This is a genomic window from Streptomyces longispororuber (genome assembly GCF_014656095.1).
Classification (GTDB): domain Bacteria; phylum Actinomycetota; class Actinomycetes; order Streptomycetales; family Streptomycetaceae; genus Streptomyces; species Streptomyces longispororuber.
In genome coordinates this window covers 1-84,340 of sequence record NZ_BNBT01000017.1, presented here as the reverse complement: position 1 = coordinate 84,340, position 84,340 = coordinate 1, and the positions used below count along the sequence as shown (strand labels likewise).

Sequence of the window (84,340 nt, the reverse complement as noted above, 5' to 3'; positions counted from 1 at the left end):
GGCGGGGACACCCGCGGCATCCGGGCGGTCGTGGCCGCCGCGCGCGCCGCCGACGTCACGGTCGTCGTCGTGGGCGAGCCCCCGGCGCTGAGCGGCGAGGCGGCGGCGCGCGCGGACATCGGCCTGCCCGGCGCGCAGGAGCGACTGATCGAGGCGGTCGCGCGGACGGGGCGGCCGTTCGTGGTGGTCCTGGTCAACGGCCGGCCGCTGACCGTCGGCACCTGGCTGGACTCCGCGCCCGCCGTCCTGGAGGCCTGGCACCCGGGCCTGGAGGCGGGCAACGCCATCGCCGACGTGCTGTTCGGCAAGGTCGACCCGGGCGGCCGGCTGCCCGTGTCGTTCCCGCGCGCGGTCGGCCAGATCCCCGTCCACTACAACCACGAGTCGACGGGCCGCCCCCACGCCGCGGGCGACAAGTACACCTCCGGCTACCTGGACCTGCCGCCGGACCCGCAGTTCCCCTTCGGCCACGGGCTGAGCTACACGACCTTCCGGATCGGGGCGCCGCGGCTGTCCCGCGCCTCCGTCCCGGCCCGCGCCCTGCACGCGGGCGAGACCGTCGAGGTGTCCGCCACCGTCACCAACACCGGGGCGCGCGAGGGCGACGAGGTGGTGCAGCTCTACGTGCGCGACCTCGCGGCGAGCATCGCGCGGCCGGTGCGCGAGCTGCGCGGCTTCGAGCGGGTGACGCTCGCCCCCGGCGCGACGCGGACGGTGCGCTTCCGCCTGGGCGCGCGCGACCTCGGCTTCTGGACGAACGACCCGGGCGGCGAGTTCCTCCTGGAGGAGGGCGCGTTCGACCTCTACGTGGGCAACAGCTCCACGGCCACGGCCAAGCGGCGGCTCACCGTGACGTGACCGCCGCCCGCCCGGGCCGTCAGCCCAGCTCCAGCGTGGTGATCCCGAACACCTTGTGCTCCGCGAACTCCCGTACCGGGCCGGTGTACATGCGTGCCGTCGCGAACGCCGGGCGCAGCCCCCGTGACTCGGCCAGCGCGACGGCCGGGGCGTTCGACAGGGGTACGTCGATCCCCACGGGCGCCCCGTCGAGGTCCGCGGTCAGCCCGTCCAGGAGCGCCTCGGCATCCGCGCGCGTGTCGGCGAACAGCGGCCCGATCCGCGCGCCCTCGCGGGCCGGGCGCACCACGCCGTACCCGGTGACGCGCCCGTCGACGACGCTGACGAGCGCCGTGTGGCCGGGCGTGTCCAGCCACCGGGCGAGGAACCGCGGCCGGTCGGCCGGGTGGCAGGAGCTGTCGTACGCCGCGAGGGCCGCGGGTCCGGCCTCGGCGGCGGGGCGCACGCGCGCGGGCCGGGCGCCGGGCGCCACGGGGCCGACGTAGCGCATCGAGTCGTGGCGGTGCGCGAAGCCCGAGCGGCGGTAGTTGGGCTGCTGCGCGGGCACGCCGTCCAGGCCGACCGTGCGGTCCCCGGCGTGCGCGAGCGCGGCGCGCCAGGTGGCGATGCCGTGGCCGCGGCCCCGCAGGTCGGGGCGGACGAGGTAGAAGCCGAGGAAGGCGTACGCCGCGTCGTAGGTGACGACGGAGATCGCGGACACCGGCTCGCCGTCGACGCGGCCGAGGAAGAAGCCGCGGGGGTCCTGGGCGAAGAAGGCCTCGGCGTCCCGCAGGCCGGGGTTCCACCCCTCGTCCGCCGCCCAGCCGGTGACGAGGCGCCAGTCGTCGGGCGTCGCGGTGGTCAGGGTGAGTCGTCCGGGGCGTTCGAACCGTCCGGGAGCCGAATTGTCCATCGCCGCACCTTTCTTGAGCGAACGGGGCCGTGTGCCCGGGGTCCCATCCTGCCCTTGGGTGCGCATGACGTTAGAGACTATAACTCTCGCTATAGGCCTTGACGAACGCTGCGCGAGTGGCGCACGCTTGCGTTAGAGGGTCTAACGGCAGCCCGCCCGACCCCTCCCCGAGAGAGGCACACCCATGCGCGCCACCCCTTCGCCCACGGCTCACGCACCCGCCGCCCCCGCCGCATCCGTCGCCCCGTACGTCACCGAGGTCGTCCTCCCCGGTGTCGTCGAGCCGGAGGGGCTCACCGTGCGCCGCCGCCAACTGCCCGCGCCCGGGCCCGGGCCCGGCGAGGTGCTGCTCGCCATGGAGGCCACCGGGGTCTCCTTCGCCGAGCAGCAGATGCGGCGCGGCAAGTACTTCGACCAGCCGCCGTTCCCCTTCGTGCCCGGCTACGACCTCGTCGGGCGCGTGGCCGCGACCGGCCCCGGCACCGACCCCGGGCTCGTCGGGGGGCGCTTCGCCGCGCTGACCAAGACCGGCGGCTGGGCCAGCCACACCGTGGTGCCCGCGGCGGACCTCGTGCCCGTACCGGAGTCCGTCGCCTCCGCGGACGCCGAGACGCTCGTCGTCAACGGCGTCACCGCCTGGCAGATGCTGCACCGCACGGCGCAGGTCCGGGCCGGTGACACCGTGGTGGTGCTCGGCGCGAACGGCGGCGTGGGCTCCACCCTCGTCCAGCTCGCCCGGGTCGCGGGCGCCCGCGTCCTCGGCACCGCCTCGCCCCGCCACCACGACGCGCTGCGCCGGCTCGGGGTCACCCCCGTCGACCACCGCGACCCCGAGCTGTACGCGCGGCTGCGCGGCCTCGCGCCCGACGGGGTGCGGGCGGTCTTCGACCACGTGGGCGGTGAAGGCGTCGTCGAGTCGTTCCGGCTGCTCGCGCCGGGCGGCACGCTCGTGTCGTACGGGACGGCGTCCACCCGGGACGTGGCCGGGTCGTCGAAGGCCCCGGTGCTCAAGCTGTTCGCACGGCTCGCGCTGTGGAACGCGCTGCCCAACTCCCGGAGCGCGCACTTCTACAACATCTGGGCCGGACGGCGGCGCCCCGACGCCTTCCGGGCCCGGCTGCGCGCCGACCTCGGCGAGGTCTTCGCGCTGCTCGCCGACGGCGGCCTCACGCCCCAGGTCGCCGCGCGCGTCCCGCTGTCCCGGGCGGCCGAGGCGCTGCGCCTGGCGGAGTCGGGCACGGTCACGGGCAAGGTCGTCCTGGTCCCGGACGGCGGTGACGCGGCCGGGGGCCACCAGCGCCCGTGAGGGGGCGCCCGGCCGCCCCGACCTTCCGGCCCGGCTTGCGGGGCCCGCCCTGCCGGGACCGGTGCGACGCCCGTGGCGGGCGCCGCGTTGCGTGGCCGGTGCGCCCTGGCCCGCGCACCCAGGCCGGTGTGCTCTTCCCCGGCGGCGCGAGGACGCGTTCCCGGCCCCGGCCACCGCCATTCCAGGCCGTTTTCACCCCATCCCGCACAGATTTCGACCAAAGCGCCCCTTTGCCGCCGCGCTCCGGGGAGGGTGGTCCGAGACCCGTCCGGACCACGACCACCCGGACCACGACCACCTGGAGGCACTGTGCGGCCGCACCATCCAGCGGGAGCCCGCGCGCGGAAGCGGCGGCGCGGCCGGGCGGGCGAAGGCCCCGCCGCGCCGCGCGAGCACGCGCCGCCCGAGCACGCGCCGCCCGAACAGCTCCTCTTCGGCGGGCGGCTCAGAGGCTCCTGGGGGTGGACCGCGCACGAGGGCGCCCGCCTGCAGACGTCCTTCCTCGCGATCCTGCGGCAGATCCCGGCCCTGTCCGGGCACACGGCCGCGCTGGCCTGGCGGGCGGACCCGGTGGCCCTGGTGGTCGTCGTCGTGGCGCAGCTCGGCCAGGCCGCCGCCACCGCGTTCGGGCTGCTGGCCACCAACCGCGTCCTGGTGTCGCTGTTCGCGGCGGGCCCGACGGCCGAGCGGGTGCGCGAGGCCCTGCCGTCGCTCCTCGGCGTGGCCGCCGCCAGCGCGCTCGCGGCGACCCTGCGCGCGGTGACCTTCGCGGCCTCGGGGCGCCTCGGGCCGAAGGTGGAGCGCCTGGCCGCCCTGTCCATGCTGGAGCAGGTCGTGCGGGTGGAGGTGGAGCACATCGAGCGCGCCGACTTCCACGCGGTCCTCGACTCCGGGCAGCACGGCCAGACCGCGGCGCGCCGGCTCATCGACCACACCCTCGGCATCGTGGAGGCCCTCATGGCGCTGCTCGCCGTGAGCGGGGTCCTCGCGGTGCTGCACCCGGTGCTGCTGCCGCTGCTCGTCGCCGTGGTGGTGCCCAAGGCGTGGGGCACGGTCCGCTCGGCGCGCAGGACGTACGCCTCCGTACAGGTCTGGCTGGAGCACGTGCGCCAGCAGGCGGCGCTGCGGCGGCTGCTGATCTCGCAGCGGGCCGCGCCGGAGCTGCGGGTGCACGGCGCGGGCCCGTTCCTGCTCGACCAGTTCGACCGGATGGCCGTGCAGGCGGCGGACGAGCAGACGCGCCTCGCGCACCTGGAGGCCCGCACGGACCTGACCACCTCGGCGCTGTCGGGCCTGACGGCCGCGGCGACGTACGCGCTGCTCGCCTGGCTCCTGACGCACGGCCAGATGCCGCTCGCGTCCGGCGCGACGGCCGCCCTCGCCCTGACCAGCGGTACGGCGGGGCTGCGGCGGATGGTGACCAACATCCACCACCTGTACGAGCAGAGCCTGTTCATGACGGACCTGATCCGTGCCCGGGAGGAGGCCCGGCGGCGCGCGATCCCCGCCGCGGGGGCGCCGGTGCCCGAGGCGCCCGCCGAGATCACCTTCGACCGGGTCACGTTCCGCTACGCGGGGCGGGAGCGGCCCGCGCTCGACGACGTGTCCCTGAGCGTGCGCAGGGGGCAGGTGATCGCCCTGGTCGGCGCGAACGGCTCCGGCAAGACGACCCTCAGCAAGCTCCTCGCGGGCGTCTACCTGCCCTCCGGCGGCGCCGTCCGCTGGGACGGGACCGATCTGCGGGCGCTCTCGCGCGACGACGTGTTCGCGCAGGTGGCGCTGGTGCCGCAGGACTTCCAGCGGTGGCCGTTCACGGCCCGCGCGAACGTGGCGATCAGCCGCCCCGGGAAGATCGGCGACGCCGAGCGGCTGGACGCGGCCGCCGCGTACGCCGACGCGCACCGCGTCCTGGACGACCTGCCGCACGGCTGGGACACGCTGTGCGAGAAGGGGTACGAGGGCGGCGTCGACCTCTCCGGCGGGCAGTGGCAGCGGCTCGCCCTGGCCCGCGCGTACTTCCGCGGCGCGGGCATCCTCATCTGCGACGAACCCACCAGCAGCATGGACCCGGCCGCCGAGGTCGACGCGTTCGACAAGATCCGCGCCCTGGCCGCGGCGGACCAGACGATCGTGCTGGTCACGCACCGGCTGCACAGCGTCAAGGAGGCCGACGTCATCTACGTCATGGAGCACGGCAGGCTCGTCGAGCACGGGGACTTCGCCACGCTCATGGCCACCGAGGGGCCGGGGGTGTTCCGGCGCCTCTTCGAGCTCCAGTCGCACCAGTACCGCACCGGCCCGGCCGACACCGACACCGCCGCCGCGGGAGGCCCACCGGCGTACGACCCCCGCGCGGACGTCCCTTACCCGGCCCCCGGCACCCTCGACGGCGTGCCCGCGCAGGTGCGCCGCTCCCCCGCCGCTAGGCCGGGCGGGGCCGCGGCGGGCGGGACAGGCGGTTGAGGCGCAGGGCGAGCTGGAGCTCCAGGGCGCGGGCCGGGCTGTTCCAGTCGGCGCCGAGGAGCCGGGCGGCGCGGTCCAGGCGCTGGACGACGGTGTTCACGTGGACGTGCAGCGCGTCCTTGGCGCGGGCCGGGCTCGCGCCCTGGTCGAAGTACGCCTCCAGGGTGCGGACCAGGTCGGTGCCGCGGCGGGCGTCGTAGTCGAGGACGGGGCCGAGGACGCGGCGGACGTACCCGGTGAGGTCGGCCCGGTCGCCGAGGAGGACGCCGACGAAGCCGAGGTCCGGCAGGCTCGCGCCCTCGCCGGTGCGGCCGAGGCCGGTCAGCGCCCGCAGGCAGCGCAGCGCCTCGGCGTGCGTGGCGGGCAGTTGGTCGTGGCCGGTCGCGGGGCCCGCGGCGCCGACGGTCACGGGCGCCCCGAGGGCCTCGCCGACGACGGCGGCCAGGCGCGCGGCGAGCGGCCCGGGGTCCGCGGTGGGCGCGAGCAGCACGACGTGGCCGCTGTGCGGGCCCGCGAGGCCGCGCAGGGCTCGCGCGTGGCGCACGGCCTGGGCGGCGGGGCGGGCCCGCGCGTCGCCGTCGGCGTCCAGGACCAGGACGGCGGTGGGCGCGGCGAGGTCCACGCCGAGGCGGCGGGCGCGCAGGGTGAGGCTGCCGGCGTGGCGCGGATCGCCGGCGTGCGCGGTGGTGAGCAGGTCGTCGAGGAGCTCCCCGCGCACCCGGTCCTCGGCCTCGGCCACCGAGCGGCGCAGCAGCAGGAGCAGCGCGGTGTCGAGGCTGGCCCGCTCGAAGAGGCGCCGGTCGCTGTCGGTGAGGTCGGGGCGGCCGCTGAGCGCGACGCTGCCGAGGAGTTCGGGCCCGGCGAGCACGGCGGAGACCCAGACGCCGTCCACGGCCACGGCCCGGCCGCCCGCGCGGGAGGCGGCCACGCCGTCGGCGGACGGGGCGGGGGCCGCGGCGCCGACGCGGGCCAGTTCGGTGCCGTCGGCGTCCTGGACGACCAGGCCGCCGTCGAGCAGCGCGGCGATCTCGGCGGCGACGTCGGCCACGTCGCCGCCGCGCAGCACGATGTCGGTGAGCCGGTCGTGCGTCTCGGCGGCGCGGCGCAGCGCCTCGCTCTGCGCGCGGGCGGTGGCGGTGGCGGCGTTCAGCTCGACGAGCGCGGCGCGGGTCTCCTCCAGGAGGCGGGCCCCGTCGATGGCGACGGCGGCGTGGTCGGCGAGCGAGGCGAGCAGCGCGATCTGGTCGGGCGCGAAGTCGCGCGGGCCGCGGTCGGCGGCGTACAGGACGCCGATGACGCGGCTGCCGACGCGCAGCGGCACGCCGAGGATGCCGCGCAGCCCCTCCTCGCCGACGCCCGCGTCGATGGCGGCGGTGTGCCGGAACCGGGTGTCGGCGCGGTAGTCGGCGCTGGCGTAGGGGCGGGCGGTCTGGGCGACGAGCCCGCCGAGCCCCTCGCCCATCCCGAGCCGGAGCTGCTGGAAGGCCGCGGACGTACAGCCGTCGGTGACGCGCATGAACGTGTCGCCCGCGGCCGGGTCGTTGAGCGTCAGGTACGCCACGTCGGTGCGCAGGAGCAGCCGGGCGCGGCGCACGATGGCCCGCAGGACCGCGTCGAGGTCGGTGAGGGCCGCCAGGTCGCCCGCGGTGTCGAACAGCGCGGACAGCTCGGCCTCGCGGCGGCGGTGCTGGTCCAGGGTGCGGCGCACGGCCTCGGCCGCCTCGGCGGGCTCCTCGACCAGGGCGAGGTCCGCCCGGCCCACCCCGGCCGCCCTGGCCGCGGCGGCCGGGCGGGCGAAGTGCTCGGCGGGGGCGTGCCGTTCGAGCAGGCCGATGAGGTCCCGCAGGGCGGTGGCGGCGGTGCCGTCGGCGGGGGCGGGGCGGGTGCCGGGGCGGCGGTGGGCGGATGACACGGTCGGCTGCCTCCCGGCGTACGGACATACGGGCGTACGGGCCTCAAGGGCGCTCGCCGGAGCGTACCGGCGCGGACCCCGGGGCGGTCCCGTCGGTGGCGTCGCCGGTGGTCTCGGCGCCGGTCGCGGCAGTGGGCGCGGCGTTGCTCGCGGTGGTGGTCGCGGTGGTGGCGTCGGCGGCGGCGCGGGCGAGGTCCCGGCCGCGGGTCTCGCGGGCGAGGACCACCGTCACCGTGGTCACCACGGCGGCCAGGCACAGGTACAGCGCCACGGGCACCGACGAGTCGTACTCCTTGAGCAGTTCGACGGCGATGATCGGCGCGAGGGCGCCCGCGACGACGGAGGCGAGCTGCGAACCGACCGAGGCCCCGGAGTAGCGCACCCGGGTGTCGAACATCTCGGAGATGAACGCGGCCTGCGGTCCGTACATGGCGCCGTGCAGGAGCAGCCCGACGGTGACCGCCGCGGTGATCACGGCGAACGAACCGGAGTCGACGAGCGTGAAGAACAGGAACGCCCACACGGCCATACCCACCGACCCGACGAGCGTCACCGGCCGCCGCCCGAGCCGGTCGGACAGCGCGCCCCAGGCGGGGATGGTGACGAAGTGCACGGCCGAGCCGATCAGGACGGCGTTCAGGGCGGTGCTCTTGGGCAGGTCCAGGTGGGTGGTGACGTAGACGAGCAGGAAGGACGTGAGGACGTAGTAGGAGATGTTCTCGCCGAAGCGCGTGCCGACGGCGGTGAGCACCTGGCGCCAGTTCCTGCGGAACACCTCCACGACGGGTGCGTCCTGCCCGCCGCCCTGCCCGCGCGCGGCGGCGGCCTCGGCCTCGGCCCGCGCCTTCAGGAACAGCGGTGACTCGGTGACGGAGAGGCGGATCCACAGCCCGACCAGCACCAGGACGCCGGACAGCAGGAACGGGATACGCCAGCCCCAGGACTCGAAGGCGGCGTCGGACTGGACGCCGGCGAGCAGCGCGAGCACCCCGGTGGCGAGCAGGTTGCCGCCGGGCGCGCCGGACTGCGGCCAGGAGGCCCAGAACCCGCGGTGCCGGGCGCCGCCGTGCTCGGAGACGATCAGGACGGCGCCGCCCCACTCGCCGCCGAGCGCGAAGCCCTGCACCAGGCGCAACAGGGTGAGCAGGACGGGCGCGCCGATCCCGATGGCGTCGTAGGTGGGCAGCAGCCCCATGGCGAAGGTGGAGCCGCCCATCAGGAGCAGGCTCAGCACGAGCAGCTTCTTGCGCCCCACCTTGTCGCCGAAGTGGCCGAAGACGACGCCGCCGAGCGGCCGGGCGAGGAAGCCGATCGCGTAGGTGACGAAGGCGATGAGCGTGCCGGTGAGCGGGTCGGCGGTGGGGAAGAACAGCTCGTTGAAGACGAGGGCGGCGGCGGTGCCGTAGAGGAAGAAGTCGTACCACTCGATGGTGGTGCCGACGAGGCTGGCGCCGACGATCCGGGTGATGCCGCTGCGGGGACGGGGGCGCGGGCGGGGACGGGCCATGGGGATCACCGTGTTCTCGCGGGTGGGTGGGGACGAGGGGCGGGCCCACCGGGTCGGGGGGGTGGCGGGCCGGGCGGGGTCAGGTCGCGGTCCAGCCGCCGTCGAGGGTCAGCGAACTGCCGGTCACGTAGCCGGAGTGCGGGCCGCAGAGCCACAGGACGGCGGCGGCGACCTCCTCCGGTTCGGCGAGGCGCTTGAGCGGGGAGCGGGTCAGGAGCACGTCGGTGAGCACGTCGTCCTCGGCGATGCGGTGGGCGGCGGCCTGGTCGTGCAACTGCGCCTGGACCAGGGGCGTGCGGACGTAGCCGGGGCTGACGCAGTTGCTGGTGACGCCGTGCGGGGCGCCCTCGACGGCGGTGACCTTGCTGAGCCCTTCGAGGCCGTGCTTGGCGGCGACGTAGGCGCTCTTGAAGGCGCTTGCGCGGCGGCCGTGGACGCTGGAGATGTGCACGGCGCGGCCCCAGCCCCGCGCGTACATGTGCGGCAGGGTCTGCCGCAGGAGCAGGAACGGCGCGGTGACCATGACCTGTTGGATGAGGGCGAAGCGCGCGGGCGGGAAGTCGGTGAGCGGGGCGACGTGCTGGAGCCCGGCGCTGTTCACGAGGATGTCGACCGCGGTGGGCAGGCCCGCGATCGCCTCGGCGTCGGCGAGGTCCGCCGTGTGCGCGTGACCGCCGACGGCGTCCGCGACGGCCTTGGCGGCGGCCGCGTCGATGTCCACGACGTGCGTGTCCGCGCCGGCCCCGGCGAGCGCCGCCGCGCAGGCGCGGCCGATGCCGCTGCCGCCGCCGGTCACGAGGGCGGTGCGGCCGCGCAGGTCGACGCCGCCGGGGGCCGGGGCGCTGGGGTGAGGTCCGCTTGTCATGGCCGGAAACCTAGGGTGGGCGGACGGTCCCGCCCATGGGGCCGGACACCACAACTTCGGCACGGGGTATGGCTCCTGACCCCATGGGCGGCGGACCGGCCGCCCCCTGGCCGACGGGCTTGCCGCCCCGTGGGCAGCGCACCCGCCGCCCCACGGGCACCGGACCGGCCGCCCCACGCGGCACCGGACCGGCCGCCCCATGGGCACCGGACCAGCCGCCCCACGGGCAGCGCACCCGCCCGCGTCACCCGTCCGCGTCACCCGTCGAGGCCCCAGGCGCGGCCCAGCCGGTGGGCGGCGCACAGCCCGACGTCGAGGAGGTACGGCCCGGCGGTGCCGCACCGCTCGCCGCCCGTGCCGGGGGCGACGGGCTGGCCGTGCCCCGTCCCGGTGAGGGCGTACGTCTCGACGGCGGGGGCGCCGCCCGGTCCCTCGTACACCCGGTGCGGGTACCCGGCGTCGGTGTCGGCGACGTCCGGTGTCCGGTCGGCGCCGTGCACGTCGGTCCACTGCGCCACGAGGTCGGTCATGTTGACCGGGGCCACCGTGCGGTCGGCGGTGCCGTGCAGCACGGTGAGGGCCGGCCAGGGGCCGCCGTAGCCGGGCCGCGCGGCCCGGACGCGGTCGCCCCACTGCCGGGGGCCGAGCCCGCCGCCGAGGCTCATGCACACCCAGGGGGACCCGGCGGCCTGCGCGCAGCCGTACGGGAGCCCCGCGACGACGCCGCCCGCGGCGAACCTCTCCGGGTAGGCGGCCATCATCACCGAGGTCATGCCGCCGCCCGCCGACAGGCCCGTGACGTACACGCGCCGGGGGTCCCCGGCCGCGTCGGCGAGCTGGCGGTCGGCCATCTGCGCGACGGAGGCGGCCTCGCCGCCGCCGCGGGCGGTGTCGGCGGGCTTGAACCAGTTGAAGCACGCGGAGACGTTGTTGGCGGTCTGCTGCTGGGGCAGGACGAGGGAGAAGCCCCAACGGTCGGCGAGTTCGGTCCAGCCGCTGCCGGTGCCGTACCCGGCGGCGTTCTGGGTGCACCCGTGCAGGGCGACGACCACGGGCCGGCCGGCGGGCAGCCCGTCGGGGACGTACCGGAACATCCGCAACTGCCCCGGGTTGGTGCCGAATCCGGTGACTTCCCGGACGGTGGCCGCAGGGGCCGGGGGCGTGGCGGCGGTCGCGGCGGGGGCCGGGAGGACCGGCAGGACCGGCAGGGCGGCGAGGAGCGCGGCGGCCAGGGCCCGTACCGGGCTCCGGCGGCGGTCGCGTGGGGGGACTCGGGTCTCGGTCATGCCCGGGGACTGTAGGAGAGGGTGCCGCGCGGCCCTATGGGGGCGGGGACCACACCCGGGGACGGCGTGGTGTCGTACGGTGCCGGGGCGAGGACTGCCGAGGCGAGGGAGGGCCGGCCGTGGCCCGGTTGTATCCGCTGGTCGAGCCGCATCGGACGGGGATGCTGGACGTGGGTGACGGCAACCGCGTGTACTGGGAGGTCTGCGGCGCCCCGGACGGCAAGCCCGCGCTCGTCGTGCACGGGGGGCCGGGCTCGGGGTGCTACCCGGGCACGCGGCGCTACTTCGACCCGGAGCGGTACCGGACCGTCCTGTTCGACCAGCGCAACTGCGGCCGCAGCACGCCGCACGCGAGCGACCCCGCGACCGACCTGCGGCACAACACCACCGCGCACCTGGTCGCCGACATGGAGCGGCTGCGGGAGCACCTGGGCGTCGACCGCTGGCTGCTGTACGGCGGCTCCTGGGGCTCGACACTCGCCCTGGCCTACGCCGAGCGGTACCCCGAGCGGGTCTCCGAGATCGTCCTGTCCGCCGTCACCACGACCCGGCGCTCGGAGCTCGACTGGCTCTACCGCGGCGTCGGCCGCTTCTTCCCCGAGCAGTGGGAGCGCTTCCTGGCGGGCGCGCCCGGCACGCCGCCCGACGGGGACGTCGTCGCCGCCTACGCCCGCCTGACCGAACACCCCGACGCCGCCGTGCGCGAGAAGGCCACGGCCGACTGGTGCGCCTGGGAGGACACGGTCCTGCTCGGGGAGACGGGCGGCGCCTACCGCCCGTACGGCGACCGGCCCTCCACCGCCCTGCTGGCGCTGGTGCGCATCTGCGCCCACTACTTCGCGCACGGCGCGTGGCTGGAGGAGGGCGTGCTGCTGCGCGAGGCCCACCGTCTGGCGGGCATCCCCGGGGTGCTGATCCACGGGCGCTTCGACATGGGCGGGCCGCTCACCACGGCGTGGGAGCTGCACCGGGCCTGGCCGGGCTCGGAGTTGACCGTCGTCGAGGACGCGGGCCACGTGGGCAACGACACGACCGCGGCGCACGTGCTGCGGGCGCTGGACCGCTTCGCCGCCGGGGGCTGAGGCCGCCCCGGCCCCGCGGGAGGGGCGGGGCGCGGCGCCCCGCCCCTCCGCACCCCGGTCAGGCCGCGGAGTCGACCGCCGCGGGCGCGACGCTGCCGAGCTTGTCGACCGCCTGGTAGTACGTCCAGGCCAGCGCGTCGCAGGAGACCTTCTTCGCGCCGCTGTAGGTGGCGCAGACTCTCTTCAGGTCGGCGTGGAAGGCGTTGTCGACACGCGCCTTGTTGGCGTTGAAGGTGCCCATCTCCTTGTAGTTGCGGTACCCGAAGTCGTGCCGCGCGCAGGCCTTCTCGAACGGGAAGCCGAACGGGTTGTCCGGGGAGGAGGAACACAGGTCCGTGGTCCAGTTGAACTGGTACGCGCTCCAGGCGCCCTGGTTGTTGCGGGCCGAGAGCCAGGCGTTGTAGCTGCCCGCGTCGGTCTGGGTCCAGCGGCTGAGCACCTGGGCCTTGTCCGCCGGGACGGCGGAGGCGGGCGCGGCGGTGAGGCCGGTCCCGAGGGTGACGGCAGCGGCGCCCACGGCCAGGGCGGTGAGTCGACGGCGCATGGTGGGGTTCCTCCTCGTGCGGGTCCCGTCCACGGGACATGTGGGGGTCATGACAGGACTCGCGGTGCGCGGGTCCCGCCCTCCAGTGATCACCACCGACCTGACGGCCGGTGGACGCGCGTGCCGCGCCGGGCTTGCGACCCGGTGACGATCGGCCACCACGTCATGGAGGCCATGCGCCGCGGGAGTTGGCCGTAAACGTGCGCGACGGTGGAACGAGGGGTGTGGGGAAGCGCCCCGCGCGGGGCGCGTACCTCGTGCGCGGGGCGGCGGGCACGCCTCGGGCCTACGACGGCCGCGCCGCGCTGGCCGACAGGGGCTCTGCCGAACCGCCTGCCGCGAGGGGGCAGTTCCGGTCAATCGCCGCTGTGCGGGGCGGCTCCGGATTCCCGCCTTCCGGTAGGGCACGCTCCGGCGCCCGCGTACCGGTACGACGGGTTCCGGCGCGACGGGTTCCGGCACGACGCTTACCGGTACGACGGGTTCCGGTACGACGCGTTCCGGAACCCGGCCCAGGGCCAGTAGTGCTGCCACTACCACCGATGCACGTGCCCGCACGCTCGGACCCGTTCCCGGAGCCTGCCTAGGATCGGGCGAGTTGAGTCGAGACCGGGGGACCATGAGGCTGAGACCACCTCGGGTCCGGGGTGTCCCGTTCCGCGGCGCGCGGGGGCTGCTCGGCCGGGACACGCGGGACGGGCTGCTGCACCTGCTGACCACCCTGGCGCTCACGCCGCTGTACGTCGTCCCGGTCACGCTGTTCGCCCTCGGCGCGGCCCTGACCCCGCTGCTCCTGCTGGGCCTGCCGCTGCTGCCCGCGGCGATGAAGCTCGCGCACTGGACGGGCCGCCTCGACCGCGCGCGCCTCCACCTGCTGCTGGACGTGGACGTCGAGGTGCCCGCCGCCGTGCCCGGCACCGGCTGGAAGGAGCGGCTGGAGCGGACCTTCGGCCGCCGCGCCTGGCGGGAGCTGGGCTACACCGGGGTCATGGCCCTGTGGGGGTGTGCCGTGGGCGGGTTGGTGGCGGGGCTGCTGGCCGCGGGGCTGCTCCTGTCCCTGCTGCCGCTCCTGGGCCCCTTCCTGCCGGAGGGCTCCTCGCTGCTCGGCCTGGACGTGGGCACCCCGGCCCTGACCGTACCCGCCGGTGCCGTCGGCGTGGGGCTGCTCGGCACCGGCCTGTGGCTCGGCGGGCCGCTGGCCCGTGCCGAGTCGGCCCTGATCGCCCGGTTCCTCGGCGCCGGCCACGTCGACCACCTGGTACGGCGCCTGACGGACCTGGAGGACAGCCGCTCGCGGATGGTCGACGCCGCGGAGCAGGAGCGGCGGCGCATCGAGCGCGACCTGCACGACGGGGCGCAGCAGCGGCTGCTGTCCGTCGCCATGACCCTGGGCCGGGCCAAGTCCCGCTTCGACCGCGACCCGGACAGGGCGCGGCAGTTGGTGCTCACCGCCCACGAGGAGGCCAAGGCGGCCATGCGGGAGCTGCGCGACGTGACCCGGGGCCTGCACCCGGCCGTGCTCACCGAGCAGGGCATCGAGCCCGCCCTCGCCGCGCTCGCGGCCCGCTGCCCGGTGCCGGTCGACCTCGCGGCACACCTGCCGGAGCGGCCCTCGCCCCGGGCCGAGGCCGTCGCGTACTACGTGGTCTGCGAACTCCTCACCAACGTCGCCAAGCACGCCGCCGCGGACCGGGCCGAGGTCCGCGTCGCCCGCGAGGCGGACCTGCTGCGGGTGACGGTCGGCGACGACGGCGTCGGGGGCGCCGACCCCGGGCGCGGGACGGGCCTCAGCGGGCTGCGGGACCGCGTCCGGGCGGTGGACGGGCGCCTCGCCCTGTCCAGCCCCGGCGGCGGGCCCACCGTCGTCGACGTCACGCTTCCCTGGAGGGCGTAGAACCGTGTTGCGCGTCGTGCTCGCCGAGGACTCCGTGCTGCTGCGCAGCGGCCTGGCCAAGCTGCTGGCGGACGAGGACGTGGACGTGGTCGGGCAGGCCGGTGACGCCGGTGAACTGCTCGCCCTGGCCGCCGGCCTCGGACCCGACCTGTGCGTGGTGGACGTGCGCATGCCGCCCACCCACACCGACGAGGGGCTGCGCGCCGCCCTGGCGCTCCGCGCCGCCGACCCCGGACGCCCCGTCCTCGTGCTGTCCCAGTACGTGGAGGCCCACTACGCCGCCAAGCTGCTCGCCGCCGGCAGCGAGGGCCTCGGCTACCTGCTCAAGGACCGGGTCGCCGACGTGGACGAGTTCGTGGCCGCGCTGCACCGGGTCGCCGGCGGCGGCACCGCCCTCGACGCCGAGGTGGTCAGCCAGATCTTCGCCGCCAACCGGAGGCAGGACGCCCTGGCCGCGCTCACCGCGCGCGAGCGTGAGGTGCTCGCGCTGATGGCGGAGGGGCTCAGCAACGGCGGCCTCGCGGACCGCCTGTTCATCACCGAGCGCGCCGTCGAGAAGCACATCCGCTCCCTCTTCACCAAGCTCGGCCTGCGCCCCGACGACCGGAGTCACCGCCGTGTCCGCGCCGTCCTGCGGTACATCGACTCCCTCGCCTCCCCCGACTCCCTGACCGCCCCAGCCGCCCCAGCCGCCCCGACCGACCGCCCCTGACCACGGGAGACCGGATCCAGCCATGCACGAGACCCGCACCCCGCCCGGCACCGTGCCGCGCCCGCCCGGCCGCCCCCGGCGCTCCGTGCCGCGCCGCGTCGCCCGCGTCCTCGCGCTCCTGACCGCCCTCACGCTGGTCGGCGGCGGCGCGTGGTACCTGCTGCTCTTCCTCATCACCCGTACCGAGACCGGCACCACCGCGATCGACCGGGACGTACGCACCGTGGTGGTCGAGATCGACAGCGGCGACCTGCGGATCGACGCGGCCGGGCGCGGCGACCGCCTGGAGCTGCGCAAGGAGCTCACCAAGTCGCTGCGGTCGCCCGACGAGCGCGTCGAGCGGGACGGGGACACACTGCGCGTCACCGCCGACTGCGGTGAGGGCGTGGGCCGGTGCGCGTCCGACTACCGCCTGACGGTGCCGGCGGGCGTCCGGGTGCGGGCCGTGACACGGCTCGGTGACGTCACGGTGACCGGCGTACGCGGCTCCGTCGAGGCCCGCTCCCGGATCGGCGACGTGCGGCTGCGCCTCCCCCGGGACACCGGACCGTACGACGTCACGGCCTTCACCAAGATCGGTGAGCGGCGGGTGGCGGTGACCGAGAATGACACGGACGACGCGGACGGCGCGGGCGACGCGGCGGACCTCAGGGTGGAGGCACGCACGAACATCGGCGACGTGACGGTGCGCCAGGACTGACGCCCGCGGCCACGGGGCTACCCGCGGCGCCGCAGCCGGGCCGACAGGTGGTGCTGGAGCGGCTGTCCGACCGCGGCGAGGTCGTGGGTGAAGGTGAGCGTGCCGTCGTCGGCCAGGGTGTAGCGGCGGCGGGTGGCGTCGACCTGTTTGGCGGTCGGCGTGCGCGCCACCGTGTGGGTGGCCAGGTCGACGGCGGCGTCCGTGGCGACGCCGACCGCGACCTCGACGACGCCGGTGGGCTGGGTGACGACGGCCTCCACGCGGCCTTCCGGCTGGAGCCGCCACCAGCCGCTCTCCCGCGCGGCCGGGCGCAGCGGGGCGCCGTCGGCGTCCAGGAGCCAGGCGCGGGCCTCGTAGCGCAGGAAGGGGCGGCCGTCGTGGCGGAACGTGACCTCCTGGGCGTACGTGAAGTCCCCGTCGAGCGTGGGGTATCCGCCCTCGCCCCGGCCGTGCCAGGTGCCCAGAAGCCATGTCACGGGCGCGAGCAGCGCGTGCGGGGCGGGGTCCTCCTCCGGCCGGTGGGCGTCGGGGAAGGGAAGCTCCGGTACGGAGTCCGGTACGGATGCGGTCACGGGGTGCTCCAGGGGTGGGATCGGATACCGCCCGAAAGCGTAGGCGCCGCGCGCGGCTTCTGATGGACGGCCCTCGGCGGCTGTACGGCCCGTACGGCCCTCGGCCGGGACCCGACCGCGCCCACGGCACAGCCGCCACCTCCGCCGCGCTTCTCCTCGTACGGCTCTCCTCGTACGGCACGGATGTCACGTACGTACCGTCACGTCCCACCCGTACGTGAGGGCCGACGGCGCGCGCCCCCCTCGTGACACACTCCACCGCCCCGGGGTCCGTGCACCCTCACCCTCCCCACCCGTACCGCGGCACGCCCCGGCGCGGCCTACCGGGTCCCGCGGGCATTGCGGGGGTGCAGGCGGGCCGCCCGCTCGTTGCCACGGCGGTAGTCGCCGGTCCAGCGGGCCATGGTGAGCTGGGCGTCGCCGGTGGTCGCCTCGTGCAGGAAGCGCCGGGCGCGGCCGCCGCGCAGGAGGGCCGCCGGGCGGCCGTGGTGGCGTATCTCCACGGAACCGTCGCCGCGTTCCTCGTATACGAACCCCTGCGCCCGTGCCATGAGACCACCTTGTGCGTCGTGCCGTACTCGGAGAACTTGAGAACCGTGAGAAGCGTCCCGCGCGGAGGCCCCATGGTGTCGGCCCGGTGCCTGAACCGCGAGCGAATTACCCCGGACCGCCCGGTGACCTGCGGCGCGTACCGTCGGTTGCCCGCCAACGTGGCCCCGCGCGCCGCCTCCTCATGGCGGGAAAGCGGCGACTGCCTTACGCTCCCCGCCACAGGCGCACCACACTGGGACTTCACGGTCGGCGGTCACGCCGCACGGTCGGCTCGACCTGCTCGAACAGCCGGTCGACGCCTCAGCGACAGACGAGGAGCTGGTGAGATGTCCACGCACTCCCCCACCGCATCCGCGCAGTCCACCAGAGGGGTGATCGACGCCTATCTGGCCCGCCTCGCGGAGCGGGACCTGGACGGCGCGCTGCGGCTCTTCTCCGACGAGGTGGAGTTCCTCGCCCCCGGTTCGCCCGAGGTGCCGTGGTCGGGCCACCACACCGGGCCGCAGGGCGTCAGGCATTTCTTCACCACGCTCCACGAGTACCTGCAGCCCGAGGAGTTCACCGTCACGCACATCGTGGTCGACGGCGGGCAAGGGGTGATCATCGGGCATCTGCGGGACACCGTCAAAGCCACCGGCAAGCCGCTGACCACGCCGTTCGCGGCGCACCTCACGGTGGTCGACGGCAAGGTGGCCCGCTACCACCTGTTCGAGGACACCCACGCGCTGCACCGGGCCGTGACCGACGGCTGAGCGGCCGCCCCCGCGCCCGGCCCCCGCCACCACGACCAGGAGAGCCAGCAGAGATGACCTCCAGCGCCAAGCCGTCCCACCCGGCGGTACGCGCCTTCGTCGACGCGATCAACGCCCAGGACCAGCAGGCCCTGTGGGCCGTGCTCGCCAAGGACGCCACCGTCGTCGACGTCGGCACCGAGCGCGACCTCCACGCGTGGGTGGAGCGGGAGCTGTTCTCCTCCCACGCGCGGATGGAGGTGGTGCGCGAGTCGGCCGACGGCCTGTCGATCGGCGCCCGCTTCCACAACGACATCTGGGGAGACATCGACACGGCCTGGGAGTTCACGGTGTCCGACGGCGTCATCCGGCGCTTCGTCACCGGACCCGGCTGAGCCCGTACGGGCCGTCGGCCGGGCGGACGCCGACGGCGGCCGCGCCCCACCGGGCACCGGCCGGGCGCACGCGCACTGCAACCGAACGGGGGCGGAAAGGCGACCGACAGAACAGGGACCGGAGAAGGACCGGAAACCGGGAGACTGAGGGAGTCGTGTGAGCCGCACCTCGGGGCCCGAGGAGGCGCAGGCACCGAAGGAGTCGGTGCGCGTCCGTCTCCTGGGGCCGGTCAGCGTGGAGGTCCGGGGCCGGCACGTCGGCCTGGGGCCGCAGCAGCGTGCGCTGCTCGCGGCGCTGGCACTGGCCCGCGGGCCGGTCAGCACCTCACGGCTCGCCGAACTCCTCTGGGAGGGCGACGCCCCGGACGGCGCGATCAGCGCGCTGCGCACCCACGTCCTGCACCTGCGCCGCATCCTGGAGCCGGGCCGGCGGGCCACGTCCGGCTTCGAGGTCCTGGTCAGCGCGGGCGCCCGCAGCAACACCAGCTACACCCTCCAGGTGGCCGACGAGCAGGTCGACGCCCTGCACTTCGTCCACCTCACCGACCAGGCCCGCAAGGCCGCCGCCGACGCGGACGCCCGCGCCGTGGTCGCCCTGCTCGACCAGGCCCTGGCGCTGTGGACGGGGCCCGCGCTCGAAGGGGTCAGCGACCGCAGCTTCGCCCTGGCCGAGACCGACCGCCTGGAGGAGCTGCGCCTGGTGGCCCGCGAGGACCGCCTCGACGCGCTGATCGAGCTCGGCCGCTTCGAGGAGGCGGTGGCCGAACTGACGACGCTGGTGCGGGAGTTCCCGCTGCGCGAGCGGCTGCGCTGCCAGCTCATGCTGGCGCTGTACCGCTCGGGCCGCCAGGCGGACGCCCTCGCCGCGTACCGGGAGTTCTACCAGCTCCTCGACGAGGAGGTGGGCATCGAGCCCGGGCGCCAGCTCAAGGAGCTGCACCAGCGCGTCCTGGTCGGCGACCCCGGCCTCGCCCCCGGCTCCGCGCCGGCCGCCGCGCCGCCGCCCCCGGCCCGCCCGGTGCCCCGCCAGCTCCCGCCGGACATCGCCTCCTTCACCGGCCGCGCGGACCAGTTGCGCGAACTCGACACGCTCCTGGCCCGCTACGACACGGGCCCGGGGCAGACCCTGGTGATCTCCTCCGTCTCCGGCATGGCGGGCGTCGGCAAGACCGCGCTCGCCGTGCACTGGATGCACCGCGTCGCCGGCCGCTTCCCCGACGGGCAGCTCTACGCCAACCTGCGCGGCCACGCCGCCGAGTCCCCGGCCACCGCCGACGAGGCCCTCGGCCAGCTCCTGCGGGCCCTCGGCGTCGGCACCGGGCACCTGCCGGAGAGCACGGACGAGAAGGCCGCCCTGTACCGCTCGCTCCTCGCGGGCAAGCGGGTGCTGATCCTGCTCGACGACGCCGCCGGGCTCGAACAGGTACGGCCGCTGCTGCCCGGCTCCCCCACCTGCTTCGTCGTCGTCACCAGCCGCAACGACCTGCGCGGGCTCACCGCGTTCCACGACGCCCACCGGGTCAGCCTCGCCGTGTTCGGCGAGGAGGAGGCGCTGGCGCTGCTCGCCCGCGTCATCGGCGCCGACCGGGTGCGGGGCGAACCGGAGGCCGCCGCCGAGGCCGTGCGGCTGTGCGGTCTGCTGCCGCTCGCCGTCCGCATCGTCGCGGCCCACCTCGTCGGCGACCGGCACCTGCCGATCGAGCGGATCGTGCGCCAGCTCCGCGCCGACCGCCTGGACGGACTCGCCCTCGACCAGGAGCAGCACACCGGCGTACGCAGCGCGTTCGCGCTGTCCTACCGGTCCCTGCCCGCGCCGGAGCGGGAGCTGCTGCGGCTCCTTTCGCTCGCCCCGGGCCCGGAGGTCTCCGTCCCGGCCGCCGCCGCGCTCGCCGGGACCGGGCGGACCGCCACGGCGCGGCTCCTCGACCAGCTCGTCGCCCGCAGCCTCCTGGAGACCGACCGGCCCGACCGGTTCCGTCTGCACGCCCTGGTCCAGTTGTTCGCCCGGGAGCGGGCCGAGGAGGAGGACGGCCCTGACGTCCGCGAGGCCGCCGTCCACCGCCTGCTCACCTGGTACCTGGGGACCGCCCAGCAGGCCGCCCACCTGCTGTACGGCACCTTCTACTCGTGGTACGCCGCCCGGCCGCCGAAGCCGGACGGCTCCCCCACCGCGCCCCTGGCCTTCCCGCGTGACGCCGCCGCCCTCGCCTGGCTGGACGACGAGCGGCCCGCGCTGCTCGCCTGCGCCCAGCACGCGGTGCGGCACGGCCCGCGCCCCTTCGCCTGGCAGTCCGCCCTCGCCGTCCACGGCCACCTGATGGAGCACGGCCGGCGCGCCGACTGGCTGCGCGCCGCGCACGCCGGGCTGCGCGCCGCCGAGGCCGAGGGCGACGACCACGCGCGGGCGGTGATGCACTGGAGCCTGTGCTACGTCCTGTGGGAGCTGGCCCGGCACCAGGACGCGCTCGCGCACAGCGCCCGCGCCGACGAGCTGTTCGCCCGGGCCGGGCAGCCGGTGGAGCGGGCCGGCGCGGTGCTCGGGCTCGCCGCCTCGCACCGCGAGCTGGGCAGCCTGGACGAGGCCGCCCACGAGGCCCTGCGGGCCCTGGCCCTGTACCGCGAGGGCGAGCAGCCCGCCGGGGAGGCGTGGGCGCTGTTCGTCCTCGGGTGCGCCCGGTTCGACCAGGGCCGGCTCGACGCCGCGGACGGGCACTTCGCCGACGCGGGGGCGCGCGCCGAGGCGTCGGCGGACCAGCACACGGTGATGCTGTCGCTGTGGGGCCGGGCGACCGTGCAGCACGCCATCGGCTCCCTGGACGAGGCCCACCGCCTGCTCACGCGGGCCCTCTCGGTGGACGGCAGGCTGCTGTCCACGTACGCGGCGGAGGGCGCGCTCAACGCCCTCGCGGTGGTGTGCCGGGACAGCGGCGACCCGCGGCTGGCGCTCAAGTACGCCCTGGACGCGCTCGGCGTCACCCACCGCACCCGGCGCCGCCTGATCGAGCCGGACGCCCTCAACACCATCGGTTCGGTGCTGCTGCGCCTGGACGACGTGCCCGGCGCCCACGACCACCACCGGCGCGCCCTGGCCGCGGCCCGCGCGGCGGGCTGCCCCCGGGCCCTGGCCGAGGCGTGCGTGGGCCTGTCCGCGGTGCACCGGGAGCTGGGCGAGAACCGGGAGGCGCTGGCCTGCACCCGGCGGGCGCTCGGCGCGGCCCGGCGGGCGGGCCTGCGGCTCGCCGAGGGCGACGCGCTGTCCGAGCTGGCCCGGGTCCACCTGGCCCTCGGCCGGCCCGACAAGGCGGCACGGGCCGCCGAGCGGTCCATGGGGCTGCACCGTGCCGCCGGGCACCGGCCCGGCCTCGACCGGGCCCGGGAGGTCGCCGCCGCAGCGGGTCGCATGGACGCGGGCGCGGACGCGGGCGCGGCGGATGCGGATACGGATACGGATACGGACGCCACCGAGGACCCGGAGGCCGCCGAAGGCCTGGACACCGGTGCGTACCCGGACACCGGTGCGTACCCGGGTCTCGGTGCGTACCAGGACACCGGCGAGGCCCCGTGGGGCGGCGAGGACCCGTCGGGCGGCGAGACCCCGGGGAGCGGGGCGGCCCCGGGCCGCGGTGCCGCCCCGGGCCGCGGTGCCGCCCCGGACGTCAACTGAGGGCCCGTACCCCCGCCGTGACCGCCGCCGCCACCAGGACGACGAGCGGGACGGGTGCCTTGAGCCGCCAGGCCACCAGGGCCCCGGCGAACCCCGCGAGGCGCGCGTCGAAGGTCATGCCGTGCGCGCCCGCCGAGCCGACGAGCTGGGTGACGACGAGGACGGCCAGCAGCGCGGGGGTGAGGTACTCCACGAACCGCGGGAACCAGGCGGGCAGTTCGCGGTCGCCCATCACCAGGGACCCGGCGCCCTTGAGGAGGAAGGTGGTCACCACCAGGGCGCCGACGACGATCCACGGGTCGCTGTTCATGGCTTCCTCCCGGCCCGCCAGGTCCACCCGACGGCGATGAGACAGGCGACGGCGATGGCGGAGTCGGGCACCGCGACGGCGGTGAGGACGGCCGCGCAGGCCGCGGCCGCGGCGGCCGCCGTCCGCTTGCGGGCGGTGCCGAGGTGGGGGGCGAGCAGCAGGAAGAACAGGACCGGCGACACGGCGTCCAGGCCGTAGGTGAGGATGTCCACGGCGCGGAAGGGCCCGATCGCGCCCGCCAGGGTGCCGAGGACCCAGCCGAGCCAGAGGACGACGCCGGAGGAGAGCAGCCGCACCCGGTCGAACCGCCCGTCGGCGTCGCTGGCGATGGCCCAGGACTCCTCGATCACCAGTTGCGACTCGACCGCGCGCCGCGCCCGGCCGCCGCGCAGCGCGGGCAGGATGGCGAAGCCCATCACCAGGTACCGCAGGTTCAGGAGCGTCCCGGCGACGGCGGCGGCCGCCCAGCCGCCGCCGTTGACGATCACCGAGACGGCGGCGAACTGCGAGGAGCCCACGAAGACGAGCCCGGACATCGAGGTCGCGGCGAGCGCGCCGAAGCCCGCGCCCTTGGCGAGCACGCCGAAGGAGACGCCGAAGGCGAAGATCGCGACGGTGAAGGGGACGGCCGCGCGCGCCCCCTCGGCCCAGGCGGCGCGCCGCCCGCCGTCCGCGTCCGGGCGGTGCGGGGAGTCCGTACCGGTCACCGGGGCCCGTCCGGCACGGCCGCGGGGACCTCGCCGACCGGGCCGCCCACGCCGCTGTCGCCGGTGTCACCGGTGCCGGTGGTGTCGCCGGTGCCGGTGGTGTCGCCGGTGCCGGTGGTGTCGCTGGTGTCACCGGTGCCGCCGCGTACGGTCCGCGTGTACGCCTCCGCCAGGGCCGTGCCGACCTCCCCCAGCGGGTACTCCCGGGCGTCGACGGCGGTGACCGGCTGCACCTCGTACGCCGTGCCGGTCAGGAACACCTCGGTGGCGCGCTCCAGTTCGGCCGGGGCGAGGTGCCGTTCGACGACCGTGAGGTCGAGGTCCCGGGCGAGGGCGATGACGGTGCGGCGGGTGATGCCGTCCAGGACGCACTCGGGCGGCGGGGTGTGCAGGGCGCCGTCGAGGACCAGGAACAGGTTGGCGCCCGTGGCCTCGGCGAGCCGGCCCCGGTGGTCGAGGAGGAGCGCGTCGTCGCGGCCGGCCGCCTCCGCCTCCTGCCCGGCGAGGGAGCCGAGGGCGTACTGGGCCGCCGTCTTGGCGCGGACCGGGGCGGTGTCCGGGGCGGGGCGCCGCCAGCGCGCGGTGTGCAGGCGGATGCCGCGCGGCCCGTCGGTGAAGATCCGCGGCCAGGGCCAGGCCGCGACGGCGACGTGCACGCGGCTGTCCGGGGCCACCAGGCGCAGGGTGTCGCCGCCGCGCCAGGCGACGGGCCGTACGTAGCCGTCGGTGAGGCCGGCCGCGGCGACGACCTCGCGCGTGGCCGCGTCCAGCTCCGCGGCGCTCCACGGCAGGGCGTACCCCATCTCGCGGGCGGACGCGACGAGCCGGGCGCTGTGCTCGTGGAGCTTGAAGACCCGGCCGTCGTAGGCCCGCTCACCCTCGAAGACGCTGCCGCCGTAGTGCAGCCCGTGGCTCAGCACGTGCAGCCGCGCCTCCCTCCAGGGCACCAGGGCGCCGTCGAGCCAGATGACGCCGTCCCGGTCGGCGAGCGGCGCGTCGGGCCCGGGGATCACGGGGGCGGTGCGGCTCACGTGGCGAAGCCCCGGTCGGCGTAGGGGAAGCCCTCCAGCTCGTTGACGGCGACGGTGTCGTCACGCCGGGAGGCGTAGTAGATGCGGACCTCGTCGATCAGGCCCGCGTCGTCGAAGCGGTAGACCTCGGCGCCGCGCAGCACCTTGCCGAGGCGCGGCTTGAAGGCGGTCCACTCGCACACGGCGGTCCGCGTCCCCTCGTCGGCGTACACGGCGTCCACGGCCCAGTGCGAGCCGTTGGCCCGTACGTCGGCGCCCCAGCGCTCCACGATCGGGTCGATGCCGTGGACGGGCCCGGCCATGCCGTGGGCCAGGTAGTGCACGACCCGTTCGGAGACGCACCGGGCGAACAGGTCCCGGTCGACCGCGTTGCAGGCCTCGAAGTAGCGCCGCACCGCGGTCTCCATCGTGGCCCGGTCCAGGCTTCCCATGACTCCTGTTCCTCTCGTGTCGGTCACATCTCGCCCGGCGCGAAGCGCGGCGGCGGCACGGCGGCGAGCCGCTCCCGGGCCCTGAGCAGCGCCCGCTGGTCGTCGGTGAAGGCGTACCGGTCGCCCTCGGCGCCCTCGCGCAGGTGGGTCCGGACGAGCGCCTTGGCGGCCGCGCGGTACTCCGCGGGGGTGCTGACGGCGGCTTCCATACCCTCGATCGTGTCGACCAACTCCCGCAGCCCGTCGAGGACACGGTCGTGGTCCAGACGGAGCAGTCCGTCCCGGCCGTCGCGGATGGCGCGGCGCTCGCGCAGCCAGGAGTAGAGGAACACGCCGGTGCCCGCGTCGAAGTTGCGGACGGCGTCGGCGTCCAGCGGGTACCGGAACATCCGCTCCAGCAGGATCATGGCGATCTGCTCGTCGGGGTACGGGACGGCCTCGTCGGCGTGGCAGGCGAGGGCGGTCCTGGCGTCGACCTTGAGCTCCTCCAGCAGGCCGATGAACCAGTTCATCTTGAGCTTGATGTGCCGGTCGAGCGGCCACCGGCCCTGGTGGTGGAAGTAGTCGTGCAGATAGCCCCAGACGGCCCGCGCCTGGTAGCACGCCTCGGGGTCCATCCCGGTGGAGGCGCCGGGCACGGACGCGGCGGTGAGCACGGCGTGCGCGGACGGTACGGCGAACGTTTCGTGGATGCGCCGGAACTTGCTGAAGAAGAAGATCGCGTAGGCCTGTTCGGTCACCTTGTCGCGGGCGGCGACGTTCTCCGGGAAGAACACGATGCAGTTGCCCCGGGCCACGCCTTCGCTGCCCGCGAGCACCACGGTGGCCTGGCAGTTGTTCGTGGGGTGCGGATAGTGGCGCGCGAGGGCGGGCAGCGCGTCGGGTTCCTTGCGGCGGACGAGGAAGAACTCCAGCCGCTTGCCCACGGGCGGGACGCTGTTGGTGGTCTGCACGGGGGCGAGGAACGCCGCCCAGTCGCCGTCGGCGGGCGCGGTCAGCGCGTCGCGGGAGCGGGCGAAGTGCGGCGGCGTGTCGAGCCCCGCGCGCAGCCAGTCGTCGACGTCGGCGGCCAGCGCGTCGGCCTGCGCCGCCCTGCCGTGCCCGGTGAACCACCGGACCGCCTCGTCCCTGATGCCGGTCAGGGCGCGGCGGTCCGCGTCGTCCGGCGCGGCGACGGTGCCGTCGTCGCGCTGGCGGGCGCGGAAGGCGTCGACGCGCGGCAGCAGCCCGCGGCCGAGGGCGGCGGCCTCGTCGAGCAGCTCGTCGCGGAGGCGGTACGTGCCGCGCGGCCGGCTCGGCGCGCCGGACGTCGCCCCGGTCACCGGGCACTCCCCCGCGCGCGGTCGTCCCGGGGACTCTGCTGTGCGCGGTCGTCCCGGGCACTCTCCTGTGCGCGGTCGTCGCGGGCGGCCTCCGGCAGGTGTTCGCGGGCGCCGTCCGGTCCGAGGTGGCGCGCGGCCTCCGGTACGCGCTCGCGGGCGCCGTCCGGTCCGTGCTCGCACGGTGGCTCCGCCACGTGGTGGACGGTGTACACCATCGGGACCTCGCCGAAGCTGCGGACGACCCGCAGCCCGTGGGCGCGCGCCGCGACGACGGTGGTGACGCACCCCTCGGCCTTGCCGTCGGCGCAGTCGATGGCGGCCTGCGCGTTGCTGGTCACCAACTGCCGCTCGCTCGTGGGCGCGACGAGGCCGGCGGGCGCGGGGTGCGTGGCCACGGTGCGCGGCTCGGCGCTCGTGCCCGGGGCCACGGCGAGCACCATCTCGAAGGTGGGCCACAGGAAGCAGTCGACCATGCGGCAGTGGCGCAGGTTGCCGAAGACGAGCGTGTGCAGCTCCGGGTAGACCGCGCAGGCGAGCAGCGCGTGCTCGCCGGTGCGGGGCACGCCCGCCATGGCCTCCTCCAGGGAGGTGTGCAGGACGACCCGCCCCTCGCCCGTGCGGCCGCGCCGCCGGAACCACAGGTGGGCCGCCGACTCCAGATTGGTGCCGGAAGGGCCGAGGGTGTGCAGGTACCGGATGTCACCGATGGGCGCGGGCGGCAACGTGTCGGCGCACGCCTGTTCCCCCGTCATCATGTTCACTCCCTGAAATCCCCCGAGACGGTGTCCGGCGGCACCGGCGAGGAAGCCGGAGACGCCGGTGTGCGGAACTCCCCGGCGGTGCCGCGCGGCGACGCGCTCCGGTGTGCCGCGCGGTGCGCGCACCGGGCGCCGCTCCACGGGTCCGCGTCGGCGATCCTAGGCAGCTCCGCCCGGCGGCGGCCAGGGCGCACAAGGGGCACCGGCGGGTTTTCCCCACCCTGGCCGGTTCGCCGCGCGCGGCTTTCGCGACATCCCGCGACAAATGCTGGTGTGCGGCTCGGTGAACGCCCCGCTTTCATCGCCGGACCCGGCGACCACCGGCGGCTTCCCGTCACCCGCCGACGGCCGCGCGCCCGCCTGCCGCCCCCGCGCCCGGGCCCCCGTTCCCCGCGGGCGGCAGGCGGTCCGCCGTGGCCGGAGGGACGCCGCGTCCGCGTCCGCGATGAGAAACGCCGGGTCCGGGAGTCTGCCCTCACGACACCCCGCCACAGCGGAGCCGACCGAGGAGACACCATGACCGTGACACCCGAGACCCGCGTCCTCCAGTCGCCGGGCGCGACCCTCAGGTACGACGTCCGGGGCGACCTGAAGGAGGCGGACGCGGACCGTCCCGTGCTGCTGCTGATCGGTTCGCCGATGGACGCGGCCGGGTTCGCGACGCTGGCCTCGCACTTCGCCGACCGGGTCGTGGTCACGTACGACCCGCGCGGCACGGGGCGCAGCGTCCGCTCGGACGGCGGCGGGGAGCTGACCCCGGACGACCACGCCGAGGACCTGCGGCACCTGGTCGAGGACCTCGGCACCGGGCCGGTGGAGGTGTTCGCCAGCAGCGGCGGGGCGGTGAACGCCCTGGCCCTCGTGGCGCGCCACCCCGAACTCGTCCGGACGCTCGTCGCGCACGAGCCGCCGATCGCGGGGGTCCTGCCGGACGGCGCGGCGGTCCTCGCCACGGTGGAGGACATCCACCGTACGTACCTGCGCGCGGGCCAGGGGCCCGCGATGGCCAAGTTCATCGCGCTGGCCATGCGGAAGGGGCCGCTGCCGGAGTCCTACGCCGAGGAGCCGGCGCCGGACCCGGCCGCCTTCGGCCTGCCGACCGAGGACGACGGCGCCCGCGACGACGCGCTCCTGGGGCAGAACCTCCGCGGCTGCTGCGGCTACCGGCCGGACGTCGACGCCCTCGCCGCCGCGCCGACACGGATCGTCCTCGCTGCGGGCGAGGAGTCCCAGGACGAGATGACGGCCCGCGCCACCGCCGCCCTCGCGGACCGGCTCGGCCTGCCCGTGACGCTCTTCCCCAGCCACCACGGCGGCTTCCTGGGCGGCGAGTACGGCCAGCAGGGCCGGCCGGAGGCCTTCGCGGCCCGGCTGCGGGAGGTGCTGCGGACTGCGTAATCATCGCCTGTACGGGCTCAGCCCATACGGACCGTCAGCGGCGCGAAGCCGAGCACGGTGTCCGCGCCGTCGGCCCACCGCACCCGTACCGCACGGCCGGTGACGGTGACGCCGCGGACGGCGGCGGACAGCGGCACGGGAGCGGACGGCGGCACGGCACCGGGCGGCGGTACGGCAGCGGGTGGCGGTACGGGAACGGGCAGCGGCGAGGCACTGGACAGCGGCGGTACGGCAGCGAACGGTGGCACGGCGGTGGCCGGTGGTGCCGCCGGTGCGGGCGCGGTCAGGGAGGCCAGCGCCACGAACACCGCGGTGCCCTCGACGTCCGCCGACAGCCGGGGGACACGCGCCCACGGCTCGTACGCGGTGCCCCGCGGCGCCCGCACCTCGTCCGCCCCGGTCCAGCCGTACAGGGCGACCAGCTCCGAGCGCAGGGCGGCCGTGGCCCAGCCGGTCAGCGTCACCCGGGCCCCGTGCGGCGCGCCGACGACCCGGTGGACCCGCAGCTCGTACCGGCCGCGCGCCACGGTCACGCTCTCCACCCGCAGGCCCGGCACCAGGGGTGGCCCGGACGGGAACACCGGCCGGTGCCAGGACGCCGCCCAGCCCCAGCCGTCGCCGTGCCCCGCGCCGAGGGGGTGGACGCGGCGCCGTACGCTGCCGACGCCGCCGGCCTCCACGGACAGGTGGTTGTCGGCGGTGTCGCCGGGGGCGGTGGGGCCGGTGTGCGTGGAGTAGGCCTGGCGGCCGTAGTGCGGGTCGTCCCGGGAGGCGTCCTCGCCCTCGTGCGGGGCCACGTGGTCGCTGCCGTGGTTGTGCAGGCGGAGATCCCGTCGGCCCGGGTCGACTGGACGAGCAGGCCCGGCGCGGGCAGCGCGAGGACCCGGTCGGGGCCCTCGCTGGGCGCGGGCCCCTCGGGCGCCGTCCACAGCGGGTCGTCCGCCGGCGCGAGCAGCGCCACGAAGGCCTTGGCGGCCCAGTACGGGGACGCGGGGCCCGAGTACGCCTGGAGGGTGGCGGCGTGCGGGCCGTGCCAGCCGAGGCTCAGCAGCCCGTCGGCGGTGACCGCGCCCCGGTCCAGGAAGTAGCGCAGACAGCCGCTGACGAGACGGCGTGACGTGCCGGGCGGCAGCGGGGTGTGGCCGGTCACGGCCCCGGTGCCGACGGCGGCGCAGGCCGCGAACCGGTAGGTGAGGGAGCGCCCGAAGTGCACGGGCGCGCCGTCGGCGCCGAAGAACAGCGCGTGGCTCTCCAGGTACGCGCGCAGCCGCGGCCCGCAGCGGGCGGCGACCTCGGCGTCGCCGGTCAGGTGCGCGTGCAGCGGCGGATACAGGTGCAGCGCCCAGCCGTTGTAGTGGTCGAAGGCCCGGCCGTCGCCGTCCGCGTACCAGCCGTCGCCCCGGTACCAGGTCTCCAACAGGTCGAGCGCCCGCTGCGTGGCGCGGGCGGTCGCCGTGTCGCCGCGCCCCGCCGCCTCCAGGAAGGACGCCACCGTGAAGGGGAACAGGTACCAGTTGTTGGGGGCAGGCGTGTGCGTGAGCGCGCCGCGCAGCCAGCGCTCCGCGCGCTCCTGCACGCCGTCGTCCAGCCGGTCCCAGAGCCACGGCCGGGTGAGGGCGAGGCCGAGGGCCACGGACGCGGCCTCCACCATCGGCTGGCCCCGCACGTGGTGGTCGAGGATTGGCGGCCAGGACTCGGTGTCGTGCCGGCCCGGGGTACGGGTGCCCGCCGCGAGGCCCCGCGCGTACCGCTCCAGCCAGTGGTGCGGGTCCCTGCCGCCGTCGCCCGCGACACGGAGGGCGGCCGCGAGGAACGTACGGGCGTAGCCCTCCAGGCCGTCGGAGCGGGCGCCGGACACGGAGGGGCGGCCCGGCAGGTGGAGCAGGGCGCCCTCGGGGGTCGCCCACCGCAGGGCGGCGGCGATCAGTCCGTCGGCGACGGCCTCCCAGTGGGCGCGGGTCCAGCCGGTGTACGGGCTCAGCTCCCGGTCCTCGGCGGGCAGCGCGAAGGGCGGGCTCACGCGAGGAACGCCAGCCGCTCGCGCCGTACGGGGTGCGCGAAGCCCGTGCCCGCGGCCCATCGGGCCACCTCGCCGACGGCGGTGTCGGCGAGGCGCTCCCACTCGCTGCCCAGGGAGCCCGCGAGGTGCGGGGTGATGAGCGCGTTCGGGCAGTCCCACAGGGGGTGGTCGGCGGGCAGCACCTCGGGGTCCGTGACGTCGAGGACCGCGCGGATGCGGCCCGCGCGCACCACGTCGGTCAGCGCGTCCTGGTCGACGACGGCGCCGCGCGCGGTGTTGACGAGGGCGGCTCCGGGCCGCATCGCGGTGAGCAGCTCCCGGCTGACGAGGCCGCGCGTGGCGGGCAGCAGCGGCGTGTGGATGCTCACCAGGTCGCCGCGCGCGAAGAGTTCGGGCAGCCCGACCGGCTCCACGCCGAGGTCGGCGGCCTCCGCGCGGCTGACGTAGGGGTCGTACAGGAGCACCTCGAAGTCGAAGGGGTGCAGCAGCTCGATGACGCGGCGGCCGGTGAGCGAGGCGGACAGGACGCCCACGGTGCGGCGGTAGTTGCCCACCTCATGCGGGGTGGACAGCCAGTCGCTGCGGGTGCGGTCGCGCCGGTAGTCGCGGGCCCGTTCCAGGACGTGCTTGCCGTGCAGCAGGATCATCGCGAGGGTGTACTCGGCGACCGGCAGCGCGTTGGCCGCGGCGGCCGACGACACCTCGATGCCGCGCTCCCAGCAGGCGTCGGTGACGTGCCCGCGCACCGAACCGGCCGCGTGCACCACGGCCTTGAGGCGGGGCGCCGCGGCCAGGGCGGCCGCGTCGAGCGGCGGGCAGCCCCAGCCCGTCACGAGGAGGTCCACGCCGGCGAGGACGCCCCGGGCGCGGTCGGTCGTCAGGTCGTCGAGGGCGGGGGGCGGGGCCAGGTCGCACACCTCCCCCAGCGCGGCCAGGGCCCGCGGCGTGAACACGGCCCCCGCGGCCCGCGAGGACATGGCCAGAGCCACCCGAATCCGGCTCACGCCCCCACCCCCGCCCCCCGACCAAACCACCGGCACCCCTGGCGCACCACAGCGAGCGGCCCCATGGCCACCGCCGCCGCCCGCGACGCGACGGCCCCGGCATGGAGTCCTGACACTCCGGTCACGATCGTCCCCTTCCGCTGTCCCCGACGTTCGGCCTGCCTCCCCAGCATCCCTCCACTGCGCCAACCCGCCCTCAGCCACGACCGGTGGCCCGCGAGCACACCCGCCCGCACCCGCCCGCACCCGCCTGACGGCGCGCCACACCGTCGTCCGCCCCCCGGCACAGACAGGCCTCTGCCGCGCGTCGCGCCGCCGGAAGACGGAGCCGGGGCTGCGTCGCGTCGGCCGTCGAGGGCCTTCCGGTGCGGAGGCCGGGTCGCGTCGGCTGAGTACGCGCCACGGCGCGGATGAGTATCCGCGCCCATGCCGCGGCGGGGCGGGCGGAACAGGATGGCGCGTACCGATCATGGAAGGACCGACGATGAACTCCGGCACCTACGCACGCCTCTACGGCCCCGCCCGGCCCGCACCACGCTCCGAGCACAAGGGGCTCGTCGTGGTGGCGGGCGTGCTGTGGGCGCTCACGCTGGTGTCGCTGGGCTGGATCACGTTGCTCGTGGGTCTGGCCGCGCTCTGGGGCGCGGCCGCGGGTGAGGACACCGGCGCCTTCGTCCTGCGCTACGTGGCCGTCGTCGCCGGCGCCGCCGCGACCCTGACCGCCCTGACGTTCGCCCCTGGCATCCGCCGCCTGTCCTGGCCAAGCCGCCTGCTCCTGACGGGCATCGTGGCCTGCCCGATCACCACCGGGTTGGCGTTGTGGTCCTGGGCCGCCGTCGGCTGACCCCGCCCCCGCGAGGACGGCCTCCGGCAGCCGTGGCCGCGTGGGCCGCTCAGAGCTTCGACAGGCGTGCCCTCCAGGACCAGCCCATGGCGAGCACCGCGTCGCGCAAGGGGTTCTTCAGGTCCGCGGTGTCGGTCAACGTCGTCTTCTTGATACGGCGCTTGCCGTCCGGCCCCCGTTCCACCGACAGGTCGAAGGTCGTCCACCGGAACTGCCCCCGGCCCCACGTGCGCATCTGGCCACGCGTGTTGCCGAGCTGCCACTGGTGGTCGAGGGAGCGCACCTGATGCTCGTCCGGCATCAGGCGCATCCATCTCCCTTACGACCGGCAGGGGTTGGGCTGCCGGGCCGGGCGCCGTCCCAGGGGCGGTCCGCCCGGCCACCAGGCACCGTGCGGTGCGCGACAGCCACAACCACAGCCACAGCCCCGCCCCGGCGGTAATTCGTTTGCCCTGGCCACGGGTCGACGGTGCCCTGTGAGGTCGGCGCTGGTCCGCGGTGCCGAGATCGCGAAGGGGTACGGGCGGCCATGGAGATCCGGTCCACGACCGAGGACGACCTCGGCGTGCTCGTCGATACGCTCCACGTCGCCTTCGGGCGTCTCCCGGACACCCCGCCCGAAGGCGGCGGGCCGTGGTGGGCGGCGCTCGAAGGGGACCGCTGCCTGCTCGCCCTGACGCCGGAGGGGCGGCCCGTCGGCACCGCGGGCGCGTACTCCTTCGAGCTCACCCTGCCCGGGGACGTCCTCGTCCCGGCCGCCGGGGTGACCGCCGTGGGCGTCGTGCCGTCGCACCGACGCCGGGGCGTACTCAGCGCGATGGTGCGGCACCAGCTCGCCGGGATACGGGCGCGCGGGGAGTTCCTCTCCGTCCTGCTGGCCTCCGAGGCCCCGATCTACGGCCGCTTCGGCTACGGCCCTGCGACCTACACGGCGCGGCTCACGGTGCCGCGCCACCGGGCCGCGTTCGCCCCTCCCCGGCGGCCTGCGGCGGGCGTACCGGCGGCCGGCTCGGCCGAAGGCCCGGACGGCGGTTCGGTCGAGGTGCTGCGCCGCGCCGAGTGCGGCGAGGTGCTGGAGGAGGTCTACGACCGGTACCGCCGCGCCCAGCCCGGCGCCCTGTCCCGGCCGCACCACTGGTGGGCCCTGGGCGCGGGGCGGCCCCCGGTCTCGCCGGCGCCGCGCTACGTGGCCGTGCACCGGGACGCCGACGGTGTCCCGGACGGCTACGCCAGCTACGTGGTCGAGGCCACCACCCTGACGGTCGACGAGACCGTCGCCACCGACGACGCCGCCTTCACGGCACTGGCCCGGTGCGTACTGGGGCACGACCTGGTCTCCCAGGTCGTGTTCCAGCACGTCCCGCCCCAGCACCCGCTGCGCTGGCAGCTCGCGGACCTCCGTGCCGGCGAGGCGAGCGGGGAGACCGACTGGCTGTGGGTACGGCTCCTCGACGTCCCGCGCGCGCTGACCGCCCGCGGCTGGTTCACGGACGGCGAGCTCGTCCTCGACGTCGACGACCCGTTCCTCGGCGAGCACGGCCGCTACCTGCTGACCGTCCGGGAGGGCAAGGCCGACTGCGTCCCGACGGACCGGGAGCCCGACCTGTCCCTGGACATCGGCGACCTCGGGGCGCTCTACCTCGGCGGCACCGCCCCGAGCACCCTCGTGCGCGCCGGCCACGTCCGGGCCCACCACGCGGGCGCGGCCCTCCTCGCCGACGCCCTCTTCCGCGCCGAGCGCACCCCGCACTGCCTGCACTGGTTCTGAACCAACGGTGGGAGGGGCAGGCCCGCGCGGGCCTGCCCCTCCCACCGGGGCGCTCACCGGACCAGGCGTACGGGACCTCAGTGCCGGGGCGTCCCGGGCGCGCGGCGTACGCCGGCCGCGGCGAGCACGGCGCCCAGGACGCACAGCACGCCGGAGACCAGGGCCGCCGTGTGGACGCCGTTCATGAAGGCCTGGTGGCTACCCTCGGCGACGGCGTACCCGAGCCGCTCCGGCATCTCGCCGGAGACGGGGGCGACGCCCATGGCCACCGCGTCCTTCGCCTCCCCCAGGCCGTGCGCGGCGTCGGCGGGCACACCGGCCGACGTCAGCTCACCGGTCAGCGTGGAACCGACACGGCTGCTGATGAGGGAGACGAGGACGGACGTGCCGAGCGCCCCGCCGACCTGGAGCGCGGTGGCCTGGAGGCCGCCGGCGACGCCGCCGTCCGTGACGGGCGCGTTGCCCACGACGGCGTCGGAGGACGAGGCCATCACCATGCCCACGCCGAGGCCGAGCGCGATGAAGGGCGGCCACATCGCGGCGTACGAGGAGTCCGCGCCCCAGCCGAGCAGGGCGAAGCAGGCGGCGGCCTGGAGGACCATGCCCAGCGGCATGGTGAGGCGCGGGCCGAACCTCTCGGTGAGCGCGGCGCCCAGGGGCGAGGCGACGACGGAGGCGAGGCTGAGCGGGAGCGTGCGGACACCGGCCTCGACCGGGGTGAACCCGCGGACGTTCTGCAGGTACAGCATCACGAAGAAGATGACACCGAGCAGGACGAAGAAGTTCAGGGCGGTGATGACGGTGCCGATGGTCAGCGCCGGGTTGCGGAACAGGCGCATGGGCAGCAGGGGGTGCGCGACGCGCGTCTCGTACCGGCCGAAGAGCAGCAGGAGCACCACGCCCGCGCCGATCGCGCCCAGGGTGCCCGCCGAGGTCCAGCCCCACGTCTCGCCCTTGATGACGCCGAAGACGACGGCGAGGAGGCCGAGGGCGAGCAGGACGACGCCGGGGATGTCGAACTTCTCCCGCGCCGCCGCGGTGTTCTTGCTCTGTGGCAGGACGGCGCCGCTGAAGGCGAGCGCGAGCACGCCGATGGGGACGTTGATGTAGAAGACGGACTCCCAGGTGACGTGCTCGACGAGCAGGCCGCCGACGATGGGCCCGAGCGCCGTGGACACCGACGAGACCATGGCCCAGATGCCGACGGCCATGCCGAACTTCCTCGGCGGGAAGACGGCACGCAGCAGTCCGAGCGTGTTGGGCATGAGCAGCGCGCCGAAGAAGCCCTGGAGAGCTCGGAAGGCGATGACGCCCTCGATGGACCCGGCCAGGCCGATGGCGACGGAGGCGACGGTGAATCCGGCGACGCCGACGAGGTAGAAGGTGCGGCGGCCGAAGCGGTCGCCGAGCTTGCCGCCGAGGATCAGGGCCGCGGCGAGGGCGAGCAGGTAGGAGTTGGTGACCCACTGCAGGTCGGCGGTGGAGGCGCGCAGGTCGCGGCCGATCTCCGGGTTGGCGATCGAGACGACCGAGCCGTCGAGGCCGACCATGAAGAGGCCGAAGGCGACGGCGACCAGGGTCAGCCACGGGTTGGCGCGCCGCCCGCGCGGCTCGGCGGGCGGGCCCGGGCGGGCGGGCGCGGCCGGGGTCTTCAGGACGTCGGAGGGCATGAAGGGGTCCGTCCTTCGTGGTGAGGGGTGGGTGTACGACATGGAGGAGCGCGCGGACGGGCGACGCCACGTCCGCGCACGGAAGTGGCCCTGGCCACGCGCGCCACGGGAGCGGCCGGGCGAACGGAACACGACCCACCGCCACGGCGGCGCGCGTACGTACGCACGCGCGCCTCAGCATCGGATGCGCGCGCCTCACGACCGGATGCGCGTGCCGCGCACCGGGGCGCGGCACACCCGGTGGACGAGATACGTCCGGTACGGGGTACGCCCGTTGGGCGGGGTGCGTGCGACGTGCGGGCTGCGCCCGGCGCGCGGGGTGCGTCCCCTGGGCAGGCTGCGCCCGGTGCGCGGAGTACGCCCGTTGGGCAGGGCGCGTCCGGTGCGCGGGGTCAGCGCGTGGCGGGGTGCAGGCGCCCGTTCAGCGCGTGGAGTGCGCCGAGGGCCGAGCCGAGGGCGTCGAGTTCACCGTCGGTCAGGGTGTGCAGCGCCCGCGCGAGGTGGGTGCTCATCAGGCTCTGCACCTCGGTGATCTGCCTTCGGGAGACCGCGGTGAGGTGCAGGCGCGCGACGCGCTTGTCGGCCGGATCCTGCCGCCGCTCCAAGAGGTTCTGCTCGGTCATCTGCGTGACCAGCGCGCTCACGTTGTTCGGCTTCATCAGCAGGGCCCGCGCCGCCTCCCGCACGGTGGTGCCGTCGTGGGCCGCGACATGGCGCAGCAGCGCGAGCTGCGCCTCCGGCGGCTTGGGGTGCGGGAACTCCTGCCCGACCTGCCGCTCCAGGGCCCGGGACAGCGCGGGCAGGCACGCCGCGAGCTCGGCGGCCACGCGGTCGATGTCCTGGCCGGACGCACTGTGCGGGGGCATGCCGGACACTTTAGGTATGCAGAGATAGCTATGTCAACATAGCCATCTCTGGGCGCCAGGGCCTCGGAAGGCGCCACGAGGGGCACACCCGGGGCATTCCGGGAGGACAGCGCAAGGAAGATCAAGGAACACCACCACCCTCTAGGCCAAACGTGTGACCCGCTTCCCTCGCACGAGGGAAGGAACGAGGGATCGGGGCTGTCGCGAGCCGAGTCGTTCCACAGTGGAAACTCGCCCGAAGTGAGGCGGGAGTTTCCCTCACCTCCACCATCGCGAGCCGCGTTCTCAACCCGAAGCGGGACAGTACCGGATTCCGGCATCCGCAGGCTCATCACTCATCTGTTTCTCCCTGACGCAGGGACACAACGGGGCTTCGATCAGCCGCTGCCTCAAGCGCGGCAGCGGACCGAATTCTCGAGAGGTGGAAACGAGATGCAGAGAAGGCACATGGTCGACTACGCGATCGTGCTGTTCGTCTGGGGCATGTCGTTCGCGGTACAGTCGATGACGCAGCAGGCCTTCGGCTGGGTCGGAGTGGTCGCCTTCCGTTCACTTATCGCCGGAACATTTCTGGCCGTGATCGCGCTCGTTACGCAGCGCACCCTTGATTTCGGCGCCGGATGGCGGCCCTTCGCCGTCGTCGGGGCGACGACAGTGGCAGCGCAGTATTTGGGGCTCTCCTTCGCGATTCCACGAGCGGGAACAGCCATAACAGCCATCCTGTCGGCGAGCATCCCCCTGTTCTCGCTCGTGATCGGCCACGCGTGGGGGCATGAGCGCATGACGGTGTCCGACTGGCTGGGCCTGTTTCTCGGCAGCACGGGGATTTTGTTGCTGGTCGGGTTCCCGGCGGTGCCGCTCACCGGGTCGATACTCCTGGGCTGCGGCGCGGCCCTGGCAGGAGCCGTCGCCGCGGCTTACGGCAGCAACTTCGCCCGGGTCCACCTGCGGACCACGGGCTCCTGGGAGGTGACGATCGCCGCCTTCCTGTGCGGTGGTGTGCTGACCTCGCCCTTCCTCGTCGTCGCCCCCCTGCCGAGGGCGCCCGGTCCGTTGGACTTCGGGGGCCTGCTGGTCCTTGGAGTGCTGATGAGCGGCGTGGCGTACGTGCTGTACTTCCGGCTCGTGGCCGAGGTGGGCGCCAGCCGGGCCATCAGTGTCGAATTCGGGGTGCCCGTGATCGCGTCGCTCGCGGGCACCCTCACCCTGGACGAGCGCCTGTCCGCGGCACAGGTCGGCGGGGCCGCCGCGATGCTGACGGGGTGTGTCCTCATTCTCGATCTGCTGCCGCGGAACCGCTTCACCCGGCACCCCCCGCTGCCGGCCTCCCGCCGCGCGCCACGTCACATCGACGACTGCCGGACCACGAGCGGCACGACCGGTACGGGAAACGACCGGCGAACCGGCCGGGCCGCGCCTCCTGACGACGGGGGACGTGAGGGCGAAGTGCCGGACGGTCCGCGTACGCAGGACCGCACCGGTCGCCCGTGACCCACCCGTGACCGCGATTCCCAGCCGCGGCGGCAGCACCCCGTATTTCCGGTGCGGGACGCGCGGCCGGAAACTGACCGCACTGTCGAGATTTCGCCATGGCACACAGCATCGGAACCGGATCGGTAACCTTCTCCACTCCCCCAGATACGTGGCCTCATGTGAGCGGGCCGTGATCGGCGAGACCGCGAGCGGAAATCACACAAAGAGCAGAAAAAATGATCACGCAGGGCCTTCCCCGGCTCAGCAGGCGCTACGGGGGCGCACAGGCGCACAGGGACGACATGTTTCCCCTCGGGGGCGCATGCCGAGATGACTGCAAGGCGACGGTGCGCTACCGTGACCACTTCCCTGGAGTTACCCGGGGGCGCACTCTGAAAGGATCGCGTCTCTGAGCCAAAAGATTTTTGCGCCATGGCTGCAAAATCTTTCCGGCGCGCGACAGAAAATCGTCCTCGACAGGTCGTGTGGCAGAGCCACCGATGTGACTGGATCGAGACTGTCGCTTCGGCGAAGGATCAGAATAAACTGGATCGACGGGACATGCGATCTCCCTTCGCGCTCTTTTCCCGTTCCGCTTCCTCGACCCTCCGCTTGTCGCAGTCGTCGAGCCCACGTGCGCGCTTCCCAAAATGTGAAAGGTCATATGTGTCATGCCCTTGGAGCACACTGAGAACTCGGTGGCCGAGATCGAGGGATGCACGGAACGGAACGGCATCGAACTGATCCGCTTTCTGTGGGTCGACTACAATTCGGTCACCCGTGGAAAAGCAGTGAGCAGGCAGGCGCTGTCGTCCCGGATGCGCTCGGGCGTGGGACTGGCCCGCTCCCGGCAGGCCGCGACGCTGCTGACCGACCGGATGCAGCAGGTCCCCGAGATCGACGCGGTCGGGGAGGTGCGCCTGTCACCGGACCCCGGTTCCTATGTGCGGTTGCCACACGCCCCGGGGTCGGCAGCCATGCTGTGCGATCTCATGACGCTCGACGGCAAGCCGTGGGAGGCCTGCCCACGGAGCTTCCTGAAGGACGCGTTGGCCGCAGCCGGGGACCTGCGCGTGGTGGCGGCGTTCGAACCGGAGTTCACCCTGTGCTCCCAGCGCCCCGCACCGGGCTCGTTCCACCTCGCCGACGACGCCCTGTGCTGCGACAACGAAGGATTCGACGCCGTGGGCGACTACATGACGGATCTGGTCCGCTCCCTGCGGGAGCAGGGCCTGGCGGTGGAGACCTGTCACCCGGAGTACTCGCCGGGCCAGCACGAGGTGACGCTGCGGCACGGTCCGGCCCTGCGCGCCGCCGACAACTACGTGTGGCAACGGGCCTTCACCCGCGGCCTCGCCCGACGGCACGGCCTGTGGGCCACCTTCGCACCGCTCCCCCGGGCCGGTCTCGTGGGCAACGGCAATCACGTGCACCTGTCCTTGTGGCGCGAGGGCCATGACGGCGGCGAACCGGTGAACTTGTTCGCCTCCCCCGGAGACCACCTCGGTCTGACCGACCTGGCCCGGCACTTCATCGCCGGTCTGCTGGCGCACCTCCCCGCGCTCATCGCCCTGACGTGCGCCAGCGTCAACAGCTACCACCGCCTGCTGCCGGGCAAGTGGGCCGGCGCCTACGGCGCCTACGGGCCGGACAACCGGGAAGCGGCCATCCGCCTGCCGAGCAGACACTCCGAGGAGTCGCCCGGTTCCACACGGATCGAGTTCAAGGCATGCGACTCCTCGGCCAACCCCTACCTCGCCCTCGGTGCCCTGGTGCACGCCGGACTGGACGGCGTACGGCGTCGCCTGGACCCGGGGGAACCCCTCGCGGAGGACCCTGTCACCCTCTCCGAGGGGGAGCTGCGCCGACGGGGGGTCCAGCGGCTTCCCCGTTCGCTCGGCGAGGCCGTCGAGGCGCTGGAACGGGACGAGTACCTGACCTCTGCACTCGGCCCCTACCACAGCAGTCTGTACCCCACGCTCAAACGTATCGAGACCCACGACATGGCGGCGGCCGGCGTGGAAGCGGAGTTCTTCACCCACGCCATCAGGCTCTGACCGACATGCGCGCGACCTGATCCGACCCCCCGAACGGAAGGAAGCAGATGGACGTCTCCGCGACGATCAAGGAGATACTGGCATCCGAGGTGCTCGTCGACGTGCCGGTGCACGAGATGAAGGCGGATGACCGCCTGCGGGACGGGTACGGCGTGGACTCCCTGGGATTCGTCGAACTGCGGGTGCAGTGCGAGGAGAGGCTGGGCGTCTCCATCTCCGACGAGGAGTTCTCGCCGGAGAACTTCGAAACGGTCGGTTCCGTCGTCTCGCTGGTCGAACGGTTGCGCGACGAGCAGCGGAGCCAGTCCCTGACCGAGCCCCATTAGCCGGCCGATCCCGCCTGGTACCGCCAGTTCGCCATCGGTGTGATCCGGACCGTGCACAGTGGCCCCGAGGAGGCCCGCCTTGTCCGTGCCCCATACCCGATCCTTCACCGAAACCGACGTGCAACGACTCCGGCGGGGCGGGAGTCTGCACTTCAACCACTACGGCCGGCCTCCCCTGCCGTTCGCCTGCGTCGGTGCGCAGGGCATCGAGATGGACGTCGCCGATCTCACCGCCGAGGGCAGGGGCAGAGTTCTGCGGCTGATCGACACCAGCGGAGGGTACGGCAGCGCCTGCCTGGGAGCCGGGCACCACGTCGTACGGCATGCCCTGCGACGAGCCGTCGACGAGTGCGGCTACGTCACCGACGAACTCGGCTCCCAGGAGCGCGCGGCGCTGCTGGACCGGCTCTTCGGGCCGGCCGGAATCTGGAGCCACCGCTTCCCGGCCCAGGACTACCACGTCAGCGGACGCAACTCGGGGTCGGAAGGCATGGAGATGGCCTTGCGACTGGTCCTGGAGTCCCGCTTCGACGCGCGGCGGCTGCGCCACCGCCCGGGACGGGAACGGCGGGACACCATCCTCGCCTTCCAGGGAGCCTGGCACGGCTGGACCCACGGTCTGGTGCCTCTGCTGAACCGGCGGCACTACCGGGTGGGGCTGCCCGCTGCCGACTCCGCCCAGGAGTTCGGCATCCAGGTGGAGCACATACCGTTCGGTGACCCCGACTCCTTGGCGACGTTCTTCTCCGCCCGTGCCGACCGGCTGCTCGCCGTGGTCGTCGAACCGATCCAGGGCGACGCCGGGATCCTCCTGCCACCCCCGGGCTACCTCCGCGACCTGTCGCGACGGTGCGCGGACCACGGGGTCCTGCTCGTCGCCGACGAGGTGCTCACCTTCGGCAAGTCCGGAGACTTCTTCGCCATGGCGGACGAGGACGGACCGGTCCCCACCGACATCACGGTGATCGGCAAGTATCTGGGCATGGGTGTGCTGTCCACGTCCATGGTGATCGCCAGACGTGGGCTCACCGTCCGCGGGTCGGGCACCGTGGCCACCTCCGACCTCCGGCCGGTCACCTGCGCGGTCATCCACGACGGTCTCGACCACCTGGTCCGCGGCCGGCTCGTGGAGGACTCCGGCGCACTCGGCGACCACCTGGCGGACTTGGTGGACACCGGGCTGGTGCGACGGTTCCCGGAGGTCTTCAGCGAGCGGCGGGGGGTCGGCGTACTGCACGGCGTGGAACTCACCAGCCGGGCCGCCGCGCGTCTCGGCGAGCTGCGCACGGAACTGATACGCGCGGGCGTGTACGTCGAGTTCATGGCGGGCGCGGGCAAACGGTCAGGCGGCCTGCGGTACGTCCACCCGACGATGCGCATCGCACCACCGCTCGTCACCACCAGGGCGCAGCTCGACGAGATCGTCGACCGGATCGCCACGGGGACCCGGACCTTCCAGAGCGCGGGATGACCGGCCAGGACGCGGCACGGACCTCGTACCGCAGACGGATCGAGCACGTCGACACCGACGCCTCCGGCGTCGTCCACTTCTCCCGTTACGTCTCGCTGATGGAGGCGGCCGCGCTGGAGCACCTGGAGGACCGCGGAGCCGGGCTCACCCACTTCCTCGACGCGGGAGCCGATCTCGTGGTGACGTCCCTGCGGGTCTCGTACCTCCGCAGTGCGGTGTACCGGGACGTGGTCGTCGGAACGGTGGACATCGGCCACGTCGGCGCCGCCCAGTTCCGTCTGGTGGTCGCGCTGTCGCGTGAGAACGGCGACGGCAGCCGCTCACGGCTCACGGACGGCTTCCTCACCTTCGCCTCCGTGCACCCCGTCGAGCGCACCGCCCTGCCGCTTCCCGTGGCCGGCCGGCTCCTACTGAGAGGACTGAGCTCAGATGCAGGACACAGCACCGCACGAGAAGGACGCTTCCCCACGGCAGGGCGGGGCGGCACCGGACACGGCGCCACGCGCTGACCGTGTCCTGGGCATCTCCGCGATCAAGAAGCTGGTGCGCGGCCGCCATCCCCGGCTGTTCATCGACCGCGTCACGGACTACGAGCCCGGCGTCTACCTCAAGAGCCTGCTGTGCGTCTCCAGCGAGCTGAGCGTGATGGCCGGGCACCTGCCCGAACGCGACCTGTTCCCCGGCGTGTTCCTGCCCGGCAGCCACCTGATGCAGGCCTTCGCCCAGTCGGGCGTCATCCTGTACCAGCTCAGCGCCGACCCCCTCACCGATGACGAGGTCACGCTGGTGGGATCGGTGAAGTCGCGTTTCAAGGGGGTGGTGGTGCCCGGCGACCAAGTCCTGTTCGACGTACGGGCGCAGCGCTTCCTCGGCAACGTCTTCCTCTTCTCCGCCTCGGTCACCGTGGAGGAGCGCACGGTCGCGGCGTTCCGCGGCGCGATGACCCGCGCGAAGCTCACCACCGTCGGGCCCCAGCTATGGTGACCACGGCCCCCGACCCGCCCGTGATCACCGGTATGGCCTGGACCACACCCCTGGGCGACGACCTCGACGGGGTGTGGCGGCGCCTGTGCGCCGGGGAGTCCGCGATCGCCCCGGTGCCCACGTCGCACCGGCTCAGGACCACACTGGCCGCCGTCGTCCCGTCCGTTCCGTACGGGGACGATCCCGGGGACCGGCAGCACGCGTTGGCCGAGCGGACGCTGCGGGCGGCGTTCGAGCACGCGGGCCTGGCACCTGACGACCCGCGGGTGAGCGTCGTCGTCGGCACCAGCTACGCCGCGCACCTGGACACCCTCCGCGACGAGCCGCTGGACGCGTGGGCGGTCCGGGCCGCCCGGCGCGTCGGGCATCCGCACCCGCCCGTGTGCGCGGTCACCGCCTGCTCGGCCGGCTCGGACACCCTGGTGATCGCGGACGCCCTGATCCGCGCCGGACGCAGCCGGATCTGCGTGGTCGGCGGGGTGGACGTGGTCACCGAGGCGAAGCGTCTGGCCCACTCCGCCCTGGGCACCATGAGCAGGACCGGGCTGCGCGCCTTCGACACCTCCCACGACGGAATGGTCCTCGGCGAGGGAGCCGCGTTCCTGGTCGTCGAGACCGCGGCGGGTGCCGCGGCGCGAGGGGCGGCCGTCCACGCCCGGCTGCTCGGCACGGCGTCGTCCAACGACGCCGCCGGCCTCACCATGCCCGATCCGACGGGCGAGAGCGTCACGACCGCCGTGCGGAACTGCCTGCGCCCCTCACGCACCGCCCCGCGGGACATCGGCGTGGTCTGTGCGCACGGTACGGGCACCCCGCTCAACGACGAGGCCGAGGCCGCCGTCCTCACCCGTCTCTTCGACGACGCCGATCCCGGCCCCACGGTGTTCGGCACCAAGGGCGCGCTGGGGCACAGCCTGGGGGCGACCGGCGCCATCGAGGCCGTCGCCACCGTGCAGGCCCTGCGGCACCGCGTCACACCGCCCCTGCCGGGACTCCGGTCGCCCCTGTCCGGCCTGCGCGTGCCGCTGTCGACAGGCGGGACCGTCGGCGCCGACGGGACGGCCGGCATCAGCCTCACCTTGGGCTTCGGTGGGTTCAACACCTGCCTGCTGTTCGAACGGGGGGCGGCATGACGTCACCGGAGGCGCAGGCGGCGCTCCCGTGGCCGACGGTGGCCGCCGTGGCCGACGTGGTCACCGAGGACCTGGGCGCGGGTGCGGACAATCGCCCCTCCTTCTACGCCGATCCCGTGGCGTGGCTGACGACGGCCGCCGTGACCCGGGCGCTGGCACGCTGCGACCGGGGGACGGGGCCGTGCCCGGACGTCGGTGTCGTCGTCATGAGCGCGACCTGCACCGCGCCGACGATGGCCGTCATCGCCCGCACCGCGAGCCGGTCGCGGGTCTCCCCCCTGAAGTTCGCGGGGGCGAACCCGGGCATCCTCGCGGGCCTGCCGTGCATCCGCGGGCAGTTCCACGGTCCTTCCCTCGTCCTGTCCACGGAACCGGCGGTGTCCGTGGACACCGCGCTGTGCGTGGCCGTGCATTGGCTGTGGACCCGCCAGTCCCGGTACGCCGCGTGCGTGGCCCACACCAGGCCGGGCGGAGGGCACCGGGTCCGCTGCGTCGTCCTCGGCGGCCCGGACGGCGCGTCGCGCCAGGGCCAGGAGGGCCAGGAGGACACCGCACACGTCCGCCGCCTGCTGACCGAGACCGCCGGGCATGCCGTGCGGCACACAGGACAGGAGACGCCTTGACCGCTACGGAACACCTTCCCCCGTTACGGGAGGAGCGGGTCTCCGCCTTCCTGGCGCAGGCCACCGACCTGTCCCCGGCCGTGCCGTCCGCCGGGTTCGCCGACATCAGGGACGACCTGGCCCGCCTCGGCCTCGGCCCCGGGGACGCGGTGATCGTGTGCCTGCCCAACGGCCTTTCCATGGTCGGGGTGTACTTCGCCGCGCTCCTCCAGGGCCTGGTGCCGCTCGCCGTGGCGCCCTCCACTCCGGCGGCCCGCGTCCGCGCCCTCGCCGAACGGCTCCGGGCGCGCGCCGTCGTGGCCACGCGCGTCGACCCGCCGCGCTACGGCGGACAGCGCTCGTACCGCGTGGGCACCTGCCACGCGACCGTGCTGGACGACCGCGGGGACACCCCTTACCGCGCGGGGGACGTCCTCCTGCTGACCTCGGGCACACGCGGCATGTTCACCGCGTGCCTGCACCGGGTGGAATCCCTCCTGCGCAATGCCCACCGGCACTCCGCCGCCGTGCGGTTGAGCGGCCGGGACGTCGTGCTGGTGACGCTGCCGCTGTACTACTCCTACGCCCTGGTCGCCCAGGTGTTCGCCGCGTACGTCCGGGCGGCGCCGGTCGTCATCGCCGGGCCGCCCTTCTCCCCGGCCGCCTACCACCGGGCGGTGGAGCGGCACGCGGTCACCCACTCCTCGCTCACGCCGTCGGTCGTGCGGCAGATGCCGGCCCGCCCGGTCCCCCGGCCGCTCGCCACCGGTGTCCTGACGGTCGGCGGGGACCGGCTGGCCCCCGAGGAGGTGGCCGTCCTGCTGGCGGCGAGGCCGGACGGTGAGCTGTACCTGACCTACGGACTGACGGAGGCCGGTCCCCGGGTCTCCACGCTGGCGGCGCACGAGGAACCCGCCGCACGCCACGCGTCGGTCGGGCTGCCCCTGCCGGGGGTGCGCGCGTTCCTGCGCGGCGGCACCGGGGCGGACGGGGCCGGCGAACTGCTCGTCGAGTCCGACACCGTGCTCGTCGGCAGGATCGGTGAGGATCCCTCCGCCGACGGCCAGGTGCTGCTCGGTCCCAACGTGATCGCGACGGGGGACGTCTTCCACATCGACGACGACGGTTACCTCTACTTCCGCGACCGCCTGTCGGACTTCTTGATGGTGCGCGGGGAGAAGGTGAGCCTGAACTCGGTGCGCCAGGCGGCGCACACCGTTCCCGGAGTCGTGCACTGCGCGCCCCGTCCGGCCGTCGCCGACGACGGTTCCACCGTGTTCGACGTGGACGTCGCGGTGCGGCACCCGGGCACGGACGCGGAGCAGGCCGTCCGCCGGGCTTTGACCACCCTGCTGATGCCGTGGGAGCGCCCCCGGCGGATCCACGTGCACGCCGCCGGACCTGATGCCTTCCGCAAGTGAACGGGCCGGACCCCGCGCCGGCCCGTCCCGTGCGCCCGGAAGAAGGAGGTGCCCCGCGATGCTGATCGGCTGCGACCTGCCGTACTACTCCGACCCGGGAGCCGTCCGCGCCTTCGCGCAAGCGGCGGAAGACATCGGCTACTCCTACCTGGCCGTCCACGAGCACGTGCTCTCGATGCGCTCCGCCCCGCCGGCGCCGTTGTCCCCCGCTCCGCCCGGTCCTTCGTACGAGTGCTCCACCATGCTGGCTTTCCTCAGCGCGGTGACCTCGCGCATCGGCCTGTCGACGTCGATGCTGCTGCTGCCGCTGCGGCCTGCGGCGCTGGCCGCGAAGCAGGCCGCCGAGATCGACCTGCTCAGCGGGCAGCGACTGCGCCTGGGCGTCGCGCTCGGGCGCAGCGGCGGCGAGGCCGCCGCCCACGGCGTGGTGCCCGGTGACCGCGGCGAACTGATCGAGGAGCAGGTGGCGGTGATGCGGCTGCTGTGGACGCAGCCGACGGTGCGGTACCAGGGCAGGCACGTACGGATCCCGCACGCCGCGCTGGACCGGCGTCCGGGCCGGTCCATCCCCGTGTGGATGGGGGGCGGCACCCTCCGGTCCCGGGGCTGTCCACCGCCCCGGGCGATGCGCCGCATCGCGGCACTCGCGGACGGGTTCACGATGTCGGCCCTGCTGGGGCTGCGGCCGGGCCGCGGGGCCGCTTTGGTCGCCACCCTCCTGGACCTGGTGGAAGAGGCCGGCCGGGACCGCTCGGCCTTCGGCATCGAGGCCCGGCTGCCTCCGCGCGGCCGGCACCCGCAGGCGGCTGACGCCTGGCGGAGGGCCGGGGCGACCCACCTCACCGTCGGCGCGCACCCGGCCGACGGGGACGTCGACGACGCGACGGCCAGGATCCTCGCGGCCTTCGAGTCCCTGTGCGCTTCGCACCGCCCCCCGCCGCACTGACCACGTGCCCCGACCGGCACTCGCCCGTGGTGTGTCCCGCCACCACCGCGCAACGACCATGGAGGCGTTCATTGAAGGAGAACCAGTCACCCCTGCACGGTGTCACCGTGCTCGACTTCACCCACATCGTCATGGGTCCGTGCTGCACCCAGCTCCTGGGGGACTTCGGCGCCGACGTGCTCAAGATCGAGAAGCCGGACAAGGGTGACATGACGCGCACCACCATCCCCGACCCCGCCGGTTTCGACAATCCCATCTTCCTCAGCCTCAACCGGAACAAGCGCAGCGTCGCCGTGGACGTCCGCGCCGACGCCGGGCGTGACGCGGTCCTCGGGCTGGCACGCACCGCGGACGTCGTGGTCAGCAACTTCCGGCCCGGTGTGATGGAACGCCTCGGCTTCGGCTGGGAGGCGCTGCGGGAGCTGAACCCCCGGCTCATCTGGGCCGCCGGGTCCGGATTCGGCCCGCGGGGCCCGTACCGGCACAAGGGCAGCCAGGACGCCGTCACGCAGGCGTTCACCGGCGTGATGCACCGCCGGTCCTCCCCGGAGCTGCCGCTGTCCGTCTATCCCACGGCGCTGTGCGACTTCTCGGCCGGGATGCACCTGGTCCAGGGCATCCTGCTGGCCTTGCTGGCCCGCGCGCGGACCGGCAGGGGCCAGCGCGTCGACGTCTCGCTGTACGACTCCATGCTGGCCATGCAGATGCAGGAGGCGGCCGTCCGGCTCAACCGGGGGTACGAAGTCAACTGGGGCACCATGCCGTTGACCGGGGTGTTCGAAACACAGGACGGGGCGTTGTGCTTCGTCGGGGGGTTCCACCCCGACCCGATCCCCGCCCTGGCCGACGCCCTGGAGCTGGGCGAGGCCCTGACCGGGCGCCCGGAGTTCGCGACCTGGGAGTCCCAGTTCGCCCACCGCCCCGAGCTGGGACGGATCTTCGCGGAACGGCTCCGTACCGGCACCACCGCCCACTGGTTGCGGCGGCTCGAAGCCGCGAACGTGCTCTGTGCGCCGGTGCGCGACCTGGCCGAGGCGCTGAGGGACCCGCAGACCGTGCTCAACGGGATGCTGCTCGAACTCACGCACCCGACCGCCGGGACCGTCCAGGTCCTCGGCGCCCCCGTCCACCTGTCCGAGACACCGGCCCGGATCAGGCACGTGCCGCCGCGGCTCGGCGAGCACAGCGACGCGGTCCTGCGGGAGGCCGGGTACGACGAGCGCCGCATCACCGACCTGCGCGCGTCGGGAGTTCTGCGGTGACCCGGCTCCCGCAGCCACCCCCCTCCCGCCGGGCTGGCCGGCCCGGCCCCGCGCCGTCCGCCGACGGCCACGGCCGCCCTTCTCCCGGTCCCCTGGCCGGCCTGCGCGTCATCGAACTGGCCGCTATCGGGCCCGGACCGTTTGCCGCCCTGGTCCTCGCCGACCTGGGTGCGGAGGTACTGCGCATCGACCGGCCGGTACCCGCTGCCCCCGTCCCGGACGTCGACCCCCGGACCGACCTGCTCAAGCGCAACCGGCGGTCGGCGGTCATCGACCTGCGCCATCCGGACGCCGCCGACGTCGTGCTCGCGCTGGTGGAGAAGGCCGACGTCCTGCTCGAGGGGTACCGCCCCGGGGTCGCCGAGCGCCTGGGCATCGGACCCGGCCCATGCACGGCACGCAACCCGGCACTCGTCTACGGAAGGGTGAGCGGCTGGGGACGCGACGGCCCGCTCGCCGGCCGGGCCGGACACGACATCGACTACCTGGCGCGGTGCGGCGCCCTGCACGCGCTCGGCCGCCGCAACGCCCGGCCCACGGTGCAGCTCAACTCCGTCGGCGACTTCGGCGGCGGCGGGATGCTCCTGGTCACCGGGGTGCTCGCGGCCCTCTGCGAGGCGCTCCGCTCGGGGCGCGGGCAGGTGGTCGACGCGGCCATCATGGACGGCGCGACCCTGCTGACCTCGATGACCTACGGCTTCACCGCGGACGACGTGTGGAACGGGGGGCGCGGCACCGATCTGCTCGACCCCGGAGTGCCCTGGTACGAGGTGTACGAGACCCGGGACGGCGGCTTCATGGCGGTCGGCGCGCTGGAGGACCCGTTCTACGCCGCACTCGTCGCCGGCCTCGGGCTGAGCACCGGGGAGACCGACCGCGCCGACCCCGCGGGCTGGTCGGCGTTGCGGGCGCGCTTCGCCGCTGTGTTCCGTACCCGTACCCGCGCGGAGTGGACCGAGGTCTTCGAGCACACCGACGCGTGCGTCACCCCCGTGCTGACCCCGCTGGAAGCCGCGTCCGATCCTCATCTGCGGGCCCGTGGCGTGTTCATCGACGTCGACGGCGTCCGGCAGCCCGCCCCCGTGCCCCGGTTCAGCCGCACGCCCGGCACGGTGCGCCGGCCACCCCCGCTGCCGGGCGAACACACCAGCACCGTCCTGGCGGACTGGGGGGTGCCGGACGTCGACGGCCTCCTCGCCTCCGGCGCGGCCCGCCAGCGGCCCGCGGGGGTGAGCACCGGTCCTCCACCCGGGTCCGTGGCCGCCGAACCGCCCGCGTCCGGTCTCCGCGACAGGCGCGGCGGCGCCGGTGCGCCACACGACAGGAGAGACGGACGATGGCGCTGAGGCCGCTGATCGGCATCAGCACCTACTGGGAGGCGGATGCGCGCTGGGGCGCGTGGCGCGGGCGGCGGGCCGCCCTGCTGCCCGCCGGCTACCCGGAACTGGTCCAAGCCGCGGGCGGCGTCGCGGTGATACTGCCACCGGACGGACCGTGCCACGCGCCGTCCGCTCTGGCACGGCTCGACGGGCTCATCCTGTCCGGCGGGCCCGACGTGGAGCCGGCCAGGTACGGCGCCGTCCCCGATCCGCGCACGGGCCCGCCCGCGACGCACCGTGACGCGTGGGAACTGGCCCTCATCCACGTGGCACTGGCCCTACGGGTCCCGCTGCTGGGCATCTGCCGCGGCATGCAACTGATCAACGTCGCCCTCGGTGGCACCCTCCTCCAGCACGTGGAGGGCCACGGCTCGGCTCCCGGCGTGTTCGGCTGCCATCGGGTCACTCCGGTACCGGGCACCCGGTGCGCGGAACTCATGCCCGCCCCCACCGACGTCCCGACGTACCACCACCAGGCCGTGGACCGCCTCGGCCGTCGTCTGCTGCCCTCGGCGTACGCCGCCGACGGCGTCGTCGAGGCGATCGAGCTGCCCGCCGACGCCGGTTGGGTGCTCGGCGTGCAGTGGCACCCCGAGGTGGCCAACGGCTTCCAGCTCATCAAGGGATTCTTACGAGCCGTCATCCCCACCATCTCGTAGGCGTCACCCGAACAGCGCAACCGGCCACGCCGTGCATCAGGTGACCGACTAACGTTGACCGCACCCTGCCGGTAGCACAGAAGCCCGGGGCGATCGGGCCCGAGGAGCATGGCGCCGAAGGAAAGCAACACCAGGGCAATGAGCTTCGACATCGTGTTTTCTCACCCGGACACGCCAGAGAGGCAAAGACCATGCCCAACCCCCCGCGGCGCCTTTCCCGCACACTGCACACCAGGTCACTGACGTTCTTCGGTCTCGCCTATCTCGCCCCCATGATCATATTGGGCACGTTCGGCGTGCTGGCCGAGACGACGGGGGGTGCCGTTCCCACCGCTTATCTGTTGGCGTTCGCCGCCATGCTGTTCACCGCCCGCAGCTACAGCAGGATGGCCCAGGAATATCCGGTGTCCGGCTCGGCCTACACCTACGTACGCAAGGCCGTCGACGGCCGCTTCGGTTTCCTCGTGGGCTGGACGGCCCTTCTCGACTATTTCTTCCTGCCGATGGTCATATGGCTGATCGGCGCTTCCTTTCTCTCCGCCCAGTTCCCCGGCGTACCGGAATGGATATGGATCGTGGCGTTCATCTCCGCCACCTCGGCCCTGAACATTCTGGGCATCAAGGTCGCCGCCCGCGCCAATCTGATCCTGGTCGGCTTCCAACTCCTGGTCCTCGCCTGCTTCGTCGGCCTGTCCTTCAGCCGGACGGCCGACCAGGGCGGTTCGCTGATCAGCACCACGCCCTTCTTCGGCGAGGAGAGCACCTTCGCGGGCATCACCACGGGAGCGGCCATCGCCGCCTACTCCTTCCTCGGTTTCGACGCCGTCACGACACTGACCGAAGAGGCCGTCGACCCGGTCCGGAACGTGCCACGCGCCATCATGCTGACCGTTCTCATCGGTGGAGGGATCTACCTCCTCGTCGCCTACGCCACGCAACTCGCGCACCCCGGAGGGGTTTTCCGGCACGTGGACTCGGCCGCCCTGGACCTGGCCCGGCTGATCGGCGGGCGGCTCTTCTCCTCCGTCTTCCTCGCCGGACTCGTCGTCACCCAGTTCGCGTCCGGTATCGCCGCGCAGGCCAGCGTCTCCCGGCTGTTGTACGCCATGGGCCGGGACGGCGTGCTGCCCGCCCGGGTCTTCGCCCGCGTCAGCAGCCGGTTCCTCACCCCCGTCCTCAACATCCTGCTCGCCGGCGCGATCGGCCTGGTCGCCATCGCGCTGGACGTGGAGACGTCCACCTCCTTCATCAACTTCGGGGCCTTCACCGCCTTCACGGCCGTGAACCTCTGCCCCATCGTGCTGTACTTCCGCAGCGGCCGGCGGCGGCCGGCTCTCGGCTATCTGGTCATCCCGGCCGTCGGAGCCGCCGTCTGCGCCTGGCTGCTGAGCCGGCTCGACGAGCACGCGCTCCTCATCGGCAGCGTCTGGCTGACCTGCGGCCTGGTCTACCTCGCCTGGCTCACCGGGATGTTCCGCCGGCAGCCGCCGGAGATGGTCCTCGACCACGCTGACCCGGTGCACTCGGCCGCTGCGCGCCCGGGGGGCCCACCGTCGCCGAGCGCTTCGCAGACCGACGAGGTGCGCCCCGAGTAGGACCGCCACCGGCTCCGGCGCCGCGTCGGCACCGTCCCGCTCGGCCGGGGTGGGACGGGGCGGGTGTCTCCACCGCGCCCCGCCCCACCGGTATGGCCTTACGCCGTTCCAGGAGCCGGTGTCACTTGGCCGACGCCGACGGCGACGGCGACGGCCCGGGTCGTACGCCGACAGCCGTTCCCGGAGTGAGGGACTCGTCGGTCACGTCTCCGTCCTTGGGGTCGTAGGGCACCACCGGATCCTTCTCCGGGGTGTAGGGAAGCGGCCGGTGGGTCTTGCACCGCTCGATCTCCGTGGGCGAAAGGGTGCCGTGCCGCTGGAAGACGCGGTCGGAGGTGATGCGGGAAGGGCCGTCGTAGGTGATGAACAGCCGGTGGACGGTCTTCTCCCCCGCGTCCGTGCTCGTGACAGTGTAGTGGCCGTCGGCCCGCTCACGGGCGGCGGACACCTCCACCCAGCTCGCGTGGTTCTTCGGCGTGATGACGTCGATGTCGCGTGTGACCGTCCGCGACCACTGCCACGGCTGGTCGCGCACTGCCTCGTACGCCGCCGCGAAGTGCACCGCCGCCTTGCCGGCCGTCGCCTGGGAAGGGTCCGCCGGGACCTTGGTGGGACCCTGCGACGGCGCGGCGTGCGAGACGTCATGGCTCAGGTCCTGCTCGGTCAGCCCGTCGTGCGAGCTGGAGTCGAGGAACTGGGTGTTCCCCGCTTGTGTCCCGCTGTCGAAGGACCTCTCGCGGTAGACGACCTTCCTCTTGTCCCGCAGGGCCGCCGCCGTGCCGTCCTCGCCGAAGGTGCAGTTCTCGTAGACCTCGCCCACCGGCCGCGGCCGGTCGTAGTAGCCGTACGAGTACCGCTGGTTGAGGGTGAACGTGCAGGCGTTACTACTGTTCCCGCATGCCCCCAGCACCGTGCCGACGTCCGAGCGGTCGTTGCCCTTGAAGGCCTGAGCCGGGGGGAGGGTGTGCTTGCGGTGGCTCTTGTCGACCTCGATGGGCCGCTGCCGTGCCGCCACAGCGGCGATCATGGGGTGGCACTCCTTCGCGACCGTCTTCCCCTTGTCCTTGCCGTACTTCACGTCGGGCAGGGCGAAGGCCACCTCGGGGTGGTCGGCCTCGGCGGTGAACTCGTACGTGGCCCTCTTCCAGTTGGGCTTGCCGACCTCCACCTCCTTCTTCTCGGCGTTGGTGATCTTGCCGAACGTCGGTGCGGCGACCGTCTCCTGCCAGGCCGCTTTGCCGTCGACGCGCATCTGGAGCCCGAGTTCCTTGCGCTGCTCCTCCGCGCCGGTCGACGTGCACTTCTTGGCGTCGGTCGTCGGCGAGTAGTCGAAGGACACGGTCACCCGGGAGCCCTTGCGGACGTCCCACAGCCGCGTCTTGAGCTGTTCCTGCGCGAGATTGCCGTCCGCGTCGAGCAGGGCGTCGACGCGCACCGCCTGCTTGCCGTCCGCGCGGCCCGCTCGATGCGTTCCCGCCGCGACGACCACGCCGGCCGCTGAGTTCGGCTCGGTTCGGCCCCAGTACCAGGGCTTCAGTTCGCCCTTGCCGTAGTGTTCCTGCTCCCAGTCCTGCTTCTTGGGGTCGGGCGCGATACGCGGCTGGTCGAAGGAACCGTTGACGACCGGTACGTCCACTTCCTTCGCTTCCAGCTGCGGCGGCGTCGGGGCCGCCCCCACGGGGACCGTCCCTGCCGAGAGGCAGGTCACCATGGTGCCTACCGCTACGAGAGCCCTCAGGCTTGTCTTCTGTCTCACTTGACCCACTTCCATCGTTGAGTGCTTCGCGACACCTGTGGGGTGTCGCGCCGTTCCGGGCCGCGCACCGCGGTCAGCAGAAGCTGCCCTTCGGATCGAACCGTGTGACGTCCGGCGGTACGGTCGCCGCGATCGACATCGGGATGGAGCAGAGACCCGACAGCGCGTCGGCGAACGAGGTGTCCCGCTGCTTCTGGTTCTCCTGGAAGCCCGTGACCTTCGACTGCAGGGCGTCCTGGTAGGACTGCTGGTGCGTGTGGGCGTCCTGAAGCCCCATCACCTTGTCCATGCACGGCGAGATGTGCGGGTCGCCCGCGGCCCCGGGGGAGGCGGGCGAGCCGGAGGGTGAGGGCTCTCCGGAGGGGCTGGCTGCCGGACTGGCCCCGGATTGCGGTGACGCCGGGGCGGTCGCGGCGGGCGGGCACGCCTTGAGGCGTTCGTCCACGCCGTTCTTCCTCTCACAGGCCGGGGACTGAGCCTTGCCGGAGCACGGGTTCTCCTGCGTCACGGGAGGATGGCTCACCGACGGATCCGTCACCGGCGCCGCCGAAGCCTGTACCGGCGAGGGGGCGAGGGAGTACGAGGCCGAGGGGTCCGCCTTCGCCACCGCCATGCCGGGGGAAGCGCCGTTCGACGCCTCCGGCTTCGCGGCGGCAACCGCTGAGGCGCCGAGCATCCCGGCCGTCAGCATGAAGGGAACGAAGATTGCGACGATTCTGCGGCTGTCCACGTTTTCTCCTTTGGTTCTGGGATGTGGTGCTGGGATGTGGTTTCTGGGCAACTGGCCGTAGGCGAGTACGCGTACGGCGGTAGGGGAATGCGGCAGGGGGTACGGGGGCCGGTCGGCATGGCTCCTGGCAGGCCTCCCGTACCCGCTGACCGAGGCCGCTCAGGTGGCCGGCGAAATACCCCACAGCAGGTTGGGACCACTGACGATGCGCAGGGAGGCGTCGTCGCAGATCTCAAGTGCCGCCTCTTTGTAGAGGTCGCTGCCGGACCCGGAAGTCCAGACCGTCTCCGGGGTGTTGTTCTTGCCGATCACCCGGACCGTCATCTCGCCGTTCGTTTCGAGCACGGCGTGATCGGTCGTGGTGTCACCTTTTCCGAAGGTGGTCCACAGCTCTTTGCCGTCGGGACCCTTGAGTACGAGATCACCCATGGATCCCATGGTGAGCGTCACCTTCTTGCTCGGCGACTGAACGAACTCTCCCTTCTTGAGTGTCCATTGCGCCTTGTGAGAGGCGCAGGCGGGCTTCACTTCCCCTTCCGCCGCGGCCGCCAGTGCGGGCGGTGGCACGCCGACGGCCAGGCCGAAGACGAAGGCGAAGACGGACAGGCGCATGATGTCTCCTTTCACAGTGGGGAGTTGAGGCGTCCGTGCCTTGAGGACATTTAGCGCCGACTTCTCCGGTACCGCACCGCGAGAGGACTGTTGGGGCGTCAATTGCCCCGTACGGCAGGCTCGAATGGCGCGTCGGTGAAACAGGGGTGATGCTCAGTGCGCACCCGCTTCTCATCCGCGGGATGCACAGCAGACGCCGTCTGACGCGGCGTCTGGTGTTCGCGTTCGCTCAACTCCCGAAAGGAGCGCTTCACATGCGCCTTCTGCTGACCACACTCGTATCCGTGGCGCTCGCCACGGCTTCCCTCACCGGTGAAGCCGTCGCCGCCGCGCACGCCGAAAAGCCGCCCCAGCACCGCGTGTTGGGCCTGGTGGACCCGTGCGACCCGAAGGATTTCAGGCCGGTGCAGGACGACGAAGCCTATTGGTACTTCCTCCGCGAGGAAGACCGGTGCGCCTACGCCGACACGGTGGTCCCCACCCGCGAGGACCAGCGCTGGGACAACCCGGGCGACTGCGAGGACACCTGCCACTGAAGTGACGTACGGGGCCTGGGGGTTGTTCCCTCAGGCCCCACCCAGCCACACACGCACACACGCACACACGCACTACGAGACTGCGCAGCGCCCGCCCTCGCGTGCGGGCCCAACCGGCAGTGCTCGGCGTGCTCTTGGTCATGGGCGGACGGCACGGAACATCCTCGCCGACGGACACTCCCGCCGACCGCCCGTTCGACCCAACTTCCCCATCCCCGCACTACCTTGGAGTCCCTGTGTCCGAACTGAACTCCCCCACGCCCCGATCCGTCCGCCGTGGGGTCGCCCTCGCCGCGCTCTTCTGCCTGAACCTGGGCCTGCTGACCTCGCCGGCCCACGCCAATTCCGCCAGCAGCGACTCGGTGGAACTGCCCCCTCTGCCCGAGGCCCGCGCCTACCACGGCAACCGCGAGCTGAAGGACTACCGGAAGGTGCTCGAAGAGTGCGAACCGGCGGCCGGCAAGCCGTCGCCGTGCGTCTTCGAGCTGAAGGAGAAGAAGGAGTACAACACCGCCCTGGTCTCGGTGGGCAACGTGGTCGAGAACTGCACCGATGACACGATCGTCATCACCAAGGAGGCCGAACTGACGTCGTCCTCCACCGACAACATCGGCGGAGAGATCTCCGGAAGCGCCATGTTCGAGGGAACCATCAACAACACGGCCACCGTCACCGTGGACGACACGGCTCAGGTCACCGGCTCGGCGACCAAGCAGAACGCGACCGAGAGCACCCACCAGACCTGGTCGCCGCACAGCGCCAAGGCCAACTCCTCCAGTACGAGCAAGGCCAGTTCGCAGTCCAGCGCCACCGCCACCGGGCAGAACACCGCGCACGTCGGCGCCACGGACTCCGTGCTCGTCGGAGCGCGCGCCAGCTTCACCGCCGCGTTCCGCGCCACGTTCTCCAAGTCCTGGACCAGCACCACGAGCGAGACCACCACCCAGGAATTCCGGGTCCGCCCCGGCCGGACGCTCCACTTCGGCGCTTCCTTCGCCATGGCGAACGTCACCGGTGACATGACGAACAAGGACACGGGAAAGCGGCTGGAGAACTTCTCCATGCACACGCCCTCCACGGCGAATTCCAGCAGGCTCATCGCCCAGGCGTTCAACTCGCAGAACTGCCCGAAGCTCGCTCAGCAGCAGGGCAATCTGAACGGCGAGCAGGGCGAACACAACAACCAGCAGAGCCAGTCCGGCTCCCTCACCGGAAACTCCGGCGACAAGAAGGACGGCGGCACCGGCGCTTCTGCCTCCGAGTCGAAGCGGGGTCTGCGTGCGGACCGGAAGTCCGCGGCTGCGGAGAATTCGCTCGTCCCGGGCAAGCAGCCGGTTGAGACCTGGACCGTGCCGCTGAATTGAGACGGCACGGTGGAGCAGGTCCCCGGAAGGCCGTCGAGGTCGTGGAGGTGACTCCTTGCGCAGTCCTCCACGACCTCACGGCCCCCAGCAGCGAAGTGACGCCTACCGGCGGGCGCGGTCTCCGATCGGCTCACCCGCCTGTGGTGACGAACATATGACACACCGTCAGCCCACTCGCTTGCGCAGCCACAACCACAGCCACAGCCACAGCCACCAACACCCCGATGTGTACCTAAACTTCAGGAGATGTCATGCACAGACGCGCTGTTCTGGTCACCCTCGGCTTCCTCACCGCCGGCCTCCTGGGAGCCGCCCCCGCCCCACCGGATGACAACCCTCCCCTCATGCTGGTCTCCCGGTCCACCGCAGAGTGCGTCGGTGTCCCCGACGCCACCCCCCTCGACCGGGGGGTGCCCGGCCTGGCGGTGGTGCGCGCCCGTCAGATCCCTGTCCCCTCCTCCCGGGAGGTCGTCAGCGCGTGCCTCGAAGCGGCGGCCGACGACCCGGACAACCCCGTCCACCAGCTCGTCGCGGAGTACGGGCCTCTCCTCGGACTGCACCCGGAGCCTCCCGGCCCCGGCTTCCCCCAGCTCGAACTCCCGAGACCGGAGCTCATCGTCTTCCGCGGCGAGGGACGCCGCGGGGTCACCGCCACCCGTCCCGCGCCACCCGGCCCGGCAGCGACTCGCACGGCGCCCGAGCCCCGCGCGGTCGCCCTCGTCGACACCACCGTCAGCGACCTGTGCGCCGGCATCCCGATCACCAACGCGCCGGAAGGTCTCGCCCTGCTGGACACCAGGGTGGCCGACGTCCTTCGCGCGCGGTCGAACCGGCAGTGTGCTGTGAGCAGTGCGGACTACCGCGGCAGGCAACCCCTGTCGCAAGCCGTCGAGAAGCTGCCCCCGCTCCCGCCCGGCATCGACCCCGCCGCCCTCACCGAGCCCCCGGCACCGCCCCGGGGAGAAGGGGACACCGGCCTCCGGCCGGTCCGGAAATGATCGAGGGCCGGTTTCGGATTTCTCCCGGTCGGGCTCCAGGGGCCACGTCTCCTTCCCCCGGTCTTCGTTTGCCACGCTGTCACGGTACGCCCGTCGTGCGCAGGACAAGGCGCTGATGACGCCACCGTTCGCGCGCCAGGCGGGGCCGTCCGCGTGGAGCCCTCGGAGAGGGCGGCTCAGCCGGTCCTGGAGCGCATCGGGCGCCGCCCGCGCTGCTGCCGCATTGCGGTGCGACTCCAGCCCCTCCAGCACACTGGCGACAGGTTCACGATCTTCAAGCCAGGGCTTTGCGAGGCGACAGCCCTGAAAATGATCGAGGGCCCTGTCGAAACAGAGCCCTGACCTTTTACTGCACCGTCGGGACGACAGGATTTGAACCTGCGACCCCTTGACCCCCAGTCAAGTGCGCTACCAAGCTGCGCCACGTCCCGGTGCGTTTCGCGCGGTGTGTCCCGCGTGATCACGCAGGTAGAACTCTACCCCACCCGCGGGGGTGGTCCCGAACGCCCCGGGGCCCGCGCGGGACAATCGCGCCATGACGAGTGCACAGGGTGCGGCGGACCGCGACCGGGACGCCGACGGCAGGGCCCGCAACGCCCGGCCGCGGGACGGGCTCGGGCGTCCGCTGCCGTACGGGGCCGACGGCGTCGAGCGGCAGCCGGAGGGGGTGGTCCGCACCCCGGAGGAGACGGTCGCCGAGGCGCAGGCGCTGCTCGACGCCGGGCGGCCCTTCCACGCGCACGAGGTCTTCGAGGACGCCTGGAAGTCCGGGCCCGAGGAGGAACGGGGCCTGTGGCGGGGCCTGGCCCAGCTCGCCGTGGGCCTGACGCACGCGGCGCGCGGCAACACCAAGGGCGGGGCGCGGCTGCTGCTGCGCGGCGCGGGTGCCGTCTCGGCGTGGACCGGGGAGACGGGGCGCGAGCGGCCGTACGGGATCGGCGTACCGGAACTGGCACGGTGGGCGCGGGCCCTGGCCGAGCGGGTCGAGGGGGACGGGGCTCCCCTCGGCGTCACGGGTGCGGCCGAGGCGGCACCGGCGCTGGTCCCCCGGGCCGCGGCACAGGCTCACCGGTCCGCGGGCGAAGCTCCCCGGTCCGCGGCACAGGCTCCCCGGCCCGCGGGCGAAGCTCCCCGGCCCGCGGAGGAGGCTCCCCGGTCCGCCGCGGGCGAAGCTCCCCGGTCCGCCGAGGAGGCTCCCCGGTCCGCCGCGGGTGGAGCTCCCCGGTCCGCCGAGGATGCTCCTCACCCCTCGGACACGGCCTCCCGGACCGCCGAGGATGCTCCTCACCCCTCGGACACGGCCTCCCGGACCGCGGAGCAGGATCCCCGGCCCCGCCCGGAGGGCCCGGCCGGGGGCTGAGGGCCGGAGGCGCGTCACCGGACCGGACGGCCCCGCATGCACCGGTCGCGGTCCGGTGTGAGGGTGTGCGTGTGACCCTCACCGACAGCGCCGACGCCGCGCGGGCGCCGGAGCAGGGCCCTCCGGTCCCGGACCGGCGCCGCCGCAACGTCGTCTTCGTCACGATCATGCTGGGCGTGCTCCTCGCCGCGCTCGACCAGACGATCGTGGGCACGGCGCTGCCGACGATCGTGTCGGACCTGGGCGGCGCCGCGCACATGTCCTGGGTCGTGACGTCGTACCTGCTCGCGGAGACGATCGCGACGGTGCTCGTCGGCAAGTTCGGCGACCTGTTCGGGCGCAAGGTCGTCTTCCAGGTGTCGGCGGTCGTCTTCATCACCGGCTCGTTCCTGTGCGGCCTTGCGACGAACATGCCGCTGCTCATCGCCTGGCGGGCGGTGCAGGGCCTCGGCGCGGGCGGCCTGATGGTGACGTCGATGGCGCTGACCGCCGACGTGATCCCGCTGCGCGAGCGCGGCAAGTACCAGGGCGCGATCGGCGCGGTCTTCGGCGTGTCCACGGTCATCGGGCCGCTGCTCGGCGGGCTGTTCACCGACCACCTGAGCTGGCGCTGGGCGTTCTACGTCAACGTGCCCATCGCGTTCCTGGTCGTCGCGGCGGCCGCCCGCACCATCCCGTCCGTGAAGGCGGTGGCGCGGCCCGTCATCGACTACCTGGGCATCGCGCTCGTCGCCGCCGGGTCCGGCGCGCTGATCCTGGCGACGAGCTGGGGCGGCAACGAGTACGCCTGGGGCTCGGGCGTGATCATCGGGCTGTTCGCGGGCGGCCTCGCCGCGCTCGCGGGGTTCTGCCGGGTGGAGACCCGCGCGGCGGAGCCGATGCTGCCGATGCGGCTGTTCGCTAACCCGGTCTTCACGGTCTGCTCGGTGCTCAGCTTCATCGTGGGCTTCGCGATGCTCGGCGCGATGACGTTCCTGCCGACGTACCTGCAGTACGTCGACGGGGACTCGGCCACGATCTCGGGCGTGCGGACGCTGCCGATGGTGGCGGGGCTGCTCCTCGCGTCCGTGTTCAGCGGCAACGTGGTCAGCAGGACGGGCACGTACCGGATCTTCCCGATCGTGGGCGCGCTGGTGATGGCGCTCGGGCTTTTCCTGATGTCGCTGATGGGCAGCGCGACCGGCGCCTGGCTGGAGTCGCTGTACATGTTCGTGCTCGGCGCCGGCATCGGCCTGTGCATGCAGGTGCTGACCATCGCCGTGCAGAACACCGTCGCGTACGCGGACCTGGGCACCGCCACGTCCGGCGTCACGTTCTTCCGTACGCTCGGCAGCGCCTTCGGCACCGCCGTCTTCGGCACGATCTACGCCAACACGCTCGCGCCGAACCTCCGCGCCGGCGTGGCGGAGGCGAGCGGCACCGGCGCCGCGCCGCCGGACGCGGTCGCGCGCGGGGCGCAGAGCCCGGAGGGGCTGCACGGCCTGCCGGACGCGGCGGCCCGGCCGCTGGTGGAGGCGTACGCGGACACGTTGCAGACCGTCTTCCTGTGGACGGTGCCGGTGGCGCTGCTCGGGTTCGTGGTGGCGCTGTTCCTCAAGCAGGTCGAGCTGCGCGACAGCGCCCGGATGAGCTCCTCCGACATGGGGGAGGGGTTCGCCTCGCCGTCGTCGACGGGCGACTCCGCCCGGCTCCTGGAGCTGGCCGTCGGCAACATCCTGCGCCACAAGGGCGGCACGGGCACCGCGCGCGCCGTCGTCCAGCGCTCCGACACCCGCCTGGACCTGGCGGGCGCCTGGGCCGTGATGCAGGTGGCCCTGTTCACGCGCCTGGTCGGCCACGCCAACCTCACCCTCATCGCGGCCCGCCGGCAGGTGCCGCCCGAGGTCCTGGTGCCGGTCTTCGACCGCATGGTGGAGGAGGGCTACCTGACCCGCAGCGGCACCCTGTTCCAGCACACCCCGGCGGGCGAGCGGGAGGCCGCGGTGATCGGCGGCGAGTGGGCCCGCTGGCTCGCCGAGGAGCTGGAGAAGGACGGGGCCCCCGAGGGTGTCGCGGTGCGGGACGACGCGCGGCTGCGGGCGGCCGTCGACGCCATCGCCAAGCGGCTGCTCGCCGAGGACCTGGCGCAGGGGCTCGCCGACGCGCGGTGAAGCGTGCGCGTCTTCCCCCGATTTCCGGGGTCAAACTCCCGCACCGCGCGAGTATGCCCGCATACGTGGCTCTCGGCCGGGCCGGTTGACCGCTCCGTGGCCGGGGCGCGGGCCGTGGCGTTGAGGGGGGCATGGACACAGACGGCACACTTCCCCCGGACGGCGACCTGCCGCCGGTGCACGCCCGCCTGGTCGGGGCGTACTGGCTCGACTCCCCCTACCTCCCGCCCGCCACCGGCTGCTGCGCGCCGCCCCGCTCCGCCCGGCCGCTGTGCGTGACGGTGGTGGGGCTGTCCTGCCTCGTCGTCACCCTCGTCCTGGCCGTCACGCTGGCGTGACCCCGGGGGCGGGTCAGTCGCGCTCGACCAGGAGCGCGCTGCCCTGCCCCACGCCGACGCACATGGTGGCGAGGCCACGGGTGGCGCCGGTGCGGCGCATGCGGTGCAGGAGCGTGGTGAGGATGCGGGCGCCGGAGCAGCCCAGCGGGTGGCCCAGGGCGATCGCGCCGCCGTCCGGGTTGACCAGCTCGGGGTCGATGCCGAGCGCGTCCACGCAGGCGAGGGCCTGCGCCGCGAAGGCCTCGTTGAACTCGGCCTCCTGCACGTCCTCGACCGACCAGCCCAGCCGGGCCAGCGCCTTGCGGGTGGCGGGCACGGGGCCGAGGCCCATCACGTCCGGGTGGACGCCCGCGCTGGCCCCGGCCGCGTACCGGCCGAGGGACTCCAGGCCGAGGTCCCCGAGCGCCTCCTCGCTGACGAGCAGCAGGCCCGCGGCGCCGTCGTTCATCGGCGACGCGTTGCCCGCGGTGACGGTGCCGCCCTCGCGGAACACCGGGCGCAGCGAGCTGAGCTTCTCGTACGAGGTGTCCTCGCGGACGCACTCGTCGGCGTCGACGACGGTGCCGTCCGGGGTGGTGACGGGCAGCAGCTCGGCGTCGAAGTGGCCGTCCTTGCGGGCCGCGGCGGCGCGCCGGTGGCTGCGCAGGGCGAAGGTGTCCTGCCGCTCGCGGCCCACGCCGTGGCGGGCGGCCACCTCCTCCGCGGTCTCCCCCATGGAGAGCAGCCCGTGCAGGTCCTTCATGCGCGGGTTGGTCAGCCGCCAGCCGAGGCGGGTGTCGGCGGTCTCCATGCGGTGCGGCAGCGCCTCGTCGGGGCGGGGCAGCACGAACGGGGCGCGGCTCATGGACTCCGAGCCGCCCGCGACGACGACGTCGGCCTCGCCCGCGGCGATGGCGCGGGCGGCCGTGGTGACGGCCTCAAGACCCGAGGCGCAGAGCCGGTTCACGGTGGCCCCGGGCACCGAGTCCGGCAGGCCCGCGAGGAGCACGGCCATGCGGGCCACGTTGCGGTTGTCCTCCCCCGCCTGGTTGGCGGCGCCCCAGTAGACGTCGTCGATCCGGGCCGGGTCGAGGTGCGGCACCGCGTCGAGCAGGCCGCGTACGACGGCCGCGGCGAGGTCGTCCGGCCGGACGGAGGACAGCGCGCCGCGCAGCCTTCCGATGGGGGTGCGGCGAGCGGCGGCGAAGTGGACGGTGCGCACGGCGACTCCGGGGCGTGGACGAGAGCGGTTGGTCTGCGTGGACGGGAGCAGTTAATTAGCGGTGCTAGTTTCGGTTGGTTCCGGAGTCTACGTGGCACGGGGGTCCGGGGGAAGCGGGGCGCCGCGGGGGGCGGCGCCCCGCGGCGGGGATCGCAGGGCCGCAGGGGACGAACTCCGGGGCGTGGGGGGTGTCGGTCGTCCGCCCTGCGGGAGGGTCGTCCGCCCTGCGGGAGAGGGGAGCGCGCCGCCCCGGGCCGCGCCTTCGCTGTCCCGTCATCGCGCGGCGTGCGGCACCGGCCACTCCCCCGTCGCCAGGAAACGCCGGACCGCCGTCGCGGCCCGTCGGCCCTCGGCGGCCACCGCCCCCGCGGGCTCCACCGCGTGCGCCAGGTTGCCGACCGCGAAGACGCCGCGGACGGCCGTGCGGGAGGCCGCGTCGACGGCGGGTGCGCGCGTGCCGGGGGCGAGCGGCACGCCACCGCGCCGGGCCAGTTCGTGGTCGGGCACGAAGTCCCCGGTGAAGACCACGGTGTCGCAGGCGAGGTGGCCGCCGCGGCCGTCCCGGTGGCGCAGGCGCACACCCGCGAGGCGGCCCCGGCCGGTCAGTTCGACCACCTCGGTGTCCGTGAGGAGGGGCGTCGCGTGCCACAGCCGGGCCACGGCCGCGCGCCGGGCCGGTGCCTCCGGGCGCCCGGACGCGGTCACCTGGGCGACGACGTGGACCCCCGCGCGCCGCAGCGTGTCCAGGGCCGCGTACGCGACCGGCTCGGCGCCGACCACCACGGCCCGGGTGCCGACGCGCCGGCCGAAGAGGTGCACCGCCTGCTGGAGTTCGCCGGTGGTGTAGACGCCGTCGGGCCTGCTCCCCGGCACCAGGCGGGCGGCGCGGGGCCGCTCGCGGGCACCGGTGGCGAGGACGACGGCGCGGGCGCGGAGGCGCTCCAGGCCGCCGGGCGCGGTGGTGTCGAGCGTCAGGGGGCCCGCCCAGCCGGTGGCCGTGACGCCGGTGCGGACGGTGGCGCCCGCGCGCAGGGCCGCGTCGACGCACCGCCGCGCGTACCGGGGGCCGCTGGTGCCCGGCAGGGCCACGCCCGCGACCATCCGGTCGCCGAAGCCGCCGTGGTGGCAGTGGCGCGGGACGCCGCCCGCCCGGGCCTCGCGCTCCAGGACCTCGACCCGGGGCGCGCCCGCGGCGGCGAGCGCGGCCGCGGCGGCGACGCCCGCGGGCCCGGCGCCCACGACCAGGACGTCGACCGCGCGCTCGCTCCTCATGAGTCCCCCCGCGCCGGCCTCGTCGGGTCGCGGCCCTCGAGGAGTTCGCGCACCGCGGCGCCGCAGTAGAAGCCCTGGCACCGGCCGCCGCGGGCGCGCGTGCGGCGCCGCAGCCCGTCCACGGAGACGGGTGGGACGGTGCTGCGCAGGGCGTCGCGGATCTCGCCGCGCGTGACGCGTTCGCAGTGGCAGACGACGGCGCCGTACGCGGGGTCGGCGGCGATCATCTCGGCCCGCTGGTAGGGCCGGGGGAAGGCCTCGCCGAGGTTCGGCATCCGCACCGGCGCCAGGTCCCGGGGCGCGCCCAGGCGCAGTCCGGTCTCCGCGAGCAGGTCCGTGACGTACGCGGCGATGGCCATGGACGCCGTCAGGCCGGTGGAGCGGATGCCGCCGACGGTCACGTAGCGCTGCTCGGGCCGGGCGTGGATCTGGTAGTCGTCGTGCTCGGTCGCGGCCCGCAGCCCCGCGTAGACGGCCGTGACCTCCTCGTCGACGAGGTCCGGCAGGATCCGGGCGCCCTGTTCGCGCAGCGCGGCGAGCCCGGCGGCGGTGGAGCCGGTGGCCCGTCTGTCGTCGAGGTCCTCGGCGGTGGGGCCGAGCAGGACGTTGCCGTAGACGGTGGGTGCGACCAGGACGCCCTTGCCGAGGGCGGTGGGCACGGGCAGCAGGATGTGACGTACGAGGTCGCGGGCGAGCTTGTCGTAGACGATGAGCTGGCCGCGGCGCGGGGTGACGGTGAAGGTGTCGTGGCCGAGCAGGCGGTCGAGGGTGTCGGCGCCCAGGCCCGCCGCGTTGACCAGGTAGCGGGTGCGCAGGGCGCCCCGGCCGGTGGTGAGGACGTGGGTGTCCCCGTCCCGGGCGGCCGCGGTCACCCGGCAGGCGAGGTGCAGGTCGACGCCGGAGCGCACGGCCTGCGTGGCGTAGGCGAGCGGCGTCGTCCAGGGGCAGATGACGCTCTCGCCGGGGACGTCGAGCGCGCCGAGGGCGCCCGGGCCGAGGTGGGGCTCACGGGCCCGGACCGCGGCGGCGTCCAGGAGCCGGGCCTCGTGGTGGCCGTTGCGCGCGGCCTTCTCCGCGAGCCCCGGCAGGGCGGCGAGCTGTGCCTCGTCCCAGGCGACCAGGAGCGCGCCGACCGGCTCGACGGGGATACCGGCCTCGGCCGCGTACGCGGCGAGGCGCCGCTGCCCGTCGCGGACGAGCCGGGATTCGAGGGAGCCGGGCACGGCGTCGAACCCGGTGTGCAGGATGGCCGTGTTGGCCTTCGAGGTGCCTTCCCCCACGTCGTCGGACGCCTCGACGACGGCGATCCGCAGGGGGTGGCGGGCCAGTTCGCGGGCGACGGCGGCGCCGACGACCCCGGCGCCGACGACGGTGACGTCGTACGCCCCGCCGGGCAGGTTCCCGGCCCGCGTGACCCGGCCGTGCCGCCGCCGCTCCATCCCGTCCGCGCTCCTCGCACTCGTGGCCGCCCCGGCCTCCAGCCGGTGGGGCCCTGTCACTGTCCCGTCCTCACGTGGACGGCGCCCGCTCCCCGGCCCGGGCCAGCAGGGCGGTGACCTCGGCGCGGAAGGCCGCGCGGCGCGTCGCCGCCTCGTCGGGGCCGATGCGCGGCTCGTAGACGGCGGCGGGCTCCCACGCGGGGACGACGTCGGCGAGGCCGAGGCGCGGGTCGAGGCCGAGGCGTGCCACCGCACCCACGCCGAGCGCCGTCACGTCGGGCAGCGCCGAGACCTCGACGGGCCGCTGGAGCAGATCGGCCTGGGCCTGCATGAGCAGGGCCGAGCGGGTCAGGCCGCCGTCGACGCGCAGGGCGCGCAGGGGTTCGCCCAGGTCCGCGGCCGCGGCGTCGGCGAGCTCGGCGACCTGGGCGGCGATGCCCTCGCACAGCGCGCGGACGACGTGGCCGGGCCCCGTGTCCAGGCCGAGTCCGGTCAGGGAGCCGCGCAGGTCGCCGCGCCACCAGGGGGCGGCGAGCCCGGCCAGGGCGGGCACGAAGGTGACGCCGCCGGAGTCCGGGACGCCGGAGCCGACGCGGTCGAGGTCGTGCGCGCCGCCGATCACCCCGAGGTCGGTGAGCCAGCGCACGGCGGAGGCGGCCGTGTAGACCTGGCCGTCCAGGCAGTAGCTGGTGCGCCCCGCGAGGCGCCAGGCGACGCAGGCGACCAGGCCGGAGTCGCCGCGGCGGGGCCGCCCGCCGGTCTGGGCGAGGAGGAAGGCGCCGGTGCCGTAGGTGCACTTGGCGCTGCCGGGCGCGGTGACGTCCTGCGCGAGGAGGGCGGCCTGCTGGTCGACGAGGAGGCCGGTCAGCGGCACCTCGCCGCCGAAGTCCCGGGTGGTGCCGACCTGCCCGGCGGCGTCCACGACGCGGGGCAGCTCCTCGCCTTCGAGCCCGAAGAGGTCCAGGGCGCGCCCGGACCAGGTCACCGCGTCCAGGTCGAGGAGCTGGGTGCGGCCCGCGGTGGCGGCGTCGGTGACGAAGGCCCCGGTGAGCCGGTGCACGAGCCAGGCGTCGCTGGTGGTGACGACGCCGCGCCGGGTAAGGTGGCGGCGTATCCACGTCATCTTGGGCGCGGCGAAGTACGGGTCGAGCGGCAGGCCGGTGAGGTGGCGCAGCTCCTCGGCGTGCGCGGCCAGTTCGGCGCAGACCGGTTCGGCGCGGCGGTCCTGCCAGACGAGGGCCTCGGTGAGCGGCTCGCCGGAGGCGGGGTCCCAGGCGAGGACGGTCTCGCCCTGGTTGGCCAGGCCCACGGCGACGACCGGCTCGCCCGCCCGGGCCAGCGCGGCGCGCCCCGCGTCGAGCACGGAGGCCAGCAGCTCGCCGGGGGCGACCTCGACGAGGCCGCCGGGCAGGTGGCGGGGGCGTACGGGGGCTTCGGCGGAGGCGATCACGCCCCGCTCGGGGCAGACGACGAGGGCCTTGGTGCCGGAGGTGCCCTGGTCGACGGCGAGGACCGGGCCGCCGCTCATCGGCGCCCTGTCCGGCGTCGTGGCGCGCGGGCCCCGCGGAACGTCGTGATCACTGCGGCAGACTGCTACAGGCGTCGTACGACCGTCAAGGGACGGACGGGGTCGGATTCGGCGCCCAAATGTCGCTTTCGGATGTGCTGTTGACCGAAGCGGAACGCAAACGTCACACCGGCGCGCCGCGTTGACACAAGTTGGTCAAGAAAGATCCGGGGACCACCCAGTAATCGGAACTCTCCGCTCTACACTGACCGCCAAACAACAACACGCACTCGTACAACAGTTCATCACGCACGTCAGCCGTCGTGCGCCGGCCACTCAGCGGCCCTCCGCCCCTCCCGCACCACCCGACCCACCGCTCACCACAGCGCCACTCAGGACAGCACCCGCCACAGCACCGCGATCCCCGCCACCCGCCCGTTCCGCTCCCACGTCAGAGCCCAGAGGACCCATGCCGATGCCCTCAGCCCGCCCGGTGTATCACCCGGCCGGTCACGATGCACCGCTGCGCGCCGTGCTCCAGGACCTCAAGGCAGGCCGCTGGGTGTCGACGAGGAACCTGCTCACCGAGACCCCGGACTGGGGCCTGTGGACGCAGCGCACGCAGATCCTGGCGGCGGCGGTCGCCGGGTCCGACGTGGTGCGCGCCTGGCTCGCCGAGGAGCCGCGCAGCGTGGCCGCGACGATCCTGCACACCCGGGTCACGGTGGAGCGGGCCCTGCGCGCCCACCGCGCGGGCCACCGGCACACCAACGACCTGTGGCGGGAGGCGAACACCGCCTGCCGCATCGCCTCGCAGACCTCCCCGGAGGACCCCGTCCCCTGGATCTGCCTGATCGCGCTGGCCCAGCTCGACGAGGGCCAGCGCTGGGACGAGCACCGGGCCCCGGCGCCGGAGCCGATGCTCTTCCCCGGCCCCTGGCAGCTCCTCGCCGAGGCCGACAAGCGCGACCCGGGCAACCGCGAGGCGTACCACCGCATGCTCCAGTTCGCCTACCACCGCAGGCCGGGCGCGCCGCTCACCGAGGCGGTCAACTTCGTGCACTGGGCCTCGTCGGCGGCGCCCGCCGGGTCCCCGCTGCACGTGCTGCCGCTGTACGTACGGGTGGAGCGCTACCGGCGCGAGGGCGGTGCCGAGCGCGCGCTCGACCTGCACTGGATCGCCGAGGACGCGACGCGCGGCGCGCTGCGGGCGCTCCAGCTCTGGTTCGACCACACGCAGCCGGAGGCCGCCTCGCTGCTCGACCTCAACCACCTCGCGCACGCGCTGTGGGGCGCGCACCACTTCCACGACGCGGTGCGGGTGTTCGAGGCGCTCGACCCCTTCTTCACCACCGTGCCGTGGACGTACCGCACCACGTCGCCCGGGGACGCGGACGCCGCCGCCGAGGCGTTCGTGCAGGCCCGCGCGCGCTGCTACCACGCCGCGCGCGGTCCGGGGCCGCGCGGCTGACCCCCGCGCCCCCGACGGGCCGGCACCACCCCAGTACCGCGTCACCCCCCTGGCGCACCCCACACCCCCGCACCCCCGCTCTCCCGGAGGTTGATCCGTGTCCCGCACCACCGTGTCGAGTTCCGCCGCGATACCACCCCTGCCCGACGAGGAGCAGCGGCTGAGGGAGCTCGGCTACCAGCCCGTCCTCGCCCGCCGCATGGGCGGGTTCGGCAACTTCGCCATCAGCTTCTCCGTCATCTCCATCCTGTCCGGCTGCATGACGCTGTACGGCTTCGGCCTCGGCACCGGCGGGCCCGCGGTGATGATGTGGGGCTGGGCCGGGGTCGGCCTGATGGTCCTGTTCGTCGGTCTGGCGCTCGCCGAGGTCACCAGCGCCTACCCCACGTCGGGCGCCCTGTACTACATGGCGGACCGGCTCGGCGGGCGGCGCTGGGGCTGGTACACGGGCTGGCTGAACCTGCTCGGCCTGCTCGGCGCGATCGCGGGCATCGACTACGGCGCGGCCCTGTTCAGCGGCGCCCTGCTGAGCATGCACACCGACTTCACGCCGACCGCCGGCTCCACCTTCGTCATCTTCCTGTGCATCCTGCTGCTGCACGCGGTCCTGAACCTGTTCAACGTCCGCCTCGTCAGCCTCCTCAACTCCATCTCCGTGTGGTGGCACCTGGCGGGCGTCGCGGTGATCGTCGGCGTCCTCGCGATCGTCCCGGACTCGCACCAGTCGCCGTCGTTCGTGTTCGGCGAGTTCGTCAACGACACCGGCTGGTCGAGCCCGCTGTACGTGTGCGTGATCGGCCTGCTGCTCGCCCAGTACACGTTCTCCGGGTACGACGCCTCGGCGCACCTGTCCGAGGAGACCTCCAACGCCTCCGTGACCGCCGCGCGCGGCATCGTCCGCGCCATCTGGGTCTCCTGGATCGCCGGGTTCGTGCTCCTCGCCGGGCTCACCTTCGCCATCCAGGACTACAAGGGCACACAGGCCTCCGACACCGGGGTGCCGCCCGCGCAGATCTTCCTCGACGGGCTCGGCACGTCCGGCGCCACCGCGCTGATGCTCATCGTGATCGTGGCGCAGTTGTTCTGCGGCAACGCCGAGACGGCCGCGGCCAGCCGGATGGTCTTCGCCTTCAGCCGCGACGGCGCACTGCCGGGCTCCACGCTGTGGCGCAAGGTGAGCACCAAGACGCAGGTGCCGGTGCCCGCCGTGTGGCTGTCGGTGGGCCTCGCGGCCCTCATCGCGCTGCCGTCGCTGTACTCGAAGACCGCGTACGGCGCCGTCACCGCCATCAACGTCATCGGCATCACGCCCGCGTACGCCATCCCGGTGCTGCTGCGCCTGCGGGCGGGCGACCGGTTCCGGCCGGGGCCGTGGAACCTGGGCCGGTGGAGCAAGCCCGTCGGCTGGATCGCGGTGTGCTGGGTCGCCTTCGTGACGGTCCTGTTCTGCCTGCCGCAGTCCTCCCCGGTGACCGCCGACACCATGAACTACGCGTCCATCGCGCTGGCCGTGGTGCTGCTCCTGGCCACCGTGTGGTGGTTCGTGGCGCGCCGCTCCTACAACACGCCGGCCGCGTACGGCACGGACAAGGAGCAGGCGGAGATCGCCGAGGGCATCATCTGACGCCTCCGGTACGCGTTGAGCGCCTCTGGCACGCGTTCAGCGCCTCCGGCACGCGTCCAGCGCCTCTGGCACGCGCAGCACCGCTGGACCGCAGTCGCGCGGGCCGGGCACTCCCCCGTGAGGGCCCGGCCCGCGTCGGCGTTCCCGCCTCGCGCTCCAGTGAACTCCCGCGCGCCCGCGGGGCGTGAGGAATTCGACGACGTTCGAATGGCCGGGTTCCGCGTCGCGCGGGCCCGGGGGTGCCCCGCTAGCATCCGGGGCGTGATCCACGCGCACCTGGACGCGGAGTCCGTCGGCCGGATCCGCCTCGCCGTGTCGCCCGCGCTCGAAGCCGTCTGGTGGCTGCGGTACGCCGTGACCGGCGGGCGGCACCCGGTGTTCGGCGACCCGGGGGCCGCGGCCCGCTGGGCGCTGCGCCACCCCGACGTCCGCCTGGTCGCGCAGTGCCTGTCCGTCCCGGGCGGGCCGACGTACATGCCGGACCTCCTCACGCCGAAGCCCGCCCCGGGCCCGGCCCGGCGCACGCTCGCCGAGCAGCTCCAGGCGGTCGCGGGGACGCCGCCGGAGGAGGCCGCGTACCAGGTGTGCGAAGTGCGCTTCCTCGACGGGCCCGTGCCCGGGGACGTGCTCGACGCGGTGCAGGCCGGGGTGTTCGCCGCGCGCGCCGCCAACGGGCTGCGGCAGTTCTGGCAGGACGCGGTCGCCGACGGCTGGAGCGGCCTGAAGTCGGTCCTCGACGCCGACGTGGCCGCGCGCTCCGGCGAGATGGCCACGTACGGCGTCGGGCACGTGCTGAGGTCGCTGCACCCCGACATCGCGTGGGCCGACGGCCGGCTGACGATCCGCAAGGACTACGACGAGACCGTCCACCACCGGGGCGCCGACGTGGTGCTCACGCCCATGGCGGCGTCCTGGCCGCAGGTCAGCGTCCAGGTGGCCGAGCCCGGCACCGCGGTGCTCGGCTATCCGGCCACGGGCGTCGGCGCCGCCGCCGACCGGCCCCGGCGACCGGCCGTGGCCCGGCTCCTCGGCCGGAGCCGGGCCGCGCTGCTCGGGGACCTCGCCGCGCCCCGCACCACCGGCGAACTCGCCGCCCGGCACCGGCTCGCGCCCGCCACGGTCTCCTACCACCTGGGCGTGCTGCACCGCTCGGGCCTCGTGCTGCGGGAGCGGGACCGGCAGGTCGTCCGCTACCGCAGGAGCGCGGAGGGCGACGCGCTGCTCGGCGACTGACCCGGCGCGCCGCTCAGCCCGTCAGGTACGCGCGCGGGGCACGGCCCCGGCCGCGACGAGGAGGTCGGCGGTCTGTGCGTGGTGCATGTCGAGCGCCCAGTCCAGCGGCGCCCGGCCGGTGCCGTCCTCCTCCCGCAGGTTCGGGTCCGCGCCGTGCTCCAGGAGGGCGCGCACGGTCTCGGTGTGGCCCCAGCAGGCGGCCGCGCACAGGGGCGTGCCCTCCGAGCCCAGGCCGCGGCTCTCGGTGTCCGGGGCCGCACCGGCCACGAGCAGCACGCGGACGATCTTCGTCCTGCCGCTCACGGCGGCGCTGTACAGCGGCGTCATGCCGTCGCTGTCGCGCCACTCGGGGCCGGCCCCGGCCCGCAGGACGGCCCGCAGGCGAGCGGTGTCACCCGGCCAGAGGGCCTCGAAGAGGTGGCGGGTGAGCTTCTTCCGCTTGCGTCGGTTCATGATCACCGAGCTTAGCGGCCGTCCTGGGGACGGGGCCACGGATTATGTCCGCGGTGGTCCCGCTCAGCCGTCGAGGCGCTCCGTGTAGGCCTCCGTCGGCGGGTACGGCGAGGACCGCGTCATCCCGGCCGACCAGAAGCCCGCGGTGCCGGGGATCTGCGTGACGTCGTTGAGGTACGGCGCCCGGTCCGGGGCCGCCGGGCCGCGGACGACGGTCCAGGTGCCGTTGTCGAAGCGCAGATACGTGGCGCGGGCCTGGTCCTGGTGGTTCCAGCCCGCGATCCACGCCGGGCGCCCCTGGGTGTCGCCCGCGACGCCGGAGAGCGAGCCGAGCGTGAAGCCCGCGTCCACCTGGGTCCAGGCGGTGCCGTTCCAGTGCCGCAGGATCGGGTTGCCCGGGCGTCCGGGCGGCCCGCCGGCGCCGAACTCGTTGCCCACGGCCCAGACGTCGTCCGCGGCCACCGGGTGGACGTCGGCGACGCTCTGCCGCAGGCCCACGAGCGGCGGCAGCACCGTCCACGCGCCGTTCCACCGGGCCACGAACCCGGCCCAGCCGTTGCCGTACGTCTGGTCGCCGCACACCCACACCTCGTCGGGCGTGCGGAGCACCACCCGGTACAGGTTCACGCCCGCGACCGGCAGCGGGTCGAGCCACCGCCACCGCGTGCCGTCCCGGTGCAGCAGGCGCGTGGTGCCGCCCCGGGTGCCGCCGACCCACACCCGCCGGTCGGACCCCACGGCGACCGCGCCCAGGCGCACGTCCGGCTCGCCCTTGCCGGGGAACGCGGCCTCGCGCCAGGCGGCGCCGTCCCAGCGCAGCAGCGGACTCGCCCCGCCGGTGGGCGAGCCCACGCTCCACGCCGCGGCGGCGCACACCCCGGCCACGTCGGTCAGGCGCCCCTCGTAGGCGAGGCCCGTCTTCGTCCAGGCGGTGCCGTTCCAGACCATGGCGAGCCCCCGCCACGAGCCGCCCACGCTCTCCTCGCCCACGGCCCAGGCGAGGCGGGGTCCGGCGGCGGCGATCCGGCGCAGTTGCGCGGGCGGGACGCTGCCGGGCGCGGGCACCGCCTGCCAGTCCTGGGTCCGCGGCGCCGGGGTGGCGGCGCGGGCCGTGGCCGGGCCGAGCGCGACCCCCGACAGCGCGCCGAGCGTCCCTGACACAAATCGTCTTCGTCTCACGGCTGGTCCCCTCCCCACGGATCCCCGCATACGGGCGGACTGGAGGGACCACAGTGGGGCGTCGGGGCGGGCCGGTCTAGGTACCGGGATGACAAAACCCGGGCCCGCCACCCCGATCGCCCTACGGCGCGCGGTCGTTGAGCAGGCGCTGGAACAGCCGGTGGTCGCGCCAGGCGCCGTTGATGTGCAGATAGGCGGGCGCCAGGCCGAACTGGGTGAAGCCGCACTTGGCGAGCACACGCTGCGAGGCCGCGTTGTCCACGAGGGTGCCCGCCTCCAGGCGGTGCAGGCCGAGGCGCGCGTCGGCGGCGGCGCACACCGCCTCGACGGCGGCGGTGGCGAGGCCGCGGCCGACGTACCCGACGTCGATCCAGTAGCCGAGGTTCGCGCTGCGGAACGGGCCCAGGGTGATGTTCGACAGCGTGATGCCGCCGACGGCCGTGGGCCGCGCGGCGGCCGTGTCCCACAGCAGCCAGCGCGCGGTCAGGCCCGCCGCCCGCTGCTCCTCGTACCGGCGCAGGCGCGCCTCCTGGCCGCGCGGCGTGAAGTACTCCTCCGGGCGGACGGGCTCCCACGGTTCGAGGTGGGCGCGGCTGCGGCGGCAGGCCTCGGCGAGGGGCACGGCGTCCGCGGCCGTGGCGGGGCGCAGGGCGACGGTGTCGGTCAGGCGTGCCGGGTCCAGGCGCACGGGGCCGCTCACATGCCGCCCGCGACGCGCAGGACCGCGCCCGTCGCGTACGAGGCGTCGTCCGACAGGAGCCAGGACACGGCGCCGCCGATCTCCTCGGGGCGGCCGGAGCGGCCCAGGGGGATGGTGTCCGCGAGCTTCGCGGGGCGCTGCGGGTCCTCGTGGAACTCGGTCCAGATCACGCCCGGGGCCACGCAGTTGACGCGGATGCCGAGCGGGGCGACCTCCTTGGCGAGGCCGACGGTCATGGCGTCCACGGCGGCCTTCGTCGCGGCGTAGTGGACGTACTGGCCGGGGCTGCCGAGGGTGGCCGCGGCCGAGGAGACGTTCACGATCGCGCCGCCGCCGGTGGCGGTCATGTCGCGCACGGCGCGGCGGGCGCAGAGCAGGTAGCCGAGGACGTTGACGTCGATCGCGCGGCGCATGCCGTCCGCGTCGGCCTCGGCGAGGGGGCCGTTGGGGCCGCTGACGCCCGCGTTGTTCACCAGTCCCGCGACCGGGCCGAGTTCGGCGGCGGCGGTGTCGAAGAGGCGGTCCACGTCGTGCTCGTCGGCCGTGTCGAGGGCGACGGTGACGCAGCGGCGGCCGGTGGCGCGGACGGCCTCGGCGGCCCGCCCGGCGGCGGCCTCGTCCGAGCGGTAGCCGAGGGCTATGTCGTGGCCGTCGTGGGCGAGGCGGAGCGCGACGGCGGCGCCGATGCCACGGCTGCCGCCGGTGATCACGGTTACTTTCACGGGGTGCCTCCGGCCGTACGGGATCTTGTGGCCGCAGTCTACGAGGGCGGGCGAGGGCGGGGCCCGGGGGCGGTCCCCCGGGCCCCGGCGCTCACGTCAGGGCGCGAGGCACCCCGTGGGGTTCGGCAGCTCGGGCGGCACCGTCACGCTCGACAGGTCGAGGAGAGCGGTCGCTTCGGTGACGACGCAATTGGGGTCCGGCACCGCGTTGGCGGGTGCGGTGAGCACCCCCAGCAGGGCGAGTGTTCCGACGGCGAGGGCAGCGATACGACGCATCGGCATCCTTTCCAGGTGCGAATGTGTTCATGACGCCCGCAGAGCTGCCCGACGCCGTGTCCCGGTATGCCCCGCTCACCCGGACGGGGCTGCCGAATCGATCCCGCACCCACCCTGAGGAGGGACGGCCGCGCGTTACACCTGCTCCGGCACCGTTTCCTCGGCCGGGAGGCTGTCCATGAAGGAGCTGACCGAGAAGACCGCGTTGCCGGGCCCCGCGGGACCGTACCCGGGCGGCGAGGAGAGGCCGAACTCCGCCATGGTCGCGCGGTACTCCTGGAGCAGGCGCACGTGGTACTCCAGCGGTGCGCCCAGCGGGTTGGCCTTGCCGAGCGGCGTGGTGGGCTCCGGGCACCAGGTGGTGAAGCGCGGGGTGATGCCGTGGCCCATGAAGTAGCGCAGGCCCTCGACGGTGGAGTCGATGGCCTCGTCGACGGTCGTGAAGCCGAAGGGCTCGGCCATCTCGACACCCGCCACGAAGTTCGGGATGACGTTGCGCGGCCCGAAGACCTCGGCGGAGTCCAGGATGCGGCGGTGCCACTCGTCGCGGCCGACGTAGCGCTCCTTGCCCGGGCAGTAGAGCTCGAACAGGCGGCGGTCCCACACCTCGTAGTTCGGGTGGTAGATGCGCACGCCGTAGTCGTGGAAGCGCTGGACGTCCTCCTTGGGCAGCGCCTGGGCGACGACCTTGCCGATCCAGCGGCCGGGGAAGCGCTCCTCGATGGCCTTCGCGTACTGGCCGTAGAAGTCGGCCTCGTCCTTGCCGCCGACCCGCGAGGTGACGGCGCCGCCGGTGAGCGTGTACGCGGTGGACGCCTTCGCGGTGTCGTACCGGTCGATGATCTCCAGCGCCTCCAGGACCTCCTCGACGGGCTTGACGCCCGTGTAGGGGCGGCCCGCCGCCTTGTGCTGGCGCCAGTTGTGGTTGATGTCGCAGTACTGGCACTCCTCCTTGGCGCCGAAGTACTGGCAGACCCGGAAGACGGTGAGGTAGATCAGGTAGCCCCACTGGATGGTGGGGGCCACCTCCATGACGGACTTGCCGTTCGCGAGCTTGTGCCGGTAGTACTCCGGCATCGGCGGCACGCCGACGTCGGAGATCCGCTGCCCGTCCAGGTAGAGCCCGAGCAGGCCGTCGCGGTCGGCGGCCACGCGGTACGGCGAGGACGGGTTGACCCGTACCGACACCACGGTGCGGCGCAGCTCGTAGGGGCCGCCGGTCAGGACGATCTCCTCCGGCGGGCGGCGCAGGGCGGCGGCGCCGAGCTCGGGCAGCGTGCCGTGGTCGAAGGAGAAGATGAAGTACGACTTGGGCTTGACGTCGCCGGAGGCCTCGTTGGCGCTGTCGCTGAGCGCCGACTCGTCGAAGGCCACGCCGCCGCGCAGCAGGTCCTCCTTGATCACGGCCTCGCGCGGCACCTGCGGGTGCCGCTGCATGAGTCCTTCGATCAGCTCCGTACGCCTGGGCATGGGGCGGGCACCTCGGTCCTGTCTGGTTTGCTCTTTTTGTCCGAATTGTTCAGTTGTGGCCGATGTGCAGGGGGTCGCCCCGCACAGGCACCACGCTAATACCGGCGCCCGGGCCGGTCGCCGCCGCCCTCGCGGAGCGGGAACCTCCGCGGCGGGGCCGCGCGTTGCTCTGGTGATCGCCCGGCCGACGCGGGCGGTGTCCGACCCGACCGACAGGCGGCGCCCATGAACGACCTGGTCCCGGGGGGCAACGTGCCCCTGCCGGACGGCCTCCTGACGCTGCGCGTGCCCGGCCCCTTCGACCTGTCCGCCCTGGTCACCGACCAAGGCGGCAAGGTCGCGGGCGACGCGGACTTCGTGTTCTACAACCAGCCCGCCGCGCCCGGCGCCCGGCTGAGCGGCGACGTGCTCACGGTCGACCCCCGCCGGCTGCGCCCGGGCGCCGACCGCGTCACGCTGGTCGTCAGCCCGGCCGAGCCCGGCACCCCGCTGGGGCGCCTGCCCGCCGTCGCCCTCCAGGTCGGCGGCGCGCGCGGGGAGGCGGTCGCGCGGTTCGCCCCGCCCCGTCTCGGGCCGGAGACCGTCCTGCTGCTCGCCGAGATCTACCGCCGCGGCACCGCCTGGAAGCTCCGCGCCCTCGGCCAGGGGTACGCGGACGGGCTCGCGGGCGTGGCGCGGGACTTCGGGCTCGACGTGGCGGACGAGCCCGGCGTCGCCGCGAGCGAGGCCGTCACGGTGGTGATGGCGCGGCCCCTGGTGGCCGTGCCCGCTGCCCCGCCGCCCCAGGCGCCCGCCCCCGCGCGGGCGCCGGACCGTGCCGCGCCGCCGGGCCCGCTCCAGGACTTCCTCGCCCGGGTGAACGCCGCGCGTGCCGCCGCCGGTGCGCCCGCCGTCACCCTGGACGCCCGGCTCACCGCCGCCGCCCGCGCGCAGGCGGCGGGCATGGCGGCGCGCGGGGCCCTCGGCTCGGAGGGCCCGGACGGCACCTCGCTGCACCAGCGCGTCACGGCGGCCGGTTACGTGTACCTGACGGTCGGCGAGCACCTGGTGTCGGGGCCGCGCACCCCGGCCGACTTCCTCGACTACTGCCTGCGGGGCGGTGACTCCCGGCGGACCGTCCTGGAGCGGGCCCACACCCACGTCGGGCTGGGGCAGGCGCCCGGCGGCCGCTCCGGCGACGTGTTCTGGACGGCGGTGTGGGCGGAGCCGTTCACGCCGCGGGGGCTCGACCGGTTCGCGGCGGAGGTCCTCGCGCTCACCAACGGCCACCGTGCGGCGGCCGGGCTGCGTCCCCTCGCGGCGGACCCGCGCCTGACCGCGGCCGCGCAGGCGCACAGCGACGACATGGTCGCCCGCGCGTTCTACTCCCACACCGCGCCGGACGGCAGCGAGCCGTGGCACCGGGCCGCGGCGGCGGGCAGCGCGCACCGCGCCGTCGGGGAGAACATAGCCTGCGGCCAGCGCTCGCCCGCCGAGGTCGTGCGGGGCTGGATGGACAGCCCGGGGCACCGGGCCAACATCCTCAAGCCCGCGTTCACGCACCTTGGGGTGGGGTTCGCGGGTGGGGGGCGGGCGGGTACGTATTGGACGCAGCTTTTCGGGGGCTGAACGCTGCGCTGTGCTGGGGCGGGGGTGTGCGCTGCCCTGTCTGTGTTGGTTGTCGGCTGCGGACCGTCCCTGGCTGGGCGCGCAGTTCCCCGCGCCCCTTGCGGGGCGCCCAGCACTCGGGGCGGTTTCTGGCTGGGCGCGCCGTTCCCCGCGCCCCTTCGGGGCGGTCCTCACCGGCTCCTAGTGAGAGATCGGGACCGGCATTCCCGTGTGGGCCGATGTGTAGCTTGCTGTCACTATGCGGAGGGTGCGGAGGGCCGATTCGCCGTCGGGCACCGTGGGGCCGTCGGGGGCGGGGCCGTGGAGGAAGGCGTGCAGCATGCGTTCGTCCAGGTTCACGCCGAAGGGCAGTTCCACGCCGCGGGCGTCGCGCTCGCTGTAGCCGTGGACCTTCTGGTCGAACGCGTCCATCTCCAGCGTCGCGTGCTCGCCGACCACGGTCATCTCCAGGCCGCCCCAGGAGTGGTGCGAGCGGGGGTGGGACCAACTGCAGTCGATGGTGACGACGGTGCCGTTGTCGTAGGCCACGGTGACCAGGCCGCTGGTCTCCACGTCCGTCTCGCCCTCGTACAGGAGGTTGTTGGTCTGCGCGTACACCTCCAGCGGGCGGGCCCCGAAGAGGTCGTCGACCAGGTCGGCGATGTGGACGGTGTGGTCCATGAGCGCGCCCCCGCCCGCGAGTTCGCGGTCGGCGAACCAGCGGCGCGCGCGGGTCGGCAGGTGCCCGTTGTTGGCGCCGGACACGGTGAGGACCCGGCCGGTGTCACCGGCGGCGACCGCGCGTTTGACGGCCGCGTACGCCGGGCTGAAGCGCACCGGGTGCGCCACGGCGAGCCGGACCCCGGCGGCGCGGCACGCGGCGACCATGGCCTCGCCGTCCGCCACGGTCGTGGCGAGGGGCTTCTCGCACAGCACGTCCACGCCCTGCGCGGCGGCGCGCTCGACGAGCGGGCGGTGCCGGGCGTTCTCCGAGCAGACCAGCACGGCGTCGGGCCCCCAGGCGAAGGCCTCGTCGTAGGTGTCCGCGTACGGGACGCCGAGGGAGGCGGCGAGCGCGGCGCCGCGCACCTCGCCGGGGGCGGCGGACCCGGTGTCCGGGTCGCTGCCGAGGACCTCCACGCCCGGCATGGCGCGCAGCAGCCGCAGGTACGCGGCCGCGTGGACGTGGGCGAACGACAGGACGGCGACCTTCAGCACGCGGACTCCTTCTGCTCGGCGGGCAGGTCGACGGCCCGGCCCGTGCGGCTCGACTCGATGGCGGCGCAGGCGACGCGTACCGCCGCCACCCCGTCGGCGGCGCCCACCCGGGGCACGAGCCCCGGGTCGTCCCAGGAGGCGGCGAACTCGCGCAACTGGGTGAGGTAGGGGCTCTCCGTCATGGGCGTCGACGGGATGCCCTCGTTCGGGGCGCGTACGCCCTGCGCGGTGATGCGGAAGCCGGGCACGGCGGCCGAGTCGTGGTGCAGCAGCCCGTCGGACCCGGCGACCCGGAAGGTCGTGCGGAACGGCTGGTCGGGCAGGCCCCACAGGCCGCTCACGTGGGTGATCGCGCCGGACGCGTGGGTGAGCACGGCGGTGGCGGCGACGACCTCGGCGGGGGTGCCGGTGGCGCGCTCGGCGCCGCGGGTGAGGGCGTGCACCCGTACCACCTCGCCCGCGACCCAGCGGGCGATGTCGATGTCGTGCACCATCAGGTCCAGGAGCACGCCGCCGGACTGGGCGGGGTCCCCGAACCACGGCGCCCACTGCGGGCGCGCGCTGCCGCGGGTGAAGCGCAGCACGGCGAGCCGGCCGAGGTCGCCGTGGGCCACGGCCGCGCGCAGGGTCGCGTACGCGGGGAAGTAGCGCACCACGTGGGCGGGGTGCAGGTGGACGCCCGCCGCCGCGGCGGCCGCGGCCACCTCCTCGGCCTCCCGCACGGTCAGGGCGAGCGGCTTCTCGCAGACGACGTGCCGCCCGGCGGCGATCGCGGCGAGCGCCAGCTCCCCGTGGGTGGGCGTGGGGGTGCAGATGTCCACGGCGCGGCAGCGGTCGAGCAGGTCGGCGAGGGTGGGCACGGCGGTGACGGCGTGGCCGCGTCCGGCGTACTCGGCGGCCAGCTTCTCGGCCGAGCCGTCCTGGGTGTACACGCTGACGGTGGCACCCAGGGCGAGCCAGCCGGGCAGGTGGGCGCGGGCGATGCCGCCCGCGCCGAGCAGACCGATGGAAAGCGGTGGCATGAGGGCGGTGGCCCCTCTCTGTTCGGCGGCGGGTCCGTTCCTTGCGGTGGCTGTGTCCGGGCGGTACGGCGGCTGTGTCCGGGCGCGGTACGGCGGCGGTCGCGGTTGCGGCCGGGGCGCGTGCCGGGCCGTCGACGGTGCCGGGCGGGTCAGCTCTTCACCCCGGAGGAGGCGACGCTCTGCACGAAGTGCCGCTGGAGGAAGACGTAGACGAGCAGCATCGGCAGGCTCGCGATCAGGGAACCGGCCATCATCACCGGGTAGTTGGTCTCATACTGGCCCTCCAGGGAGGTCAGGCCCGCGCTGATCGGCATGGCCTCGGGGTCGGTGTTGACGATGAGGGGCCACAGCAGGTCGTTCCAGGCCGCCATGGCGGTGATGACGGCGAGCGCGGCGAGGGCGGGCCGGATCAGCGGGAGCATGACCGACCAGAAGATGCGGAAGGAGCCCGCGCCGTCGATGCGGGCGGCCTCCTCCAGCTCCCGGGGCAGCGTGAGGAACGCCTGGCGCAGCAGGAAGGTGCCGAAGGCGCTGAACATGCCGGGCAGGAAGAGCGCGGGCGCCGAGTTCAGCAGCCCGAAGCTCTGGATGATGTCGTACTGCGGCAGCACGAGCAGGGAGCTCGGCACCATCAGGACGGAGAGGAAGAGGCCGAACAGCAGGTCGCGGCCCTTGAAGCGCATCCGTGCGAACGCGTAGGCGGCCAGGGAGCAGAACACGAGCTGGCCGGCGGTGCGGCCCACGGTGTTGATGGCGCTGTTGGTGAGCATCTCGCGGAACGGCAGCGCCGTGAACACCTCGTCGAAGCTGGACCACTTCCAGTCCTCGGGCAGGAACGTCGGCGGGACGCGCGAGACCTCCGCGAGCGACTTCAGGGCGGTGAGGAGCTGCCAGCAGAACGGGAAGATCATCACGAGCGCGCCGAGGGAGAGCACGAGGTGGGTGGCGACGGACCCGGGGCGCGGGCGGGGGCGCCGCGTCCGCTGCGGGGGGCCGCCGGGCGCCGGATCACCGGTCCGCGCCGGAAAGAACGTGCCACCGCGCGCGGTCGAGTCACCCATAGTGCACCCACCTCTTCTGGAGCCGGAACTGGAGGTACGTGAGGGCCGCGATGAGCAGCATCAGGAGGAAGGCGAGGGCGGCCGCGGCGCCCTGGGCGTTCTCCATGAAGGCCCACTTGTAGAAGAGGCCGACGACGGATTGGGTGTCGCCGACGGCCGGGTTCTTCTCGCCCATCATGATGTAGATCAGGTCGAAGACCTGGAGCGACTGGATCATGCAGATGACGGACGCGAAGAAGATCGTGGGGCTGAGCAGCGGCAGGGTGATGGTGAAGAACCGCCGCACCGCGCCGGCGCCGTCCAGCTCGGCGGCCTCGTAGTAGTCCTGCGGGATGCCCTTGATGCCGGCCATGAAGAGGATCAAGTAGTAGCCGGTGGTGGACCAGACCATGACGGCGCCGATGGCGAAGACGGCCGTCGAGGGGTCGGAGACCCAGTAGCGGCGGTCCACGCCGAACCAGCCGAGCACCTCGTTCAGGAGCCCGAAGTCGCCGTTGTAGAGCCAGTTCCACACCAGGCCCACGGCGACGGGCAGAGTGACGAACGGGACGAAGTACAGGGCCCGGTAGAGCGGCACGGCGCGCAGGCCGCGGCGGTTGAGCAGGGAGGCGACGACGAGGGCGAGCGGCAGGGCCGTCAGCCCGATGCCGCAGTAGAGGACGGTGTTGCCGAGGGCCTGCCAGACGGTGACGTCCTTGACGACGCGGGCGTAGTTGTCGCCGCCGACCCAGGTGTGGCCGCCGAAGGGGCCGAACTCGGTGAAGCTGAAGTAGAACGTCTGGATCATCGGCCAGAAGTAGAAGAGCGCGAAGCCGAGGCCGAGCGGCGCGACGAACAGGTAGGCGGTGCGCTGGTCGCGGCCGGCGGGGCCGGTGCCCGCGGCGCGGGCGGCGCGCCGGTCGGCGGCCTTCGCGGCGGCGGTCGCGGGGAAGACACTCATGTGTCGCGCTCCTCCTTCAGGGCCCGGTCCATCTGCTCGCCGAGGGTGCGCGCGGCCTCCTCGACACCGCCCTTGCCGCTGAACGCGGCGCCCAGGAGCGGGTATTGGAGGTTCTCCCAGACGGCGGTGTTCTTCGAGCTGGGGTAGGGGGCGCCGTACTCCTTCATGTCGATGAAGTGCCGGAGGTCGAACTCCGGCATCGACGAGATCCAGGCGTCCTGCGTGCCCGCGTAGCTGGAGATCGTCACGCCCGACTCGGCCTGGATCACGGCGGCCTCGCGACCCGCCATGAAGTGCACGAACTTCCAGGCCGCCGTCTTCTTGTCGCTCTTGGCGGAGACGACGTTGGCGAGGCCGTGGATGACGGTGGCCCGCTCGCGGCCCTTGGGCAGGACGGTGACGCCGCCGTGGTCCTTCAGCGCGGGCACCGCGTACATCTGCCCGGCCATCGCGGACAGGTCGTTCACCATGGCCGCCTTCTCCGACCAGAAGCGCACCCGGCCGATGTTCTCCACCATCGCGCTCTGCGGCGGCGACCAGCCGCGGTCGATCATGTCGGTGAGGAAGCGCAGGCCCTCGATGGTCCGCTCGTCGCCGAAGCCGGAGCGGCCGTCGCGCAGGACGTAGCCGCCGGCGCCGAACACGGCGGGGTAGATGACGATCTGCCGCTGCATCTCGGCGGCGTAGCCGTGCACCCGCTCGCGCGGATTGGTCAGCTCGGCGGCGGCGTCGCGCAGGTCGTCCCAGGTCCACGTGGTGTCGGGGTAGGGGACGCGCGCCTTGTCGAAGAGGTCCTTGTTGTACCAGAGCCCGATGGTGTCGAAGTCCTTCGGGATGCCGTACTGGGTGCCCCGGTACGCGTAGAGCCGTACGAGCTGCCGGGGGTGGCGGTCCAGCGGTGTGCCGTCGCGCCGGATGTGCTCGGACAGCGGCTCCAGGACGCCGTGGGCGGCGTAGAGCTGGAAGTTGACGGCGTTCATCCAGAACACGTCGGGGGCGGTGCCGCCGCGCATCGAGGTCTTCAGCGTGGTCCAGTAGGTGGCCCACGGGGTGAGCTCGATGCGCACGGATATCCCGGGGTTCCGCCGCTCGAAGGCGGCGATGATCTTCTTCATGCCCGGGACCTGCGCCGGGTCCCACATGCCGTACGAGAGGGTGGTGCGGCCGCCGCTCTCGCTGCCGCCGCCCTGGTCCGAGCAGGCGGCGAGCACGGGTGCCGACGCGGCCGCCAGGCCAGAGCAGAGGAGGGTCCTCCTGCGCATACGCGCCTCCGCTTCGGGTCGGTTCGGGGGTGAGGGGACCGGCGGGCTAGTCCGCCGGGTCCGCGAGCAGTTCCTCCTCCACGCGGTCGAGGGCCTTGCGTACGGCGCCGAGGGCCACGCCGCGCTCGCCGAGCGTGCTCAGCGCGACGCGCGGCAGGTGCAGTGTCAGCGGGCGCAGCCGCTCCTCGAGGAGCGGCACCAGGTGGGAGCCGAGCGGTGTGGCGCCGCCGGTGAGCACGATCAGCTCGGGGTCGACGGCGAGCGCGAGGGCGGCGATGCCGGGCGTCAGACGGTCGGCGAAGTCCGCGGTGGCGGCGAGCGCCCGCGGGTCCGCGGCGTCCGCGGCACGCGCGAGCGCGGCCACCTCCGACTCGCCCGGCCGGCGCGGGCCCGGCCAGGCGAGGGCGTCCTGCGCGGTGTTCAGGCCGAGCAGCGGCAGCAGGCCGAGTTCCCCGGCGCCACCCCGGCCGCCGCGGTGCAGCCGCCCGCCGATGGCCAGGGCGCAGGACACGCGGTGGCCGGTGAGCACGCACACCACGTCCCCCGCGAGCGTGGCGGCGCCCTGCCAGCGCTCGGCGAGGACGGCGAGGTTGACGTCGTTCTCGACGAGGGTGTGGCCGGGCTCGCCGTCGGCGAGGTGGCGCCCGAGGTCGACGCCGGACCACTCGGGCACGACGACGGAGGTGACGTGGCCGCCCGTGTCGACGACGCCGGGGACGCCGACGCACCGCGCGCGCACCGCGTCGCGGCGGGCGCCGTGCGCGGCGAGGAAGTCCTCCATGGAGCGCTGGAGCAGCGCGAGGCGGGGGCCGCCGCCCATCGCCGGGTCGATGTCCGCGCGCTCGTGGGCGAGGACGGTGCCGCCGAGGTCGGCCAGGAGCAGCACCATCTTGTGCAGCCCTATATCGGCGCCGAGCACGTACCCGGCCTCGGCCCGGAAGCGGAACCGCCGCGCGGGCCGGCCCCGCGCCCGCTCCCCCGCGGCCGCCTCGGTGACCCAGCCCTGGGCGGTGAGGTCCTCCAGGGCCGCCTCCACGGTGGGCCGGGACAGGGCGGTTCCTGCGGCGAGTTCGGCGAGGGTCTGCGGGCTGCGGCGGTGCAGGGCGCGCAGGACGACCGTGGTGTTCAGGCGGCGCAGCCCGGCCAGGTCGTGGCCACGCGTCCGTTTACGCATCACTTCTGCACTCCGGACGTGGTGGTGGAGAGGCCTCGTGGACAGGCTCATGCCCGCCGGTCGAAGGGATTTGGGAGGAGAGTTGCAGAAAGACGCGGCAACGGGAAGACCCCGTGCGCGACTTTCGCCCGCGCCGGGCGGACGGGCGCGACCCGGGCCGCGCGCCGGTGGACGGGCCCCGTGCGCCCCGGCGCAGTCACCGCGGGCGCTGCGGGAGGCGGCCGGGTCCCGGTACGGTCCCGGTGCGGGACCGGACGGCCGGTCGGCCGTGAGCCGTCGGCCGATCGTCCGGCCGGACGATCGGCCGACGGCT

General features: G+C 74.2%; 73 protein-coding genes, 1 tRNA gene and 3 pseudogenes. 38 read left to right on the top strand and 39 right to left on the bottom strand.

Going from position 1 to position 84,340, the window contains the following annotated elements; all coding sequences use genetic code 11:
- Window positions 1-858, top strand: an 858-nt coding sequence (locus IE330_RS08830) for a glycoside hydrolase family 3 C-terminal domain-containing protein (protein WP_190135320.1), incomplete at its 5' end; no start/stop codon positions are given.
- A gap of 19 nt (window positions 859-877) precedes the next feature.
- Here the strand turns inward: IE330_RS08830 and IE330_RS08825 are convergent.
- Window positions 878-1,750 (bottom strand): GNAT family N-acetyltransferase, encoded by an 873-nt coding sequence (locus IE330_RS08825; protein WP_190135319.1) that lies wholly within the window; start codon window positions 1,748-1,750, stop codon window positions 878-880.
- 184 nt (window positions 1,751-1,934) lie between these two features.
- Here IE330_RS08825 and IE330_RS08820 point away from each other — a divergent pair, with 184 nt between their 5' ends.
- Window positions 1,935-3,056: a medium chain dehydrogenase/reductase family protein gene (locus tag IE330_RS08820; RefSeq protein ID WP_190135318.1), complete on the top strand. Its 1,122-nt coding sequence runs from the start codon at window positions 1,935-1,937 to the stop codon at window positions 3,054-3,056.
- Between the two features lie 309 nt (window positions 3,057-3,365).
- The gene (locus tag IE330_RS08815) at window positions 3,366-5,519 is read left to right on the top strand and encodes an ATP-binding cassette domain-containing protein (RefSeq protein ID WP_190135317.1); all 2,154 of its coding nucleotides are present in this window, start codon (window positions 3,366-3,368) and stop codon (window positions 5,517-5,519) included.
- Here IE330_RS08815 and IE330_RS08810 read toward each other — a convergent pair.
- The 4 genes from IE330_RS08810 to IE330_RS08795 all read right to left on the bottom strand — a co-directional run bounded on the left by IE330_RS08810 (window position 5,479) and on the right by IE330_RS08795 (window position 11,089).
- On the bottom strand, window positions 5,479-7,431 hold the full coding sequence (locus IE330_RS08810) for a helix-turn-helix domain-containing protein (protein WP_190135316.1): 1,953 nt from the start codon (window positions 7,429-7,431) through the stop codon (window positions 5,479-5,481). The genes IE330_RS08815 and IE330_RS08810 overlap by 41 nt on opposite strands.
- 43 nt (window positions 7,432-7,474) lie before the next feature.
- Window positions 7,475-8,938, bottom strand: a complete 1,464-nt coding sequence (locus IE330_RS08805) for an MFS transporter (protein ID WP_190135315.1) — start codon at window positions 8,936-8,938, stop codon at window positions 7,475-7,477.
- Between the two features lie 79 nt (window positions 8,939-9,017).
- Entirely contained in the window at window positions 9,018-9,803 is a 786-nt protein-coding gene (locus tag IE330_RS08800; RefSeq protein ID WP_190135314.1) for a 3-hydroxybutyrate dehydrogenase, read from the bottom strand.
- A 257-nt stretch (window positions 9,804-10,060) separates the two neighbouring features.
- Window positions 10,061-11,089 carry an extracellular catalytic domain type 1 short-chain-length polyhydroxyalkanoate depolymerase gene (locus tag IE330_RS08795; RefSeq protein ID WP_190135313.1) on the bottom strand — a complete coding sequence of 343 codons (1,029 nt, stop codon included), beginning with the start codon at window positions 11,087-11,089 and terminating at the stop codon, window positions 10,061-10,063.
- Window positions 11,090-11,208: 119 nt separating this feature from the next.
- Here IE330_RS08795 and pip point away from each other — a divergent pair, with 119 nt between their 5' ends.
- Window positions 11,209-12,171: a prolyl aminopeptidase gene (gene pip / locus IE330_RS08790; RefSeq protein WP_190135312.1), complete on the top strand. Its 963-nt coding sequence runs from the start codon at window positions 11,209-11,211 to the stop codon at window positions 12,169-12,171.
- A gap of 58 nt (window positions 12,172-12,229) precedes the next feature.
- On the opposite strand, the gene IE330_RS08785 is transcribed toward pip, so the two are convergent.
- Window positions 12,230-12,715: a phospholipase gene (locus IE330_RS08785; protein WP_190135311.1), complete on the bottom strand. Its 486-nt coding sequence runs from the start codon at window positions 12,713-12,715 to the stop codon at window positions 12,230-12,232.
- Between the two features lie 619 nt (window positions 12,716-13,334).
- Here IE330_RS08785 and IE330_RS08780 point away from each other — a divergent pair.
- From IE330_RS08780 to IE330_RS08770, 3 genes are read left to right on the top strand one after another with little or no spacing between them, the layout of a single operon-like run.
- A complete protein-coding gene (locus IE330_RS08780) occupies window positions 13,335-14,609 on the top strand; it encodes a sensor histidine kinase (RefSeq protein WP_190135310.1) in 1,275 nt (424 codons plus the stop codon).
- Window positions 14,610-14,616: 7 nt separating this feature from the next.
- Entirely contained in the window at window positions 14,617-15,321 is a 705-nt protein-coding gene (locus tag IE330_RS08775) for a response regulator (protein ID WP_190135330.1), read from the top strand.
- A 22-nt stretch (window positions 15,322-15,343) separates the two neighbouring features.
- Window positions 15,344-16,021 carry a DUF4097 family beta strand repeat-containing protein gene (locus IE330_RS08770; RefSeq protein WP_190135309.1) on the top strand — a complete coding sequence of 226 codons (678 nt, stop codon included), beginning with the start codon at window positions 15,344-15,346 and terminating at the stop codon, window positions 16,019-16,021.
- 17 nt (window positions 16,022-16,038) lie between these two features.
- On the opposite strand, the gene IE330_RS08765 is transcribed toward IE330_RS08770, so the two are convergent.
- Together IE330_RS08765 and IE330_RS08760 are read right to left on the bottom strand one after the other, a co-directional pair.
- Complete coding sequence (locus IE330_RS08765; RefSeq protein ID WP_190135308.1) at window positions 16,039-16,593, bottom strand: heme-binding beta-barrel domain-containing protein; 555 nt, start codon at window positions 16,591-16,593, stop codon at window positions 16,039-16,041.
- Between the two features lie 320 nt (window positions 16,594-16,913).
- Window positions 16,914-17,144: a hypothetical protein gene (locus tag IE330_RS08760; RefSeq protein WP_190135307.1), complete on the bottom strand. Its 231-nt coding sequence runs from the start codon at window positions 17,142-17,144 to the stop codon at window positions 16,914-16,916.
- A gap of 327 nt (window positions 17,145-17,471) precedes the next feature.
- Here IE330_RS08760 and IE330_RS08755 point away from each other — a divergent pair, with 327 nt between their 5' ends.
- The 3 genes from IE330_RS08755 to IE330_RS08745 all read left to right on the top strand — a co-directional run bounded on the left by IE330_RS08755 (window position 17,472) and on the right by IE330_RS08745 (window position 21,935).
- A complete protein-coding gene (locus IE330_RS08755; protein ID WP_190135306.1) occupies window positions 17,472-17,897 on the top strand; it encodes a nuclear transport factor 2 family protein in 426 nt (141 codons plus the stop codon).
- Between the two features lie 53 nt (window positions 17,898-17,950).
- A complete protein-coding gene (locus IE330_RS08750) occupies window positions 17,951-18,271 on the top strand; it encodes a nuclear transport factor 2 family protein (protein ID WP_190135305.1) in 321 nt (106 codons plus the stop codon).
- A 157-nt stretch (window positions 18,272-18,428) separates the two neighbouring features.
- Entirely contained in the window at window positions 18,429-21,935 is a 3,507-nt protein-coding gene (locus tag IE330_RS08745) for an AfsR/SARP family transcriptional regulator (protein ID WP_190135304.1), read from the top strand.
- Here the strand turns inward: IE330_RS08745 and IE330_RS08740 are convergent.
- Genes IE330_RS08740 through IE330_RS08715 form a run of 6 tightly spaced genes read right to left on the bottom strand, consistent with a single transcriptional unit; the run spans window position 21,928 to window position 26,491 of the window.
- On the bottom strand, window positions 21,928-22,245 hold the full coding sequence (locus IE330_RS08740; RefSeq protein WP_190135303.1) for an AzlD domain-containing protein: 318 nt from the start codon (window positions 22,243-22,245) through the stop codon (window positions 21,928-21,930). The genes IE330_RS08745 and IE330_RS08740 overlap by 8 nt on opposite strands.
- Entirely contained in the window at window positions 22,242-22,952 is a 711-nt protein-coding gene (locus tag IE330_RS08735; protein WP_190135302.1) for an AzlC family ABC transporter permease, read from the bottom strand. Before IE330_RS08735 ends, IE330_RS08740 begins: the two co-directional genes overlap by 4 nt.
- Window positions 22,949-23,983 (bottom strand): branched-chain amino acid transaminase, encoded by a 1,035-nt coding sequence (locus IE330_RS08730; protein WP_190135301.1) that lies wholly within the window; start codon window positions 23,981-23,983, stop codon window positions 22,949-22,951. The genes IE330_RS08735 and IE330_RS08730 overlap by 4 nt, the downstream gene beginning before the upstream one ends.
- The gene (locus IE330_RS08725) at window positions 23,980-24,414 is read right to left on the bottom strand and encodes a nuclear transport factor 2 family protein (protein ID WP_190135300.1); all 435 of its coding nucleotides are present in this window, start codon (window positions 24,412-24,414) and stop codon (window positions 23,980-23,982) included. The genes IE330_RS08730 and IE330_RS08725 overlap by 4 nt, the downstream gene beginning before the upstream one ends.
- A gap of 23 nt (window positions 24,415-24,437) precedes the next feature.
- Window positions 24,438-25,736 (bottom strand): DUF6421 family protein, encoded by a 1,299-nt coding sequence (locus IE330_RS08720; RefSeq protein WP_190135299.1) that lies wholly within the window; start codon window positions 25,734-25,736, stop codon window positions 24,438-24,440.
- Complete coding sequence (locus tag IE330_RS08715; RefSeq protein ID WP_229925493.1) at window positions 25,733-26,491, bottom strand: type 2 periplasmic-binding domain-containing protein; 759 nt, start codon at window positions 26,489-26,491, stop codon at window positions 25,733-25,735. The genes IE330_RS08720 and IE330_RS08715 overlap by 4 nt, the downstream gene beginning before the upstream one ends.
- Window positions 26,492-27,010: 519 nt before the next feature.
- Here IE330_RS08715 and IE330_RS08710 point away from each other — a divergent pair.
- Complete coding sequence (locus IE330_RS08710) at window positions 27,011-27,892, top strand: alpha/beta fold hydrolase (RefSeq protein WP_190135298.1); 882 nt, start codon at window positions 27,011-27,013, stop codon at window positions 27,890-27,892.
- A 17-nt stretch (window positions 27,893-27,909) separates the two neighbouring features.
- On the opposite strand, the pseudogene IE330_RS08705 reads toward IE330_RS08710, so the two are convergent.
- Window positions 27,910-29,912, bottom strand: a pseudogene (locus tag IE330_RS08705) (DUF2264 domain-containing protein).
- Window positions 29,909-30,889, bottom strand: a complete 981-nt coding sequence (locus IE330_RS08700; protein WP_190135329.1) for a hydroxyacid dehydrogenase — start codon at window positions 30,887-30,889, stop codon at window positions 29,909-29,911. The pseudogene IE330_RS08705 and the gene IE330_RS08700 overlap by 4 nt, the downstream one beginning before the upstream one ends.
- A 496-nt stretch (window positions 30,890-31,385) precedes the next feature.
- On the opposite strand from IE330_RS08700, the gene IE330_RS08695 reads away from it, so the two are divergent.
- The gene (locus IE330_RS08695) at window positions 31,386-31,760 is read left to right on the top strand and encodes a hypothetical protein (protein WP_229925492.1); all 375 of its coding nucleotides are present in this window, start codon (window positions 31,386-31,388) and stop codon (window positions 31,758-31,760) included.
- Between the two features lie 49 nt (window positions 31,761-31,809).
- Here IE330_RS08695 and IE330_RS08690 read toward each other — a convergent pair whose 3' ends face one another.
- Complete coding sequence (locus IE330_RS08690; protein ID WP_190135297.1) at window positions 31,810-32,061, bottom strand: hypothetical protein; 252 nt, start codon at window positions 32,059-32,061, stop codon at window positions 31,810-31,812.
- A 228-nt stretch (window positions 32,062-32,289) separates the two neighbouring features.
- On the opposite strand from IE330_RS08690, the gene IE330_RS08685 reads away from it, so the two are divergent.
- Window positions 32,290-33,528 carry a GNAT family N-acetyltransferase gene (locus tag IE330_RS08685; RefSeq protein ID WP_190135296.1) on the top strand — a complete coding sequence of 413 codons (1,239 nt, stop codon included), beginning with the start codon at window positions 32,290-32,292 and terminating at the stop codon, window positions 33,526-33,528.
- A gap of 77 nt (window positions 33,529-33,605) precedes the next feature.
- Here the strand turns inward: IE330_RS08685 and IE330_RS08680 are convergent, their stop codons facing one another.
- Window positions 33,606-35,198, bottom strand: a complete 1,593-nt coding sequence (locus tag IE330_RS08680; RefSeq protein ID WP_190135295.1) for an MFS transporter — start codon at window positions 35,196-35,198, stop codon at window positions 33,606-33,608.
- A gap of 392 nt (window positions 35,199-35,590) precedes the next feature.
- Complete coding sequence (locus IE330_RS08675) at window positions 35,591-36,064, bottom strand: MarR family winged helix-turn-helix transcriptional regulator (RefSeq protein WP_190135294.1); 474 nt, start codon at window positions 36,062-36,064, stop codon at window positions 35,591-35,593.
- A gap of 447 nt (window positions 36,065-36,511) precedes the next feature.
- Between IE330_RS08675 and IE330_RS08670 the strand changes: the two genes are divergently transcribed.
- From IE330_RS08670 to IE330_RS08605, 14 genes are all read left to right on the top strand, one after another.
- The gene (locus IE330_RS08670) at window positions 36,512-37,555 is read left to right on the top strand and encodes a DMT family transporter (protein ID WP_229925491.1); all 1,044 of its coding nucleotides are present in this window, start codon (window positions 36,512-36,514) and stop codon (window positions 37,553-37,555) included.
- Window positions 37,556-38,208: 653 nt separating this feature from the next.
- Window positions 38,209-39,594, top strand: a complete 1,386-nt coding sequence (locus IE330_RS08665; RefSeq protein WP_190135292.1) for a glutamine synthetase family protein — start codon at window positions 38,209-38,211, stop codon at window positions 39,592-39,594.
- A 47-nt stretch (window positions 39,595-39,641) separates the two neighbouring features.
- Entirely contained in the window at window positions 39,642-39,920 is a 279-nt protein-coding gene (amcB, locus tag IE330_RS08660) for a cispentacin biosynthesis acyl carrier protein AmcB (RefSeq protein ID WP_190135291.1), read from the top strand.
- A 118-nt stretch (window positions 39,921-40,038) separates the two neighbouring features.
- Window positions 40,039-41,391, top strand: coding sequence for an amipurimycin biosynthesis protein AmcC (amcC, locus tag IE330_RS08655; protein WP_229925490.1), 1,353 nt, complete (start codon window positions 40,039-40,041; stop codon window positions 41,389-41,391).
- Window positions 41,388-41,900: an acyl-CoA thioesterase gene (locus IE330_RS08650; RefSeq protein WP_190135289.1), complete on the top strand. Its 513-nt coding sequence runs from the start codon at window positions 41,388-41,390 to the stop codon at window positions 41,898-41,900. The genes amcC and IE330_RS08650 overlap by 4 nt, the downstream gene beginning before the upstream one ends.
- Window positions 41,821-42,375 (top strand): cispentacin biosynthesis cyclizing decarboxylase AmcE, encoded by a 555-nt coding sequence (gene amcE / locus IE330_RS08645; RefSeq protein WP_190135288.1) that lies wholly within the window; start codon window positions 41,821-41,823, stop codon window positions 42,373-42,375. The genes IE330_RS08650 and amcE overlap by 80 nt, the downstream gene beginning before the upstream one ends.
- Before the next feature lie 32 nt (window positions 42,376-42,407).
- Complete coding sequence (gene amcF, locus IE330_RS08640; RefSeq protein WP_229925489.1) at window positions 42,408-43,508, top strand: cispentacin biosynthesis acyltransferase subunit AmcF; 1,101 nt, start codon at window positions 42,408-42,410, stop codon at window positions 43,506-43,508.
- On the top strand, window positions 43,505-44,131 hold the full coding sequence (amcG, locus tag IE330_RS08635) for a cispentacin moiety biosynthesis protein AmcG (protein ID WP_190135286.1): 627 nt from the start codon (window positions 43,505-43,507) through the stop codon (window positions 44,129-44,131). The genes amcF and amcG overlap by 4 nt, the downstream gene beginning before the upstream one ends.
- On the top strand, window positions 44,128-45,531 hold the full coding sequence (gene amcH, locus IE330_RS08630; RefSeq protein ID WP_190135285.1) for an adenylate-forming 2-oxoglutaryl-ACP ligase AmcH: 1,404 nt from the start codon (window positions 44,128-44,130) through the stop codon (window positions 45,529-45,531). Before amcG ends, amcH begins: the two co-directional genes overlap by 4 nt.
- Before the next feature lie 58 nt (window positions 45,532-45,589).
- Window positions 45,590-46,477 carry a TIGR03619 family F420-dependent LLM class oxidoreductase gene (locus IE330_RS08625; RefSeq protein WP_190135284.1) on the top strand — a complete coding sequence of 296 codons (888 nt, stop codon included), beginning with the start codon at window positions 45,590-45,592 and terminating at the stop codon, window positions 46,475-46,477.
- A gap of 71 nt (window positions 46,478-46,548) precedes the next feature.
- A complete protein-coding gene (locus tag IE330_RS08620) occupies window positions 46,549-47,739 on the top strand; it encodes a CaiB/BaiF CoA transferase family protein (protein ID WP_229925488.1) in 1,191 nt (396 codons plus the stop codon).
- Between the two features lie 101 nt (window positions 47,740-47,840).
- Complete coding sequence (locus tag IE330_RS08615) at window positions 47,841-49,085, top strand: CaiB/BaiF CoA transferase family protein (protein ID WP_373314598.1); 1,245 nt, start codon at window positions 47,841-47,843, stop codon at window positions 49,083-49,085.
- Complete coding sequence (locus tag IE330_RS08610) at window positions 49,076-49,777, top strand: gamma-glutamyl-gamma-aminobutyrate hydrolase family protein (RefSeq protein ID WP_190135283.1); 702 nt, start codon at window positions 49,076-49,078, stop codon at window positions 49,775-49,777. Before IE330_RS08615 ends, IE330_RS08610 begins: the two co-directional genes overlap by 10 nt.
- A 191-nt stretch (window positions 49,778-49,968) precedes the next feature.
- A complete protein-coding gene (locus IE330_RS08605; protein ID WP_190135282.1) occupies window positions 49,969-51,372 on the top strand; it encodes an APC family permease in 1,404 nt (467 codons plus the stop codon).
- 121 nt (window positions 51,373-51,493) lie between these two features.
- Here IE330_RS08605 and IE330_RS08600 read toward each other — a convergent pair whose 3' ends face one another.
- Both IE330_RS08600 and IE330_RS08595 read right to left on the bottom strand, forming a co-directional pair.
- Window positions 51,494-53,008 (bottom strand): hypothetical protein, encoded by a 1,515-nt coding sequence (locus tag IE330_RS08600; protein ID WP_190135281.1) that lies wholly within the window; start codon window positions 53,006-53,008, stop codon window positions 51,494-51,496.
- Window positions 53,009-53,201: 193 nt separating this feature from the next.
- The gene (locus IE330_RS08595; RefSeq protein WP_190135280.1) at window positions 53,202-53,417 is read right to left on the bottom strand and encodes a hypothetical protein; all 216 of its coding nucleotides are present in this window, start codon (window positions 53,415-53,417) and stop codon (window positions 53,202-53,204) included.
- 190 nt (window positions 53,418-53,607) lie between these two features.
- Here IE330_RS08595 and IE330_RS08590 point away from each other — a divergent pair, with 190 nt between their 5' ends.
- Window positions 53,608-53,919: a hypothetical protein gene (locus IE330_RS08590; protein ID WP_190135279.1), complete on the top strand. Its 312-nt coding sequence runs from the start codon at window positions 53,608-53,610 to the stop codon at window positions 53,917-53,919.
- 98 nt (window positions 53,920-54,017) lie between these two features.
- On the opposite strand, the gene IE330_RS08585 is transcribed toward IE330_RS08590, so the two are convergent.
- Complete coding sequence (locus IE330_RS08585) at window positions 54,018-54,470, bottom strand: hypothetical protein (RefSeq protein ID WP_190135278.1); 453 nt, start codon at window positions 54,468-54,470, stop codon at window positions 54,018-54,020.
- A 254-nt stretch (window positions 54,471-54,724) separates the two neighbouring features.
- Here IE330_RS08585 and IE330_RS08580 point away from each other — a divergent pair, with 254 nt between their 5' ends.
- The 3 genes from IE330_RS08580 (at window position 54,725) to IE330_RS08570 (ending at window position 57,368) form a co-directional block, all read left to right on the top strand.
- Window positions 54,725-55,006, top strand: a complete 282-nt coding sequence (locus IE330_RS08580; RefSeq protein WP_190135277.1) for a hypothetical protein — start codon at window positions 54,725-54,727, stop codon at window positions 55,004-55,006.
- Window positions 55,007-55,242: 236 nt separating this feature from the next.
- Window positions 55,243-56,370, top strand: a complete 1,128-nt coding sequence (locus IE330_RS08575) for a hypothetical protein (RefSeq protein ID WP_190135276.1) — start codon at window positions 55,243-55,245, stop codon at window positions 56,368-56,370.
- Between the two features lie 251 nt (window positions 56,371-56,621).
- A complete protein-coding gene (locus IE330_RS08570; RefSeq protein WP_190135275.1) occupies window positions 56,622-57,368 on the top strand; it encodes a hypothetical protein in 747 nt (248 codons plus the stop codon).
- Window positions 57,369-57,725: 357 nt separating this feature from the next.
- Here IE330_RS08570 and IE330_RS08565 read toward each other — a convergent pair.
- Window positions 57,726-57,799 (bottom strand) — tRNA-Pro (locus IE330_RS08565).
- Window positions 57,800-57,903: 104 nt separating this feature from the next.
- Between IE330_RS08565 and IE330_RS08560 the strand changes: the two are divergent.
- From IE330_RS08560 to IE330_RS08550, 3 genes and pseudogenes are all read left to right on the top strand, one after another.
- A pseudogene (locus IE330_RS08560) lies at window positions 57,904-58,410 on the top strand (DUF309 domain-containing protein); the annotation flags it as partial.
- A gap of 389 nt (window positions 58,411-58,799) precedes the next feature.
- Complete coding sequence (locus IE330_RS08555) at window positions 58,800-60,878, top strand: MDR family MFS transporter (protein WP_190135274.1); 2,079 nt, start codon at window positions 58,800-58,802, stop codon at window positions 60,876-60,878.
- A 131-nt stretch (window positions 60,879-61,009) separates the two neighbouring features.
- Window positions 61,010-61,216: a hypothetical protein gene (locus IE330_RS08550; protein ID WP_190135273.1), complete on the top strand. Its 207-nt coding sequence runs from the start codon at window positions 61,010-61,012 to the stop codon at window positions 61,214-61,216.
- Window positions 61,217-61,229: 13 nt separating this feature from the next.
- Here IE330_RS08550 and IE330_RS08545 read toward each other — a convergent pair whose 3' ends face one another.
- From IE330_RS08545 to IE330_RS08530, 4 genes and pseudogenes are all read right to left on the bottom strand, one after another.
- Complete coding sequence (locus tag IE330_RS08545) at window positions 61,230-62,417, bottom strand: thiolase family protein (protein ID WP_190135272.1); 1,188 nt, start codon at window positions 62,415-62,417, stop codon at window positions 61,230-61,232.
- A gap of 294 nt (window positions 62,418-62,711) precedes the next feature.
- Window positions 62,712-63,689 (bottom strand): annotated as a pseudogene (locus tag IE330_RS08540) (FAD-dependent oxidoreductase); the annotation flags it as partial.
- Window positions 63,686-65,128, bottom strand: a complete 1,443-nt coding sequence (locus IE330_RS08535; protein WP_190135325.1) for an FAD-dependent oxidoreductase — start codon at window positions 65,126-65,128, stop codon at window positions 63,686-63,688. The pseudogene IE330_RS08540 and the gene IE330_RS08535, both read right to left, overlap by 4 nt.
- Window positions 65,129-65,198: 70 nt before the next feature.
- Entirely contained in the window at window positions 65,199-66,656 is a 1,458-nt protein-coding gene (locus tag IE330_RS08530; RefSeq protein WP_190135270.1) for an FGGY family carbohydrate kinase, read from the bottom strand.
- A gap of 448 nt (window positions 66,657-67,104) precedes the next feature.
- Between IE330_RS08530 and IE330_RS08525 the strand changes: the two genes are divergently transcribed.
- The 3 genes from IE330_RS08525 (at window position 67,105) to IE330_RS08515 (ending at window position 70,963) form a co-directional block, all read left to right on the top strand.
- Complete coding sequence (locus IE330_RS08525) at window positions 67,105-68,106, top strand: hypothetical protein (protein ID WP_190135269.1); 1,002 nt, start codon at window positions 67,105-67,107, stop codon at window positions 68,104-68,106.
- Window positions 68,107-68,203: 97 nt separating this feature from the next.
- The gene (locus tag IE330_RS08520) at window positions 68,204-69,730 is read left to right on the top strand and encodes an amino acid permease (protein WP_190135268.1); all 1,527 of its coding nucleotides are present in this window, start codon (window positions 68,204-68,206) and stop codon (window positions 69,728-69,730) included.
- A 261-nt stretch (window positions 69,731-69,991) separates the two neighbouring features.
- Window positions 69,992-70,963 (top strand): ArsR/SmtB family transcription factor, encoded by a 972-nt coding sequence (locus IE330_RS08515; RefSeq protein WP_190135267.1) that lies wholly within the window; start codon window positions 69,992-69,994, stop codon window positions 70,961-70,963.
- 21 nt (window positions 70,964-70,984) lie between these two features.
- Here the strand turns inward: IE330_RS08515 and IE330_RS08510 are convergent, their stop codons facing one another.
- The 6 genes from IE330_RS08510 to IE330_RS08485 all read right to left on the bottom strand — a co-directional run bounded on the left by IE330_RS08510 (window position 70,985) and on the right by IE330_RS08485 (window position 75,763).
- Window positions 70,985-71,416 carry an ankyrin repeat domain-containing protein gene (locus tag IE330_RS08510; RefSeq protein ID WP_190135266.1) on the bottom strand — a complete coding sequence of 144 codons (432 nt, stop codon included), beginning with the start codon at window positions 71,414-71,416 and terminating at the stop codon, window positions 70,985-70,987.
- Window positions 71,417-71,479: 63 nt separating this feature from the next.
- Window positions 71,480-72,577 carry a hypothetical protein gene (locus tag IE330_RS08505; RefSeq protein ID WP_190135265.1) on the bottom strand — a complete coding sequence of 366 codons (1,098 nt, stop codon included), beginning with the start codon at window positions 72,575-72,577 and terminating at the stop codon, window positions 71,480-71,482.
- Between the two features lie 139 nt (window positions 72,578-72,716).
- Entirely contained in the window at window positions 72,717-73,295 is a 579-nt protein-coding gene (locus tag IE330_RS08500) for a GNAT family N-acetyltransferase (protein ID WP_229925486.1), read from the bottom strand.
- Window positions 73,292-74,017, bottom strand: a complete 726-nt coding sequence (locus tag IE330_RS08495; protein WP_229925485.1) for an SDR family NAD(P)-dependent oxidoreductase — start codon at window positions 74,015-74,017, stop codon at window positions 73,292-73,294. Before IE330_RS08495 ends, IE330_RS08500 begins: the two co-directional genes overlap by 4 nt.
- A 96-nt stretch (window positions 74,018-74,113) precedes the next feature.
- Window positions 74,114-74,293, bottom strand: a complete 180-nt coding sequence (locus IE330_RS08490; protein WP_190135264.1) for a hypothetical protein — start codon at window positions 74,291-74,293, stop codon at window positions 74,114-74,116.
- Window positions 74,294-74,428: 135 nt separating this feature from the next.
- On the bottom strand, window positions 74,429-75,763 hold the full coding sequence (locus IE330_RS08485) for a radical SAM protein (protein WP_190135263.1): 1,335 nt from the start codon (window positions 75,761-75,763) through the stop codon (window positions 74,429-74,431).
- 225 nt (window positions 75,764-75,988) lie between these two features.
- Between IE330_RS08485 and IE330_RS08480 the strand changes: the two genes are divergently transcribed.
- Window positions 75,989-77,371 (top strand): CAP domain-containing protein, encoded by a 1,383-nt coding sequence (locus IE330_RS08480; protein WP_190135262.1) that lies wholly within the window; start codon window positions 75,989-75,991, stop codon window positions 77,369-77,371.
- Window positions 77,372-77,551: 180 nt separating this feature from the next.
- Here IE330_RS08480 and IE330_RS08475 read toward each other — a convergent pair whose 3' ends face one another.
- The 6 genes from IE330_RS08475 to IE330_RS08450 form a co-directional block, all read right to left on the bottom strand.
- On the bottom strand, window positions 77,552-78,568 hold the full coding sequence (locus IE330_RS08475) for a Gfo/Idh/MocA family protein (protein ID WP_229925484.1): 1,017 nt from the start codon (window positions 78,566-78,568) through the stop codon (window positions 77,552-77,554).
- Entirely contained in the window at window positions 78,562-79,590 is a 1,029-nt protein-coding gene (locus tag IE330_RS08470) for a Gfo/Idh/MocA family protein (protein WP_190135261.1), read from the bottom strand. Before IE330_RS08470 ends, IE330_RS08475 begins: the two co-directional genes overlap by 7 nt.
- 149 nt (window positions 79,591-79,739) lie before the next feature.
- Window positions 79,740-80,651 carry a carbohydrate ABC transporter permease gene (locus IE330_RS08465; RefSeq protein ID WP_229925483.1) on the bottom strand — a complete coding sequence of 304 codons (912 nt, stop codon included), beginning with the start codon at window positions 80,649-80,651 and terminating at the stop codon, window positions 79,740-79,742.
- Complete coding sequence (locus IE330_RS08460; RefSeq protein WP_190135260.1) at window positions 80,644-81,591, bottom strand: carbohydrate ABC transporter permease; 948 nt, start codon at window positions 81,589-81,591, stop codon at window positions 80,644-80,646. The genes IE330_RS08465 and IE330_RS08460 overlap by 8 nt, the downstream gene beginning before the upstream one ends.
- Complete coding sequence (locus tag IE330_RS08455) at window positions 81,588-82,853, bottom strand: ABC transporter substrate-binding protein (RefSeq protein WP_190135259.1); 1,266 nt, start codon at window positions 82,851-82,853, stop codon at window positions 81,588-81,590. The genes IE330_RS08460 and IE330_RS08455 overlap by 4 nt, the downstream gene beginning before the upstream one ends.
- Window positions 82,854-82,899: 46 nt before the next feature.
- Window positions 82,900-84,027, bottom strand: a complete 1,128-nt coding sequence (locus IE330_RS08450) for an ROK family transcriptional regulator (RefSeq protein WP_190135258.1) — start codon at window positions 84,025-84,027, stop codon at window positions 82,900-82,902.
- Window positions 84,028-84,340: the final 313 nt, after the last annotated feature.

What these genes read in the sequence shown, in the direction of transcription:
- IE330_RS08825 (WP_190135319.1), bottom strand. Translation starts at nt 1,750, where the DNA reads ATGGACAATTCGGCTCCCGGACGGTTCGAACGCCCCGGACGACTCACC.
- IE330_RS08820 (WP_190135318.1), top strand. Translation starts at nt 1,935, where the DNA reads ATGCGCGCCACCCCTTCGCCCACGGCTCACGCACCCGCCGCCCCCGCC.
- IE330_RS08805 (WP_190135315.1), bottom strand. Translation starts at nt 8,938, where the DNA reads ATGGCCCGTCCCCGCCCGCGCCCCCGTCCCCGCAGCGGCATCACCCGG.
- IE330_RS08800 (WP_190135314.1), bottom strand. Translation starts at nt 9,803, where the DNA reads ATGACAAGCGGACCTCACCCCAGCGCCCCGGCCCCCGGCGGCGTCGAC.
- IE330_RS08795 (WP_190135313.1), bottom strand. Translation starts at nt 11,089, where the DNA reads ATGACCGAGACCCGAGTCCCCCCACGCGACCGCCGCCGGAGCCCGGTA.
- IE330_RS08785 (WP_190135311.1), bottom strand. Translation starts at nt 12,715, where the DNA reads ATGCGCCGTCGACTCACCGCCCTGGCCGTGGGCGCCGCTGCCGTCACC.
- IE330_RS08780 (WP_190135310.1), top strand. Translation starts at nt 13,335, where the DNA reads ATGAGGCTGAGACCACCTCGGGTCCGGGGTGTCCCGTTCCGCGGCGCG.
- IE330_RS08770 (WP_190135309.1), top strand. Translation starts at nt 15,344, where the DNA reads ATGCACGAGACCCGCACCCCGCCCGGCACCGTGCCGCGCCCGCCCGGC.
- IE330_RS08760 (WP_190135307.1), bottom strand. Translation starts at nt 17,144, where the DNA reads ATGGCACGGGCGCAGGGGTTCGTATACGAGGAACGCGGCGACGGTTCC.
- IE330_RS08755 (WP_190135306.1), top strand. Translation starts at nt 17,472, where the DNA reads ATGTCCACGCACTCCCCCACCGCATCCGCGCAGTCCACCAGAGGGGTG.
- IE330_RS08750 (WP_190135305.1), top strand. Translation starts at nt 17,951, where the DNA reads ATGACCTCCAGCGCCAAGCCGTCCCACCCGGCGGTACGCGCCTTCGTC.
- IE330_RS08740 (WP_190135303.1), bottom strand. Translation starts at nt 22,245, where the DNA reads ATGAACAGCGACCCGTGGATCGTCGTCGGCGCCCTGGTGGTGACCACC.
- IE330_RS08725 (WP_190135300.1), bottom strand. Translation starts at nt 24,414, where the DNA reads ATGGGAAGCCTGGACCGGGCCACGATGGAGACCGCGGTGCGGCGCTAC.
- IE330_RS08715 (WP_229925493.1), bottom strand. Translation starts at nt 26,491, where the DNA reads ATGATGACGGGGGAACAGGCGTGCGCCGACACGTTGCCGCCCGCGCCC.
- IE330_RS08710 (WP_190135298.1), top strand. Translation starts at nt 27,011, where the DNA reads ATGACCGTGACACCCGAGACCCGCGTCCTCCAGTCGCCGGGCGCGACC.
- IE330_RS08700 (WP_190135329.1), bottom strand. Translation starts at nt 30,889, where the DNA reads ATGTCCTCGCGGGCCGCGGGGGCCGTGTTCACGCCGCGGGCCCTGGCC.
- IE330_RS08695 (WP_229925492.1), top strand. Translation starts at nt 31,386, where the DNA reads ATGGAAGGACCGACGATGAACTCCGGCACCTACGCACGCCTCTACGGC.
- IE330_RS08690 (WP_190135297.1), bottom strand. Translation starts at nt 32,061, where the DNA reads ATGCCGGACGAGCATCAGGTGCGCTCCCTCGACCACCAGTGGCAGCTC.
- IE330_RS08685 (WP_190135296.1), top strand. Translation starts at nt 32,290, where the DNA reads ATGGAGATCCGGTCCACGACCGAGGACGACCTCGGCGTGCTCGTCGAT.
- IE330_RS08680 (WP_190135295.1), bottom strand. Translation starts at nt 35,198, where the DNA reads ATGCCCTCCGACGTCCTGAAGACCCCGGCCGCGCCCGCCCGCCCGGGC.
- IE330_RS08675 (WP_190135294.1), bottom strand. Translation starts at nt 36,064, where the DNA reads ATGCCCCCGCACAGTGCGTCCGGCCAGGACATCGACCGCGTGGCCGCC.
- IE330_RS08670 (WP_229925491.1), top strand. Translation starts at nt 36,512, where the DNA reads ATGGTCGACTACGCGATCGTGCTGTTCGTCTGGGGCATGTCGTTCGCG.
- IE330_RS08665 (WP_190135292.1), top strand. Translation starts at nt 38,209, where the DNA reads ATGCCCTTGGAGCACACTGAGAACTCGGTGGCCGAGATCGAGGGATGC.
- amcB (WP_190135291.1), top strand. Translation starts at nt 39,642, where the DNA reads ATGGACGTCTCCGCGACGATCAAGGAGATACTGGCATCCGAGGTGCTC.
- IE330_RS08650 (WP_190135289.1), top strand. Translation starts at nt 41,388, where the DNA reads ATGACCGGCCAGGACGCGGCACGGACCTCGTACCGCAGACGGATCGAG.
- amcE (WP_190135288.1), top strand. Translation starts at nt 41,821, where the DNA reads ATGCAGGACACAGCACCGCACGAGAAGGACGCTTCCCCACGGCAGGGC.
- amcF (WP_229925489.1), top strand. Translation starts at nt 42,408, where the DNA reads ATGGCCTGGACCACACCCCTGGGCGACGACCTCGACGGGGTGTGGCGG.
- amcG (WP_190135286.1), top strand. Translation starts at nt 43,505, where the DNA reads ATGACGTCACCGGAGGCGCAGGCGGCGCTCCCGTGGCCGACGGTGGCC.
- IE330_RS08625 (WP_190135284.1), top strand. Translation starts at nt 45,590, where the DNA reads ATGCTGATCGGCTGCGACCTGCCGTACTACTCCGACCCGGGAGCCGTC.
- IE330_RS08610 (WP_190135283.1), top strand. Translation starts at nt 49,076, where the DNA reads ATGGCGCTGAGGCCGCTGATCGGCATCAGCACCTACTGGGAGGCGGAT.
- IE330_RS08605 (WP_190135282.1), top strand. Translation starts at nt 49,969, where the DNA reads ATGCCCAACCCCCCGCGGCGCCTTTCCCGCACACTGCACACCAGGTCA.
- IE330_RS08595 (WP_190135280.1), bottom strand. Translation starts at nt 53,417, where the DNA reads ATGGACAAGGTGATGGGGCTTCAGGACGCCCACACGCACCAGCAGTCC.
- IE330_RS08585 (WP_190135278.1), bottom strand. Translation starts at nt 54,470, where the DNA reads ATGCGCCTGTCCGTCTTCGCCTTCGTCTTCGGCCTGGCCGTCGGCGTG.
- IE330_RS08580 (WP_190135277.1), top strand. Translation starts at nt 54,725, where the DNA reads ATGCGCCTTCTGCTGACCACACTCGTATCCGTGGCGCTCGCCACGGCT.
- IE330_RS08570 (WP_190135275.1), top strand. Translation starts at nt 56,622, where the DNA reads ATGCACAGACGCGCTGTTCTGGTCACCCTCGGCTTCCTCACCGCCGGC.
- IE330_RS08550 (WP_190135273.1), top strand. Translation starts at nt 61,010, where the DNA reads ATGGACACAGACGGCACACTTCCCCCGGACGGCGACCTGCCGCCGGTG.
- IE330_RS08535 (WP_190135325.1), bottom strand. Translation starts at nt 65,128, where the DNA reads ATGGAGCGGCGGCGGCACGGCCGGGTCACGCGGGCCGGGAACCTGCCC.
- IE330_RS08530 (WP_190135270.1), bottom strand. Translation starts at nt 66,656, where the DNA reads ATGAGCGGCGGCCCGGTCCTCGCCGTCGACCAGGGCACCTCCGGCACC.
- IE330_RS08525 (WP_190135269.1), top strand. Translation starts at nt 67,105, where the DNA reads ATGCCGATGCCCTCAGCCCGCCCGGTGTATCACCCGGCCGGTCACGAT.
- IE330_RS08510 (WP_190135266.1), bottom strand. Translation starts at nt 71,416, where the DNA reads ATGAACCGACGCAAGCGGAAGAAGCTCACCCGCCACCTCTTCGAGGCC.
- IE330_RS08490 (WP_190135264.1), bottom strand. Translation starts at nt 74,293, where the DNA reads ATGCGTCGTATCGCTGCCCTCGCCGTCGGAACACTCGCCCTGCTGGGG.
- IE330_RS08485 (WP_190135263.1), bottom strand. Translation starts at nt 75,763, where the DNA reads ATGCCCAGGCGTACGGAGCTGATCGAAGGACTCATGCAGCGGCACCCG.
- IE330_RS08480 (WP_190135262.1), top strand. Translation starts at nt 75,989, where the DNA reads ATGAACGACCTGGTCCCGGGGGGCAACGTGCCCCTGCCGGACGGCCTC.
- IE330_RS08470 (WP_190135261.1), bottom strand. Translation starts at nt 79,590, where the DNA reads ATGCCACCGCTTTCCATCGGTCTGCTCGGCGCGGGCGGCATCGCCCGC.
- IE330_RS08465 (WP_229925483.1), bottom strand. Translation starts at nt 80,651, where the DNA reads ATGGGTGACTCGACCGCGCGCGGTGGCACGTTCTTTCCGGCGCGGACC.
- IE330_RS08460 (WP_190135260.1), bottom strand. Translation starts at nt 81,591, where the DNA reads ATGAGTGTCTTCCCCGCGACCGCCGCCGCGAAGGCCGCCGACCGGCGC.
- IE330_RS08455 (WP_190135259.1), bottom strand. Translation starts at nt 82,853, where the DNA reads ATGCGCAGGAGGACCCTCCTCTGCTCTGGCCTGGCGGCCGCGTCGGCA.
- IE330_RS08450 (WP_190135258.1), bottom strand. Translation starts at nt 84,027, where the DNA reads ATGCGTAAACGGACGCGTGGCCACGACCTGGCCGGGCTGCGCCGCCTG.